Origin of the sequence: Sphingomonas kyeonggiensis, from assembly GCF_014196745.1 — a bacterium.
GTDB lineage: Bacteria > Pseudomonadota > Alphaproteobacteria > Sphingomonadales > Sphingomonadaceae > Sphingomonas > Sphingomonas kyeonggiensis.
The window spans coordinates 1,234,188-1,340,023 of sequence record NZ_JACIEH010000003.1 but is presented as its reverse complement, the minus strand read 5'-3'; the positions used below and the strand labels follow the sequence as shown (position 1 = coordinate 1,340,023).

Sequence of the window (105,836 nt, the reverse complement as noted above, 5' to 3'; positions counted from 1 at the left end):
ATGCTTTGACACTTGCTGAACGAACGGAAATCTGAGGCTGGGCGGTCCATCCGCGCTCAAGATGGGCCGCTCCGACGCCGGACGGCTATGCGCCCTAGTAACGGACGTTCGCGCGCGATCGTCAGAGGCCCGAAAGCAGACGATCAATCCGCCCGGTGGCGGAGGGCGTCGACCAGGAGTGTGAAGGCCGGCGATTGCTGGCGTCGGCTCGGATAGTAGAGATAGTAGCCGGGAAACGGGGGCGTCCAATCGTCCAGCACGCGTATCAACTCGCCACGTTCGATGTCGCCCGCCACCATGTCCTCGGGAATGAAGCCCAGGCCAACATCTCTGAGCGTCGCCTGCCGGATCACCGCGATGTCATTGACCGTGAGCTGGCCCTCGACCTTTACGTTTACCTCGCGGCCGCCCTTCTCAAATTCCCACGTGTAGACGTTGCCCAGTGTCGCGAAGCGCATATTGATGCAGCGATGAGCGGCGAGATCCTCTGGGCGACGGGGTTTCGGGTGTTGCTTGAAGTAGGCGGGGGTCGCAACCGCCGCCATGCGGATTTCAGGGCCGATGCGTATCGCGATCATGTCGCGAGCGACGCGCTCGCCCATTCGGATGCCGGCGTCGAACCGTTGGCTGACGATGTCCTGCAGCGTGTTGTCCACGACGAGGTCGATCTGAATATCGGGATACTCCGCCAGGAACTTGGCGAGCGCGGGCCAGAGGATCGTCTCCGCGGCGTGATCTACCGTCGTAAGACGGATTTTGCCCGCCGGCTTGTCCCTTAGTTCTGACAAGGCGGCGAGGCCCGTCTCGATCCCCTCCAGATGCGGCAGGATGGTCGCGACCAGCCTCTCGCCCGCCTCGGTCGGCGCGACGCTGCGGGTCGTGCGGGTCAACAGGCGGACGCCTAGCCGCTCTTCAAGGGATCGCATCGCCTGGCTTAGCGCCGAAGCGGAGACACCCAGTTGGGCCGCCGCGCGGGTGAAGCTGCGTTCGCGTGCTACCGCCACAAAGGCGGATAGTTCGGCCATCGGCGGACGCGACATTTTGAAGTCCTGCTTAACGATACATATGCGATATAGCCGCTAATCCGCATGCCGCGAAGCGCCTAAATGGCGCGAATGACATCGAAACAACCCGCCCGGCCAACAGGAGGATGGAGCGCCGTCCTCGCGCTTTCGCTATGCGTCGCGACGCTGATCGCGTCCGAATTCATGCCGATGAGCCTGCTGACCCCGCTCGCTTCGGATCTGCGCGTGACCGAGGGGCAGGCTGGCCAGGCAATCGCTGTATCGGGCGTTTTCGCGGTCGCCACCAGCCTGTTCATTGCCGCCGCCACCCGGGGCCTCGACCGCCGGCTGCTCCTCATGGGCCTGACCGGCACGATGCTGGGGTCGGGCCTGATCGTCGCATTTGCACCGAACTATCCGGTGTTCATGATCGGCCGCGCGCTGATCGGGGTTGTGATCGGCGGCTTCTGGTCGATGTCTGCCGCAAGCGTCATGCGCCTGGTGCCTGAGCGCGACGTGCCGCGCGCACTGGCGTTGCTCAACGGCGGCAACGCGTTGGCGACGACAATCGCCGCCCCGCTCGGGAGTTTCTTGGGCCAGTTCATCGGCTGGCGCGGGGCATTCTTCTGCGTCGTCCCGCTCGCGGTCATCACGCTGGCTTGGCAGTATCTGACCCTGCCCAGCATGCCCTCGCGTCAGAGCGCCGACAGTCTCGCGACCGTGCGGTTGCTCGCGCAGCGGAGGGTCACACTTGGCATGGTAGCGCTTGCCGCGTTCTTCGGCGCGCAGTTCACGTTGTTCACCTACCTGCGACCGTTCCTCGAAACCGCTACCGGTGTCGGCGTCAATACGATATCGGCAATCCTGCTGGCGATGGGTGTTGCCGGGCTGGCCGGAACCTACGCGATCGGTCGATTGGTCGTGCACCGGCTTCATCCGATCCTGGTTGCGATGCCGGTCGTAATGGCGGCTCTGGGTATGGGCATCATCGCGTTTGGCTCATCCGCCGGTGTCGTTGCCATTCTGCTCGCGGTCTGGGGGTTCGTCGGGACCGCTGCCCCGGTCGCGTGGTGGACCTGGCTCAGCCGGATCTTGCCCGACGACGCCGAAGCCGGCGGCGGGCTGCTCGTCGCGGTGGTGCAGCTGGCGCTCACGGCCGGCGCCGCAATCGGCGGGTTGCTGTTCGATTGGGTCGGCTACGAAGTGACCTTCGGGCTCAGCGTCGCGCTGTTCGCACTGTCCGCGATCTTCGCCCTGCTTACCGTCCGCGCCAGAAAAGCAAGCCGGGACGCCATCGGTGCGTCGCATCCCCAACGAGCCTGAACGAAAGAAGGAGACGATCAGATGTCACATCAGGATCAGCAATTCAGCCGCCGCGCGCTGATGAAAGTTGGCGGAACGGGAACCGCTCTGCTTCTCGCCGGCACCGCATCCGCCGCCGCCAATGCCGGCCAGAATAAGGAGTCCGCCATGTCAATGACCAAGACTTGGGACAAGGTTTTCCCCAAGAGCGATCGGGTCGATCACGCGAAGGTCACCTTCGCCAACCGCTACGGCATCACCCTGGTTGGTGACCTCTATCTGCCCAAGGACCGCGGTGGCGTGCGGCTGCCAGCGCTGGTCGTCGTGGGCCCCTTTGGTGCGGTGAAGGAACAGTCTTCGGGCCTCTACGCCCAGACGATGGCGGAGCGCGGCTTCGCGACGCTGGCCTTCGACGCATCGTTCACCGGCGAGAGCGGTGGGAGCCCGCGCAACCTGGCGTCGCCCGACATCAATACCGAGGACGTCAGCGCGGCGGTCGATTACCTGGGCCTCCACGAGGCGGTCGATCGCGAGCGGATCGGCGTGATCGGCATTTGCGGCTTCGGCGGTATGGCGCTGAACGCTGTCGCGGTGGACAAGCGGGTCAAGGCCGTCGTCGCAAGCACGATGTATGACATGAGCCGTGTTATGTCGAAGGGCTATAACGACAGTGTCACCTCCGCGCAGCGTACGCAGACGCTCGAACAACTGAGCTGGCAGCGCTGGGACGACGCCAGGAACGGCAAGCCCGCCTACAACCCGCCGCACAACGAGCTGAAGGGCGGGGAGGCCCAGTTCCTCCTAGATTATCACGATTACTACAAGACGCCCCGCGGCTTCCATCCGCGGGCAGTCAACTCGACCGGTTCGTGGACGAGGACCACGGCGCTGTCGTTCATGAACATGCCGCTGCTGACCTACATCAAGGAGATCGCGCCGCGGCCAGTGCTGCTGATCCATGGCGAGAAGGCGCACTCACGCTACTTCAGCGAGACGGCCTATGCCGCAGCCGCCGAGCCCAAGGAGTTGATGATCATCCCGGGTGCGGTCCACACCGACCTCTACGACCGGATGGACAAGATTCCGTTCGATCGGATCACCGACTTTTTCCGCGAGAATCTGATAGCCGCCTGACCGCGGCGCTCCGCAAGCATGGGTGGCAGCGTAGCCACCCATGCTTGGATTGAAGGAACACCGGAATGATAGCCTCAACGGCCGAGGTGACCGAGGCAGTCGGGAAAGGCGTCCGCTCGTTCGAGGGGGCCGAGGGCAACGTGTCGCTCGACGATCTCAACGCCTGCGACGGGATCATCTTTGGCTCACCGACCTGAAGCGGGTCCCCTCGGCTAACGCCTCCAGCGGAAGCCGACCGTAGGCTTTCGGCCCAAGAGCCGATTGGCTGCTGCTGGCGGAAGCTGCCGGCCAGAAATGCGCCCTAACTTCGGTCGTTCGCGCAGTCCCTCAGCTATCCTGAATACCGCCGCCTCTTCAGCCACGCCGCTACGGCAGCTATTGGGTGGAAAGCTGCCGTCAGATGCCACCCATCGCGTTGCCGACCACGGTCGTCGCGATGAGGGAGGTGGCGAGCAGTGCGCATGCCATGAGCAAACGGTTCAAGCCTCGGTTGATCACTGCGCCAGTCGCGAGTGGCAACGCGACCATCCAAGTCGCATGCCAAGGGCTTGGAGGCATTCCCAGCTTAATGGTGGCGAAGGTGATAAACGAAATCAGAATGGCGATTGCCGCCATCTGCGTCAGAGCCCGGTAGACAGGGATGAAAGTTCCAGAGGCGACCATCAGGCCAGCTTCACGAAAATCACGAATGTCTGCAAGTGGGGCGTTTGCAGCCGGGCCGTTTTTGGATCGGCCGTCTCACCGATGAACGGCCAACTATGGGTGGAAAGCAGATAGTCTGCTTTTAAAGCCAACTCGCAAGAAGCGGACATACCGGTCCAAACCAAACAGCCCCTCTTAGGTGCAATTCCATTGGCACCTTATATGTAAGCAGGATGGGACGGGGTCCCATCCTGCGTATATGCGCCCCAGAGCCGGTCATAGCCGAGGCAGTGCGCCGATCCCGAAAGCCGACATCGTAACTTAGGTGCTGACTGCGGAATTCGCGAACGTACACGAGCCGGGCGAGAGTGCCAGAACCCATCGCTCCCGCTCACGCCCACTGGGGGAACGGGGCAGGTCCAAGTTGACGCCTCGCCGTTAGGCGACCGAATCGTCCGGCGTGGAGCGCAGGCGTGCCGCCTGGCTCTGCAGGATCTGCCCGACATGGGCGCATTTGGGGTCCGCTACATCCATCGCATCGACTGCAGCGTAGAGCTCGTCCATCCGCTCCACATATAGCTCGTGAGCGCTCGGCCCCTGCGGAAGCGCGGATGCTTCCCGCAGCGCCGTAAACGACACGCCTGCATTGCAGCCGGGGTTCGAAGGCCCGGCGGGAAGCCGCGCAGCGCGCGTACCCATCGCATCGATGGCGTGCATCAGCGCAACGGCGCAACCGGTATATAACGCCTTCCGTGCGTCCGGCCGCGGTACGGCGTAGGCTCCGGCCAGGAGACGCAGGGCGAGCACATAGATCGCATTCGCCACATCCACGGTCGCGACCGCTTCAGGATTCTCGAGCCACACCTTCCCTTCGGGATGCGGCGGCTTGCGCAATACCGGATTGACCGCAGCTGGATGCGCCGGCGCGAAATCGGGGTTCGCAGCCTTGAGCTCCCGGAATTCGTCGCGGATCGTGAGGAACTGGGCGAAGTGGGAATTCTCGCGGTGCTCAGGAGCACCTTCGCCTTCGACCACGATCTCGGTGAGCGCGGCGAGTGCGCTGTCGAGATCGACAACCTCGGTTGCGCCCCTCAGCCAGGTTTCGGTGCGGCTGAGCTGGAGTGCCGGATCGCCACAAAAGACTTCGCGCTCGCCAAGCCGATCGACCAGCGAACGCAGATCCGTTTCCACGCGCTGGTAGAAATCGCCGATCGTCGCATAGTCATAGCCCGTGGGAGTCAGACGAAGTGGAACGGGCGTGCGCACCTCTATTTCGGGAGGTGCGAAGCTTTCGCCATCCGGTTCATCGGAGCCGTCCGGCCGCTCCAGATAGATGAAGTGTTGAAGCACCTCTTCGCTGAACGGCGCGAGCTTCACCACGATGTTTGCCGGAAGATAGCCCGGTTCGAGCGGAAAATTCGTTCGCCCGAAGCGGGGAGCCCCGCCCAGCGAGGACGTGATGTTCCAAACCGCCGCCAAATGGCTCATCTCATCGACGGCAACCGCTATGATCGCGCGCCGCCATCGGGTGACGGCTTCTGCCTCTTGCGGCAGCAATCCCTCCTCCTCCTCGCCATCCTTCAGGCTGAAGGCGGCATAAAGATAGGTGCACATCAGATCCTGCTCGAGCTCCGCCGCTTCGTACAGCGCATGCAGCAGACCTTCTCGGGTTACCGGATGGTCGGATTTTTTGGTCATGATCGCTCCTCGCCGGAGCAACCGCTCCGATCGAGCGACCGGTAGGCCACCATGCCAGAAGCCTGTAGCTCTTCCAGGAAGTGGTTTTCCTCGTCAGACGCAGCAGGCTCCCTATGCCCTTTCGACAGGTTGACTGAACCTCGGGACAAACGCTGCCATTCATACCCGATAGAGGCAATTCAAGGCGGTCAGGCGGCAAAGCGCCCTAATATCGGTCGCTCGACGTGAACACGCGCGATCCCAAAAGCGGTCGCTCATTTATGCCGCGAGCTACGTACGCTAGTGGGCGAGGAGCAGTCATATGCTTTCTAAGGACGGCCAGCGGGTTCGGTTGCCGGACGATCATCGTCGTTGTCGCGGTAGCGGCCACCGAACTTGATCCGGTCGAGTCCGTCGAGAAACTGGACGTGGGTCGTCAACACCGACAGTCCCTCGATCGCCCTGACGAAGGCGAGGAAAGCGTGCCGAAACAATCGGTCCGCAACCTGCTCGTTGTCCATCCCGCGTAGGTGGTGCACCGCGCGCGAGCGCAGGCCATAGGCCGCCTTGTAGTCGGCGACGGTACGCTGGCGGTCTTCGCGCCCAGATGCGGTCAGGAACGCGAGCCGTTCACCGACCATCTGCTGGAGCGGCTCGTTCTGGTCGCGCAGCAACAGGCATTCGAGCGCGGTGATCGCCCCGACCAGCCGGTCAACCGGCTCGAACTGGCCGATCGCGCGAGCAAAAGCGAAGAAGGCCGGGCGAACATGCGCAGCATAGTCGTTGAGCGCGGTACCGTCGAAGAATATGGCGAGACTCGCGAAGTTTGTCGCGGTCAGGCGCTCGATCTCGGGGGCGCCGAGCTTCCACATCGCGAGGCCGCCATGCAGCCACTGGCGGCTATAGCCCGCCAGCCGCTCGCCATCGAGCTTCATTACCAGTGTTTGCGGGACCGTCTTAATGCCCCAGGGCTGGACGAGGCTGGGCACGGTCGACGAGATCGCGCCGGGCGACATGAAGCGCAGCACGCCCGCAATGTCGTCGGCGATTTCGCGCGCCTGGCTATCGGCGAAGCGCGGTTCGCCGGTCACACGCACCGCGACCGCGGCCAGATTGGCCGCCGTTTCTCCCAGCGCATCCGCGCTCTTGCCCGCGTCCGGATCGTCGGGGCGGCGGGCCCGGGCCTCAGCCGCCGCGCGCTCGAACAGCTCGGGCGGGATCGTTCGGACCCTGACCGCGCCCAGCGTGAAGTCATGCTCGACTTCGACGCCGACCAGCGGAAGGAGGAAGTCATGCGTGCTCCATGCCTCGGCACAATGGTCGAGCAGGAACGCCACGAACGGACCGGCGTCTTCGCACTTATGCTTTGCCGCGCACCATGTCGTGACCGCCTCTTCGAGAAAGTGATCGGAAAACCCGTTCGTGAAGGGCGATTTACGTCGAATGCGTTCGACCAGCTCGCGCAGCGCGCGATAATTGTCACCGGTCAGCGCGTAATCGGTTCCGTCGCGATAATACCACCAGCCGGTCAGCTTGTTCGCGAAATCGACATAGGCAGCCACAGGTGGCGAAGAAATGGCGTGGATGGTCTCCATCGTGTGGCGCGTCGTGAAGGGTTCTGCGCGCTCTTGCCGGGGCCGTGGTTCGAACCGATCGAGCAGCGCCAGTGCTAATTCCTCGAAAGATGCCGCGGCCTTCGAATGCAGCGCGGTACGGTCGAAAGCGGGGGGTTCCATAACGATGGACTAGCAGCCTCAAGGGCAGCGATCCACGCCGTGGCGCGCTGCTCCCCTGTGATGCCGGGCTGGGACGGCCATGGATGACCCGGCGCTCCGGTCGTCCTATATCCGGTCGACGGGGCTGGCGTGCAGCCCGGTGCCGGAGCGACCATGCCGAGCGTATTCATCTGCCATGCCAGCGAGGACAAGGAGGCGATCGCGCGACCGCTCGCGCATGCGCTCCGCGAACGACATGTCGATGTCTGGTACGACGAATTCTCGCTTACCGTCGGCCAAGGCCTGATGGCGAGCATCGACAAGGGTCTGGCGAAAGCCGATTACGGCGTCGTCATCGTCTCGCCGGCATTTTTCCGGAAACGCTGGACGCAGCGCGAGCTGAGCGGGCTGGTTGCGCGGCAAATGGCCGGTGCCGGTGATATCATCCTTCCGGTCTGGCACGAGATCGATCGCGACAGCATCATCGCCCATTCACCGCCCTTGGCCGATATCGTCGCGGCATCTTCGGATGCCGGTATGGCCGATGTCGTCGAACGCTTGCTGCGCACGATCCGCCCCACGGCAAGTCCGTTGGTCATCGCCCGCAATCGCCTCGCCGACCTTGGTGTCGATACACCCTCGATCGCGGATGACTGGTGGATCGACCTCACCGAGTTGAAACAATCTATCTTCGCCGACCCCGACTGCACGCAACGATGGATCTTCCCATTGCCGTCGCCTTACGAGAACGATGAATATGACCGCGGGGCGAACCTCGCGTCGACCGCGCTCCAGTTCGACTGGTGTTATGAGGCCGAAGACCGCGACCTTTGCCAATTTACCCATCCGGACATTCTGCATGCCTTCCTTCGCGCGCATCCCGGTCTGATGGAAACGGCGCGCGCCAACCCCGGCACGCTTGCCATGTACGCCCCGCAACTGACCTTGCCCGAGTTCGACTCAGGATTTGCCGATGTGTTCGACGCATTGCTCGATCCCGCGCGCACCGACGCCTATGAAAGTGTCGGCTATGGCGGTTGGGAGACGGTCGATGGCGAGAAGCCCACTTGTGGCGAATTGATCGTCTGGCGGCATCCGACCTTCGGCGGTCTGACCCATCGCCATCTCGCTTATTCGTTCGTGAACAGCCACGATCATCACTATTCGCGCCGATCGCACTCCGCTCTCGACTGCGCGACGTGGCTGCTCGCCGACGAATCGTCCTGGCTGCCGAGGCGCATCGCCGCGCCCCTGATCGAGGGCTTCACCGCGCGTCATCTATGGATTAACGACGTCAACAATTTCGACAATCCCCTGATCGATGCGCTGTACCGCCGCAGCCGCAAGGCGTTCCGGCTGACGCGCACTGTGCGCGCCGGCGCAGAGGAATTGTTCGGTGAGATCGCGGCCGGCCTCCGCCTCCTCACGCCACCAGCGACACTCGTCGACCGGTTTGTTGCCAACGGCTTCATCGATGGCTGGTACGACGAGCAAGAGCGAAGGGCTGAGCTCCGCAGGAAACGACCCTGATCGCCGCGACCGCGACTCTGCGTCGGCGCCTCAGGCGAGAATGCCGAGCGATCGCTCCACGCTGAGCAGAAACGATCCACATATTCGGCACGCGTCGCGACCAGACACCCCAGATCGGAAGGCCAGCCCCACACCACGCCGGTGACTTGCGCCAGCGCTGGCGTCCATGGTTCGCCCGCCATCTTGGCCGCGACGAACCGGCAGTCCCAGACGATCGAGCCGCTCAGGCCGGGCGGCACCGGCAAGCCCTTCGCGCCGATCACCTGGGTCGCGAGATCGGGGCGATAATCGACGCCGAAATGGTAGCGCGGGTCGAACCGCGCATCGGGCGGAAGTGGCACTTCGCGCGCGACCGAGCAGGTGGCCTCCGAAATCAGGCTCTCGAAATGGAATCCGACGCGCTCGCCAGCGAAACCACTCAGGGCAAGGAGCTCGCCCGGCACCGGGTGGTGGCCGATCACGATATCGTCGACCTCGATGGGCGCCGAGTCGTGGGTCGAGTGCCATACGGTTTTGGGCACCGGCAGCACTGCCAGATCGAGCGGGGCCGGATAGTGCGCGTGATCACCCGTGAACCGCCAGAGAATATCCTGTCCGCTGAGTTGCGATGCCAGCGGCTGGGTCGGCGAGCGCGCGGCTGCGACATGCTCGTTGGTCAGCACGAACGTGCGGTCGCCCAAGGCAATAAAGCCGCCGCTGCCCCAGCCCTCGCCATGATCACCACGATCGAAAAACACCGGTGCGCGCCGTGCGGCAAGATGAGCCGTCATGTTGGCGACCACCAACGGCACCGCCTCGTTCCAATCGTCTTCGGTGAACAGGAGAGGGGTTTCGGCGTCCATGGCGTACCCTTACCATGATTGGTACGATCGAGGACCCGGCATGGCTGTGGGCTAGGCTGCCCGGCGGCGTCAGGTGCAAAGGCGCGCGAATGGATCGGTAATTGCTCGACGCGGCCGGTCGACCCGTGCCACATCGGCGCGATGAGTGGGGAGAATGTCGGCGGCGGTGCGGATGCCCAGGCGGGCCTCGATTACCAGATCGACGTGTCCATCTGGTTCGCGCTTGACCTCATCTTGGCGCGGCGCCTTGCCGACAGCATCGAGCTCGAACCCGCGTCGCAGGAGGATCTCGAAGCCGATCTCGACGAGGACGAGGCGGGACCCATCGTCAGCCAGTCGCGCATGGCTCCCGGGACCGGCGCTTACCGCCTGGTCGTTCAAGCCAAACTCAGGTCGGGCGATCCCTGGCGCGTGAGTGACATGGTTCGGCTGCTGCAACATGGCACGCGCCGCGTGCCGCCAGCCGCGCGCCTCGCCGAGTCCGATATCCGTTATTTGCTCGTCACCAGCGCGGCACTCAGTGGCGGCGCCAAAGCGTTGCGCATCCATCAGCCTGCGGTCTGGCCGCAGGCGGCATTGCCCAGCGACATTGCCGCGATCCTACCGCCCGACGCGGCGGGGCGTGTTGCGGTTCTCTCAAACTACGAGCCCGACCGCATCGAGACGCGGATCAAGGAGTTGCTCACCGAAGCGTTTCGCGTGCCGTTTGCGCTGTGGGAGTCGTGCCGTGACGCGCTGCGGGCCGGTGCGCATAGCCGCGTACGGCGAACAGGCACGAATATCTGGACGCGGGCCGATCTCGTCGCGATCGTTGCGCAGCACGAAGGCTATTTCGCCAGTTCACCGGACCTCGACGACTTCGTGCATCCGACCAACTGGTCTGAGTTGAAGCGGTTGATCGCGGACCGGCACGCCGCGATGATCGTCGGCCAGTCGGGGACCGGCAAGACCTTATCGACCGATATGCTGTTCGATGAATTGTCTGCCGACATCCCGGGCCTGAGGCGCAAGCGTGCCCGGACCCCTGAAGACATTCGCCACTATCGCGAGCCCGGGCCTGTGCTGTTCGATATCGAAGACCCGTGGGGCCGGTACAGTTTCGACGCTGCGGGTCGCGACTGGATCGATCAATTGCACGGCTTTATGGCGGGCGCGCGTGCCGATCGCATCGTCGTCGCGACCTCGCGGCTCGACGTCGGTCGCGACGCTAAGGCGCTCGCTAGACTGGAGCCGTGGGCCTTCGCGCTCGAATCCGAGCATTACGGCGCGCCCGAACGCCGCCAGCTCTATCGTCGACGGGTCGATCGGTTGCGCGCTTTCGACGTGCGCCTCCTCGCATCGCTGTCGGAGCAACGCGTGCTCGACGAGCTGCAGACCCCGCTCGAAATTCAGAAGTTTTTCGACGCCATGCGCCTGGTCGAACCCGACGAAGCGCGCGACGCACCAGATGTCGCGATCCGCGCGGCGATCTCCAGGGCGCACGAAACGTCCATCGAGGCAACGATCGCCCAGCAGATCGAGGCGCGTAGCGACGTCAAGGCGGCGGCGGTCCTGTGGGGCCTGCTGATCGACCGGCAATCGATTTCGTTCGAGGATCTCGGCATCATCGAGGACGGTCTTGCTCGCGCCGATCGAAGCATGGAACGCGGCATTGCGCCGCTCGCCAGCTTCCTCGTCGCCGCCCGCAATTTTCGCCAGAAGGATAATCTGCTCAGCATCTATCACGGCCGTGACGAGAAGGGCTTGCTCAACACCATTCGCGCGCATCCGGTGGCGGCGCGCATCACGCTTGGCAGGCTGCTTGACTTGCTTGCAATCACGCCGCTCGCCGATGGAACGCTCCACGTCGAACGCGCTGCGACGCTTTTGGCAGCCATAAAGCCGGTCAGCGAACTAACGTTCCAGCCAAGCCAGGTCGCCCAGGACGCGATAGATGCGTGGCTTGCGTCGGTTCTGGCGGTCGTTGGTGCGGATCTCGATCGCCAATTGCAGCTCGCCGCAGCGATCGGTTCTCCTGCGCTCGTCGAAGCGGAGATCGCCCGCTGGTTGCTGCACCGCCCGCGCCGGCGCGACGCCATGTTCCTGATGGAATGGGGACCGCCGCGGCAGGACCGTGGCTGGGCCGCGCGGATGGCGGCATCGCCAAGGGTAAAATCACTTCTCGAACGCTTTATCCGCGAGCGGCTGGCGTTCGGGCGCGATCACTATCCGCGCGATTTCATCGAGAAGGCCGAGCGGCTGGCCGGCGATCTTACTCCGGCGTTTGTCGATGGCGCCTACGAGACGGTTGCTTATGGGGTGCTGCGCTCTGAAGAGACCGTATTTGCAGGTGCTCTCCGCAATATCGACGCTTGTTCGCGCGTGCTTGATCGCGCGATCGAGATCAGCACCCCGACGCCAGCCGAAGCCGCCGAATGGGACAAGAACTGGCTGGCGATGGAGAATGACGAGTTCAGCCCAGGCTATGTCGAATCGCTCGGCGATAATGATGACGGCTTCTCCGCTAGGGAATTTATCGAGGCGTACACTCACGAACTGCGCGCAATGCGCGGATGGCGCGCGCTCCGCGATCATCCACGACGCGGCGACTTGCTGCCGCAATGGTTGCGCATCCTGAGCCGGCCGCAAGGTCTGCCAGAGGCCGAGGAGATGCTCGCACTGCAGCCGATCGTTGTGGGGACCCAAACCGAAGGCGACTATTGGTTTGTCGCCCGGCAGCATTGGCAGGGGGCGCTGGCGCCCGCACTTGCAGCGCGCGTCACGGCCGGAGCAGCCGACATGCGATCGCGTGTCCGAGCAGTGGAGTGTCTGCTCACGCACGCCCCCGATCGCATCGCGCTCATCAGTTCGGACCTCGAAAGATCGAACAGGTATGGTCGCCTCGCCGATTTAGGCATCGAATTGTCAATCGCCGTTGCCGCCGGAGCGCGAACCGACCTTACCGGATTAGGCTTGCCGGCGCTTGTCCTAGACCTTGCACGACTGAGGTCAGCGGTCGATGTCGACGAGCCGGTGACGATCGACACGGCGGTCGCCACGGCTATCGCCGCGCTGCCCGCAGATAGCGAGGCGTTCAGGCACTTCCGCACGCAACTTGGCATGCGCGGTGGTGTCGCCGTTCAGACGGACATCGAGTGGCTGCTTGAGCATTCCGACGAGCAGAATTTCGCCGTCGACGCGATCAATTGCGCGGTCCAGCAGGGCTGGACGGATGTGATGGAGCGCGCAACCGCGCATCGCTTCGGGCACGTGGCGGCGATTGCCGTCACGGCGCTCGCGCCGCGGCCGCCAACGCCTTTGCCGCGCGAAATTCTCGCGCGCCTCGACGCTCGAGGGCGCCCCCTGCGCGCCGCCTTTCTCGCCTTGCTCGAGCAGCGCCCGACAGCCGATTCCATACCACCGTTGCTCAAACTGGCCGCCGACAGATTGTCCAACCAGGACTCTCACGACAATGCCAACAGCCTGCCGATCGCGCGCCGAGCAATCGCGATTTTGGCGCAGCACGCGGATTTCGACCTAGGGGCGGCATCGACTCTCCTCGACATTGCACGCACGACCGACGATCCCTCCCTCCGCCGTTCGATCACCGATTTGCTGGCAACGCGACCAAGCCTCCAGTCTTTGCTGCTCGCCACGGCCACCGCGCGTGGCCCGGCCGCGCTGCGGGTCGCTGCTATCTGGTCGCTGCTATCTGGTCGCTGATCGGCGCCGAGCACCTTCTGAGCGACGCCGCAACTGTAACTATCACGTCCGAACTCGTTTTGAGCCAGCCCGTTCGTATCGCCTTCGGCCTCGCGCTTATTGTCGGCTGGCGCGGGTCACGCGACCAAGTCCGGTCGGTCGCCAACGCGCTGTCGGCGGCGCCGCTGCGCCGTGTGTTCCTCGTTGCGCTCGCTCGCGCTCGCCTCGATCAAGATCCTGATGGCGCCCGCGAGGTGGCGGATCATCTGCCCGCCGGCCATGTCGCGCAGCGCTGGGCGTTGGGCGAGGATGTCGGCGCCATCTACGCCGACACATTGAGCGAGCTGGGCAGTGTCGCGGCTGTTGCGGAGATCCTGCCGTTCGTTCGGCGAGACGGGTAGGCGAGGTCGGGACGCGCGGGACGATCGCTTAGGGAGGGGTGCATGGACAGGAATGACGGCAAGGATCTCGAGCAGCAGGTCGCCAATTTGGTCGAGGGTCTCATCGCCTCCGGCGACCTGCCCTATCGCCCGGAGCTCGTGCGCTTTCGCGAGAAGGCCAAATACTATTCCCGCACGCGGGAGGCCGAGGTAGATTTCGAGAACGTGCTCGAAGTCTATGTGAAGGACAATATGGGGAAGGAAGGCGCGCAGCCGACCCATGTCATCGTCTTCGAGTGCAAGGATCATGGTCGTGCGGTTGAGGTCAAGCTGATCGACGAGCTCGTTGGCCGCCTCGCCGGCGGGTACGGCTTCAACATGAAGGGCTATGTGGTGACCCGCAAAGGGTTCCAGTCCGGTGCGCTCGCCACCGCGAGAAACAACGGCATCGGCCTCATCAAAATTATGCCGGACGACAAGATCAAGTTCTTCGCCCATCTGCAGACGATCGTCTCGATAGAGCGTGATCGCCGTGAATTTCCTCGTCGTGCGCAGCAGGCGCTGCTCAATCCGAACTACGAGTCCGGCGGCGAATCGTTTTACGCTGCTGATGATGGCTATGTGTTTTCATCGCTCGCCGGCGTGCTAGGCCGTCATTTCCGAGAGGCAGGACTTGAGGCCGGGGAATAATCTCGGCACCTCAATAATTGCTCGATCTGGCGCGAATAAATGGGGCACTGGTCCCAATTCGATGACGTTCTCTCTGGCCCAACTCAGCCCTTGGAGCGATCATTTACGACAACGTCCGGTCTGCAGTCCGGCAAGCGCAAAGCCGTCAGTCGGCTTTCGGCCCAAAAGCCGCCGTCAAACCGGGTGGCCCTAAGCAGGTCCTCCGTGTCACCAGCGAGCGCCTGGCGCGCTGGTCGAAATCCAGCGACTCTCGGGACCGAGTCCACGCCATTGAGTCGTGCGGGCGGAGACGGGACGATGGAGACCGTGAAGATCGGGCGATCAACCTTCATCCTCTATCCGAGCCTGAAGCGGCTATTCGAACGCGGCTGACTTGCTTCGCGTTGTGTCGGCCAAGCACCGGATGCAGGCTACGGATTTGTTTTGGAAAGCTCGGGTGCCTTGCTCCCGGGGCATCCATCACGATTGCAAAGCGTCGTCACGATTGAACGACGGCGATCGGGAACGCCTAGGGGTGCGACGGCGTCGCCGCGGGGCGCCAACGCGCCAGAGATCGAAATTGAACAGTCGCATTCATCGATACGGTCGCCGAGCAGCCGGGGCTCGGAGCTCTCATAAAGGCTGGCCCCGCCTGGGGGATGGTACGACAGCTCGATGCCAACAACCTCGCGCCGATCGAAGGATCCAACGGTCTGCTGCTCCACGGTGTCTATCACATGCCCAACAAGCTCGGCGTGGATGAGTGCTGCATCTGGGGCGACTATTTCTATCTTGAGGCGCTGGTCCGCATGCGCCGCATCTGGAGGCGCTATTGGTGACCTTCCGCCCCAATTATTGCCATTCTCGCGGTCGAGCGGCGATCCGATAGCGGTCATCCGATCGCGTGGGGCCGACCCGTTGAAGTTTCAGCGGGGAGCGACCAGCGCGCCGGCGGCCCGCAACCTGTTGCCCGCACAATATCCCATCACCACCGTCGCCCAACCAAGCGCGTGCGAACTGCCAAACAGATCCGCAGCCAGACCGGCGACCAGAACGACTGCGCCAATACCGCAAGCTCGCAGGATCATCGTTGCGGGGATATGGACGTCCATCACGACCCTACCAGTCGAATACGCGCCGACCGCCATCGCGACCGCGAGGATCAAGGAGACCAAACTCTGCTCGCGTGCCACCGCGATGGCGGCGAGCAACGCATAAGCCAACGCCATGAACGCCTGCAATGTCCGCAGATTGATCGATGGAGGCATGCATCCCGCCCACAGAAATAGGGAGTGACTTCATTCCAAAGTCTACTCTCCTCCTGAGTGACTGCAAGCCATCGACAGGCACGGTAGCAGCATTGGTTGCGCGGACTAACCCATATTCGGGAACTAGCATGATCCGCCGCAACGCCGGGCTTGAGTGGAAGTAGGCACCCCTGCTTCAGGATTTGCAATGATGCGGCCGGAAAGGCTTCGATACGGTCCCACGGGCGGTATCGGGAGCCCCATGCTACCCAGTCTGGCCACTCCTGCGCTCTGGGATTGAGCGATCAACGCACGCTGTCGATGATCGATCCGCCATCGGGGAAAAGGCTATAACCTGTGAACCGGGCGTCTCTGCTGGTGCGCGAAAATAACGACGGTCGCTGGGATCATGCGGCCGTCGTTATTCTGGAGGGTCTAGAGATATCGTGCTCGCACCTTATGGGTCATGGACACTTGGTGAACTGTCCCTTCTTCGGTCCCGACGCGACGTGGCACTTGCCGTTCTTGTCCTTGAGGATCCCACCGGTGGCCGTCGCCGCGGCCGCTGTCGGGCATTTGATGAACTTGCCTTTCGCGTCCTTGCAGGGGCCTGCCGCGAAGGCGGCTGTTGAAGCGGTGAGCAATGCGATCGACGCGACTGCGAAGGTGATCTGGCGCATATTCTCTCCTTTCCGAACGACTCGTCGGGGGAAGGAGGGTAGACCTCACCCAATCCGCATCAAAGCCCTGAAGTCTCGGAGCGGTTACGGGCATCTATCTGGTCTCCCGGCGAAAGCGAACGCATACGATGACTTCCGCCGGGAGTGACGACCTGAAACTCGACGAGAGCACGCGATCGTAGGTCGTGCCTTATCGCCGGCACCTCGGAATGACTATGGTTTCCGGCCAGGAGGGCGCACGAATCCATCGGTCGGTCCCGACACTGAGGTTCAAAGATGAGGGAAGCCTGCAAACGCATCGGCCAGGTCATGGACGATCGCGGGCAAGAACGCGCGCGCCGCTGCTTGTCGAGGATCGCGCAAGCAATCGCGCCAGGTCTTGCCGCCGCCAGGGCGCGCGCCAGGCCGAAGTTGAACGCGTTGATCCCGCCGGCTTCCGCCCCCCAGGCCGTCGCGATCAGCACGATCATCGATTGTCTCTCCGCCCCATGCCACTCCGCCTAGCGCAAGCGGATTCGATAGCAACGCGGATTGCCGCCGGTCTCGGGATATCCCTTGCACCTGGTACCACGCCGCGCTTCACCGGTCGGGGGCGATGCTAGCCAAGGTCCTCAACAGCGCATCCATCGGAAATGGCTTGCGCAGAATCGCGGTCGATCCCTCGATCGCCTCCATCGCGCCTATATCGGGGAAACCGCTCGCGAATATGATCGGGAGTTCGGGGCGACGTCGGCGCATCTCGCTAGCCACTTCCGCACCGTTCATGCCGGGCATGGCGAAATCCAGCAGCAGCACCTCCGGTGCGGCGCCTTCCAGCAGCGCCAGGGCGCCAGGCCCGTCGGCGGCGCTGGTCACGACATGCCCCAAGCTTTCCAGCGCGGCGGCGAGCACGGTTCGCACCTCCGGATCATCGTCGACCAGCAATATCCGGTAGCGCTCGCCCGAATCGCCCGAAATTTCCGGTTCGCTCTGTTCGATCGCGACGGGCGGGCGATCGGTACAGGGCAGGAGCACGCGCACGGTGGTTCCCTGCGCGACCCCGCTTTCGATGCGCACCGCGCCTCCTACCTGGCGCACGCTGCCGTAAATCTGGGCCAGACCGAGACCGGTACCTTTTCCGACCGGCTTGGTGGTGAAGAAGGGCTCCATCGCGCGGCGCAGCGTGACTTCGTCCATGCCGGTGCCGGTATCCGCGAAGGCGATTTCGACATAATCGCCGTCCGCGATCTCCGGGGCGCCGCTGATCGGCCGCACCGCCGTCGAAATGGTCAGCCGCCCCCCATCCGGCATCGCGTCCCGCGCATTGATCGCCAGATTGAGCGCCATCATCTCGACTTGGGTCGGATCGGCCATGACCGGCACCGGCGATGGATCGAGATGCAATTCCAGCGCAATCATCGGACCGAGCGTGCGACGCAGAAGATCGGCCAGCGCCGTGATCACTGTGCCGACCAGCATCGGTTGCAGCTGGATGTGCTGCGAACGAGAAAAGGCAAGTAATTGCGCGGTCAGGTTCGACCCCCGCTGAGCGGCCTGCAATCCGGCCTCGGCGAAATGCTGCACCTTGTCGGGGGCGTCCGCGCGGCGCTGGATCAGCTCGAACGCGCCGACCACCGCGCCCAGCACATTGTTGAAATCATGCGAGAGCCCGGCGACCAGCTGTCCGACGGCTTCCATCTTCTGGCTCTGCAGCAGCGCTTCCTGGGCCTGGCGAAGCTCTTCCGAACGCGCCTCGACACGCGCCTCGAGCGTCGCGTTGAGCTCGCGGAGCTGCTCCTCCACCGCGGCGCGCTCGATCACCAGGCGCGTGCGCTCGGCCATCTCCTCCATGAAGGCGATCTCGTCCTGCCGCCAGCGCCGCGGCTGGCGGTCGTTGAGATAGACGATGGTGCGTAACCGCCCATCGCGAAGGAACGGCACGACCAGGATCGACCTTGTGTCGACCTTCTGCGCGGTATCGCGCGTGCGTAGCTCGTTGCTGATCTCGGCTTCGAGCAGATCGTCGATCACGATCGTCTCGCCGGCGCTCAATGCCGCGACGATCTTGATCCCGAACGCCGCCGCTGGCAGTCGTCCAAGCAGCGCCGGCACCGTTCCGTCAGTCCAGCAGACATCATAGTCGAACACATCCTCGACTGCGTCGAGCGTACCATAGCCCGTCCGGGTCACCCCAAAATGCTCTCCCATCAACGCCGCGACCTGGTTCAGCGCTTCATCGGTGTCGCGCTCGCGCAGGATGTCGGCGATCTTCAAGCGGAGCACGGTGCGAGCCTCTCGCCTCGAAACGCCATGGAAGAGGCGCTCCAGCGTCGCGGCACCAAGCGCGAGCAGCAGGATCAGGACGGTGATGGCCGCCACAGCGGCGGCGAGATAGGTTTGTCCGACACTCGCCATTCCGTCGTGCATGTCGGTGTGCGCACGCATCGTGAACACCGCGGCACGCATGCCCGCATAATGCATGCCCGCTATGGCAAATCCCATCAGGATCGCGGCGGCGAGACGATGGCTCATCTTGCGATCCCGGGATGCGAGCCACACCGCGGCCGTCGCGGCACCAAGCGCGATCAGAACCGACACCCCGAACCAGAGGGGCTCATAGTTGAGCGTTGCCGGCATCCGCATCGCGGCCATGCCGACATAGTGCATCGCGAGAACCCCCGAACCGATCAGCAGGCCCGCCGCTGCGATCCTCCCGCGCGATACCGACTGCCAGTTCAGCATGGCAAAGCCGACGCCGGTGAACCCGAGCGCGAGCGCGAGCGAGAGCAAGGTGAGCCCGAGATCATAGCCCATCCGCAGGCCCGGCATATGGAAGGCCAGCATCGCGACGAAATGCATCGACCAGATACCGCCGCCCAATGCTATCGCGGCCGCCGATACCCAGACGCGCTTGGTCCAACCGGTCGAGGACCGGATTCGGCTGGCCAAGCTGAGTGCGGTGAAAGACGCGAAGATCGCGATCAGAATCGACAGCACCACCAGAAAGGCGTCATGGCTGCCGGTCATTGTCATGCGTTGTAAATTCCACGTCCTATGAATTCTTGCAATCGCGGAGATAGTAAAAGTCCGCACTGCGATTCTTTGGCGCTACTATCATGCGGTGTCGCATCGGGGAAAATACAGATGAAGAAGCGCAAACCCTTCCTGTCCGACGAGCGCCTACGCGATGTATGGAACGTTCGACCGCTAGACTATGCCGATGATGAACTCCAAGACTTCGACAAGCTGATATCGTCGGCGGTCGCGCGCTGTCTTGCGGAAGATGACGGCAATCGAGCCGAGATCGCGGCACTGCTTTCGATGCTGCTTGGCGAGCGAGTCTCGGTCCAAATGCTCGACGCCTATGCCAGCGAGGCGCGTCGCATACACCGCATCCCTGCTTCACGCTTCCTTGCACTGATCGCGGTGACCCGCCGCTTTGATCTGCTGGATGCGGTGCTTCGCGAGGTCGGCGGCAAGGCGCTTGATCGCAGCGATGCGCGAATTTTCAAGCTCGGTGTCCACTACCTCACCAAGGTCAACGCATCGCGCGTCCTAGGCGAGGCGATCGACGAAATTTTCAATGGGCCAGCCTAGGTCTCGACAAACCGGCAGAATCGCTTTGCACATGAGGTGGCAAGGAGAGATTGCCAGTCCTTCAATTCTCGTAAGAAATCAATGACGGCCTCACCGTCCCCTCCGTGGACGCACCGAATCTCGCATCCACGGTCATATCGGCGCCTTCAACCTCGGCAACGCTTTCGCTACGGTTTTCCGTCATGCTTGGGCTTCGGTCGCCGCCGAGGCCCTGCGTTGCGACCATTTTGTGGATGCCAGCAAGGCAAGCGGCGATACGATGATCAGCGCCAACAGCCCGAAGCCCGGCCTGATGTTGCTCACGCCCTGATTGCAGACATTCGACGGGCGCGAAGCCGATTTCCTGCCGGGCAGCAAACGCCCCAATTGGGGACATTGCTTATGTCGTTCTCAGATGACCAGGTTTGGGCCGTGAGCAGTCTGGCAGCTTTTATCCAAGGGAAGGCGATAGTCGCCAGGGGCGAGGGGATCTCGCCCCCTCGACGACCAGAAACCTACTCGGATGCGTCCAGCCGACCGGCATCCTGGGTGGAGGTCCAATTAATTTCTCTCCGGCTGTCAGATTTGACGATGCCGCTCGTCGTCTCACCGGAACCTAGCGAAATGCGCCGTCCACCGGGGGAAGCAGTGCAATTCTCGAGAAACTATCCGCAAACCAGGTCACCCCGTGTGGGCTGGTGCTTATTCTTCAGCCTCGCATTGGCCTGGGCCTTGCCGGGAGGTGCAGCCGAGGCACAGCCGGCGCCGAATTCAACCCGCCGCGCAGAGCTTGAACATCGGCTTGCCGGGCCCGATGGCGTGGTGATGATCGTCGCGCATCGCGGTTGCTGGCAGAAGACATCGGAAAACAGCATCGACGCGATCGAAGCCTGCATCGACGCCGGCATCGACATGGTCGAGCTCGACGTACGCCTGACCCGCGACAATGTGCTGGTGCTGATGCACGACGCGACTGTCGATCGGATGACCGACGGCAAGGGCAAGGTGTCCGATCTCGACTGGGCCCAGCTGCGCAAGCTCCACCTGCGCGAGGGCAAGGGCGGCAGCACGCCGCTTACCGATCGCCGCATCCCGAACTTCGAGGAAGCACTGCGCGCCGCGAAGGACCGCATCCTGATCAACCTCGACCCGAAATCGCGCCTGTCGCCCGCGATGCTGGCAATGGTCGACAAGGCCGGGCGCCGCAGCCAGCTGCTGTTCAAGGCCGACGCACCGGCGGCGCTGCTGATCGAGGAAGGTCCGTGGCTGCGCGACGTGCGCTTCCAGCCGATCCTGCGCCAGCCGCAGATTCAGGCGGACCCGACCGCCGCGATCGCCGCCTATGATCCGATCCACCCGGTCAGCTACGAGATCGACGTCAAGGAGCGCGCGTTTGCGCCGCTGGTCACGCCACCGATCCGCGAACGCTGCGCCCGCTATTGGGTGAATAGCCTGGCGGGCCGCGCCTATGACGACAAGGTCGCGCTCGCCGATCCCGACAGCGTCTGGGGGCAGCTGATCGCCATCGGTGTCGATGCGATCCAGACCGACGAGCCGGTCGCGCTCAAGGCCTATCTGCAACGCAGCCACGCCGCCACGCATCACTGCGAGCCCCGGTCGACGCCCTAGCGCTTCGGCGCCCTGGCCGGCGCCTTCCCGACAGTTTCGAACCCCTCATTTCCACCGACAGGATAGCTATGCCCATGAAACATGTGTCCACGCTCCGTTACGCGATCGCAGGCTCGGCGCTGATCGGCGCGTTGCTCGCCGCGCCGGCCCAGGCGCAGGAGGCCGACAAGGCGCAGGATAAGGCCGAGCCGCACGCCAATGAAGGCGAGGAAGCCGGCATCGTCGTCACCGGTTACCGTTCGTCCAACGCCGCCGCGATCGATGCCAAGCGCCGCGCGGTTGGCGTCACGGACTCGATCGCGCAGGATCAGGCCGGCCTGCTGCCCGACCTGACCATCGCCCAGGTCGCGCAGCGCATTCCGGGCCTGGCCCTGGTGCCGGACTTCGCCACCGCCGATGACCGTTCGCCCGACCTCGCCGAGAGCGTGATGATCCGCGGCATCGGATCGAGCTTCAACCTCGTCACCATCGACGGCCTGCCGCTCGCCACCACTGCCCGCGACACGCGCGGCGCCCGTATCGAGCTGCTGCCGCCCTCGTTCGTCAGCCGGATCGACGCGGTGAAGACGATCACGGCCGATCTCGATCCGCATGCGCTCAGCGGCCAGCTCAACCTGATCACCGCCAGCGCGCTCACCACCGGCAAGACCAGCCTGATGGCGCGTGCCTCGATCGGCGACAACTCGACCGGTGGCGAGATGGACGGCAAGAAGGGCAAAAACCTGCGCGCCGACGCCACGTTCAGCAGCGCGTTCGGCTCGAACCATGATTTCGGCGTGGTCGTGTCGGGCTCCTATGCCCGCTACAATTCGACCAACTACGACCAGAAACCCGGCGCGGTCGACAACAGCTATGTGCTGTTCGACAAGACCACCGGCAAGCCGATCACCAACTATAACAACCTGAGCAACACCAATGGTTTCTCGGCGGCATCGCGCAACCAGATCTTCGCCTATTACGACACGGTCACCCGCGCGTCGGGCGTGACGAAGCTGGAATACAGCCCCAGCACCGCCACCTATGCCTCGATCTACACCGGCTATTTCTTCCAGAAGGAAGACGAGATTCGCAACGAGTATCTCGCCACCGCCGATACCAGCGTCGCGCCGACCAACCAGACCGCGACTTCGGGCACCTGGGCGAAGGGTCGCACGGCGCTTGGCTATTCGCACCAGCCGCAGAAGCGCGAGACCTTCGTCGTCTCGGGTATCCTCGACCAGAATCTGAGCGACAACCTCGTGATGCACCTGCGCGCTTCGCATTCGCGCGCGCGGCTAAACACGATCCGCGACCGCTCGAAGTTCAACATGGCCAGCAACCTGGCCCAGGGCCGCTTCTCCTATGATCTGAGCGACGGCCGCCCGGTGCTGTCGTTCCCCGATCCCGTGTTCGGCAACGATCCGACCAACTACGTCCAGAGCTATATCCAGCACATCACCCAGCGGGCGACGCAGGATCTGAGCTTCGTCAGCGCCAACCTCGCCTATAATTTCGGTCCCGAGGATCGCGGCTTCGGCTTCAACATCGGCGGCAGCTTCCAGAACACCGACCAGACCTATGACGAGGGCCAGCAGAGCGGCAAGCTGCCCACCGTGGGCGGCGTGGTGCCCAACATGGCGCCGTTCGTCAGCAAGACCCGGCTGCACACCACCGATCCCAAGGTCGATTATCTGATGATCGACGACCGCGCCTATCGCGCCGCCTGGGCCGCCGCCGGCTTCCCGAGCACCGACGACAACAGCGCCACCAACATTCAGTCCGATTACCAGCTCAACGAGAAGGTCGCCGCCGCCTTTGCCGAGGCGAACTTCCGCACCGATCGCTTCAACCTGCGCGCCGGCCTGCGCTACGATTCCACCGTCAACAATATCGACCTGTTTGCGCAGGACGCCAATCGCCCCGCCACCCCCAACAAGGGCGCGCAATACGTGCCGGTCGCGCGCAAGGCCGACTATGCCTACCTCCTGCCCTCGGTCATCGCCAATTATGACTTCGGCGACGGCGTGATCGTGCGTGCTGGCTACAGCAAGACGATCGGCCGCCCGAACTTCACCTATTACGCGATCAGCGAGACGATCGGCCTGCCCGACGACAGCGAGGATGCGATCAGCATCACGCGCGGCAACCCCGATCTGAAACCGCGCACCTCGAACAATTTCGACCTGTCGTTCGAATGGTATCCGACGCGCGGCAGCCTCGTGTCGCTCGCGCTGTTCTACAAGGATATCAAGAACCTGATCTTCGCGCAGAACATCACCGAGCCGGGCTATCAATATAACGGCCAGACCTATCTGGCGCGGATCACCACGCCGATGAACTCGCAGAGCGCGTCGCTGAAGGGCATCGAGCTTTCGGCCCGCCAGGATCTGGGCGACTGGACCAACGGCTTCCTGAGCAACTTCGTGCTCTCCGCCAACGGCACCTATATCACCGGCAAGCAGGACGTGCAGCGGGCAGACAAGTCGCTGCGCCATGTCGATGGCCTGGAGGGGCAGCCCGAATTCCTCGCCAATGCGACGATTTCCTATGAAACCCCGGTGTTCGGCGCCTCGGTCGCCTATGGCTATGTCGGCGACTATCTGAAGTCGATCAACGAGAATGCCGAGATCTTCGACATCCACAGCAAGGGACGCGGCGAGTTCTCGGCGCAGGCGCGCGTGAAGCTGCTCGAGAACGTGACCTTCATCGTAGAAGGCCAGAACCTCACCAAGTCGAACATCGAATATTATCGCAAGATGCCGACCGGCGAGCTGCTCGCCGAACGCGCCCAGAAGGGCCGCGTCCTGTGGCTGGGGGTCAACGCCCGCTTCTGACCCTTTGTCGTGGGGGCGGCATAGCGCCCTCCCCCACGTCCTTTTCCGGCTGACAGGAAGAAGACACATCATGATCGCCAAATTCGCCACTGCCATCACGCTCGTCGTCGCCACCCCGGCAATGGCCGCTCCGGTTTGCGGCACGACCTCGCGCATCGCCGAACTGCAGCGCGCCTGGGCCGATCCGCACGGGTCGCTCCTCATTGCCTCGCATCGCGGGGGGCACCTCAAGGCGCCGGAGAACTCGCTGGCCGCCATCGACGAAGCCGTTGCTGCCGGCGCCGATGCCGTCGAGACGGACGTGCAGGTCAGCGCCGACGGCGTGCCCTTCATCCTGCACGACCAGAAGCTCGATCGCACCACCGACGGCACCGGCCGCGCCGCCGACAAGACCTATGCCGAATTGCGCAAGCTGCGCCTCAAGGGCAGCGACTTGCCGCCGCCCACCCTGCTCGAATTCCTGACACGCACCTGCGGGCGCGTGCTGGTCGATCTCGACATGAAGACGGATCGCTTCGCTCCAGTAATCGCGGTCATCCAGGAACTGGGCATGATCGATCAGGTGATGCTGTTCGATGCCGACAGCGATCTGCTGCGCGCCGCCCGCGCGATCGAGCCGAAACTGCAGGTGATGACGCGCTTCACCGCCAAGGTGAAACTGGACGAACTCAACCGGGGTCTCGCGCCTGTGCGGATCGTCCATGCCGATCCGGAATCGCTCGATCCCGCGTCGCGCGACGCGATTCGGCAGGTGCCCGCGCGGATCTGGGAGAATGCGCTGGGGGAACTCGACATGCTGATGGTGGCCAATGCGCCCAAGGCATGCCCGCTACTCAAGTCGATGCTCGATCTCGGCGTCAACGCGATCCAGACCGATCGCCCCGCCCTGCTGCGCGAGTATCTGCGCAAATGCGCCTGATCGGCGCTACTGGCCAAAGCCCCAGTTGAGGCTCAACCGCACTACGCCCGGCACCGAATAGCTGTCCTTCAGCCACCGGGCGCCGGGCCCGGTGACGCTGGTCACCCGAGTCCGGGTAATATTGGCGAGATCGAGGATGGCGCTGAAATTCCGGCCGACATGATAGCGACCCTGGACGTCGAACTGGGTGCGGGGCGCCCAATAGACATCCTGCCAGACAGTATCGGGCGCGATGCTGCGCAGCGCCTTGCCGGTCCAGTTCATCGCGGCGCGCAGCTCGAAACCGCCGCGATTGTAGAAGATCGCCAGATTGCGGATCTCATCGGGCTGGCCAACCAGCCGCCCGAGCTTGCGCGTTACACCACTGGTCATCGGCACCGTCACTGCGCCGCGCAGCAGCGTCCAGTTCGCACTGAACCCGATATTCTTGAGCACCGGCGAGATCGCGCCCAGCGATCCCACCATGGCGCTCAGCTCAAGCCCGCTGATATGCGCACCGCTCGCATTGGCGGGGCGCACCACCGTCGCGTTGCGATAATAGACGCCGTCATGGGCATAGCCGCGGGTGATCGCGTCGAAGATTTCGTCCTGGATCGCCTTGTGGAACAGTGCAGCGGATAGCATCCCGTCGAACCGCTTGGGCAGCGTCCATTCGCCACTCAGATCGAAATTGTCGGAGATGCGCGGACGGATATGCGGGTTGCCCATCGCCACCTTGACGCCCGGCGCATCGGGATCGCCGACCGCACTGCCAGTGTCGAACTCGATCGAGGAGCGAGGCGAATATGCCTCATAGCTCGGCCGCCCGATGGTTCGACTATAGCCGGCACGCAGCTTCAGCGCGTGCAGCGGTCGGTAATTGGCGAGCAGCGAGGGCAGCAGCTGGAAATAGTCAGAACCCGATCCGATCGTCGACCAGGCGTCATCGACGGAGAGATAGCCCTGGGTCGAGGTCTCTGTGCGTTCCAGCCGCGATCCCGCGAGCAGTTCGACCGGTCCTTGCTGGAAGCGCACCATCGTATAGCCGCTCAGCACGCTTTCTCGATGGTCGAAATCGTCCTGATGGTCGTTCTCGACGCCATCGGTGATCGAGATGCTCGCCTGGTTCGCGTCGAACATCCGCCAGGCCCGTGCCGGATCGATGACGATCAGCCGCAGCCGGTTCTGGTTGAACGGCAAGGCTGCATTGCTGACATAGCCCACGTCATCCAGGGTGAGGCTGCGATTCAGGGTACCGAACGCCAGGCTCTGATAACCATAGGCATAGGTGCTGCGGGTCCAGGCGATCCCCGCCGCAAATCCCAGCCCCTCCTCGCCATCGGCCATGTCGCGCCGCCAGTCGGCACGGATATTGCCGATCCCCGCAGTCGCCTGTCGCCCGCGCCTGCGCCAATAGTCGGCCGTGTAGAGCGACAGGTCCTGATAGGCCTTCTCCGGCACGTTGAAGCTGAACTGCAGCGGCATGCTATCATAGCGGAAGCCGAGCGCGGGCACGCCGAAGATCCCGTTCACCCGGTCCTGTCCGGCAGTGAACTTCACCATCTTGTAGCGCTCCCGCATCGTCGCACGGGACAGGCCAACCCGTAGCGATAGTGCATCGCGGGACGTCGGCTGCCAATCGGCATCGAGCTGGAGAACTCGCGTCTCGCTGTGCGTCACGCCGCCACGATAGCCGACCTGGATCGATGCGGTATCGAAGCGTCCCGAAGTCCGGGTCTGGTCAAGGACCCACGCCTGATCGGGATCGATCGCGATCTCATTGCGCGTATAGCCGTCGCGATAGCGGTAATCCGCCACCAGGGCCGAGAGGCGCAGCGTGTCCAGATCGGCCTCGGCACGGATCGTCCCGCCCAGATGCTGACGGTCGCTGCCATTATACCAGTATTTGTCCTGCCGCGGCACCGGGATACCGTTGCCCAGCGTCCCGTCGCGACGCTGGCGGCCGGCATCGTCGTAGAAGACGAGGAAACTGCTGTCGCTGGTGGCGTGGACGTTGCTGTTGTTCTCAAGTCGCTGATAATTAGCGGAAACCACCAGGCCGAACTGCCCGTCTGATCCGAAGGTGCGGCTCGCTGTGGCGCTCAGATGCGCGCCGAACCGGCCTTGCGCCTGCACTTGTCCGCGCTCGCTGGGAGTGGCCAGCCCAGCCTCGAGCGACAGGAACGCACGACCAGCATTGTCGAAGGCGCTGCGCGTCTGCAGGTCGATTGCCGCACCGATCGCATTGGGATCATATTCGGGAGTGAAGGTCTTCATCACCAGCAGCCGGCTGACCAACGAGGCAGGCAAGAGGTCCAGTCGGGCCCCGCGTACCGCGCTGTTGGAGCCGGCGTCGGGAATGCCGGTGGAGGCTACCGGCAAGCCGTTGATGGTGACGTTGTTATAGGCCTGGGTCAGCCCGCGAATGACCGGTGCGATCGGCACGTCGCGGGGATGTTCATTGTCGGCGATCGGCACCACCGACACGCCGGGAATACGCCGCATCGCATCGACCACGGTGCTGTCCGGCAAGCGGCGCACCTCGTCGCTGGAAATCGCATCCACGATGTTGCGTGCGCTTCGCTTGATCGCGATAGCCCTGCGATCGGCGATGCGCTGGCCGATCACGACGATCTTGCCGGAGGGTTCAGCCTGCGTGGTGGCATCGTCCGACGAGGGCACGGACCGGGCAGGGTGAGTGCGGATTTGCGCGGTCGCTCGCGCCGGCATGTCCAGCTTGAAGATCAGGATCGTCTCGTCGCGCCGCCGGAAGCCGAGGCCGGTTCCCCGCAGCAATATCTCCAGAGCCTGGATTGGTGACATTCGTCCGCGCACGCCGCGCGTCTCCAGCCCGCGCAGCACCGCCGGATCGGCCAACACCTGCACCCCACTCGCTTTGGAGAATGCCGTCAGCGCCGGCGCAAGCGGGCCCGCGGGGATCGCGAAGGGCACCCGACGCGATGCGACATCATGTGCGCCGGCAGGGAAGGTAGTCGTGATCGCCACCACTGCGCCGAAGCGGTAGAAGGCCCGCGCGCCCTTCATCGCCTAGAGTCCGCCGTCGATCCGCTGCCCGGAGGTGATGATTGGCAGCGGGATCATCACTTTCGTTCCAGGATATAGGCCTGTTCGGTCTGCCGGACCTTGAAGCCATAAAGTACGCCCAGATTCTCCAGCACCGTGCCAGGCTGCGACAGGCGGAACCGGCCGGCGATGCGCTTGCGGAGCAGCGTTGGGTCGGCGACAGCGATGGCCCGCCCGGTCCAGCGCTGCAGATGCGGCACCACCTGCTCGAGCGGCATGTCCTCCACCTGCAGCCAGCCGTCACGCCAGCCAGATGCGGAATCGCCTTCGAACGTCACGGGTTTCGCAATATGCCGATCGACCAGCGTGGAACGATGCGCCGCCGGCACCAGCACCGCCCCTGCACCGCCCTCGCTATCGAAGCGCACCAGCCCGCGTTCCACCGCCAAATCGACGCTGCCACCGTTGAGCGCGAGATCGAAGCGCGTTCCCAGAACCGTCACTCGCCCCTGCCCCGCTGAAACGCGGAATGGCCGGTTCTCATCGTGCTCGACGTCGAACAGCGCTTCGCCGGCTTCCAGCGCGACTTCGCGACGGCCCTCGCCGATTCGCGCGCTGACCCGGCTCGCGCCGTTCAATAGTACGGTCGAGCCGTCCGCCAGGGTGAAGCTGCGAACTTCGCCTGCGCGGGTCGCATAGTGCTGCGCCGGGGTCACAGCGAAGCGAAGCTCTGGCCAGGAGAGGCCGACAACCGCAACGCACGCCGCCGCGGCACCCAGCCCGATCGCGGCGCGGCGCCCGAAGCGGGGCGGCTGGACAGCTGGTTCGCGCGCCCGTGCCTGCTGCTCGTGCAAGCGGATACCATCGGCGACGACATCGTCCATGCACGTCGCCCATAGCGCATCGAACGTCTCGCGGCGCCCGGGCGCACCGGTCAGCCATTCAGCAAATGCCGTCGCATCGACGACATTGCTCATATGGCGCGCGACCCACAGCGCCGCTTCCTCGTCCTCCTGATCCTGCACGTAATTCGCCGTCATTGGGCCTGGCGCCCCTCCAGATCCGCCATACCCCGGTGCAGCGCGAGCACCGCGCGCGCCACATGGGTATCGACGGCGGCGGGGCTGATCGCCAGAGCCGCGCCCACTTCCCTGGCGGACATACCGTGCAGGCGCCGCATGATAAAGACCTGCCGCCGCTGCTCGGGCATCTGCGCCAGGATCTCGGAGACCTGTTCCATCCGCTCGCGCTGCAGCAGCACCTGCTCCTGCGAAGGCGACTCGTTGGGAACGTCGACGCCGTCCGGCAACACCTCTTCGGCCCGGCGCTTGTGGAAACGGGCCTGATCGACGATCAGGTTATGGGCGATCGTACGCAACATGCCCCCCAGATTGGCGACCGTGCCCGAGCGATATTGGGCGAGCCGGACAAAGCTGTCCTGCACCACGTCCTCGCTCGCCGAATGATCGCCCAAATGCCGATAGGCGAGGCGATAGACTTCGCGGCGGAACAGCCGGTACACCGATTCATCGAAGTTCAAGAGGCGGCTCCCCGGCGCTGGTGCCGTCGCCTATCCGGGGGGCATTACAGCTTCATGGCAGCTTCCTGATGCGGCACGCTGGCTGTGATCGGAGGCGGTGGTAGCGGGCTGGAAGGCAGCTTTCAGTCTCATCAGATGGAATGTCGAACGACCGCTATTGAGACGCATAGCTGACGACACCCTCTCGACAATCCACGCGAGCGGTAGGCTATTTCGCGGAAGTGCCAAGTTTAGCGATAAGCGCGACCTTGCGATCGAATTCCTTGCCATCCGCGGCGCTGCGCGACAGCAGGGCCGAGCGCCAGAGATGGGTCCGTGCCTCGGCTTGTTGTCCCTTCCCGAGTTCGTGTACGCCGAGGCGCTCGCAGGCCCTGGCTTTCATTTCCTCGTCGTCGAAGCCGGGCTGGTCGCAAAGCAGTGCATAGGCGCCCATGGCACCCTCCGCATCCCCCAGCCGCTCGCGAACGGTACCGCTCCAATAGGCAGCGACGGGTCTCTGGTCCTTGTCGAGATCGAAAGCCGCGAGCAGCTGGCGGGCGGGTACCTCGAGACGAGGCGACATGACCTCGGACAATAGCCCCAGCATATAGACATCCGGACCGGCGAAACGCTGCGGGGCCACGCGCGCGAGGAGCTCGGTGAGCGCTATCGCCCGCTCCGTGCCAGCTCCGGTCATGCGCGCGCGAAAGGCCTGAAGCATCGCTTCGTCGAACAATGCCTCGACCGTCATCGGCGTGGGCCTCGGGCCGACCTGCCGTTCGATCGCCGGCATCGGTCGATCGAAATCCAGCCCCTTCCCGCCCATCACCCAGGCGTCGACGAACGCAAGCCCGAACGGCTGACGAAGCACGTCGGCATAATCGAGATGGGCAAGCGCGGAAGGGGTGTCGGCATTGGCCAGGAAGATGAAGGTGAGCCTCCTGTCAGGCACACGCAGGAACAGGGCGGATTCGGCCTGGCCATAGCCGTACACCCAATGGAGCCGCCCGGCCGGGCTGGCCTGGGTGAACCAGCCATAACCATAGGCATGGCCGTTGCGCGGGGTTGTGAGGCGATCATAGCTCGCCTGGTCGATCAGGGCATTCCGGTCGAGTGCGGACGCGTATTTTGCGAGATCGTCGATGGTCGAGATGAGCCCCGAGGCGGGATAGGCCGCGTCCCAATCGTAAGGCCGTTCCACATAGTTCCAGCCCGAGGTCGACGGTTGCGCTTCGTAGCGCTTGACCGCGCGCGGTGCGAGCGGGTCCTCCTTCTGATATCCCGTCATCGTATCGGTCATCCCGAGCGGTTCCAGGATACGCCGGCGGCTCTGCACGACATAGCTCTGCGGCGAGGACATGCCGCTCACCTTGTCGAACAGTCCGGCCAGGTGGTTGAAGCGCGCGCCGTTATAGACGAAGGTCTCGCCGGGGCGGCCTCCGGCGCTCATGCTTAGAACATCACCGACGGTATTGTTCGCGTCGCCCATGCCTTCCGGTGGCTGCCATCCGATGATGAGCGGATAGGCCAGGACAGGATCGTCAAACCGGATTCTTCCTTCCGCCTCGAGCTGAGCGAGGATGATCCCGGTCATCGACTTGGTGACCGAAGCGATGCCGAACAGCGCATCGGGCTTGATCGGGGCGCCGGTTGCACGGTTGGCGACCCCTTCCTGATGGCGATAGACGATCTTGCCATCGCGGACCACGGCGACGCTGAATCCCGGCAGGTCGAGCTGCTCGGCCAGTCGGTGGAGCCGCCTGGTGAAAGCAGCCTCCGGGCTTTGCGCCTGAACCGGTCCGACAAGAAATGCTGCCATTGCGGCCGTCGCCAACTTCAATCCGCGCATGCTTCTCCTCCTTGTGATCGTTCTGCCAGCAGGGATCATTTCCGGTCGCCGGAAAGGGATTGCTCTTTGAGCAACCTGCGCTCGACGGCCGGGAGCCGGCGCCGGCTGACGGGCACGAACTGCCCGCCAGCCATCCTGACGGCGGCGCCCACCTCCTGGCGGACGATCGCTGAAGCATGCACGACATTGACGATGTGCGAGCGGTGCACGCGAACGAAATTCACCGGGAGGCGTCGTTCGAGCAGGGCGAGGCTGCCGTCGTGGAGCAAGCGCCTGCCGTCGATGGTCACCAGTTCGGCATAGTCATCGGCACCCTGGATACGGACCAGATCGTCGCAATCGACGATCTCGGCCCGACCGATGGTCCGCACGATGAGCGTGGCACGCCGCGGTCCGGCACCGATCGCGGCGAGCCGGTCGAGTGCCCGGGTGAGCCTCGCCGGGACGATAGGCTTGGGCACGAAGTCGAGCACCGCGTGGTCGAAGGCCTCAAGCGAGCGGTCTGCATGCGCCGACACGACCACGCACGGCGTCCGACCGGCCGCACGCATCACCTCGAAGCCGTTGCTGCCACCGAGATTGAGATCGAGCAGGATGCCATCAAAGGTGGCGGCTTCGAGTTGCTCGACGGCCGCCGCGACATCGTCGACACAGCACAAGAAAGCGCGGTTTCCCAAGTGATCGCCGACCAGCCGGACCAGCCGGCGCATCGCGGACGCTTCGTCCTCGACCAGCAACAACCTCATGACAGGGTGCCCGTGACGATGGTGGTGCGCCAGCTATTGCTATCCATGGTCCGGCCGTCGACCGTGGCAGCCGCGCCGAACGCAGCAGCGATCTGGGCCCCGATATAGGCGAGCCCCGTCCCCGTGCTCAGGGCCCCCTCGCCGCCGCGCAGGCTTGGGGGTGTCGTCAGTTCGAGCGAGCCGAGCAGCGCCCCGGCGCGCACGATCTTCAGCGAGAAGCTTGCGCCGTCCGCGTATCGGCCGTGCACCAGCGCATTCTCGACCAACGTGAGAAGGATACCGGGAGGAATCTGGAGGTTTGCTGTCTCGCCATCGATCTCGAGGCCTAGCCGGGCGTCGGTACGAAACGCCATCAATCTCAGATGGGCGCGGCAGAGTTCGACCTCTTCGTCGAGCGCGATCAGCGGTTGTCCGGCGATCCTCGCAAGGGTGCGGAACTCGTCACCGAGCAGTTCGATCATTTCGACACCGGCCTTCGGATCGCTTTCGACCCATTCGACCAGACTGTTGAGCGTATTGAGCAGGAAGTGCGGCGCGATGCTTTGTCGCAGAAGCGCCGTCTCCAGCCCCGCCGCGCGCATCGCCGCGATCGCCGCCTCGCGCTGGGCCCTCCTGAGGACAAGGATCTGGTCGGCGAACAATATGGCGGCCAGCCCTGCCAGCGTGAGATACTGCGCACCGTCGAGGAAGTTAGGCTGGAGCGCCAGCAGGGTGATGAAGACCGCCAGCGCGACCAGCAGAAGCCTGGCGCGTAGCCCCTTCCCGCCGTGCCGCCGGGCGGCGGTGAAGGCGGCCGCGATCGCCGCCGACGCACCAAGCGCGAGGCCCAGCATCGATCGCGTATCCTCGGCGATCGGCAGGAGCCACACGCCGACCATGGCCGTCGCTCCGACCGATATCCATGCGACCAGGGTGTCGCGCCGATAATGCCACGCGGCGTAGGCAAGCATCGCCATGCCAACACCGCTCGCGCAGATCATGATGATGAGCAGACGCGGTCCCTGCCAGGGATAGGGGAGAGGCAGGATTCCGCGGGACACTTCGACCGCCAATTGCGCCAGCGTCACGGCTGACAAGGTAGCAAGCGCGAGCGAGCCCATGTTGCGGCGATCGGCGAACCACGCGCCGCCGAAGAAGATCGCGGCGATGGCGAAGATGCCTGCAGTCGGCAAGGCGGGAAGGTAATAGCGCAGGAGAGGCGCCTGCGGCCCGGTATATTCCTCGACGTCGATCTGCACGACAGGACGGCCGATGTGCCAGGGCTGGTGCCAGGAGGAGAGGTGCGCGACCAGGACATTGTCGCCCGGCCGGAGAATAGTGGGCGCAAGCGGCCAGACCGCATCGAACGTGCCGGGGATCTCCGCCGACGCATCGGCACCCGGCCTGCCGTTCGCCCCGAGACGCGTGCCATTCCACCAGACCTCACTCGCAGCCATCGCCGCGATCCTGAGACCACGTGGCCGATCGGTCCGCGGCAGAGGAAGGATCGCCTTGATCCAGACCGGTCCCTCCTGGCTATCGATCGAACCCAACGCCATGCCGCGGCACGATGGTTCGGTGAACGCAGGCTGGGTTCCGGCAGGCCCGGCGCACAGGATGACCTCGCGCACCTCGACCAAATCGGCTGCACGAACGGACGGCGCGAGAAGGAAGACGAGAAGGATCGCCGCAAGCCGGATCATGATCCCGCCTTATAGAGGGAATTCCATTCTGGTCTTGCCGCTCGCCGGCCAGATCCTGCCGTTCACCGATCGGCCGGCAGCATCAAGAGTGCCATCGTTAGAGAACGGGGCTGCCCGGTCGATTGTCGCGGGTGGAGATCGCCCCCTGCGTCCCGAGCCGACCGGTGCAGGGTCAATGATTGGAAGGTGACGAATGCACGACCTCACTCGATCCCTCGCGCTCTGCCTCCTCGCGGCAAGTCCTTTGGCTCCGCTGCCGTCACCGGCAGCCGCCACGGAGGCTTCGCCCGGATTGGTCCTCACAGCGGGGGTGGAAATCGCCTCCGACGACACGCCCGTTCCGTACGAAATCGGCACGATGCTCGTTCCGGAGAACCGCTCGAAACGCAACAGCCGTCAGATCGGCGTCGGCGTCCTCCGCGTGAAGGCCCGCGTGGCGACCAAGGTGCCGCCGATCTTCCTGCTCGTTGGCGGCCCCGGCGTCACCCTGCTCGACACCATTGGCGACAAGAGCGAGTCTGCGCGGCGCCGGCTGCGATATTGGCTGGACTATAGCGCCGGTGCCGACCTCGTCATCGTCGAGCAGCGCGGGTTCACGCTGCGCGGTGACATGCTCAAGCTGCACTATCCGGCGATGCCGCTCGATCACCCGACGACGGTCGCGGACAATGTCGCGGTAACGATGGCGCTCGCGAAAGCGGCCGGCACCGGGAACCCGGGACGCGACCTTGCCGGATATACGATCGCGGAATGCGCCGACGACGTCGACGCGGTTCGCCAGGCGCTGGGCTATCCGCGCATTTCACTGCTGGGCGCCAGCTTCGGCTCGCAATGGAGCTTCGCGGTGATGAAACGCCATCCCGGCACCGTTGCGCGCGCGCTCATCTCGGCGGTCGAGCCACTCGACGACGGCTACGACATGCCCTCGCAAGTCTATGCCGCCATGCAGCGGATCGCGTTCGAAGCCGAACAGGACGCGGCCCTGCAGCCCTACATTCCCGCGGGCGGACTGATGGCCGCGGCGCGCGCGGTACGCGACCGTCTGGCGGCGGCCCCGATCGTCGTGACCATCCCGGGGGAGGACGGCGGCAGGCCCGTTACTGTGACGATCGGCCTAGGCGACTTCCAGCAATCGCTCGTCGAGCACGCCGCCAGCGCCGCCGGCTGGCCGGCCTTCGTCATCGACCTGTACAATGAACGCTACGAGCGCTGGGCGCGCGAGATTGTCGATGGCCGCAGGGCAGTGGATAGCGCCCTGATCGGGCCGCTGATCGATACGGCGACGGGCCTCAGCCCCGCGCGCGAGCGCCAACTCAGAACCGACCCCGCGCTCGACATCATAGGGCCATGGAATTTCGCTACCTATCTTGCATCCGCCGGCGCATGGCCGACCAGGGATCTGGGAGACAATTTCAGACTATCAGTAAGGGATGATACTCCGATCCTGTTCGTCCAGGGAGACTGGGACACCAATACGCCCATCGAGAACCTGCTCGGAATCCTGCCCTATTATCCCAACGCCCGCACGATCATTGTGCATCGCGGTCAACATACCGGCACGCTTCAACTGCTGCGGGATCGGCCCGATCTCTGGCACGCAGCGATGAAGTTCCTGAACGACGGTGGGATGGCGAATCTTCCGGTTGAAGCCGAATTGGCGCCTGTACGGTTTGATCTGCCCGATCATGCACCTCTCTAGATCAGTTGGTACCTGGCGAGGTGGTCGCCGGCCCTTTCAAGCGTATTGCACAACCAGAACACATGGAGAGGTGCAATGTCCTGGCGAGTGGGGCTGTTGATCGCCATTGCCGGTGGCGTCCTGGGGGCGGATGAAGCCCTGGCGCAGACCGTGGCCCCGGTACCCGCATCGGACGAACAGGGCGTCCGATGCGCCGATGATGCGTTCTGGCGCGCCTTCAACGCATGCGATGCAGCTGCGATGGCGGACTATTTCACGGAGGACGTGGAATTCTACCAAGACCTCACCGGACTAACGCGCACTCGCTCCGCAGTGGTTGCGTCCCTCATAAAGGGCCCTTGCGGAACGCCCGGGCTTCACCTCCGGGGCGAGAGCTGATCCAGGCAACCGATCTAACGCTGACGTGATCTCCAAACGGGTTTGACGCAGCGCGCTCGCCCGTGGATAGTAGGATGGGCGGGGCAGACAAGGTGCGTGCTTGGACGTCGTTTTCGATCTCACCCGCGATCCCGACCTGATCCGCCCGGCCTATGCCTTCGACCTGTTCTTCCTGGCGGTCGGCCTGTGCCTGACCGGCGCAGTGCTGTACGCGTGGCGCCACAGAGGATGGCCCGCCCTTTTCTACCTGCTTCCGGCTTTGGGTTGGACCGCCGCGGCGGGGTGGATGACCTGGCACGACATTCGTCAGAGCCGGGAAGTACGGGCCCTGGTCCAGAGTGGCCGGTTCGCCAGCGTCGAAGGGTGCCTCGATCAGTTCCACCCCGGACTGGCCAATCCTAACGAGGCGGATTCCGGCTTGGAACGATGGAACGTCGCTGGCCGGGAATTCTATTACGCCGCGAACGAGATCCGGCTTGGCTATCACCGGGTCGAGCCTGGAGGCGGATTCGTCCACGCTGATTCCCGGGTCCGGGTCGGCTATATTCGCGACGAAGTACGCGGTCATAACGACATCGTCCGGCTCGAGGTGAAGCAACACGCCTGCCCCATGGCACCGGACCTTTGGCCAAAGTGACCTACCCTATCCACCCTCGATCTAGCACAGGATCATCGATGCTTCGCAGCCCCCTCGTCCTCCCGATCCTGTGGGGCGCAATGTTCGCCACGCCGGCATCCGCAGACCCGTTCTACAACGCAGCGCTCTGCAAGCCGGCCTATTCATCGGACTCGGCCACTGCGCTCTACGAAGCCGCCGAGAAGCTCGCCAAGCCCGACACATCGATGCTGGGTGCCGATGTCTACAAACTGCCGCAGGAGTTTGGGCAGGATGGCTTCAAGACGCGCGAAGTCATCTTCGCCGGCACATCGGTCGGCGTCCTGATCGAGGGGCTGCAGGCCGATGCGCTCGCCAATCGCTACCAGCTGGCCAAGAAGGGCTCCACGCTGCTCGGCACCGCCACCAAGGACTATTCCCGGGCATTACCGCGGGATCAGCAGCCGCAACCCGAGCTGGGGACGGTGTCGATCATCGCGCGGGAGAGCCCTTCGCTGCCCGGCAAGACGCTGCTCGCCTGCGAGTTCGTCCTCAAAGCCGATCAAGAAGCGCTCGACCGCTACGAGGAATCCCGCACACCATAGCCGCGACATGCCGCACGCACTGTCGCTACTCTAGATCAGGCACCCCATGGTCATACTGTCCGCGATCCTCTACTTCCTTACCCAGCATCCCATCTGGTCCCTGCCCCTGCTCATCATCCTGGGCGTGGTACTGGCCCAGTTGCTGGCGAGGTGGCGGCGCAATCAGGGCTGGCAGGCGCTGATAATCGTGTTCTTCGTTCTAGGCATGGTGAACATCTTCACCGCACACCTCTTCAACGCGCTGTTCCTCCAGGCGTTCGGAGTCGACGGGACGGCCGTCATCACCCAGGCCGAGGAAACCAATTCGACGCTGAACGACTCCCCCATCTGGGCGTATGACGCGGTGATGCGGACCGCGGACGGCCGCGACGTGGTAACACAGTTCGACACCATGTCCGCTACCATCTATCCGATCACCAACGCCATTCTCATCCCCCCTAAGGGCGAGCGGTTCGCAGTCCGATACATCCCTGGTTTCCCGCGCAACTTCGTCATCATGCGCGACCTCTCACCTTATGGGAGACAATATCTGATCGAGCAGGATCGCAGACCAGTCGACAAGGCGGCCGCGCAATTCGCGGCCAGCCCGGGCAACGCAGCCTTCATCGCGGAGTATCGCGCGACGTTGACCGCCTTCATCGCCAGGCACCAAAACGATGCCGACCCTGTGCTGATCGCGAACTACCGGGCGCAACTCGACGCGCTGCCTCGCGTGGATTGAAGCCGGCCCGTTACCATCCCCTTAGCGCTACCAGGCTATTCAAGCGGCTCCTGTTGCGCGCATCATCCTCTATCCGACTGGAGGAAGTACTCGCCATCGACCCGGCAGGCTGATGATACGCTCTTCACTCGCAGCGCTGAAGAAGAGCTTGGCCCGCGCGGTTCGTGCGCACCCACCGATCCTGGATCGTCAATGCGCAGGCTGTGGGCGTGAAGCCTGAAGGTTCCGGCGATTATGCAGCCGAGATTGATGCGCCAACGCACAAGCGCCACAGGCAGCGCACGCCCTTAGCTGCCCGGCGGCATTTGGTCCGGTAGGCGACTGTCGCCTTCAAGTTCGGTCATTGCGAGAAGCAGCCATTCGTCTTCCGATCCAATCCCGGTCGGTTCGCTCCGTGTCGCCTCTTCCTGAGATCCCCTCGCCGCTGTCACGCCAAAGCCACACTGCGCGATTGATCGCGGCATGTGCACCCCGTTGCCATTGCGCAAACGCCTACGGTTTGTTTCCGCAAATTTCGATCCAACCACCTATGACCTGCCGGGTCAGTTTAGCTACCTGCGTCTCTCGTACGGGTTCTGAAGTCGGCGCAGGCAATAAGGTCCGGGCGCACCACGCGCCCGGACCTTCTATTCGGACTTCAGGCAAACGCTGACCTACGGGCCGGTTGCGGACTGACAACTCTTGGGATCGCAAAGGACCAAAGCGGACACGGCTGAATAGCGCTCGACAGGCGGAACGTGGTCGCGAGCAGCTGAAGCAATTGAAAACGGCGGCGATTCTAGTGCTCCCGTGCCGACCATGAGAACTCGCCCTCGATGAGTGTGGCGACGGCAACGCGGTGATACGCAGACGGGTGCGAACCCAGCCCAATAGCTGACCTAGTCCGGTTACAAGTCTAACTATCTAGATAATTCCCACCATTTCGGTAGGTTTTTAGCTGTAAGCAAAAACAAAGGTGGGTTGCGCGTTTCTGCAGTGATTCCCGCAAGGGATGATAATTTCGTGCGGTGAGGCCTTTGACGGGTTTCCCGAACGAGAAGTTATGCCGAAATAATGTTGATCAACCCGCCTGATGTCTATCAGGGGGATAGCATAGTCATGCGTTATCAGAACTGTGGCGTTTCGGCGAGACGCGTCGAAATCGGTGGAATTGATCTCCGGATTTTTGGAGGCGTTGCCACGACGGCGATGGCAGTGCCTCTCGCGCTGATCACTCCCGCCCAGGCGCAATCCGGTGCTACGGGAGATGAGCAGGACGCCATCGTCGTGGTCGGCTCGCGCAGCGGCAACAAGGCGCTGGAGAGCTCTGCGCCGGTCCAGCTCGTTAGTGGCGAAGATCTGCAGGCGACCGGCGCACGCACCCTGTCCGAAGCGCTCCAACGCCTAGTGCCTTCCTTCAATTTCCCGACCTCGGTGCCCTCCTCGAACGCGGCGAGCTTCGTCAAGGGCGTATCGCTGCGCGGCCTGGCGGCGGATGAGACGCTGGTACTGATCAACAGCAAGCGCCGCCACGCCACCGCCCAGCTCAATGCCGGCAGCGGTGTCGCCAAGGGCGCGCAGACCGTCGATCTCAACAGCATCCCGCTGAGCGCGATCGAGCGCGTCGAGGTGCTGCTCGACGGCGCTTCCGCGCAATATGGCTCCGACGCGATCGCTGGCGTGGTCAACATCGTGCTCAAGAAGCAGGCCGGGCACGGTAATCTCGGGGTCCAGTACGGCGTCAACGACAAGGGCGACGGCGAGACCAAGAGCATCGAGGGCTCGATCGGAGCCAAGCTGCCGGGCGACGGCTCGGTTACCCTGGCGTTCGACGTCTGGGACATCGGACGCACGCGGCTTTCCGGCCGGGATAACCGGACGATGTACTTCGCCGGCGATCCGCGCGAGGCGAGCTTCCCCAACCGCAACTGGTTCTATGGCAGCGGCGCTACCAAGCGTGAGAACCTGCTGCTCAACGCCGAGAGCACCGTCGGCGGCGTGACGCTGTACCTCACCGGAAGCTATGGCTGGCGCAAGGATGAGGGCTTTGGCAATCTCCGCCAGCCCAATGCCGACCAGACGGTGCGCGCACTGTTCCCGGACGGTTTCCAGCCTTTCCTGCGCGTCCATTCGCGTGACGCCTCGATCGGCGGCGGGGCGCGCTGGTCGGGCAAGGCCGGCGATTTCGACCTGGGTGCGAACTACGGGCGCAACCGGGTGGAGAGCCTGGTCTACAACACCAACAATGCCAGTCTCGGCACCGCCAGCCCGACCTCGTTCGACACCGGCGACCTGCTCAACGAGCAGGCCAATGTCACCTTCGACTGGAAGCGCCCGTTCGAGACCGGCTTCCTGCGCGGCCCCCTCAATGTCGCGGCAGGCCTGGCCTATCGCCATGAGGCCTATCAGGTGTTCCAGGGCGATTACGGCTCCTGGGCCAATGGCGGCGTGCCGATCCTCGACGGGCCCAATGCCGGCAAGGTGGCGACGCCGGCCTCGCAGGGCTTTGGCGGCTTCTCGCCCGACGATGCCGGACGCACCACCCGCGACGTGGTCGGAGGCTATCTCGAGCTGGAGACCGAGCTCGCCAAGGGGCTGCGGGCCACCGCGTCCGGGCGCGTCGAGCATTATTCGGACTTCGGCACGACCGGGAATGCCCGCCTGGCGCTGCGCTATGAAGTGACTCCGAAGCTCGCCTGGCGCGGCAGCGCCGGCACCGGCTATCGCGCACCGTCGCTCGGCCAGTCGGCCTATTCGCGGACCATCCCCAACATCACCAATGGCGTGCTGGCGACGAACAAGCTGGCGCGGGTGGACAGCGCGGTTGCCCGTGCGCTGGGCGCGACGCCGCTCAAACCGGAAAAGGCGACCAACCTCTCGACCGGCCTGGTCTGGACGCCGAGCAGCGACCTATCGGTGACGGTGGACTTCTACCAGACGACGATCGACGATCGCATCGCCCTGTCCGAGACGCTGACCGGCTCACTGGTCCGCCAGGTGCTGACCAGTGCCGGCTTCCCGACCTATTCGGGCGCGCAGTACTTCACCAATGCGGTCGACACCCGGACCCGCGGTATCGATGCGACCGCACGCTATCGCTGGCGGCTTGGCCAGGACCAGCGGCTCGACCTGAGCGCGGGCTTCAACCTAAGCGACACCAGGATCACCCATATCAAGGCGACCCCGGCGGTGCTGGCGGGCAGCGGCCTGTCGCTGATCGGCCATGAGGCGCGCGGGCTGATCGAGGAATGGAATCCCGACACCTTCCTGCGCCTGGCCGCCGACTACAGCAATGGCGGGTTCGACGCCCATCTCTCGGGCACCCGCTACGGCATCTATTGGGCACGCAATGCCGTGGTCGCCTATGACCAGCGCTTCGGGCCGCAGGAAGTGGTGAACTTCTCCGCCGGTTACCGCCTTTTCGCAAATGCGCGCATCTCGGCCGGCATCAACAACCTGCTCGACAGCCATCCCGACCAGGTGCTCCCGGCAGCCCGCAATCCCGTGGTCGCGCTCTATTCCGGCCTGTCGCCGGAGGGCGGCGCCGGACGCACCTATTTCGCTCGCCTCGACCTGTCCTTCTAAGGAGCCTGCACCCATGAAATCTGGATATCTCGGCGCCGCACTGCTCGCCGCCGCAAGCCTGACTGCCGTTCCGGCCTTCGCACAGGAAGGGGCGCCCGTGCAGGAACAGGGCACGGCCGCGACCCGCGCCGCCGTCATCGCCGCGATCGATGCCTATCGTGCGGCGGTAGTGAAGGGCGACCGGGCGGGGCTGGAGGCGGCCTTCCACCCGGACATCTCCTATGGCCATACCGACGGTGCCGTTCTGTCCAAGGTCGCGCAGATCGACCGGACCCTGGCACCGGGCAAGCGCTTCACTGCGGTCGACATCGCCGATACGAAGGTCCGCAGCTACGGCAACGTCGCCTATGTGACCGCCAGCTGGACCTTCCACCTGAGCAAGGACGACGGGAGCACCAGCACCGCGCGGCTTTCGGGCCTCGACGTGTGGACCAAGGGTCCGCGTGGCTGGCAGCTCATCGCCCGCCAGCTGACCCGCCCGGCCCAGTAATCCCCTTTTCCGAAGCGAGACATCCCATGGCCCGATTTGCCCTTCGTTCGAAATTGCTCCTGCTGCTGGCAGGGGCGGCGCTGCCCCTTGCCAGCGCGCATGCCCAGAGCTTCACGCCGGAACAGCTCCAGGCGGCGATCGCGTTGCAGGAGCGCATCCCGAATCTCGACAACCATCTCGACATCCCGTTCGAATTCGGCACCGGCGCGCATGATCCGGGCAAGGACGGCCCCGACCAATTCGACTTCGTCAAGGCGAAGCGCGGCCGGCTGAAGGGCGCGGTGCTGGCGATCTTCGTGCCGCAGAACGCGCGGACGCCAGCCGGCTATGCCGAAGCCGCGGCAAAGGGCCAGCGCAAGCTGGATGCGATCGAAGCCGTGGTCCGCCGCTATCCGCAGCAAACCGAAATCGCGCGCTCGCCCGAGGAGTTGCGCGCGATCGAGGGGTCGGGACGCGTCGCGATCATCCTGTCGATCCTCAACGGCAACCTGATCGGCAAGGACCTGAACCAGCTCGATGCCTGGCACGACAAGGGCGTGTCGATCTTCGGCTTCACCCATGCCGGCAACAACGACTTGGCGGACTCCGCCCGGCCGAACCTGCTGCGCGGCGACAAACTGGGCGAGCATGGCGGCCTCTCGCCGCTGGGTCGTGAAGCGGTGGCGCGGCTCAACGATCTCGGCGTGGTGATCGACGTGTCGCAGATCACTGCGCAGGGCGTGCGCCAGGTGATCGAGCTCAGCCGTGCGCCCGTGATCGCATCCCACTCGAATGCGCGCGCAGTGATCGACCATCCACGTAACCTGGACGACGCGACTCTGCAGGCGATCGCCGACAAGGGCGGCGTGGTCGCAATCAACGCCTATAGCTCCTGGGTGAAGGCCTTCCCGCCCGAGGCTCTGGCCAGGCTGAACGAGATCCGCCGCCGCTACGGCATTCCCGAGGACAAGACCCCGGCGGGCATCCAGCCGCTTTCGGACAAGGGCGTAAAGGTGCTCCCGCCCGCGGTGTTCGAGAAGTACAGCGCCGAATTCCACGCGATCACCGGCAGCCCGGACTATCGCGCGTCGCTCAAGGACTATGTCGACCAGATCGACTATGTCGTGAAGAAGATCGGCGTCGACCATGTCGGTATCTCGTCCGACTTCAACCATGGCGGCGGGGTGATCGGCTGGAACGATGTCGGCGAGTCGATAAACATCACTGCCGAGCTGCAGCGCCGCGGCTATAGCGAGGAAGATATCGCCAAGCTGTGGGGCGGCAATTTCCTGCGCGTCTGGGGACAGGTCCAGGCGCTGGCCAAGCCGAAGGCAGGCCAATGAGGGTCGACCGCCGTGCCACGCTGGGGCTGCTCGCGTCGGCTCCGCTGGCACTGGGGGCGGCACGCGCAACCACCGCTGCGCCCGGCAACCGCACCGCGATCGTGATCGGTGCCGGGATCGTCGGAGCCGCGATCGCCTATGAGCTGGCCAAGCGCGGCGTGGCGGTCACCATCCTCGAGCGGTTCAAGCCCGCGGCCGGCGCGACCGGCGACTCCTTCGCCTATCTCAACGCCTCGACCAAGACCGGCTCGCGACCCTATTTCCAGCTGAACTGGCTTGGCATGGCCGGCTGGCGGATCTGGCAGCAGGAAGCCGGCCCAGCGCTTCCCCTGCAATGGGGCGGCGCCACTTATTGGCGGGACACAGAGGCGGAGTCCGCGAAGCTGAGCGAGAGCCTCAGGATCGCGCAGCAATGGGGCTATGCAGGGCGCGGTATTGATGCTGCCGCGCTCCAGGCCCTGCTGCCCAGGCTGGCCATCGGCCCGGTCTCGGCCGGAGCTTTCTTCCCCGAGGAAGGCGCCGTCGACCCCGCCGGCGCGGTGGCCGCGCTCATCGCGCGCGCTGCGAAGCTCGGCGTCAGATTGCGGGCCCCGGTGAACGTCACCTCCCTCCTCCTGCGCGACGGAAAGGTCACCGGGGTGCGAACCCCCGATGGTGTAATCGAGGCGGATACGGTGGTGCTGGCAGCGGGCCTCGGCAGCGAGGTGCTGGCTGGACAGGGCGGTGTGCGGCTACCGCTCACCGCCTCGCCGGGGGCCCTCCTCCACACCGCGCCGCAAAAGCAGGTGCTGGACCGAGTCGTCTTCGGGCCGCGCAGCACGTTCAAGCAATTGCCGGACGGCCGTATCGTCGCCAGCATCAGCGGACATGAAGGCGGTGCTCCCAACGGGGTGGACGTGCAGGCTTTTGGAAGGATCATCCAGGCGGCAGCAGCTTCATATCTGCCGACCCTTCGCCAAGCAGCAATAGAGCGGGTCAGTGTCGGCCAGCGCGTGGTGCCAGCGGACTCGTTCCCCGTGGTCGGCTTCGCCCCGGGCGTACGGGGCCTCTATAGCGCCGTCACCCATAGTGGCGTCACCCTTGCGCCCGCGCTTGGCCGGCTAGCTGCACTCGAGATCGTTGATGGTATCGCAGCCGACGCGCTCGACGGCTTCCGACCCGATCGGTTCGCCTAGCCCCGGGGATCATATTCGCGAACGATCAGATCGGTATCGCCGTCGAAATCCTGTGCTTCGACGCCGCCATATTCCCGGATGTCGATCCGGATCACGATGACGACCGTCATGAGGGCCCGCGCGAGGTTCCAGGCGCTCTTCTGGGCGAGGTTGAGCGGCATCTCCGTAGCTCGTGTCCGGGAGCGGAGACCGTCCCCGCTCGACAAGCGCCCGAAGTGTCCGGCGCTCGGCCGCAGTCACCGCGCAGCTGCAGGCGAAGCGGCCGCATGCACAGCATAGCGGACCCTTTACGGGTTGATGGCGTCAGGCCGTGGGCTGGACCGCAGAAATGCCTCAACTAGAGGGGCGGCATTCACGGGTCCAAGCGACTTTGTAGGAGATGCAGTTCTGTCGATCGTCCAGGGCGACGTTCGCTGCTGCTTTTGGGCCGGTTGCAGACGGGCAGCTTAGGGCCGGCGGGGTGCAATAGCCGCCGCTCATTTAGCTGAGGCTGAACGGCCCAGGTGGTGCGCGGTAGCAACTCCTACGCCCGCAATAATAATGTGCTGTAACGAGCGCCCGCCGGACCGGCCGCGATTAACTGACCGCCCCTCTAGAAACACCGCCAGGACCGCTGATGGGTGGTCGCGGCACTATCCAAGGGCGAGATCGATGGTCGGTTCTCCCCTGCACGCGACCGGCTCACCCGACTTCTGCGTCCACTTAAAAAGGAAAAGAAGAATAGATAGTTTGCGATGGGGTAACAATTCCGTTGTCATTATCGTTTCATCTTCTTGATCGATTTATTTCGTTGCGAAGCATGCGCGATGCTCGCGCTCCACGGCATAAGGGGAATGGCAATGCCCACTTATACTGGCACCAGCGGCACCGATTACATCACCGGATCAAGTAGCGGCGACACCATCTACGGCCTCGGCGGCAATGATACGCTCGATGGCGGCGCCGGTGCCGACCTCATCCGCGGCGGTGACGGCAACGACACGATCATCAGCGGTCCGCTCTTCGAGAACAGCTACGACCGGCTCTACGGCGAGAATGGTGACGACACGGTCACCGCTGGCGCCGGCGACCTGGTCGATGGCGGATCGGGCACCGATCGGCTCAATGGCAACTATCAAAACGCCACCGCGGCGCTGACGGTAGACTTCAGTGCGATCTGGACCGGAGGCTCGATCACCGTCGCGGGCGGCGCGATCACCAATATGGAGAGGCTCGGCACCATCTATGGCTCAGCCTACAACGATACGTTCACGACCGGCAGCCTCGCCGGGAGCAGCACGTCGCTCTTCGGCTGGTCGGGCAACGACGTGCTGACCGGCGGCGCCGGCCGCGACTGGCTCGAGGGCTTTTCCTCCAGCGGCAATGGCGACACCGAAGCCGATCTGCTCTACGGCCTCGATGGGGACGATCTGCTCGGCGGTGGCGTGAACGACACCCTCGATGGCGGCAGCGGAATCGATTCGGTACGTCTCGTATTCACCGCCGCCACCTCGGGCGTTACGGGCGATTTCACTGCGGTGCTCGGTGGCAGCGCCGCGATGATCGGCGGTATCACGCTCACCAGCATCGAACACATCCAGACCGTGCTCGGCTCCGACTATGACGATGTGTTCGACGTCAGCGCCGATGCCTATGGCGGTATTCCCTGGGGCAGCACCGCGATCGAGGGCAATGGGGGCAACGACATATTGATCGGCAGCGCCACCGCCAATGTCTTGAATGGCGGCACGGGCGACGACTTCATGTCCGGTGGTGCAGGCGGCGACCTATATTCGGTCGACAGCCTCGGCGACGTCATCGTCGAAGGTGCCGGCGGCGGCATCGATTCGGTCAATTCGGGCATCAGCTACACGCTCGGCGCCGAGCTCGAGCAGCTCATGCTGACCGGCACCGCGGCGCTCAACGGGACGGGCAATGCGCTCGACAACAGCGTGTCGGGCAATCCGGGTGCAAACTTTCTCGAAGGGCTTGCCGGCGCCGATATTCTCGACGGCTATGATGGTGCCGACATCCTGATTGGCGGCGCCGGGCGCGACCAGCTGACTGGCGGTGCCGGTGCCGACACGTTCCGCTTCGCTTCGGGCGATTTCGCCGGGCTAACGACCACCACCGCCGACCTGATCTACGACTTCAGCCAGGCGGAAGGCGACCGGATCGACTTGAGCGCGATCGACGCGGCCGCCGGGGGCATCGACGACGCCTTCAGTTTCCTCGGGACGGGCGCCTTCACCGGCGTGGCGGGAGAACTGCGGTACGAATATTCGGGCACGCGGACGATGGTTTATGGTGACTTGGACGGCAACGGAGTCGCTGATTTCGCGGTCGCACTGACCGGTAATATCACGCTGGTCTCGAGCGACTTCCATCTGTGATGCAAGACGCGCGGGCCTGTTTGCAACGGCCCGCGCACCCGTAACAATGCATCGATGAAGGATATGGCCAGGCGCGGCTACGGGCGAGGTAGTTCCGTTCAGTCCATCGCTTACATGAACAGACGCCCGCTTTCAGGGAGCTTCCGACCGCGGGACCGCGGTCGGAAGCTCCAGCGCCTGTAAAGACTGCTTATGCTAAAGACTGCTTATGCTTGAGCCTGCAGCAGCCACTCAGCGTCCCCGCAACATGCCGCAGTTGCGCATCATGCTAGTAGCGGACATCCTGCGCACGTAGTGTAGAGCCTAAGCAACGAAGGTAGCGGTCATGGGCGTGCAGTTCGAATCGCTCCGGACCCGCCGCTATCCCGCCGGCTCGTCGATGGCGGATCATTTCCATGAGACGCCAAGCCTCTGCATTCTGATTGCCGGCGATTATGAAGAGGCCGTGCGCGGGCGTTCCGAGCAATATCGGGCGGGGAGCCTGTCCTTTTGTCCACCCTATGAGCCCCATGCCCAACGTATTGGTCGGTCCGGCGCGTCCAAATTGCTGTTGGAGCCTAACACGCCGGTTCTTGCGTTTCTGGCCGAGCACATAAGGCTTGAGGAAGCTCCCGCGATCCACACCCCTGCGGCTGCGGAGATCGGTCGCCGGATGGTCGCAGAGTTGTCGATCAACGACGCATTCTCCAGCATCGCGCTCGAAGGCCTTGGCCAAGAGCTGCTGGCACTCTTCGGCAGATCGGCGTCGCAGCGAGCGGACGTGCCTGCGCGCTGGTTGAGAGATGCCTGCGCCTACCTGGCGGAACATGGCCATGAGCCGCACGACCTGCGTGCGATCGCAGCGGCGGTTGGGTGCGATCCTGTCCGGCTGTCGCGCGGATTTCGGCGCAAGTTCGGGCACACCATTGGCCAGCATCAGCGCAAGCTTCGCGTGGTGGCCGCATCCGAGCTACTGGCAGCGACGCGCATGCCGCTCGCCGAAATCGCACAGAGCTGCGGCTTCTACGACCAGTCTCACCTGACCCGGGTCTTCAAGGCTGAAGTGGGCTGCACGCCGGCGGCATTCCGCAAGAGGTCGTAGCGTACAATCGTACACCGCATCCAATACGCACGCGCGCTCGTGATCTATCGCGCGGTTAGTAGATGGAGAATGTGCGGATGGCGATGTTCCGGAAAGCCCGCAGCCTAGTGCTGCTCGCGGCGGCAAGCATCTCAATGCAGCCGGCTGTGGCGCAGGACGAAGAATCGGGTTTCAACCGTGCGGCATGGGTGGAGGATTTCGGCCAGCTCAAGGCCGAGCTTGAACGTGCCTATGTCAACTTGGCCTGGATGGGATCGCCGCAAAGCGGGGTCGATGTTCCCCGTCTTGAGCGCAGCGCCCGCGAGGCACTCGGCCGTGCGTCGACCGATGGGGAAGCCGAGAAGGCGCTGCTTGATTTCGTTGCAGGCTTTCGTGACGGGCATCTGTCGCCCCTGTCCCGACTCGCGGTGCCTGTGGGGCCTGTGGCGCCCGAACCCGCGGCGGCAGTGCTGGACCCGCGCGAACCGGCCACCGGGTGTGCGGCGCTCGGCTACGCTGCGACCAGCCCCGTCGTATTCACCTTAGCCTTTGAGAGCCTTCCGGGTTTCGTGATGCTGGGCGATGGCCTGAGCGCGCCGTTCCGCAGCGGGTTGGTGCCAGGCCCGGACGGCCGCAGGATCGGCATCGTGCGTATCCAAGAGTTCGAAGCGACTGCGTTCCCCGCCACTTGTCTTCGCGCTTGGGCCACGCTGGCTGCTGCCGGTGACCAGATCACGGCCCGCGCGATCGAGGACGCCGCAAGCGACCTCTGGTTCGCTGCGCTTGCCGAGACATTGGTCAGCCTGCGCGAGCGCGGTGCCGTGGCGGTGCTGGTCGATGTGGGGAGCAACCGCGGTGGCGGAGATAGTGGCGACTGGATGCCGCGCATGTTCACCGATCGCACCGTCTCCTCCGCCCCGATGCTGATGGTGAATGCGCCGGTTTCCGCCGGGTATTTCGACGAGCAGATCCAGTCGATGAACCACGGCCTTGCCCGTCAACCAAAGGCGGAAGGAGCAAGGGCACTGGAGCAGGCACGCCAGTTCTTCCAAGGCGCCAAGGCACGGATCGGTTCCCAGCGCTGCGATCTCAGCTGGGTCTGGCGTGAACAGCGGCCCTGGAAGGCTGAGGCATGCAGCAATCTCCTCACCGCAGGCTCCGCGGGCGGTTTCGAGCGTAGCCTGCCCAAAGGTGCCTATGGCGATCGCGCCCTAGCAAGCCGCCTGTCCTGGTCCGCAGAAATCGAACCCTATTTCGGCACTTGGACCGGCCCCGTGTATGTGCTGACCGACAACCGCAGTTTTTCCGCGGCGGAGATGTTTGCTGCGGCCATGAAGGACAATGGCATCGCCAGGACGATCGGCACCCGCACGGGCGGAGATGGGTGCGGATTCATGGCAAGCGGTGATCCGCTGGTGCTGGCGCATTCGAAGCTTCGGTTTCGCATTCCGAATTGCCTGCGGTTGCGTGCGGACGGCACCGACGAGGTTGCAGGAATCGCCCCCGACCTCCTGATTGTTGCGGCCAAGGGTGAAAGCGGCCGAGGGCGCGCCGCGCGCACGATCGCGCTCATACTAGGAGACCTATCGCAGGTACGGTGAGCGTTCTGCCAAACGAACCTGTCTCTAAGAACCTGCCGCATCGGGTTATTCGACGGGGGTCAAACGGCTGGAATTGGGGCGCAAAGCGCCATTCCACTTTCATTCATCGCGCACTCGCGAGTTCGAACGGCCTCCACAAAACGCCGGACGCCGTGAATGGCGCCCGACGTGAATCAGCCCGCTGTGACGATAGCGGTGCGGAACGCGGTTTTGGCGCGATGGGAGAGGCCTGCCGGGACCGCGGCGGCAAGCGCATGGCGATCCCAGTCCGAGACCGCCTTATAGGCCTTCTCCAGGATGGATTTCGCGCGGGCCGATTTGACGTCGCAGAAGCCCGCAAATGCGAGCAGATCGGCGAGAGTGAAATCGGTAGTCTTGCCGTTGAGCGACATCTGATGCTCGCTCGTCCACGGGCCCGAAGGGTTGTGCGCATAGGCGACGTCGAATGCGGGCGACAGGCGCCACGTGCCCTGCTGGTCCATCAGGAAGGCGATGTTTTTGACATGGTCATCCTGGTTACGAATCAGGATGTTGAAGTAGGCCCGGCGCAGCTGCTCTTCGATCGCTTTCTGCCCTAGGTTAAGCTTGCGGATCGTCTCGATTGCCTGCTCGTAGGAATACGCACGCGCCAGGTTGAAATCGAAGTGCCGCATGGCGCCCAGCGACAGCATGTGGATCTTGCCGCCCTCGGTGCGGTCGAAGCGCTTGGTCATGAAGTGCGCCCGTCCGCCCTCTTCGTGTAGCCGGCACGGCATCATATCTATGCCGGCCTCGCGCGCGGCAAGATAGCAGGCATATTCCAGGCGACCGAAGCCTTTCGGGTCGGCCAGCTCCTTGTCGCCATTGTCGGCGACTCCATCAAATTTGAGCAGCCAGGATTCAAACCCCTCGGCCACCTCCACCTGGCCCGATCGGAATTCGCCGGTGGTCGGGTTCCAGGCCAGCACGGCTTTTGCTCGCGCGCCGCCGGCCGAAGTGCCGACCTTCAGGATCTCCTGGAGTGCGGCTGCATCGTGCTTGCCATCCAGCTGGCCCTTGAGCGCCTCGCGCTGGGTCAGGATCGCCGAAGCCAGATCAACCAGGTGCGCGATCTCGACAGGCTCGCTCTTGCGATCGACATCGGCTTTGGCTGGACGGAATTCGAGCGCACCCATCCCGCGCACGCCTGTGTAGCAGAGCCGTTCAACCGGGTTCATGCTGCTCGCCCCCCGACCCTGCTCGGCGAGCCAGCGGTCGATGAGCAGGTTGCCGAACTTGTCGGGCAAGCTGTCCGACAGAAATCCCGGCAGGCCCTTGAACGTCTCGCGCGACAGATTGGGAAAATCGAACACGCCCGCGCGGAGAGGTACCGTGAGCGGCGCGATCTCGATCCGTGAGGTCAGAAATTTCGGATCATATTCGAACGATCCGAGCTGACGTTGATCGTCCCAGAGGACCGCGCCGATCTGCCGACCCCATAGCCAGACTTCCGCACGTGTAATGTCCGGCATCGATTATTCCTTCCCCCAGGACCAGGGTGCATCGCCCGCGTCCGGCTCTTGCGGCCGCGCCCGCGCGCGGTCGGTGCCTCGCGTCGTGCGCGCATCCATCGGGCTCTGGCGCGCATCGGGTACGATATCCAGCAGGCGGTCCCCGATATCGAGTGCGCGCAGCACACGCGCTAGCGTCTCGATCGTACCGCCGCCCTTTTCTAGTTTGCCAACGGTCCCCCGCCGGATTCCGGCTGCGTCCGCTATATCCTGCTGGCGCAGATTGCGTGACAGACGGTATTTCTCGATCCGCTCACCGAGCATCACGAGCACATTGGCAATGGGCTGCTGCGCGATATCTTCATTAGGCACGGAAATACGATCCTTATCATCGTTTGAGCCGCATAAGGTCTATATAAGCGCTCATAGTTGCTTCTGGCAATAAGGTACGCTTTTACGTACACTGAACCAGATATTATCGATAAGGATCGCATAAGCGTACATTATAATTTCCTACGGAAGCCGGACACGCTCCAAAGCCACCCTCCACCATTAGCTCCGCGTACGCCCAGCCGACGGCCGGCTGCTTTCGGGATCGCCAATCAGCGACCCAACGGCGAGGGGCGAACGCAAGACCGCCGGCAGTTGCGTGCTTGCTTACTGGTTTTGACGTCTGGCTCGCCCTCCGAAATCGATGGTCACGACCTTTCCGTCACCAAATGACTTGTCGTTTCCGTCGCCGTCACGCAGTTGGTCCAGATAGTCGGACCAGTGCTGCATCATCCGCACCCGCTCCTCCCAATATTGTCCGCGGGCATAGGCGCGCCGCACACCATTATTCTCCATGTGCGCGAGTTGCCGCTCGATCGCGTCGGGATTCCACAGCCCCATCTCGTTGAGCAGGGTCGCCGCCATGGCGCGAAAGCCATGCGCGGTCATCTGATCGCCACCATATCCCATCCGCCGCAACGCGAAGGTGATGGTGTTCTCCGACATCGGGCGCTTCCAGGTATGGAGTGCCGGAAAGACATAGGGGCTGTGCCCGGTCAGAGGACGGATCTCGTCGAGCAGGTCCAGTACCTGCCGCGAGAGTGGCACCTGATGCGGCCAGCGCATCTTCATTTTCTCGGCCGGGATCGACCATACGGCCCGCTCGAGATCGAATTCGCTCCACTCCGCCCGGCGCAGTTCCCCAGGCCGGACAAAGACGTGCGGCGTCATCCGGAGCGCGAACCTGGTGATTGCGCTGCCGGCACTGTCCTCGATATTGCGCAGAAGCTCTCCGACTTCCTTGGGGCGGGTGATTGCGGCGAAGTGCTTGGTCTTGGGAACGATGATCGCGCCGCGCAGATCGCGGGCGACGTCGACCTTCGCGCGTCCGGTCGCAATGCCGTAGCGAAACACCCGGCTGATCACGCTGCGCATCCGGCGGGCACTTTCATAGTGTCCCGTCGCCTCGACCTTGCGCAGCACGGCCAGAACTTCCTGCACCTCGATCTCATGGAGCGGCAGGCCCCCGAGGAATGGATAGACCTTCTCCAGCAACCAGCGGACTTTGCTGAGCGTGACGTCAGCCCGCTCCTCCCGGGTGATCTTGACGAACCATTCCTCGGCGACGCCCTTGAAGGTGACGTTCGCGTCAATCTGGGCGCGAAGCTTCCGGCGCTTCTTCTCGACCATCGGGTCGACACCGTCGTCGATCATCCTGCGCGCGGAGTCGCGCTTGGCGCGGGCATCGGCCAGGCTGACCTCGGGCCAAACGCCGATCGCGAGAACCTTCTGCTTGTCGAGAAAGCGATAGCGGAAGCGCCAGTATTTGGCGCCGTTCGGCATCACCAGGAGGAAGAGGGAGTGCCCGTCTCCGAGCTTGTATTGCTTGGCTTTGGGCTGGGCGTTTCTGATGGCGAGCGCGGTAAGAGCCATGTGGTATCTCCGTCCGAAAACGGGCGAATCCACGGCCGATTTATACCACCAAAATTGGTGGTATGTCGGCGGACCCGCCCAAATCCCGTCGGAAAGATATTTGAAAAAAGGTTTTTTACCCAGCCACTTACGCGACGCTCATGGACGTCACCGGACTGGGAAAATGGTGCCCAGAAGAGGACTCGAACCTCCACGCCCTTGCGAGCGCCAGCACCTGAAGCTGGTGCGTCTACCAATTCCGCCATCTGGGCACGGGGTAGGCGAGCGCCTCTACGGGGGTGCCCTTGGGCTGTCAACCGCCCCATTGGGCATTTTGTGCATCTGCATCATTTTTTCGTCGCCGCCGCACAAGGCCGGGCCCTGGCCAAAGCCGCAAAGGGAGCGCCAGCCGCCTGCGGGCTGCCGGCCCGGTCACTGCCGTGACCAGGTGCCGCCCCGGCCAGCGATCCCGGCGGCGAGCCGCACGCGAAATGGCCCGGCGGCGACAAGCTTGCGGCCTTCTGCAGACTCCCCTATCCCGCAGGGCATGCGGTCCAGGCGCGCCTTGCTTCCCTCCCGCGTGCGCGGCACGCATGGGGCGCTTGCGGTCCTGCTCGGCCTGATCGCCGTGTTCAGCATGTCGGTGCTGACCGGCTGGCACGAGATGCACCCCGACGTGCACTTCCCCGAGACCGTGTCCGCGCAGAGCCATGCCGATCATCCCGGCGAGGATGCGGGCGGCAATCTCGATCACCTCGCCGCCCATGCCGGGTTGCACGGCATAGGCCTCCCCGCGGACACGACGGTGGCCAGCGCGCCGCCGATTCTTTCCGCACAGTGGCACGTGGCAACAGATCGCTTCGCGCTCCGCCAGCCCGAAACCTCCATCCTGCGACCGCCCAGAGCCTGAGGACCGCGCCGCCCTTTCGGCGGCCCCATTCCTTCAGTCTCCAGGGGAACCAACATGATAGCCCGTTCGGGCAGGCGCACGCTTGTGCTGCCTGCCGCCATCGCCATGGCAATTGCCATGGTGCCCGCCGCTGCGTTCGCGCAGGCGGCACCCACCTATGCGCAATTGCTCCACAATGCGGAGAATGCGCCGCAGCTCGCCGAAGCCGCCGCAGACGTCGCGCGCGCGCAAGGCCTTGCCGAGCAGGCCCGCGCCCGGCCCAATCCCTCGATCAGCCTGCTGACCGAGAACATCATCGGCACCTCGCCCTATTCCGGGCTCGGCCGCGCCGAGACGACGGTGCAGTACAACCACCCGATCGAACTGGGCGGCAAGCGCAAGGCCCGCATCGCAGCGGGCGAAGCCGGGGTGAGCGCGGCCGAAGCACGGTCGCGCGATACGCGCATCGCCTTCGCCTATGAACTGGCGCGCGCCTATGCCGCGGCCGAGATCGCCGAGCGGCGGGTCGGGCTGGCCGAGGACGAGCTGGAGGAAGCCGGCGCGGTGCTCGACGCCACCCGCCTCCTGGTCGGTGCCGGCCGCGAGGCGAACCTGCGTTCGATCCAGGCGGAGTCGGCGGCGCAGGTCGCCAAGGCCGAGCGGGAAGTCGCCCGCGCCAACCGGATCGCCGCCTATGCCCGGCTCTCCGCGATGGCCGGAGCGGACACGCTCTATGCGAGCCTGCCCGAATCGCTGCTCGACAAGGCACGCGAGGGCTTCACCTTCGGCACGCTCGATCCGACGAGCAGCCCCGCCTATCGGGCGGCCGAGGCGGAAGTGCATGCAGCCAGGCTGCGTGCCGTCAGCGAACGCAAGCGCGCGCGGCCGGACATCACGGGCACCTTCGGCGTACGCAGGCTCGAGACGGACCGGGCGGAGGCGCTGGTCGCCGGCGTCTCGCTGCCGCTCAACCTCTTCGACCGGAACAAGGGCAATATCGCCGCGGCCGATGCGGAGGTTCGCGCCGCCGAGGCCCGGCTGGCACTGCTCCGCAACGACCTGCTCGGGGCCGGACGCGCCGCGAACAGCCAGATCGCCGCCGCCGAGGCCCGTCTCGCCGCGGCCGGCGAAGCGCAGGAGACCGCGCAGGAAACCTATCGGCTCGCCCGGATCGCCTATGATTCGGGCAAATCCCCCCTCGTCGAACTGCTGAACGCCCGCCACGGGCTCGGCGAAGCGCGCGCCATCGTCGTCGATGCGGAAGCTGCCCGCTTCGACCTCATCGCGCAGCTGGCCCGCCTGCAGGGCCGCACCGTCACCGGAGACATGATCCAATGAACCACGACAACTCTAACGGCGGGCGGAGCAGGCTGTACGCCGGCGCCGCGATCGGCCTCGTCCTCGCGGCGGCCGGTGGCTTCGCCGTCGCCAGGCTCACGGGTCCCGCCACGCCCGCACCGGCCACGGAAGCCGAAGCCGAAGCCGAAGCCGAAGCCGAAGCCGAAGCCGAGGCCGAAGCGCCCGCCAACCCCGGCGGCGAGATCGCGATCGACGCGAACGGCATCAAGGCTTCCGGCATCCTGGTCGCTCCGGCGACTGCCGGCACCGCCTCCGCCATCGTCCTCGCTTCCGCCACCGTGGAGGCCAGCCCCGACGCGGAAGCCGTGCTGACGGCGCGCGCCGCCGGTACGGTCACGCGCATCTTCAGGCGGATCGGCGATTCCGTTCGCCAGGGCGAGACGATCGCGCTGCTGGAGAGCCGGGAGGCGTCCGCAATTACCGCCGATCGCAGCGCCGCGGCCGCCCGCGTGACGCTCGCCAGGCGGCAGCTCGAACGCGAACGGCTGCTGTTCAAGCAGGGCGTCAGCCCCCGCGCCGATCTGGAGACCGCCGAGGCCAATCTGGGCGTCGCGGAAGCCGATCTGCGCCGGGCAAGCGCCGCGGGCAGCACCGCGCGGGTGACCAGCGATGGCCGTTCGGTCGCGGTGGTCAGCCCGATCTCGGGCCGCATCACCGCGGCGCCGGCGAGCCTCGGCACCTTCGTCAACGCCGAGACCGAGCTGTTCCGCCTGGCCGATCCCGGCCGGCTCCAGGTTACCGCGAGCGTGCCGCCGGCCGATGCCGCCCGGGTCCGCGCAGGCGACAAGGTGGAGCTGACCGCCAATGACGGCACCAAGGTCGACGCCACGGTGCGCTCCGCGATCGGCGTGGTCGATCCACGGACCCGCCAGGCGACGATCGTCATCGCGCCGGGCGACGGATCGAGCCTGGTCGTGCCGGGCCAGCTGGTGCAGGCGCGCGTCTTCACGCGCATCGAAGGTGCGCCGTCCAGCGCGGTTACCGTGCCGCAGGACGCGGTGCAGACGATCGGCGCGCGGACCGTGGTGTTCGTCCGCACGCCCAAGGGCTTCCGCGCCCGGACGGTCCAGGTCGGCACGCGCAGCGCCGGCATGGCGGAGATCGTCTCGGGCCTCGCGGCGGGCACGCCGGTCGCGACGGCCAACGCCTTCCTGCTCAAGGCCGAGCTGGAGAAGAATATGGGGGGCGAGGAATGATCGCGCGCATCCTCTCGCTATCCGTCCGCATGCGATGGCTGGTGGCGTTCCTGACGCTGCTCGTTGTCGGGCTCGGCACCTGGCAGATCATGAAGCTGCCGATCGACGCGGTTCCCGACGTTACCAACCGGCAGGTGCAGATCAGCAGCTTCGTCCCGTCGCTGGGACCGATCGATATCGAAAAACAGGTCACCTATCCCATCGAGACGGGGCTTGCCGGCATTCCCGGCCTGGAGATGACCCGCTCGATCTCGCGCAACGGCTTCAGCCAGGTGACGGCGGTGTTCACCGACGCCACCGATATCTATTTCGCCCGCCAGCAAGTGACCGAACGCCTATCGCAACTTGCCGGCGAGCTTCCCCCGGGCGTCCAGCCCAGGCTTTCCCCGCTTGCGACCGGGCTCGGCGAGATCTTCATGTTCTCCGTCGCGTTCCGGCATCCCGACGGGAAGGGCAAGGAGCATGTCGATGGCAAGCCGGGCTGGCAGTCGGACGGCAGCTACCTGACTCCCGAGGGCGAACGGCTCGATACCGAGCTCGCCCGGGCGGCCTATCTCCGCACGGTGCAGGATTGGATCATCCGCCCGCAGATGCGCGCCGTGCAGGGCGTGGCGGGAGTCGATTCGAACGGCGGCTATGTGAAGCAGTATCTGATCGAGCCCGATCTCAACGCGCTTTCCACCTACGGCATCTCGTTCACCGAACTCGCCGATGCGATGGAGCGCGCCAATCTTTCCGCGGGCTCCAGCTACATCCGCCGCGCGGGCGAGAGCTTCCTGATCCGGGCCGATGCCCGCCTAAAGTCGATCGAGGACATCCAGGACGCCGTGGTCGCCACCCGGGCCGGCGCGCCGGTGCGGGTCAAGGATGTCGGCCGGGTCGTGATCGGCGGCGCGGTCCGCACCGGCTCGGGCAGCCGCATGGGATCGGAGGCGGTGATCTCCACCGTGCTGATGCTCGTCGGCGAGAACAGCCGGATCGTCGCCAACCGTGTCGACGACAAGCTGAAGGCGATCAACAAGGCGCTGCCGCCCGACGTGTTCGCCGAGCCGGTCTACAACCGCTCGAAACTGGTCAACGCCACGATCGCTACGGTCGAGAAGAACCTGACCGAGGGCGCGCTGCTCGTCATCGTCGTGCTCTTCCTGCTGCTCGGCAATATCCGCGCGGCGCTGATCACCGCGGCGGTGATCCCGATCACCATGCTGATGACGGCGGCGGGCATGAACGGCCTTCGCGTGTCGGGCAATCTGATGAGCCTCGGCGCGCTCGACTTCGGCCTGATCGTCGACGGCGCGGTGATCATCGTCGAGAATGCGCTGCGTCGGCTTGCCGAGCGCCAGGAGCATGAGGGGCGGCTGCTCACCCGGCCCGAGCGGATGGAGGAAACGATCCTGGCCGCCCAGGAAATGGTCAAGCCGACCGTCTATGGCCAGCTGATCATCTTCCTCGTCTTCGTGCCCTTGCTCACTTTCCAGGGCGTGGAGGGCAAGACCTTCTCGCCGATGGCGATCACGCTGATGGTGGCGCTCGCCTCCGCCTTCGTCCTGTCGATCACCTTCATCCCGGCGATGATCGCGATCTTCATCAAGGGCAAGGTCAGCGAGACCGAGGTCAAGCCGATCCGCTGGTTCAAGGAGAAGTATCAGCCGGTGCTGACCCGGGCGGTGAAGCGCCCCCTCCCCTTCATCGGCGCCGGCCTCGCCGTGACGGCGGCGGCAGCCCTCGCCTTCGGCCTGCTCGGCGAGGAGTTCATGCCGCAGCTCGACGAGAAGGACATCACGATCACCAATTTCCGCGTGCCCTCGGCATCGATCGACCAGTCGACGCAGATGCAGCTCCGCATCGAGAACGCGCTGAAGTCGCTCCCCGAAGCGGCGCTGGTCTTCTCCAAGAACGGCAATGCCGATCTCGGTACCGACCCGATGCCGCCCAACGCCTCCGACACCTATTTCATCCCCAAGCCTCAGAGCGAATGGCCCGCGGAGGTGAAGTCGAAGACGGACATCCTTCGCCGCATCGAGGAGAAGATGAAGCCGATGATCGGCAACCGGACGGAGATCCAGCAGCCGATCCAGATGCGTTTCAACGAACTGATCGCCGGCGTGCGCGCCGATGTGGCGGTGAAGCTCTATGGCGACGATCTGGAGCAGATGAGCGAGCAGGCCAGGCGCATCGCGGGGGCCCTGCGGACCATCCCGGGAGCCGGGGACGTCAGCGCCGAGCAGACCTCGGGCGCGCCGACCTTCGACGTCAAGGTCGATCGCCAGGCCGCGGCCCGCTACGGCCTGGCGGTGGAGGAAGTGACGAACACAGTCGCAGCCGCGCTCGGCGGTCGCGAAGCGGGCTTGCTGTTCGAGGGGGACCGGCGGTTCGACGTCGTCGTCCGCCTGCCGGACGCCCAGCGCGATGACCTGGAAACGCTGGGCGCGATCCCGGTGATGCTGCCGGCCACCGACGGGCAGGTCGCCCGCTCGATCCCGTTGCGCGAAGTCGCCCGGTTCAGCTTCACCCAGGGCCTGAACCAGATCAGCCGGGAGAACGGCAAGCGCATGGTCGTGGTCCAGGTGAATGTCCGCGGGCGCGACCTGGGCGGGTTCGTCCAGGAAGCCCAGGCGAAGATCGGGCAGCTCCAGCTCCCGCCCGGCATGTACACCGCCTGGGGCGGCACCTTCGAGAGCCTGCAATCGGCGCAGCTGCGCCTCGCGATCGTGGTGCCGATCTGCTTCCTCGCCATCTATGCCCTGCTCTACATGGCGCTCGGCGGCTTCGTGCCGGCGGCGATCGTGTTCAGCGCGGTGCCGATGGCGCTGGCGGGCGGCGTGTTCGCGCTGCTGCTGCGCGGCATCCCCTTCTCGATCACCGCGGCGGTCGGCTTCATCGCGCTTTCGGGCGTGGCGGTGCTGAACGGCCTCGTGATGATGAGCGCGATCCGCAAGCATCGCGAAGATGGCGCGCGCGAGGACGATGCCATCGTGCAGGGTGCGATGGAGCGCGTCCGGCCGGTGCTGATGACCGCGCTGGTGGCCTCGCTCGGCTTCGTGCCGATGGCGCTTGCCACCGGCACCGGCGCGGAGGTGCAACGCCCGCTCGCCACCGTGGTGATCGGCGGCCTCATCACCTCGACCGCGCTCACGCTGCTGGTGCTGCCGGCGATCACTGCCTTCGCCGCACGGTTCAGGCGCAGCCGGCCGGGGCGCGAGGAGGCAGTTGCGCCGACGGGCTGACCGACCACCCCTCCAATCCCCAGGTCCCCGCCGCTCACACCGTGCGTGCGGGGACCTGGATCAGGTTGAGGAAGGACATCACGACCACGGCATCCTGATTGGCCACGGTCATCCGCATCGACACGACACCCCGGTCGGGCTTGCTGCGCGATCGGGTGACGTCGACGATCTCGCGCGTGACCGAGAGGACGTCGCCGGGGCGCACCGGATGGCGCCATTGCAGGTCGTCGACCTTCAGTCCGAGCATGGGCGTGTCGCCGAACGGCGCCTTGTCCACGAAATCGCGCATCACCAGGGCGGCGACATGCCAGCCGCTGGCGATCAGGCCGCCGAAGCGTCCCTTCCCTGCCGCATCCACGTCGATGTGCATGGGCTGCGGATCGAACTCGCTGGCGAAGCGGACGATGTCGGCCTCGCGCATCTCGATCGGGCCGCCATGCCAGACCTGCCCCACCGCCAGATCCTCGAGAAAAAGTGCGCCGGCCATTGCCTCTCCTTGTCCGTGGGGAGTGCGCCCCACATATGTTGGCAAGACCGCAGGACAGGGCTACCCCCGTAACGATGTCGCCCGATCCCCGAACCGGAACTGCTTCCCGAAGCTATTTCGGTACCTTCTCCGATCCGGACGCGATGGCATCGGCGATCGGCGGGATCAACTCGGGGAGCAGTCCGAGCCCCCTCGGCGCCGCCGGTGGCAATTTCCACGCGATGCTCGCCCGCGCCGTTTTCGACGGGCTCAACATCGGCATCGGCAAGTTCGCCCGCGGCATCCCGCAGACCGCCGCCATCCCGAACGTCCACACCTTCATGTTCGCCACCGAGCCCGGCATCGTCCGCCAGGTCTCGGGCCGGAAGCTGTTCGGCCGGCGCATCTTCCATTTCCGCCCCGACGAGCGGACCGTAACCGGCTCTCCCGCCGGCATGCCCTGGGCGTTCGGCATCGTCGCCATGCCGTTCGACGTGCTCGCCGGCCACGCGCCCGACCTGATCGGGACCGACCACGGCGTGCCGCTCGACGACGACCGGATGTTCCACGCCCCCGAGGCCGCGCTGGCCCGGCTCACCGCCCTGATGCGCGACATGGCCGAGGTGATCCGCGACACGCCGTGGATCGTCGATGCGCCGCAGCCGGCAAAGGCGCTCTCCGGCACCATCCTCGACAGCCTGCTCGCCTGCCTCGCCCACGGCCGGGTGAGCGCCGACCGCGCCGCGCTCGGCCGCCACCGCGACATCGTCGCCCGGTTCGAGCGCGTGGTGGAGGAGCGGCCGGAGGAGATGCTCTCGCTGGGCGCGATCTGCGCGGCCGTGGGCGTGCCGCAGCGCACGCTCAACCTCGCCTGCCAGGAGTTCCTGGGCGAGAGCGCGATGCACTATACCCGCAACCGCCGGCTCGACCGGGTGCGGGCGACCCTGCTGGCTTCGGACCCGGCCGGCACGCTGATCACCAGCGTCGCGATGCATTACGGCTTCTGGGAACTCGGCCGCTTCGCCCAGGCCTATCGCCTGCGCTTCGGCGAGCGCCCCTCCGATACGCTGCGCAGGAACGCGCACTAGCCTCCCCCGTCCACCTCCGCGCATTCATGCCGGAATCGCATAGTGAGCCGCCGCACCCCCGTGGCAAGCGCCGGCCGGGCCATCGCCGCCGGTCCGGGGAACCGCGGCGACCTGGCTCCGACTTTCAACATGCAATTCCGGCCCGGCGAGACGGGTCGCCATCGGGGTGGGCCATGCAGCATCAGTTTCTCAAGGCACGTTCGGCGCGTCTGGTTCGCGGTTCGGCTTCGCTGGCGGCGCTCGCCGTGGCGATCAGCCTGGCGCCTTCGATGGCGCATGCCCAGCAGATCACGCAGGGCGGCGGTAACGGCGCCTGGATCACCGGCCGAACCATTGGACAGGGCGGCATCGGCGGCGGCGGCGGCGGCGCCAGCAGGGGCACTGGCGGTTCGGCCGCGCAGACCCCGGGTGACACGGCGTCGGCAGGCGGCATCGGCTCGGGCGGGGGCGCGGGCGGCCAGCCCGGCACCCCCAATGACGTCGCTGCCGGCGGCGGCGGCGCGGGCGGCAATAGCGCCGGTGCGACGGGCGGCGATGGCGGCGCCGGCAATGTGGTCGCTGCCACCGGCAATTTCGCCTTCGCGATCGACTATCTGGGCAGCAACGGCGGCACGGGCACGGGCGGTTCGGCCGGCGGCGGCGGCGCGGGGCTCGTGCTGACCGGCGCCAATGTCCAGGTCACGACACAGGGTTATGACGTGGTTGGCGGCAATGGCGGCAGCGGTACAGGCCAGGGCAGCGGCGGCGGCGGCGGCGCAGCGCTGGTGTTGCTGGGTGGCGGCAGCGTCACGGTCGATGGCGGCACGGGCGGTGCATTCAGCACGATCACCGGCGGCATCGGGCAGGAATATGGCGGCTCGGGTGCCGGCATATTCCTCTATGACGGCGGCACGCTGACGATCCGGAACGGCAACAAGGTTACAGGCGGCGAGGGCGGCACCTTCACCACCGACGGGGGTACCGGTGGCACCGCGGTGCTCAGCAATCTCGGCACGGTGGTCAACGAAGGGGCGATCGCCGGCGGCGAAGGCGGCTATGGCTATTCCCGCGGCGGTGCTGCCGGCGACGGCGTGCGGGCCTGGGGCGGCACCGTCGAGAACAGCGCGACGGGCACCATCATCGGCGGCCGGGGCGGCTACAACAACAGCGGCAACCCCAGTGATTCTACCGGCAGGGGCGGCGCGGGCGTGCGCCTGATGGATGGCCAGGCCGTCACGCTGACCAATGCCGGCGAGATCAATGGCGGCGCGGGTGGCCCACGCTATGCGTTCGGCACCAGGGTCGGCGCGGGTGGCATGGGCGTGGTGGGTGCCGAGCATGGCGGCTCCACGATCATCAATTCGGGCATCATCCGTGGCGGCGTGAACGCATCGTCGCAGCGCAACCTTGCGATCGGCCTGTACGGCGACAATAACCGGCTCGAGCTGCGGGCAGGCTCCTATATGGATGGCGGCGTCGTGGTCCAGGCCGGCGGCATCAACAATGTCTTGGCACTGGGTGGCAGCGCCGATTCGACCTTCGACGTCACGGAGATCGGCTCCACTGCCAGCTTCAACTATTATCTGGGCTTCGATACCTTCGAGAAATCGGGGACGAGCACCTGGACGCTCACCGGCACCGGTGATCAGGACTGGCGGATCACCGGCGGCAACCTGATCGGCGACACCAACAGCCTGGGCGGCAACCTGACCTTCACCTCCGCCCCGCTCACCAGCGTCGTGGCGTTCAATCAGACATTCGACGGCAGCTATGCCGGTACGATCTCCGGCACCGGTACCATGCTCAAGATGGGCGGCGGCACGGTCACGCTGACCGGCAGTTCCTCGGTCGACTGGTCGATCAACCAGGGCGGCGTGATCGCCGATGCGAGCGGCTTCACCGGCAACGCCAAGATCCTGGCCGGCGCCTCGCTGACGTTCAACCAGGCGGGCAACGCCAGCTATGCCGGCACGCTCGTGGACGCCGGCGACCTGCACAAGACCGGCGCCGGACGGCTCATTCTGACCGGGGATTCGTCCTGGCTGACCGGCACGACTTTTGTCGACGCCGGCACGCTGGTGGTGAATGGCCGGCTCGGCTCGAGCGTCACCGTGGCCTCCGGCGCCACAGTTGGCGGCTCCGGCACCATCGGCCGCACGACCGTGCAAAGCGGTGGCCGTCTCGCCCCGGGCAACTCGGTCGGCACGCTCAACGTCGTCGGTGGCCTCACGGTCGCGGCGGGCGCCAATCTCGATTTCGAGCTGGGCCAACCCGGCGGCCTGGCCTTGTTCGGAATCAGCGACCGGATCGTCGTCTCTGGCGGCGACCTCGCGCTCGACGGCACGATCAACCTCAGCCAGAGCGGCAACCCGGCCGATGGTGCGGCGGGGATCGGCTATTACCGGTTGATCACCTATACCCACCAGATCACCAGCAACACCGCGGTGATCGGCACCACGCCCGGGCTCAGCAACGTCAATTACGAGCTGCAGGTCGGCGGCGGCAGTGTAGACCTGTTCATCAGCCCGTCGCTGATCCCTGGCGACGACACGCTGCAGCACTGGCAGGGCGGCGACGGCACCTGGAACGCCGCGAACACCCAGTGGCTCAACCAGGGCGGCACCGCCCCGGCGAGCTGGGCGGGCAAGTACGCCGTGTTCAAGGATGACGACGGCTATGTCGGCGGCACGATCACCGTTGCGGGCGCGCAGTCGTTCCTCGGCCTCCAGTTCGTCGACAAGGGCTATGTCCTGCAGGGCAGCGGCCAGCTGGTCACCGATCCGGCCGGCAGCGAAATCCGCGTGCTCGCCGACAGTGCCGAGATCGCCAACCAGATCACCGGCACCGGCGCCCTCATCAAGACCGAGGCCGGGACGCTGATCCTCAGCGGGACGAACAGCTATTCGGGCGGCACCACCATCCAGGCCGGCACGCTGCAGATCGGCAATGGCGGCACCAGCGGCTCGATCACGAACAATGTCGTCAACAACGGCACGCTCGCCTTTGCGCGGTCCGATGAGACCAGCTTCGACGGCATCATCTCCGGCACCGGTGCCGTCCGGGTCCTGAGCGGCGACGTCACGCTCACCGAAGACAGCAGCTATACCGGCGGCACCGGCATCGCCGCGGGTGCGACGCTGCGGCTCGGCAGCGGCACCAGCGGCTCGATCGGCGGCAATGTCGCCAATGACGGCACGCTCGCCTTTACGCGCTCCGATGCCAGCAGCTTCGGCGGCACCGTCTCCGGTGCGGGCGCCGTGCAGGTCCTGAGCGGCAGCGTCACGCTCACCGCCAATAATGGCTATACCGGCGGCACCGGCATCGCCACCGGCGCGACCCTGCAGCTGGGCAGCGGCAGCACGACGGGCTCGATCACCGGCAATGTCGCCAATGACGGCACGCTCGCCTTCGGACGCTCGGACGAGATCGGCTTCGGCGGCATCATCTCCGGCACGGGTGCAGTGCGCATCCTCAGCGGCGGCGTCACGCTGACGGGTGACAACGGCTATACCGGCGGCACCAGCATCGCCACCGGCGCGACCCTGCAACTGGGCAATGGCGGTACGACCGGCTCGATCACCGGTACCGTGGCCAATGACGGCACGCTCGCCTTTTCCCGTTCCGATGCCAGCACCCTGGGCGGCAGGATCACGGGCACCGGCGCGGTGCAGGTCCTGCGCGGCAGCCTCACGCTTACCGCCGGCAACAGCTACACCGGCGGCACCAGCATCGCCACCGGCGCAACGCTGCAACTGGGCAATGGCGGCACCACCGGCTCGATCGCCGGCAACGTCGCCAATGAAGGCACCCTCGCCTTTGCGCGTTCCAGCTCCAACAACTTTGCCGGCACGATCTCGGGTACCGGCGCGGTGCAGGTCCTGAGCGGCAACGTCACGCTCACCGCGGACAATGGCTATACCGGCGGCACCAGCATTGCCGCCGGCGCCACCCTGCGGTTGGGGGATGGCGGCACGACCGGGGGAATCACCGGCAACGTCGCCAACAACGGCACGCTGACCTTCAACCGCTCGGACAATAGCGTCTTCGCGGGCGTGCTCAGCGGTACCGGCAGCATCCGCCAGACCGGCTCGGGCCGAACCGAACTGACCGGCGATTCTAGCGGCTTTGCCGGCACGCTCTCGATCGCGTCCGGCACCCTGGCGGTGAATGGCACGCTCGGCGGCAGCGTCACGGTGGCCTCCGGCGCGACGCTCGGCGGCAGCGGCACCATCGGCAGCACGCTTGTGCAGAGCGGCGGCCATCTCGCCCCCGGCAATTCGATCGGCACGCTGATGGTTGCTGGCAATCTCACCATTGCCAGCGGCGCCAATCTCGATTTCGAACTGGGCAGCCCCGGCGCCGCCGCCGTCTCGCCCGGGAGGAGCGACCGCATCGTCGTCACCGGCGACCTCGCGCTCGACGGCACGATCAACCTCGCCCAGAGCAGCGCGGGTGCCGATGGCACGGCGGGCATCGGCTATTACCGGCTGCTCACCTATGGCGGTGCGCTCACCAGCAACACTGCCGTGATCGGCACCACGCCCGGACTGAGCGGCAGCAATTACGAGCTGCTGGTCGGCGGCGGCCAGGTCGACCTGTTCATCGGCGCGAGCGGCGACAACACGCTGCAGCACTGGCAGGGCGGCAACGGCACCTGGGACGCCGCGAACACCCAGTGGCTCAACCAGGGCGGCACCGCGCCGGCGAGCTGGGCGGGCAACCATGCCGTGTTCAAGGATGCCGGGGGCTTCACCGGCGGGACGATCGCCGTGGAAGGCGCGCAGTCGTTCCTCGGCCTCCAGTTCGTCGACAAGGGTTATGTCCTGCAGGGCAGCGGCCAGCTGGTCACCGCCCCGGGCGGCAGCGAGATCCGCGTGCTCGCCGACAGCGCCGAGATCGCCACCACGATCACCGGGACCGGCGGCATCGCCAAGACCGAGGCGGGAACGCTGATCCTCACCGGCACGAACAGCTATTCGGGCGGCACCACGATCCAGGGCGGCACGCTCCAGATCGGCAATGGCGGGACGACGGGCTCGATCACCGGCAATGTCGCCAACAGCGGCACGCTCGCCTTTGCCCGTTCGGATGCGACCAGCTTCGGCGGCACCATCTCCGGCACCGGCGCAGTGCGCGTCCTGAGCGGCAACGTCACCCTCTCCGCTGAAAATGGCTATACCGGCGGCACCAGCATCGCTGCGGGCTCCACGCTGCAGCTCGGCAACGGCGGGACGACCGGCTCGATCACCGGCAATGTCGCGAACAACGGCACCTTGGTCTTCAACCGTTCGAACAACACCGTCTTCGCCGGCGTGTTCAGCGGTGCCGGCAGCATCCGCCAGGCGGGTTCGGGCAAGACCGAGCTGACCGGCGATTCGAGCGGCTATACCGGGACGACCAGCGTCGCATCCGGCACGCTGGCGGTGAACGGCAAGCTCGGCGGCACGCTGACCGTGCTGGCGGCAGCGCGCCTCCAGGGCACCGGCACGGTGGGCAACACCATCGTCTCGGGTACCATCGCCCCGGGCAATTCGATCGGCACGCTGAATGTCGCGGGGAACATCGTCTTCAACGCCGGCTCGATCTATGAGGTCGAAGCCGACGCAGCAGGCCTGGCGGACCGTATCGTCGCCACCGGCACCGCCACGATCAACGGCGGCACCGTCTCGGTGCTGGCGGGGGCAGGCAACTACCGGGCCGAGACCAACTATCTGATCCTCCATGCCGATGGCGGCATCACGGGCACCGGCCGCTTCGCCGGCGTCACGTCGAACCTCGCCTTCCTCGATCCGTCGCTCAGCTATGAGGGCAGCAACGTCTATCTGCGGCTGCGGCGCAACGACGTCAGCTTCGCCAGCGTCAGCGCCACGCCGAACCAGGCCGCGACGGGTACCGCCACGCAGGGCCTGGGCTGGAGCAGCCCGGTCTTCGCAGCGGTGGCCAATCTCTCGGCCGAGCAGGCGCGTGGTGCGTTCGACCAGCTCTCCGGCGAGATCCACGCTTCCGCGCGCACCGCGCTGATCGAGGACAGCCGCTTCCTACGCAATGCGGTCGGCGATCGCCTGCGCGCTGCCGACACCGGCTTCGCCGTCTGGGGCAATGGCTTCGGATCCTGGGGCCATTGGGGCAGCGACGGCAACGCCGCACGCCTCAACCGGTCGGTCAACGGCTTCGTGCTCGGCGCCGACGCCCCGGTTCTCGGCAAGGCGCGGCTCGGCGTCGTGGGGAGCTATGGCCGGGCCAGCCTCGACACCCGGGCACATGGTTCGTCGGGCACGCGCGACAGCTACGAGTTCGGCATCTATGGCGGCGCGGACCTCGGCGCGGCGGCAGTCCGGATCGGCGTGTCGCATGGCTGGCACCAGCTCGAGACGACCCGTCTGGTCGCCTTCCCGGGCCTCGCCGACAGCCTCAAGGGCGAGCAGGATGCCCGCACCACCCAGGTCTTCGGCGAACTGGCCTATCGCATCCAGCTGGGCGGCACCCGGGTCGAGCCTTTCGCCGATTTCGCCCATGTCCGGCTTGGCACCGACGCCATCACCGAGAAGGGCGGCGCCGCGGCGCTGAAGGTCGCCTCGGCGGACAGCGGCACCAGCTTCACGACGCTTGGATTGCGCGCCGCGCCGTCCTTCTCGCTGGGCAGTTCGAATCTAACCCTCCGCGGCGCACTGGGCTGGCGCCATGCGTTCGGCGACGTGACGCCGCTCTCCACGATGCAGTTCGCGAGCGGTGGCGACAGTTTCCGGATCGCCGGCACCCCGATCGCGCGCGACGCCGCCGCGCTCGATGTCGGGATCGATGTCGCGCTGACCTCCAGGGCAATGCTCGGCATCGCCTATGGCGGCCAGTTCGGCTCGCGCGCCTCCGACCAGTCGGTCCGCGCCAGCTTCAGCCTGAGGCTCTGAACAGAGGACCCAATGGGCTCCCGAGCGCGGAACGCCGGGAGCCCTTCAAACTGCAGGATCGGCTGCCTCTGCAGGGCCGCGGATGCGTCCCCGCGCGACGCGCAGACACGTCCGCAAGGCAACGCACGCTTGTCCTAGTTTCAACGCTGTAAAATGGATGGTGCCGCCTACAGGACTCGAACCTGTGACCCCCGCATTACGAATGCGATGCTCTACCAGCTGAGCTAAGGCGGCCAACCGAACGGAAGTGCTTCCACCCCCGAAGGAGCGGCGCGCTTACCAGCATGTTTTGTAGCTGACAAGCGTTGCGAAAGCCTTGCCGGCAATAACTCCGTAAAACCACCGCCTTTACGCGTCGTTTACCACAGGGCGTGCACAAGCCGTTCTACAAATAAGGGGGCGCGTTCGCCCCGAGTGGAGCATCTGGCATGGACATGGCGCGCGGTAGCAACCACCCGCTCGACTCGAATCCGGAGGTCGGGGCGGACGACGCCGTCAACGATCGCCCGCTGGAGATCGGCGGCGATGAGCGCCGCATGCATGTGCGCGCCTACAACCACTGGGTCTCGCTGCTCCACGGCCGCGCCTATCCGTCGATCGAGGATCTCGATCCCGACAACATCATGGATTTCGGCGCGCACAGCGTGCTGCTCGATTTCTCGAAGGGCGTCGACGATCCCGCGATTCGCTTCCTCGGCCGTGCGCTGCGCGAGGAGACCGGGCTCGACACGTCGATCACCCATGTCGCCCAGGTGCCCAGCCGCTCGCTGCTCTCGCGCCTGACCGACCATTATCTCCAGATCATCGCGAACCGCGCCCCGATCGGCTTCGAGGCCGAGTTCGTCGGCACGCGCGGGCACAACACGCTCTATCGCGGCATTCTGATGCCCTTCTCCTCCGACGAGGACACGATCGACTTCATCTATGGCGTGATCAACTGGAAGGAGCTGGTCGACGCCGAGACCCAGGCAAAGCTGGAAGCGGAGGTCGAGGAAGCCCGCCGCACCGCACCGCGCAGCCTGGTCGCCACGCCCGTCTGGGCCGATGGCCCGAGCGCCGGCTTCGCACCCACCGCCCCGGCGGAGGAAGCGCCGGTCACCGAATCGCCCGTCCCCGCCGATGCCAGCCTGGCCGACAAGCTGCTGCTCGCCCGCGAATCGGCCGCCGCCGCCCGCGCCTCGGACACGCGCAGCCGCTCGGCGCTCTACCGCGCGCTCGCCCGCGCCTATGATTTCGCCCTCGCCGCCGACGAGGATGGCGAGACCTATGCCGAACTGCTCGCCGATGCGGGGCTAACCGTCCAGGCACGCGCACCGATGACGCCGGCGGTGAAGCTCGTCTTCGGCGCCGATTACGACAAGACCCGCGTCACCGAGTTCGCCGCGGTGCTCAGCCACGCCAAGCGCGCCGAGGTGCCGCAGGGCGGGCTCGATGCGTTCCTCGATTCGGCTGAAGGCGGCATCAAGGGCGTGGTGAAGGCCGAGCGCGACTTCCGCCGCCCGGCGCCCAAGCCCGACACCTTCGCCCAGATCGCCGCCGAGCTGCGCAGCCGTCCGCCGCTCGCCCATGTCGACATCACGGTCGACATGCCCGCGGACAGCGAGTTCGTCGTTCTGCTCGCCCGTGCGAGCAAGAAGGGTCTCGATATCGTCGCCCGGGTCGAGGACAGCCCGCTCACCGAGCGCGCGGTCCGCAAGGCTGCGGCCTGACCCGCCCCGCTCCGGCGACAACCCAAATACTCCGAGCTTTGGGGCGCATGAATGTCACTTTCGTGCGCCTTCCGGCCATTCTCCGCAAATTTGTAATTTTCTTGCGTGAGAGTCTTGAGCCGGTCACCGCAGAGGCGTAGGCCTCACTCTCATGAAAAGCATGATGACGTCGCTGACGCAGGCGTTCGAAGCGCGGTTGCTCGAGGGAGCGCTGCCGGGAGAGTTGGAAGATTTCGGCGAGGCCGAGCGCGCGGAGGCGGCGAATTTCGTCGCGGAAGCCGCCGCCGTCCGCCCGCCGGATACCGCGAAGGTCATACTGGAGACCTTCCAGGGCGAGGAGAGCCGCCGGATGCGGCTTGCCGTCGTCAACGACGACATGCCCTTCCTCGTCGATTCGATCTCCGGCGCGATCGCAACCTACGGCGTCGCAGTTCACCGCATCATCCACCCCGTCATCGCCGTCGAGCGCGGGGCATCGGGCAAGCTTGAATCGATCGGCGCCGGCAAGCGCGAATCGATGATCTACATCGAGATGGACCGCGCAGATGCGCGCGCGCGCCGCAGCCTGGTCGTCGAGCTCGAGCGCACGCTCGCCCAGGTCCGCGACGCCGTGCACGACTGGCGCGCGCTGCAGGGCGCGATGGGCGCGGACGCCGCGACGATCGGCTCGCGCGAAGGCGTGAAGCTGCTGCGCTGGTTCCAGGAAGGCGCGATGACGCTGCTGGGCCACGAGACCTGGCGCACCAATGGCGACGTGTCCGATCAGCTCGGCCTCGCCCGGCACGAGCTGGACACCCCAATCCTCGCCGAGGCCTCGCGCAACGCCGCGGTGGACTATTTCAAGAAGGGCGGCGAAGCGCCGCTGCTGCTCAAGTCCAATTCGATCTCGCCGGTGCATCGCCGCGTGCCGCTCGACATCGTCGCGGTACCGATCACCACCGGCAGCGACGTGACCGGCCTGTCGATCCATGCCGGCCTGTGGACCAGCGCCTCGCTGTTCGCCGATCCCGATGAGGTGCCGGTGCTCCGTGCCCGCCTCGAAGGGCTTGAGCGCAAGTTCGGCTTCGATCCCAAGGGCCATACCGGCAAGGCGATGGCGCATGCGCTGACCGCGCTGCCGCACGACCTGACCACCGCGTTCGACGCCGATTCGCTCGAGCATCTGGTGCTCACCTCGATGTCGGTCGCCGACCGGCCGCGCTCCAAGCTGGCATTGGTCAAGAGCCTGCTCGGCCGCCATCTGTTCGCCTTTGTCTGGCTGCCGCGCGACGAAGTCACCACCACGCGCCGCGAGGCGGTGGGCGACATGCTCGCCGATGCGGCCAGCGCCAAGATCATCAACTGGTCGATCGCACTCGAAGACGGCGAAGTCGCGCTGCTGCGCTACACGCTCGATCTGCGCCAGGGCGGCACCATGCCCGATGCGGATGCGCTCGACCGCCAGCTCGAGCGGATGATGCGCGGCTGGGCGCCCGCGGTCGAAGCCGCGCTGATGGAGGATGCCGGCGCCACCGGCGCCACGCGCCTGACGCTGCGCTACGCCAACGCCTTCCCACCTGCCTATCGCACCACCAGCACGCCCGAAGAGGCGGCGCGCGACATCCTGTGCTTCGCCAAGCTCGAGGGGCCGGGCGACCGCTCGGCGCGGATCACCCCGATCGACGGCAAGCCCGGCGAATACCGCGTGAAGCTCTACGCCCAGGACGGCGCACTGGCGCTGTCCGACGCGGTGCCGGCGTTCGAGAATTTCGGCTTCCGCGTGATCGAGGAAGTGCCGACCGCACTCAGCGGCGGCGCCTTCGTCCATGATTTCGCGGTGGCGGCGACCGGCCTGGCCGGTGACATCTCGGTGATCGAGGAAGCGCTCGCCGCGGTGCTCGAGGGCAATGCCGAGAATGACAGCTTCAACCGGCTGATCGTCGAGAGCGGCATGAAGCCCGCCTCGGTGATCCTGTTCCGCGCCTGGTTCCGCTATCTGCGCCAGACCGGCATGAACTTCGGCATGGCGACGGTGGTCGATGCCCTGCGCCGCGCGCCCAAGGTCGCCAATGCACTGATCGAGCGCTTCGACGCCGCGCACAATCCGGCGCGCGCCGGCGACGATGCCGCGATCGAGGCGGCCAGCGCCGCGATCGAGGCTGGTCTCGCCCAGGTCCAGGCGATCGACGACGACCGCATCCTGCGCACGATCCGCGGCGTCGTCCTCGCGACGCTGCGCACCAACGCCTATGCCCCCGCGGCGAAGGAAGCGCTGGCCTTCAAGCTCGACTCGGCCAAGGTGCCGGGCCTGCCCCAGCCGCTCCCCTGGCGCGAGATCTGGGTCTACAGCCCGCGCGTCGAGGGCATCCACCTGCGCGCCGGCCCGGTCGCCCGCGGCGGCCTGCGCTGGTCCGATCGCCGCGACGACTTCCGCACCGAAATCCTCGGCCTGATGAAGGCGCAGCGCGTGAAGAACGCAGTGATCGTGCCGACCGGCGCCAAGGGCGGCTTCTATCCGAAGCACCTCCCCTCCCCCGCCGTCGACCGTGACGCCTGGTTCGCCGAGGGCACCGAGAGCTACCGCATCTTCATCCGCACCCTGCTGTCGATCACCGACAACATCGTCAGCGGCGAAGTCGTCCATCCCGACAGCGTGCGCATCCTCGACGGGGACGATCCCTATTTCGTCGTCGCCGCCGACAAGGGCACCGCGACCTTCTCCGACGTCGCCAATGCCATTGCCATCGAGCGCAACTTCTGGCTGGGCGACGCCTTCGCCTCGGGCGGCTCGGTCGGCTATGACCACAAGGCGATGGGCATCACCGCCAAGGGCGCCTGGGTCTCGGTCCGCCGCCACTTCCTCGAGATGGGCACCGACATCCAGTCCGAGCCCGTCACCGTGGCGGGCTGCGGCGACATGTCGGGCGACGTGTTCGGCAACGGCATGCTGCTCAGCAAGTCGATCAAGCTGGTCGCAGCCTTCGACCACCGCCACATCTTCCTCGATCCCGATCCCGACCCGGCGGCATCGTGGAAGGAGCGCGACCGGATGTTCGCGCTGCCGCGCTCGAGCTGGGCGGACTATAACCCGGCGCTGATCTCCAAGGGCGGCGGCGTCTTCCCGCGCACCGAGAAGTCGATCCCGCTCAGCCCCGAGATCCAGAAGCTGCTCGGCCTCGATGTCGCCGAGATCGACCCGATCTCGCTGATCTCGGCGATCCTCAAGGCCCAGGTCGGGCTGCTCTGGTTCGGCGGCATCGGCACCTACATCAAGGCGGCGAGCGAGAGCCACGGCGATGTCGGCGATCCGGCGAACGACCGGCTGCGCGTCAACGCCGAGCAGCTGCGCTGCAAGGCGGTGGGCGAAGGCGCCAATCTGGGCGTCACCCAGGCCGCGCGCATCGCCTTCGCCTCGCTCGGCGGCCGCATCAACACCGACTTCATCGACAATTCGGCCGGCGTCGATTGCTCGGACAACGAGGTCAACATCAAGATCGCGCTCAACCGCGAGATGATCGAGGGCCGGCTGGAGTTCGAGGACCGCAACCAGCTCCTCGTCTCGATGACCGACGACGTCGCGCACCTGGTGCTCGAGGACAACCGCCTGCAGACGCTCGCGCTCTCCTTCATGGAGAATGACGGCTATGTCGCGCTGCCTTCCTATGTCCGCGTCATCGAGATCCTCGAGGGCTCGGGCCGTCTCGACCGCGCGGTCGAGGGGTTGGCCGGCAACGAGGAACTGCTCCGCCGCGCCCAGGACAAGCGCGGCCTGACCCGCCCCGAGCTCGCCGTGCTGCTCGCCTCGACCAAGCTCGCCCTGCAGGACGCGATCGAGCGCACGGCGATCGGCCAGGATCCGGCGCTGGAGAGCGACCTGCTCGGCGCCTTCCCCCAGGCGATGCAGAAGCGCTTCGGCAAGGCCATCGAGGAGCATCGCCTGCGCGGCGAGATCGTCGCCACCAAGCTCGCCAATCGTGTGGTGAACCGCCTCGGCGTGCTGCATCCCTTCGAGCTCGCCGAGGAGGAAGGCGCGGCGATGGCCGATATCGCGGCGATGTTCGTCGTCGCCGAGCGGCTGTTCTGCCTGCCCGCGCTGTGGGAAGCGGTCGAGACCGCGGCGATCTCCGAAGGCGCCCGCATCGCGCTGCTCGACGAGATGGCGGTGGCGGTACGCGGCCAGGTCGCCGACCTGCTCCGCGTCACCCCGCCGGGTGCCAGCCCGGCCGAGGTGATCGCCCGCCTCAAGCCCGGCATCGACGCGCTCGACAAGGCCGCCAAGGGCCTGCTGCTCGACGAGGTCAAGGCCCAGTCGAACCGCATCTCGTCGCGGCTCGAGGCCGCCGGCGCGCCGAGCGAGCTGGTCGCCAAGGTGGTCAAGCTGTTCGAGCTGGACGGCGCGGTCGGCCTGGCCGATCTCGGCGTCCGCCTCGGGGTCGAGGTCACCCCGCTCACCCGCGCCTTCACCTCGCTCGGCCAGGCGCTCGGGCTAGACTGGGCCCAGTCGACCGCCGCGCGCATCACCACCGGCGATGTGTGGGAGCGCCTGCTGATCGCCGGCCTCGCCCGCGACTTCCAGCAGATCCGGCTCGACTTCCTGAGCCGCGGCCAGAAGGGCGTGCCGCAGGAAGCGGTCGATGCCTGGCTCGCCGCCAATGCCGGCAGGGTCGAGCAGTTCGCCGCGCTGGTCCGCCGTGCGCGTCAGTCGGCGGTGCCCAATGCGGCGATGCTCGCGCAGATCGCCGGCCAGGCCCGCGTGCTGCTCGGCCGCTAAGCCCAGCTACAGGCAAAGAAAAACCCGGCCGGTCCAAGTGGACCGGCCGGGTTTTTCATGCCCCCTCAACTAGGCTTCGTCGGGTCGCCGCACCGCCGGGGTGCTCCGCAGAATGAGGTACATGCCGCCCAGACAGGCCGAAACCCCGACCACGCAAACCACCGCAAGACCAAGATACAGTGCCGACATCCAGTCCTCCCAAGTCTTTATCTGGAAGGATGCTGCGTAATTTCTTGGAACACGGCAAGAAACATTCGTCGCTGCACTGCGGCACATCTTTGCTGCATTAGCGAGAAACGCGTTGGATTCCATGCCAGTACGGTGCGGGACTCCAACCCATCTTTTTTCTCTACGCGAAGCATCCGAACGGCGCGGGATCGATCGTCCCGACACCCGCATCAGGTTTGCAATTGCGAATCGTTCGCGTTATCGGACCGACATCGAATCGTTCGGAACCACCCACAAAATGCATGCTCCCACCGCCCAGGCAGAAGAACTGGCCAAGGCCAAAGCCAAGCGCGCCCGCAAGAGCTTCTGGCTGAAGCAGCTGCACACTTGGCACTGGATGAGCTCGGCGATCAGCCTGATCGGCCTGCTGCTGTTCGCGATCACCGGCTTCACGCTCAACCATGCCGCCGAGATCGAGGCGACGCCCAAGTCGGTCGAGCACGCCGTACAACTGCCTGCACCGCTGCTCGCCAAGGTGAAGGCCGACGACCAGCCGGACAGCAAGAAGCCGATCCCCGCCGATGTCGCCAAATGGGTGCAGGACCAGGTGAAGATCGACGCGAGCGGCACCGCCGAATGGTCCGCCGGCGAGATCTATCTCGCCAAGCCGCGCCCGGGCGGCGACGCCTGGATCTCGATCGACCGCGATACCGGCGCAGTGACCAGCGAGGTCAGCTCGCGTGGCTGGATCGCCTATCTCAACGACCTCCACAAAGGCCGCAACGCGGGCACCGCCTGGAAGTGGTTCATCGACATCTTCGTCTTCGCCTGCCTCGTCTTCACGCTCACCGGCCTGGTGCTGCTGTGGATGCACTCGAAGCATCGCAAGAGCACCTGGCCAATCGTCGTCGCCGGCCTCGTCATCCCGGCGCTCATCGCCATTTTCCTGATCCACTAGGGGAGCCTAAGTCCATGCAGTATCGCATCACCGGCCTCACGCTCGCGGCGATCGGCGCGGGCCTGCCCGGCGCCGCCGGCGCGCAGACGCTCGACCTCTCGGTCACCATCCCGCAGATGAAGGTCGCCGAATATCACCGGCCCTATGTCGCGGTGTGGCTGGAGAAGGAAGGCGCCGCCCCCCGCACCCTCCAGGTCTGGTATGATTTCGACGGGCGCAGCGCCGAGGGCGCCGGCACCAAGTGGTTGCGCGACATGCGCCAGTGGTGGCGCGTCGTCGGCCGCGGCATGAGCTTCCCGGCGGACGGCGTCACCGGCGCCACCAAGGCGGCGGGCACGCACAAGATCGCGCTGGTCGCCGGCAAGGGCGCCCTGCCCGCGCTCGCGCCGGGCAACTACAAGCTGATGGTCGAGGCCGCACGCGAAGTCGGCGGCCGTGAGGTCGTCACCGTGCCCTTCACCTGGAACGGCAGCAAGGCGACGACCGCCACCGCCAAGGGCGCGAGCGAGCTCGGCGCCGTCACCGTCTCGATCAAGCGCTGATCTCAAGGGGGAATAGAGAAATGAACTTCCGCAAGCCGCTTGTCGCCGCAGCCGCCGTCATCGCGATCGCAGCACCCGCCGCCATCGCCCACCGCCAGTGGATGCTGCCGAGCTCGACCACCGTCTCGGGCACCGACAATTGGGTGACCGTCGACGCCGCCGTGTCGAACGACCTGTTCTTCTTCGATCACCAGCCGCTGCGCGCAGTGCCCGTGGTCACCCAGCCCGACGGCACCGCCGGCCAGGTCGAAAACCACAATATCGGCAAGTTCCGCGCGACTTTCGACCTGCACCTCACCCAGCAGGGCACCTACAAGGTCGCCGTGGTCAATGAGGGCGTGTTCGGCAGCTATGTGCTGAACGGCGAGCGCAAGATGCTGCCGCGCGGCACCAACACCGCCAATCTCGCCGCCGCGATCCCGGCCGGCGCTACCGACGTGCAGACCGCCGAGAATGTCTCGCGCAACGAGATCTTCATCACCCAGGGCGCGCCGACCAACACCGTGTTCAAGACGACGGGCAAGGGCATCGAGCTGGTGCCGGTCACCCACCCGAACGACCTGGTCACCAATGAGCCCGGCAACTTCCAGTTCCTCAAGAACGGCAAGCCCGGCGCCGGCCTCACCGTCACGGTGATCCCGGGCGGCATCCGCTACCGCGACGCGCTGCACGAGCAGGTCCTCAAGACCGACGCCGAGGGCAAGGTCTCGGTCAAATGGGGCCAGCCCGGCATGTACTGGGTGATGGTCAACGAAGGCGGCGAGCGGCCCGAGGGCCCCGGTGCCGGCGGACCGCGTCCGCAAGGCGCGCCGGGCGGCCAGGGCGCCGCGCCTGCCGGTGGCCCGCAGGCAGGCCCGGGTGGCCCCGGCGGTCGTCCGATGGGCCCGGTTCGCGCCCGCGTGAGCTACGTCACCACGCTCGAAGTGCTGGCGCCGTAAAGCCATTCCGTCATCCCGGCGAAAGCCGGGATCTCAGGCCATGGCGCGATCCGCCTGCGGCACGAGATCCCGGCTTTCGCCGGGATGACGATCCAGCAATGACCGTTAGAATAGCCATCCCCCCTGCCCTCTCCCCGGCGGCGTTCCACCGTCGCCAGGCGGGCGCCCCGGTCGTCGCCTGCACCGGCCAGACCATGGGCACCAGCTGGTCCGCGCGCATCGTCGCCGCACCCGAGGGCATCACCCTCGCCATCCAGGCCGAACTCGACCGCGTCGTCGCCGAGATGAGCCACTGGGCGCCCGCTTCCGCGCTTTCCCGCTTCAACTGCAGCGATCCCGGCCGCTGGCAGCCGCTGCCGATCGGTTTCGCGAAGGTCCTCGCCGCCGCACTCGACGTGGCGGACAAAAGTGGTGGCGCCTTCGATCCCGCCATGGGCGCGCTGGTCGATCTATGGGGCTTCGGCCCACCTGGCCCGCGGGAAGACCTGCCGAGCGACACGCAGATCGCCGCGGCCCGCGCCATCTCCGGCCGCGCCCATATCGAACGGGACGACCGCCGTGCCCGTCGCACCGCCCCCGCCGCGCTCGATTTCTCCGGCATCGCCAAGGGGCATGGCGTCGACCGGGTCGCCGAGATGCTCCGCAGCATGGAGCTGCACGATTTCCTCGTCGAAGTCGGCGGCGAGCTGCGCGGTGAGGGCATCAAACCCGATGGCCAGCCCTGGTGGGTCGATCTGGAGACACCTCCGGGCAGCCTCCTCGCCCCGATGCGCGCCGCGCTGCACGGCCTGTCGGTCGCCACCTCGGGCGATTATCGCCGCAGCTTCGCCCATGCCGGCCGCGACTATGCTCATACCCTCGATCCGCGCACCGGCCGCCCGCTCGACAATGGCGTCGCCTCGGTCACCGTGCTGCACGCCAGCTGCATGCTGGCAGACGCCTGGGCTACCGCCCTCACCGTGCTGGGCCCGGAAGGCATGGCGCTGGCAGAGCGCGAAGGGCTGGCGGTGCATATGGCGGTGCGCGAGGGTGCGGGCTTCACGGAGCATCTATCCACGGCCCTGCAGGCGATGCTCTAGCCCTAATCGTCACCCCACCACCCAATCGTCATCCCGGCACCAGACCGTCATCCCGGCGAAAGCCGGGATCTCAGGCGATGGCGCGGGACCTGGGGCAAGAGCCGCACGAGATCCCGGCTTTCGCCGGGATGACGGATCCAGTTGCAATGTAGGATTTCGCCTGCTCCATACTGGCGGATGCAAGCCGCGTTTCTTCCCCGCACCGATCGCACCCGTCCCGGGCGCCTGCACGGGAAGGGAAAACGGGGCCCCCGTAGTGTATGTTTCGTAAACTTCCGCGCGCCGCAGCCAGCCCGAATCAGCCGCACGTCCCCCCGTATCGACGGCACCCTACACCCGGTTGCAGAAGCCCGGCTTGCGGTCGCCGGCGTCCCAGCAGCCGTCGAGGATCATCGTCTTCAGCGTCTCGCAGCCGCGCTGCGGCCCGCACTGGCCGTCGGGATTGACCACCGAGCATTGCCGGGCGAGCAGAGCCGCCTTCTGCCAGCCGATCTTCGAGGCGCAGCTTGGGCCACCGTCGCGCCAGTTCCAGCGCTTCTCGCGCGGCCGGTAGTGGACCGGGCGGGGCCGCGGCGCCGGCGTCCAGCGCGGCGGCTCGACATCGCGGACGGGCGCGCGGAGATAGCGGCGATAGGCGGTGGCGACGCACTCGGCGGTCTCGCAGGTGTCGCGCTCGCTCGCCAGCGCCGCGAGCTGCTGGCGCTGCACCCAGAGCTGCTGCTTGCTCGCACCCTGGCGGTCTTCCGCCCATTGGCTGGCAAGCGTGCGGTGCAGCCAGTTCAGGCCCTTGTTGTCGCAGACCAGCCACTGGCCGCGGCGCAGCCGGCCCTCGCAATAGGGGTCGGCGGCAAGCCAGTCGGGCGCGCGCTCGATCGGGCGTGTCACGGGAGGCGGACGGTGCGGCGGCTGGGCCGGCTGCTGGCCCCAGTCGCACGCCGTCAGCGGCGCGAGCAGCGCCAGGAACAACAGCTTCCCGTTCATCGACTTCCCCAAGATCGGTGTTGGCGCGCGACCGTTGCTTTGGCGTCATGATCCCATGAAAGCCGATTCGGGGAAAGGGCTTGCGACGGAAACGGCCGATCGTGCGATTTGCACGATGCCCGTTGCAGTGCGGCACGGGAGCTTCTAGTCGCTCTCGCGACGGAAGGACGAATACATGGCGGACATCCCCAACACCCAGCCCGACAGCCGGGAAACCACGATCCTCGAAGCGCCCGACAAGATGGTGAAGGTGCGCGACCTGTTCGGGATCGACAGCGACCTCGAAGTGCCCGCGTTCAGCGAGGCGGACGAGCGCGTGCCGGATCTCGATCCCGCCTATGTCTTCGATCCGGATACCACGCTCGCGATCCTGGCGGGCTTTGCGCACAATCGCCGCGTGATGGTCCAGGGCTATCACGGCACCGGCAAGTCGACGCATATCGAACAGGTTGCGGCGCGCCTCAATTGGCCTTGCATCCGCATCAACCTCGACGCGCATATCAGCCGTATCGACCTGATCGGCCGTGACGCGATCGTGCTCAAGGACGGCCAGCAGGTCACCGAATTCCGCGAGGGCCTGCTTCCCTGGGCGCTGCAGACCCCCACCGCGCTCGTGTTCGACGAATATGACGCCGGCCGCCCGGACGTGATGTTCGTGATCCAGCGCGTGCTCGAGACCGAGGGCAAGCTGACCCTGCTCGACCAGAACCGCGTGATCCGCCCGAACCCCTATTTCCGCCTGTTCGCCACCGCGAACACGGTCGGCCTGGGCGACACCAGCGGCCTGTATCACGGCACCCAGCAGATCAACCAGGGCCAGATGGACCGCTGGAACATCGTGGTGACGCTCAACTACCTCCCCGCAGCGGTCGAGGCGCAGATCGTCCTCGCCAAGTCCGGCGATTTCGACAAGCCGGGCGGCAAGGAGCTGGTCGAGAACATGGTCCGCGTCGCCGACCTGACCCGCAAGGGCTTCGTCAACGGCGACATCTCGACCGTGATGAGCCCGCGCACGGTGATCACCTGGGCGCAGAACACCGAGATCTTCAAGGATGTCGGCTTCGCGTTCCGGTTGAGCTTCCTCAACAAGTGCGACGAGGCGGAGCGCGCGCAGGTGGCTGAGTATTACCAGCGCGTGTTCGGCAAGGACCTGCCCGAAAGCGTGGTGAGCAAGGCTTCTTGAGCGGGTCGCCGGACGACGATCCGCTCCACCCCCGCCGCTGGACGGCGCAAGGGGGTGCGGGCGGGCCGATCACCGGCGACGAATATGCCTATCTCAAGGATCTGATCCACGAGCGGATGGGGGTAGGCAATTGGGAGCCCGATCCGCTCGAGGCGGTGCCGTCGGCCCCGTGGCTCGGGATTGGGCGGCGACTTCTCGGCGGCCTCCAGCGCCGCTTCGGGCTTGATCGCAAGGGACAAGGCACGGAAAGACGATAGCAATGGCCGCCGACTCTCCCCTCGACAGGTTCCGCAATGTCCTCGGCGGTGCCGCGCGCGCGCTTTCGGGCGAACATGAGGCGGAGCTGAGCTTCACCGGCGAGGCACCGCGCCAGGACGGACGCCAGATCAAGGTGCCGACGCCGTCGCGCAGCCTGCCGGCCGAGGAAGTCGCCGAGGCGCGGGGCTTCGCCGACAGCTTTGCGCTCCGCATGCGCCACCACGACAATGCGCTGCACGTGAAGAGCGCGCCCAAGGAGCCGGTGGCGCGCGCGGTGTTCGATGCGGTCGAGACGGCCCGAGTCGAGGCGCTGGGCTCGCGCGGCTATGCCGGCATCGCCGCCAATCTCGAGCATGCGCTCGAATTGAAGCTGCGCGCCGATCCGATCACCCGTGCCCGCAACCGCGAGGAAGTGCCGCTTTCCACTGCGCTCGGCCTGATGGTGCGCGAGCGGCTGACCGGACGCGAGTCGCCGGGCGCCGCGGCGCTCGGCATGGCGCTGATCCGCGACTGGATCGAAGAGCGCGCCGGCTCGGACCTGGATGCGCTGGCGCTGGCGATCGACGACCAGCACGCGTTCGCCTCGCTCACTTCGAAGCTGCTCCAGGACCTCGAGCTGACCGAAGGCGACCTGCTCCCCGACGAAGCCGATGAAGGCGGCGGCGAGGACGAGGGTACCGACGACCAGCAGCAGGACGGCGACGAGGAAGGCGAGAGCGAGTCGAGCCAGAGCGAGGGCCAGGCCGAGGCGCGCGGCGAGCAGCGCGAGTCCGACCAGGGCGAGGAAGGCGAACAGCAGCAGTCCGACGCGATGGAGGACGGCGACGGCGAGCCGGGCGACGAAGGCGAGGAGGGCATGATGCCCGTCCGTCCGAACCGCCCGTGGAGCGACCTGCCGCCCCAGTTCGAATATCGCCCCTACACCACCCAGTTCGACGAGGTCGTCGCGGCGACGGACCTGTGCGACACCGAGGAGCTCGACCGGCTGCGCTCCTATCTCGACCAGCAGCTCCTTCATCTGCAGGGTGCGGTGACCAAGCTCGCCAACCGGCTCCAGCGCCGGCTGATGGCGCAGCAGAACCGCAGCTGGGACTTCGACCAGGAAGAGGGCATCCTCGACGCCGCCCGGCTGGCGCGCATCGTCGTCAATCCGATGCTCTCCCTCTCCTACAAGAGCGAGAAGGACACCGAGTTCAAGGACACGGTGGTCACGCTGCTGATCGACAATTCGGGTTCGATGCGCGGGCGGCCGATCTCGATCGCGGCGATCAGCGCCGACATCATGGCGCGCACGCTGGAGCGCGTTGGCGTGAAGACCGAGATCCTCGGCTTCACCACCCGCGCCTGGAAGGGCGGGCAGAGCCGCGAGAAGTGGCTGGCCGATGGGCGCCCTGCGCAACCCGGGCGGCTCAACGACATCCGCCACATCGTCTACAAGCAGGCCGACGAGCCGTGGCGCCGCGCCAAGAAGTCGCTCGGGCTGATGATGCGCGAGGGGTTGCTCAAGGAGAATATCGACGGCGAGGCGCTGCTCTGGGCGCACCAGCGGCTGATCGGCCGCAGCGAGGATCGCAAGATCCTGATGGTGATCTCGGACGGTGCGCCGGTGGACGACTCGACCCTGTCGGTGAACTCCGGTTCCTATCTCGAGCGCCACCTGCGTCAGGTGATCGGCTGGATCGAGACGCGCTCGCCGGTGGAGCTGGTCGCGATCGGCATCGGGCACGACGTCACCCGCTACTATCAGCGCGCCGTGACGATCATGGACGCCGAGCAGCTCGCCGGCACCATGGTCGAGCAGCTGGCCGCCCTGTTCGATACGGAATGAAGATCGAGCCGCCCCCGGGTGGCTTTGAAGGGCCGATCAAGCGGTCGGTCACGATCGCCGGGCACCAGACGTCGATCAGCCTCGAGCCGATCTTCTGGGAAGCGCTGGACGCGGCGGCAGCCGCGCGGTCGCTGCCGCTCAACGCGCTGGTCGCGGCGATCGACCATGCCCGCATCCAGGGCGAGGACCCGCCCAATCTCGCCAGCGCGATCCGCAGCTGGCTGCTCGCGCAGCCGCGCGGCTAGGACTTCCATCCAGACTGTGCAGTAACGCTTTGCAACAATTTTGCGACAAAGCTGCGAACAGCTCGCATTAGCATTGACTCTGAGAACGCCTCGCAATAGCTGGCGACGAAACAATCCTGATTGGGGGGTTCTCTACGTGACTCGTTCGACCGGCGCGGCTGCGCCTGCTTTCCTCGCGCTCGCCTGTGTCGGCTTCGTCGCCAGCGCCCCCGCCCACGCCGCGACCGACGGCCCCGACACCAAGACTCCTGCCGCTGCCGAGGACGATCAGGACCGTGCCGGGCAGGATCACATCACGGTCAACGGCCAAGTCTATCAGCCGAAGCAGGAGAGCCCGAAGAACACCCGCCCGCTGCGCGACACGCCGCAGACGGTTACGGTGATCACCGCCGAAGTCATGGAGCAGCAGAACATCCTGTCGCTGCGCGATGCGCTGGCGACGGTGCCCGGCATCACCTTCGGCGCCGGCGAAGGCGGCAGCGGCTATGGCGACAGCATCAACCTGCGCGGCTTCAGCGCCAACAACGACATCACGATCGATAACGTCCGCGACAGCGCGCAATATACCCGCTCGGACAATTTCAACATCGAGCAGATCGAAGTCACCAACGGCTCGAACTCGGTCTATTCGGGCGGCGGCTCGGTCGCCGGCAACATCAACCTGGTCAGCAAGCGCCCGACCGGCCGGAACCAGTCGGTGGTGCAGGCCGGTATCGGCACCGACGAATATTATCGCGCCACCGCCGATATCGAGCGGAAGCTGAGCGACCGTGTCGGCGTCCGGCTGAACGCGATGTATCACCACAACGACGTTCCCGGCCGCGAGGTCGAGAATGCCAAGCGCTGGGGCGTGATGCCCTCGATCACCTTCGGCCTGGACGGCCCGACCAAGCTGACCCTGATCTACCTCCACCAGCAGGACAACAACATCCCGCAGTTCGGCGTGCCCTATGTCACCAGCGTGACCAACGGGTTCACCGGCCAGGTGCCGGGCACCAGCCGCAGCGGCTATTACGGCTTCCGCAACCTCGACAAGCAGGACAGCAATGTCGATCAGGCGACGGCGATCTTCGAGCAGGAACTGAGCAGCACGATCTCGCTGCGCAACCTCACCCGCTATCAGGACGTCGAGCAATATTCGATCGCAGACGGGCCCGAGGGCACCTTCTGCCTGCCGAGCGGCTTCACCGCAGCCGGCGTGGCCTGCACCACGCCCGGCCTGTTCACGCCGAGCGGCGGCTCGCGCGGCAACACCCGCGATACCCGCAACCAGATCATCTACAACCAGACCGACATCAAGGGCACGTTCGACACCTTCGGCATCGAGCACAGCTTCGACCTGGGCTTCTCGCTGTCGCGCGAATTCTATGACCTGCGCTCGGGCAATTCGCAGCGCAACGCCAATGGCACGGCGGTCACCATCCCGCCCTACGCCTGGAACGATCCGAACCTGAACAACCGGAACGTCTATTCCGGCCCGGTGAACTTCATCGTCGGCTCGCGGAGCCACAGCGAGGTCGCGAACAAGGCGGTCTACCTGTTCGATACGGTCAAGCTGTCGAAGTTCTTCGAGCTCAACGGCGGCGTCCGCTGGGAGCGCAATATCGGCGAGAACACTGCCTATACCCTCTCGACCGCGGCGGCGACGCTCGGCCAGATCACCGCCGTGACCCGCACGGGCAACCGCGACAGCCTGTTCTCGTATCGCATCGGCGCCGTGCTCAAGCCGATCGAGCCGATCAGCCTCTATGTCGCCTATGGCAACTCCAAGACGCCGTCGCAGAGCACGGTCAACGGCAGCTGCACGACGGCCACCTGCAACGTGCGGCCGGAAGGCGCCAAGAACTACGAGATCGGCGGCAAGGCCGAGCTGTTTCATGGCGGCCTGCTGCTGACCGCGGCACTGTTCCGCACCGATCGCGACAGCTACCGGGTCGCCTCCAACGATCCGACAATCCCGGACCAGCAGCTCGACGGCCATTCGCGCGTCGACGGCGTCGCGCTGGGCGCCACCGGCCACATCACCTCGGCGTGGCAGATCACGGCGAACTACACCTATCTCAAGAGCAAGCTGATCCAGTCGGTCTCCGACTATTGCCTCAGCCATCCGGGTGCCACCGGCTGTTCGAACAGCGTCGCGTTCCCCGATCCGGTGGCGGGCGCCGCGATCCAGCAGACCCCGAAGCATTCGGGCAGCCTCTACACCGCCTATACCCTGCCGTTCGGTCTGACGCTCGGCTACGGCGCGACCTATCAGGGCAAGTTCGCGATCAACCTGCCGACGACCGCGAACCGCTCGGTCCTCTTCTCGAAGGACTATGTCGTCCACAACCTGACGGTGGCGTACGACATCACCCGGGCGCTGTCGGCACAGGTCAACGTCAAGAACATCGGCGACAAGCTCTACTACACCCGCATCCGCGCCAACAACGGCTGGGCGACCCCGGGCGACGGCCGCTCGGCGATCCTGACGCTGGGCTACAAGTTCTGATATAGCCCGGACATGACGCAGCTCGATCAATTGTCGAGCGAAGACATCGCCGCCCGCCTCTCCGGTTCGCCGGAGGAGCGGGCGGCGCTGATTCGCGAAGGGGCGGAGGTCGGCCTCGCCGAAGCACAGGCGGTGCTCGGCCAGATGCTGCTCGACCAGCAGAAGCCAGCGGAGGCGTTCGGCTGGTTCTGGAAGGCGGCGCAGCAAGGCCATCCGATGGGGCTCAACATGCTGGGCCGTTGCTACGACCTTGGCTGGGGCACCCCCGTGGACAAGAAGCGCGCGGCCGAGTGCTTCCGTGTCGCCGCGGAGGCCGGGCTCGACTGGGGCATGTACAATTACGGCTCCGCGCTGGCGCTCGGTGCCGGCTTGACCCAGGACAAGGCGGCGGCGCTCGCCTGGTTCGAGAAGGCGGCTGCGATGGGTCATGCCAAATCCACCAACTTCGTCGGCAGCTTCCATGAGGAAGGCGCGATCATCCCGCGCGACATGACTGCGGCAGCGGACTGCTATGCCCGGGCGGCCGAGGGCGGCGATTTTCGCGGCATGTTCAACCATGCCCGGATGCGCGCCGAAGCCGGCGACATCGACGGCGCGCTGCTGTGGATCGAGCGGTGCGGGGCGGAGGCCAAGCCGGTGTTCCGCGAAAAGGCGCTCGCCTGGCTGGCCCAGGTCCCGGACGAACGCCTGCGCGCCGAAGGCACCGCCGCCTTGCGGAAGCAACCATAATGCTGATCGCCATCCCCGACCTGCTCGGGCCTGCACAGGTAGCCGAGCTGCGCGGCATCATCGATGCGGCCGAATGGACCGACGGCAACGCGACCTCCGGCGCGCAATCGGCGCTGGCCAAGGACAATGAGCAGCTGCCCGAGGGGAGTGAGGCACACCGCCGCGCCGGGGCGATGGTCCTCGACGCGCTCGGCAAGTCGCCTTTGTTCTTCGCCGCCGCGCTGCCGCTCAAGGTCTTCCCTCCCCTGTTCAATCGCTATGGCGGCGGACAGAAGTTCGACACCCATGTCGACAACGCGATCCGCATCCAGCGGGGCACCGAGTTCCGCATCCGCAGCGACCTGTCGATGACGGTCTTCCTCGAAGATCCCGCGGCCTATGATGGCGGCGAACTGCTGATCGAGGGGCAGTTCGGCGTGCAATCGGTCAAGCTGCCGGCCGGGCACGCGATCCTCTATCCCTCGTCGAGCCTGCACCGGGTGGCGCCGGTGACGCGTGGACGCCGGGTGGCGAGCTTCTTCTGGATCCAGTCGATGGTCCGCGACGACAGCGCACGGCGCATCCTGCTCGAGACCGACCAGGCAGTGCAGCGGCTGGTCGGTACGCTGGGCAATGACGACCGATCGGTGATCGAGCTGACCGGCGTCTATCACAATCTCCTACGCCGCTGGGCCGACGCCTGAGCCGGAAGTTGTGGAAGTTTACACTACGGGGGGCCGTTTCTCCGCTCCCTTGCCAGGCCGAACCGCGCCGGCAGGCCTGTTTCGCGACCAACAGGGAAACCGTGGAGGTTGGTTCCATCAAGTAATATGGAGAGGCTATCAGGCATGATGGATAACCAATCAGGTTAAATCCTACATTGCAACCTTCTCCGAGTGAGGGTGCCGCAGCCGGTCAGTCGTTCTCGAACCTCGGCAGCCGGAACAGATCGACGAAGCGCTGACCGAGCGCGATGTCGCCGGTCACCGTCACGCGCGCCTCGCGGATCGACTCGGTGAGCGGCAGCGGGCCGTAGAAGGTTGCGGCCAGCGGAGTCGGCACGCCTTCGAAGACCACATCGGCGCCGGCCGGATCGCGGCGCTCGATCACCAGCCCGCCATCGACGATCTGCGCGCGGAAGGGCTCGCCACCCACCCGAAATCCGAGATCGATCGACACCCCGCGCGCTTCCTCGCGGTTCATCATCGTCTTGAGCGACAGCATGAAAGCGCCATTGCTGAGCGGCAGCGTGACGTCGTGCGCGGGCGAGCCTGCTGCCCAGCGGCTGAGCGCGAAGATCGGCTCCTCGAGCTGGGCACCCCATTTGGTCAGTTCATAGACCTGGGCATTGACCGGCGAGGGCAGCTGCCTGCGGCGAAGGATGCCGCCTTTCTCCAGCCCTTCCAGACGCTGGGTGAGGATATTGGCGCTCAATCCCTCCAGCGCGCCGCGAATCTCGCCGAAGCGGCGCGGGCCGAGAAGCAATTCGCGAACAATCAGCAGCGACCAGCGTTCTCCGATCAGATCCATCGCAAGCGCCGTCCCACACGCGTCCTGATACCAGCGCCGCGCCTTTGCGAAATCCGAGTTAGTTATTTTTTGTGACTCCATGGTTGCTTTTAATAACTCACAGGCGCATCAGGATCAAGAAAGCGATTCGCGAAGCCCCCAAAGCGGAGGTTTATTCCGATGACATTCGTTCCTGCCGCCGAACTGGCCGCGCGTGAGACATCGCGCTGGCCGGGTGAGTCCGCCGAATACCGCGCAGCCCGCACCGCGCTGCTCGCGGAAGAGATCGAGCTGCGCCGCCGCCTGGAGCGTGTGGCCGAGCAACGCCGCGCGCTGCCGCCGGGACCGGAAGTGGCACGCGACTATGCCTTCCAGGGCGAGGATGGCGCGGTTCATCTGGCTGACTTGTTCGGGGGCCATGATACGCTGGTGGTCTACACCTGGATGTTCGGCCCGCAGCGCGAACGGCCCTGCCCGATGTGCACGTCCTTGCTCTCGGCCTGGGACGGCGAGACGCCCGACATCGCGCAGCGCGTGGGCTTCGCGGTGACCGCCCGCTCGCCGATCGACAAGCTGAAGGTGTTCAAGGCCGAGCGGGGCTGGCAGCATCTGCCGCTCTATTCGGACAGCGACCAGACGTTCAGCCGCGACTATAACGCGATCGCGCCGGACGGCAGCGACATCCCGCAGCTGCTGGTCTTCACCCGGCGCGACGGCAGGATCCGCTTCTTCTGGGCCGGCGAGATGGGCTCCGAAAGCATGGATCCCGGCCAGGACCCGCGCGGCGCACCCGACCTGATGCCGCTCTGGACGATATTGGACTGCACACCCGAGGGCCGCGGCACCGACTGGTACCCTTCCCTGACCTACTGAAGAACATACCCCGAGGAGAGCAACATGACCCAGATGATCTTCGTGAACCTGCCCGTGAACGACGTGGCCAAATCGACTGCCTTCTACGAGGCGATCGGCTGCACCAAGGATGCCCGTTTCAGCAACGAGCAGGCTTCCGCCATGCAGCTGAGCGACACGATCGTGTTCATGATCCTGAGCCGCGACTTCTTCCAGACCTTCACCCCCAAGCCGATCGCCGATGCGCATGCGGTGACCGAGGCGCTGATCTGCATCTCGCGCGACAGCCGCGAGGCGGTCGACACGATCGTCGAGGCGGCGGGCAAGGCCGGCGGCAAGGCGGACGTGCGCGAGAAGCAGGACATGGGCTTCATGTACGGCCGCAGCTTCGAGGATCCCGACGGCCATATCTTCGAGCCGATGTTCATGGACATGGAAGCCGCGATGGCTGCCTTCCCCGAAGGCCCCGCGCATGAGCCGGCCTGAGGCGATGCAGCGTGACCGGATCATCGGCTGGGTACTGAGCGGCCTCGTCCTGCTGTTCCTGGCGATGGATGCGGGCGGCAAGCTGATCGCGCCGGCGCAAATGATCGCCTACAGCCCGCCGCTCGGCATTCCCGCCGATGCGAACCTGTACCGCGAGCTCGGGCTGATCCTGGCGATCTGCGCGCTGCTCTATGCGGTGCCGCGCACCGCGGTACTGGGGGCGATCCTGCTCACCGGCTATCTGGGCGGCGCGGTGGCGATGCACTTCCGCGTTGGCAGCCCGCTGTTCAGCCACACCTTGTTCGGCGTCTATCTGGGCGTGATCGCCTGGGGCGGACTGTGGTTCCGCGATCCCCGCATACGCGCGCTGGTCCCGATCGCCGGCTGAAGAACCCGAGAGTCCAAAGGAGAGGACCGATGGCAGACAAGATCACGACCGTATTGTGGTTCGACCATGTGGCCGAGGAGGCCGCCAACTTCTACGTCTCCCTGCTGCCCGACAGCCATGTCGGCAAGGTGTACCGCGCTCCCGGCGACAATCCGAGCACCGAGGAAGGCGCGGCGCTGGTCGTCGAGTTCACCCTGGCCGGGCGCAGCTATGCCGGCCTCAACGGCGGCCCGAACTTCAAGCCGAACGAGAGCGTATCCTTCCAGATCCTCACCGAGGACCAGGAAGAGACCGACCGACTGTGGAACGCCATCGTCGGCAATGGCGGCCAGGAGTCGATGTGCGGCTGGTGCAAGGACAAATGGGGCTTCAACTGGCAGATCACGCCGCGCCGGCTGATCGAGATCAACTTCGGCGACGACCCCGAGGCTGCGCGCCGCGGCTTCGAGGCGATGATGACGATGAAGAAGATCGACATCGCGGCGGTGGAAGCCGCGGCCAGAGGATGAGGAGGCAGTCATGACCATCGAGATCACCGGCTTCAACTGGGTGCCCGATTTCGCCCGCGGCTATGTCCGCGACCTCAGGCCGCGCTGGGCCTGCGAGGAGATCGGCCAGCCCTATGTCACGCGGCTGATCAGTCCGGTCCCGCCCAAGCCGGCCAGCTATTTCGAGGAGCAGCCCTGGGGCCAGGTGCCGGTGCTGCACGACGGCGATATCCAGCTGTTCGAGAGCGGCGCGATCCTGCTGCATCTCGCCGAGAAGGACACGCGGCTGCTGTCGCGCGATCCGCAGCAGCGGGCGACGACGCTCGCCTGGCTGTTCGCTTCGCTCAACAGCGTCGAGCCCGGGCTGTTCGAGCTGGGCAACGTCACCCTGTTCTCCAAGGACGAGGAATGGGCGAAGCTGCGCAAGCCGAGCCTGATGGCGGATATCGGCAAGCGGCTCGATCGCCTGGCCGATGCGCTGGGCGCCCGGGAATGGCTGGTCGGGGAGTTCAGCGTGGCGGACATCGCGATGGTGACGGTGCTGCGCAATGCCGACGGCAGCGAGCTGATCAGCAGCCGGCCGGTGCTGGCGGCCTATATGGAGCGCGGCATGGCACGGCCCGGCTTCCGGCGCGCGATGGACGCGCAGCTCGCCGACTTCCAGCCCGCGCCCGTCGCGGCCTGACAGAGATAATAGAGGAGAGTGAAATGGCTTATATCGACGGTTTCGTCGCGCCGGCGCGCGACCGGGAGGCCTATCTTGCGATGGCGAAGAAGGCCGCCCCGATCTTCATCGAGCATGGTGCGCTGCGCGTGGTGGAAGGCTTCGGCCATGACGTGCCGCGCGGCAAGGTCACCGACTTCTACATGGCGGTGAAGGCCGAGGAGAACGAGACGCCGGTCTTCTCCTGGATCGAGTGGCCCGACAAGGCGACCCGCGACGCGGGCTGGGAGAAGGTGATGGCCGACGAGCGGATGAAGCCCGACGGCGACATGCCCTTCGATGGCCAGCGCATGTTCTGGGGCGGCTTCGAGAGCATCGTGGATACCAAGGCGTGATGAATTGATACCTCCCCGAGCAAGCTCGGGGAGGAATTAAGGAGACAGATCGTGTCCAACGCACATGGAAGCTTCATCTGGTACGAGCTGCTGACCAAGGACGCGGGCAAGGCCAAGGCGTTCTACGACTCGGTGGTCGGCTGGAACATCGATGCGCAGCCCGCACCGGGCGGCATGGACTATCGCATGATCAATGCGGGTGACGGCCAGGCGGGCGGCGTCATGCAGCTCAACGCCGACATGATCGCCGGCGGCGCCCAGCCGGTGTGGCTGGGCTATTTCGGGGTGGATGACGTCGATGCCACGGTCGCCGCCGTGGTCGCGGCCGGCGGGCAGGTCCATCTTCCGGCTTTCGACATCCCCGATGTCGGCCGGCTGGCGATGGTCACCGATCCGCAGGGCGTGCCCTTCTACGTGATGCGCGGCGCCTCGCCGGAGAGCAGCACCGCCTATCAGCGCATGGGCTTCGGCCATGTCGCCTGGAACGAGCTGCTCGCGCCGGACGATGCGGCGGCGCTCGCCTTCTACGGCAGGCTGTTCGCCATCGAGAAGGTCGGCTCCATGCCGATGGGCGAGATGGGCGAGTACAGCTTCATCGCCAATGGCGACAGCAAGGGCGAAGCGGTCGGCGCGATCATGCGGGTGCAGCCCGGTACCAAGCCCGGCTGGGGCTTCTATTTCCGCGTGCCCGACATCACCGAGGCGCAGGCGAAGGTGGAAGCCGGCGGCGGCAAGGTGGTCTGGGGTCCGCACCAGGTGCCCGGCGGCGAATGGGTGATCAACATCGTCGATCCCGAAGGCGTGACCTGCGGCTTCGTCTCGCCGGACAAGAGCGGATGAGGATCACGATCACCGCCTTCGATCGTTCCCCCGACGGCGGCAAGGGGCTGGCGCGCGATACACGGGTGCGCTGGGCACTCGAGGAAGTGGGCCAGCCCTATGACGTTCGGCTGGTCGACTTTGCCGAGATGAAGGAACCGGCACATCTGGCGATCCATCCCTTTGGCCAGATCCCGACCTATGAGGAAGGCGACCTCGCGCTGTTCGAGACGGGCGGAATCGTCTTCCACCTGGCCGAGCGCTTCCCCGGATTGCTCCCCGAGGATGCCGCCGGCCGGGCACGGGCGATCACCTGGATGTTCGCCGCGGTGAACACGGTGGAACCCGTGATCCTCGACCTGGTCAATGTCCGGATCCTCGAGGGCGACAAGCCCTGGGCAGCCGAGCGGATGCCGCTGGTCGTGGAGCGCATCCATGGCCGGCTGCGCCAGCTTGCCGCGCGGCTGGGCGAAGCGGAATGGCTCGATGGGGCGTTCAGCGCGGGCGACCTGATGATGGTCTCGGTGCTGCTCAGGCTTCGCCCGTCCGGCCTGCTCGACCAGCATCCGGGCCTCGCCGCTTATGTGGCGCGCGGCGAGGCCCGGCCTGCCTATCGGCGTGCCTTTGCCGACCAGCTGGCGGTGAACACCCGTCCCGCCGACTGAAGCTCAGGCGAAGGCGGGCGAGGTGCGGAGGTGCTGGTACGCCTCGATCACCCGCTGGAGCCGGCCCTCATGCGTCCGGTCGCCGCCGTTGCGATCGGGGTGGAACTTGCGGACCAGCTCCGAATAGCGCTTGCGCAGCGCGGTGCGGTCGGCGTCGATCTCGAGGTCGAGGATCTTGAGCGACTCGCGGTCCTGCCCGGACAGCGGCTTGCCGTCCTTGCGCTCGCCACGGTCCTTCATCCGGTCGCGGAACCGCGCGCCGATCGCATCGAGCGGATCGGCGAAATCGGCCCAGCGCGGCGGGCGGTCGGCGCCGCCATTGCCGGTGAAGGCACGCGTCTCGCGCTCCCAGCCGGCATAGGGCCGCTGGGCGTCGTGGATCTCGTCGGGGCTCATCCCCTGGAAGAAATTATAGCCCGAATTGAACGCACGGACGTGATCGAGGCACAGCCAGCGATATTCGCCCGGTCCGTCGAACGTCGCGCGGCTGCCGCCTGCGGGCGCGCGGAACTCGCCCGGCTCGTTGCAGCCCGGTTCCGAGCACAATCTCCCCGGCGCCTCCACCCGACCGTGGAACCGCGCATTCGACCTGTCCTTCTTGGGCTGGCTCTCAGCCACGTGACCTCCCTTGAGCAAACCGCCTATATAGGCGCGATGACGAACCCTTCCAGCGGCGGACTCGCCGATATCATCGCTGCCCGCCTCACCGCCGGCCTCGCCCCGACGCATCTCGAGGTGATCAACGACAGCCATCACCATTCCGGGCACCTGGGCGATGACGGCACCGGCGAATCGCACTGGACCGTGGTGGTCGAGAGCCCCGCATTCCAGGGCCAGTCGCGCGTCCAGCGCCAGCGGATGGTCAACAACGCGCTGGCCGACCTGCTCACCGGCCGCATCCACGCCCTGGCGATCAAGGCGCGGGCACCGGGGGAATAGCGGCGACCCGAAAGGGTGGGTTTCCAAACTATGGCTGTCCGCTCCAGATAGCGCAGGCTATGAATCCGGCGACGAGAGGGGCACCATGACCGACGAGCTTTTCACCCAGATCATCACGCCGACCACCCATGATTTGGGCGGCTTCAAGGTCCACCGCACGCTGCCGTCCAAGCCGCGGACGATGGTGGGGCCGTTCATCTTCTTCGACCAGATGGGCCCGGCCCGTCTGACCGTCGGCACCGGCATCGACGTGCGCCCGCACCCGCACATCAACCTCGCCACCGTCACCTATCTCTACGCCGGCGCGATCGACCATCGCGACTCGCTCGGCACCTTCGCCACGATCGAACCGGGCGCAGTGAACCTGATGACCGCCGGCCACGGCATCGTCCATTCCGAGCGCTCGCCCAGCGCCGAACGCGAGAAGGGCCCCGAGCTCTCCGGCATCCAGACCTGGCTCGCCCTGCCCGAGGACCGGGAAGAGATGGACCCGGCCTTCGAGCATGTCGCCGCCGCCGACCTGCCGATCGTCGAGTCGCCGGGCGCGCGGGCCCGGGTGATCATGGGCGAACTGTGGGGGGCCAAGGCGCCGACCACCACCTATGCCCAGACCATCTATGCCGACATCGCCCTGGACGAGGGCGGCGCGGTGCCGATCGACCCGTCGGCGACCGAACGGGCAGTCTACCTCGCCTATGGCGACGCCAGCATCGACGGGATCGAGATGGAAGTCGCGACCCTCTACATCCTGCGCCCCGGCATCACCGCCATCCTGCGCTCGTCCGGCGGCGGCCGGGTGGCGCTGTGCGGCGGCGAGGACTTCGCCACCCCGCGCCACGTCTGGTGGAACTTCGTCTCCTCCAGCCGCGACCGGATCAACCAGGCCAAGGAAGACTGGAAGGCGGGCAACTTCCCCAAGGTGCCCGGCGACGACAAGGAATTCATCCCGATCCCCGAAGTGCCCAAGACGGTGAGCTATCCCTAGCACCCGGCTCAGCGTCTGCCGGCGCAAGGCGCGCTATCCTTCGCGGGAGGAAGCGCTGGCGGCGATCGCGAAGAGCGGCTGGGAGTTGCGCCCCTATCGCTGCGACCGGTGCCGGCAGTTCCATTTGACCAGCCGGACCAAGGGGAAAGGACCGGTTCGCCGGTCCCTCTGATTCGCATCTCAATCAAACTGTCATCCCGGCGAAAGCCGGGATCTCGTGCCGTAGCGCGGGGAAGGAGCCGCATGAGATCCCGGCTTTCGCCGGGATGACGATTGTGGGGCTGCCGGGATGACGGATTGGTGGAGATGACGGCTAGGAGCCGATGATCTTCTCGCGCACCAGCGGCAGCAGCTTGTCGAGATTGGCGCGGGCCATCGCGGCGTCGTTGGCGACCGAGCGGATCGTCAGCAGGTCGCCGTCGCGGATCAGCACCGCGGTCGCGCCCTGGTCCTTGCCGATCGCATAGCTGCTCACCCAGCCGACCGCCGGGCCGGCATCGAGCGCCTCGATCCTGCACTCCGGGCTGCGCGCCTGGCATTGCTTCTCCAGGTCCTCGATCTTGGTCTCGCCCGAGCGGACCCGCCCCTCGGTGCCGTCGACCTGACGGCCGAACTCGATGCCGAGGATCGGCTGCCCCGCGCAATCGGGGCAGGTATAGGCCAGCTTGCCCGGCCGCGGCGCACCGACGAAGCCCGGGCCGAGCAGCTCGAGCACCTCGCCGTCCAGGCTGTTGATGTTCTTCGTCGCGAACCCGTCCGGCGGCAGCGCGAGCCCCAGCATCAGCGGCAACAGTGCGAGCATGTCCCTCTCCTCTCGTCCCGCGGCTCAACGTGCACCGCGCCGATCGGGTCCTTGCAGCTCGTCGCATGTTCGCTAGGCTCTGCCCGAAACAGGGAGAGGCGACATGGCAGAGTTCGAACTCCGGCGCATCGCGCTGCCCACCGGCGTAGAGCTGAACGTGGCGATCGCTGGCGATCCCGCCAACCCGCCGGTGGTGCTGCTCCACGGCTTTCCCGAATCGCACCGCACCTGGCGCAACCAGATCCCGGCGCTCGCCCGGGACCATTATGTCATCGCGCCCGACCAGCGCGGCTTCGGCCATAGCTCCAAGCCCGGGGGCGTGGAGAACTACACGCCGGACAAGCCGGTGGGCGACCTGCTCGCGCTGGCCGATCATCTGGGCATCGGGCCGTTCACGCTGGTGGGGCATGACTGGGGCGGCGCGATCGCCTGGATGGCGGCGCTGCAGAACCCGCAGCGGATCGCGCGGCTGATCATCGTCAACGCGCCGCATCCCTTGGTCTTCCAGCGCAGCCTGTTCGACGACCCCGCCCAGCGCGAGGCGAGCCAGTACATGACCGCCTTCCGCAATCCGGACTTCGAGAAGTTCGTCGAGCGGATCGGGCTGGAGGCGTTCTTCGACCAGAGCTTCGCCAAGTACACCGACGCGGCTTTGCTCGAGCCGGAGAAGCCCGCCTATCTCGCCGAATGGAGCCCGCCGGGCGCGCTGACCGCGATGCTCAACTGGTACCGGGGCAGCGCAGTGCTGGTCCCCGCTCCAGGGGAGACGCCCGAGCGCCCGGTGTGGCTCGACGCGCCCTTCCCGCCGGTGACCCAGCCGGCTTTGGTGATCTGGGCGATGCAGGACACCGCATTGCTGCCGGTGCAGCTCGACGAACTCCCCGGCTATGTGCCCGACCTCACCGTGGTGAAGATCGCGAATGCCGGACATTTCGTGCCGTGGGAGAAGCCCGAACTGGTGACCGAGGCGATATTGGAGTGGCTCGCCTGACCGCAAAGTGAAGGGAGTCGGGGCAAATCGTTTCACTTTGCCCGGGTGCCCGGCGCATCGATCCGAATCACCCCGAAATCGAAGTGCCTGCCGCGCCATAAGCCGACGAAACCAGACGAAATCCTACATTGCAACCACACCGTCATCCCGGCGAAAGCCGGGATCTCGTGCGGCTCTTGTCCTGCCGCCCGAGCCTCCGCCTGAGATCCCGGCTTTCGCCGGGATGACGATTGGGGCGGCCAGGATAACGGATTGGGCCGGGATGACGGATTGGGCTTGGCTACCGGGCCCGCCGCATGCCCGGCGTCTTGGCCACCGCGGGATCGTCGAGCAGCCGGCGATACTCGGCGCTCTCCATCCCGAGCAGCGCGACCCGCCCCTCCCCGTCATGGTGCACGCCCCAGCCGAACTGCTTGACCAGCGGCGAGGCGCGCAGGCACGCCTGGGGCTTGGCGAAGAATTCGTCGCGATCCTTGTCGCCGCCGCGCTCGCGATAGGCGGCGAAGATCAGGTCGTCGCTGGTCATCGCATAAGGGTGGGCGAGCAGCGCATGCTGGACCGCCGCCACCGTGCCGGGCTTTTCGGGCACTGTCCCCGCCGAGACCGGGCTATCCGGCGACGCGGTGATCAGCGTGTCGCGATAATTGGTCGACTTCATCAGATCCGCACCTCGGCCGCGGCATCGAGGAGAATGCCCTGCTCCGAGCTGCGTTCCGCGCCGGGGCGAACCCAGGCAGCATGGGCATGTGCGGTGGCGACCGTGATGCGCGGCCCGCCATCGGGCCAGGCCCGCACGCTCACCACCTGCTCGCCGAGCGCGCGATCGGGCTCCATCGCCACCCAGGCGAGCGGGCGCTCGGGCGTGGCTGCAGCACCGGCCGCCTCCATCGCGGCGCGGATGCGGGCGGTGCTGGCGTCGGGGACATATTGCCAGACGACCGAATGCATCAGCACCCGGGTGACGCCCTGTTCCTGCGGCTCGGCGAGACGGGTTTCGACCCAGTCGGCGGCATCGGCCTTGTCCAGGCGCACCCCGCGCTCGCGGATCATGCCGATCGCCTTTTGCAGCCGCTCCAGCCGCATCGGCGTCTCGGCCCAGACATAGGCGGACAGCCGCGCCTCGACCGCCGGATCGGTGACGTCGAGCGGCTGCACGTCGCAGCCGCGGGTGGAGACGATCGCCAGTGCCGGCAAATCGGGCGGATCACCGAGCCAGACCGGCGCGATGGTCACCGGCGAGTCGGCCGGACCGAGCAGTGCGCCGCCCAGATCGAAGCGGTAGCGATCGATGAGCAGGTTGAGCCCACCGCTCGACCCGATCTCGAGGATCTCCAGCTTCGGGCCGAGGCGCCGCGCGACCTCGAGCAGCCCGACGATCAGCGCGCCCGAACGGCCGGGCTCGTTGGTCTGGGGCGGGCCGTCGAGCCAGGGAAGCAGGGCGGCATCGTTGCGCACGAGCACGCGGTTGAGCGCGGCCTGGAGTGCCTCGCCCTCCAGCTTGCCGGCGAATATCTCGGCGAGTTCCGCGTCCTTGCCGGCCAGCACCAGCGCATGGAGCCCGCCGATCAGGCGCAGCGGCAGCGCATCGCGGGTCGGCTCGCCCGGCCAGTCGAGCAGCTTGCGCCCGGTCTCGCTGTCGCGATCCAGCCCGTCGGCGATCGCGGCGCAGATGGCGGCGTAGATGGGCGCGTCCATCTTGCGGCAATAGAATTCCTGGATCCGGAACGCGCCGCGGTTATTCTCTTCACTGGCCATAAGAAACCCTCCGCGGTGGCTCTGTTGCGCCTTGGGGGTGCCCCGAGTAAAGCCCCGGCTCGATGACCGAACCGCTGATCCTCGCCGTCCCCAAGGGGCGCATCCTCGACGAGGCGCTGCCGCTGCTCGCCCGCGTCGGCATCATTCCCGAGCCGGACTTTTCGGACGAGCGCTCGCGCGCGCTCCGCTTCAAGACCAACACGCCCGCGATCGACCTGATCCGGGTGCGTGCGTTCGACGTGGCGACCTTCGTCGCGCATGGCGCCGCGCAGCTGGGCATTGTCGGATCGGACGTGCTGGCCGAGTTCGACTATTCGGAGCTCTATGCCCCGGTCGACCTGGGCATCGGCCATTGCCGCATCTCGGTCGCCGAGCCGGCGGACCTCGCCAGCCGGGACGATCCGCGCGGCTGGAGCCATGTCCGCGTCGCGACCAAATATCCGCACATCACCCGCGCCCATTTCGAGGCGCGCGGGGTGCAGGCCGAGTGCATCAAGCTGAACGGCGCGATGGAGCTGGCCCCGGTGCTCGACCTGGCGCCGCGCATCGTCGACCTGGTCTCCTCGGGGCGGACGCTCAAGGAGAACGGTCTGGTCGAAGTCGAGGTGATCGCCGAGGTGAGCAGCCGGCTGATCGTCAACCGCGCCGCGTTCAAGACGCGCGCGACCGAGGTGGTGCCGCTGGTCGACAAGTTCCGCAAGGCGGTGGCGGCGTGATCCGGCTGAACGCCAGCGACGCGGGCTTCTCCAGGGCGTTCACCGATCTGGTCAATGCCCGGCGCGAGGCCGACGAGGATGTCGCCCGCGACGTGACTGCGATGATCGCCCGGGTGCGGACCGAGGGCGATGCCGCGGTGAAGGAACTCACCCAGCGCTTCGACCGGTTCGACCTCGACACCCAGGGCTGGAAGCTCGACCGTGCCGATTGCCTCGCCGCCTGGGAAGGGCTGCAGCCCGAGCTGCGCGACGCGCTCGAGCTCGCCGCCGAGCGGATCGCCATCTATCATTCCAAGCAGAAGCCCGAGGATCGCGACGAGATCGATTCGGCCGGCGTGCGGCTGGGGGCGCGCTGGCGGGCAGTGGATGCGGCGGGCGTGTACGTCCCCGGCGGGCGCGCCGCCTATCCCAGCTCGGTACTGATGAACGCGCTGCCGGCCAGGGCGGCGGGCGTCGGCCGGCTGGTGATGGTGACGCCTACCCCCAATGGCGAAGTCAATCCGCTGGTGCTGGCCGCCGCGCATCTCGCCGGGGTGGACGAGATCTGGCGCATCGGCGGGGCGCAGGCGATCGCCGCACTCGCCTATGGCACCGAGACGATCGAGCCGGTCGACGTGATCACCGGCCCCGGCAACGCCTGGGTGGCCGAGGCCAAGCGCCAGCTCTACGGCGTGGTCGGCATCGACATGGTCGCGGGCCCGAGCGAGATCGTGGTGGTGGCGGACGGCGAGAACGACGCCGATTGGATCGCCGCCGACCTGCTCAGCCAGGCCGAGCACGACCCGACCAGCCAGTCGATCCTGTTCACCGATGATGCCGGTTTCGCCGACAAGGTCGCCGAGGCGGTGGAACGCGCGCTGGCGCAGCTCGCCACCGAGAAGACGGCGCGGGCGAGCTGGGACGCGAACGGCGCGATCATCGTGGTGCCCGATCTCGTCGCCGCGATGCCGCTGGTCGACCGGCTGGCGCCCGAGCATCTCGAGCTGGCCTGCGACAATGCCGAGGGGCTGTTCGAGATGGTCCGCCATGCCGGATCGGTGTTCATCGGACGCTACACCCCGGAAGCGGTGGGCGATTATGTCGCGGGACCGAACCATGTGCTGCCGACCGGGCGCCGCGCGCGCTTCGCCTCGGGGCTGTCGGTGCTCGACTTCATGAAGCGCACCAGCTTCCTGTCGCTCGACGAAGCCGGGCTGGCGGCGATCGGGCCGGCGGCGGTGGCGCTGGCCCGGGCGGAAGGCCTGCCGGCACATGCCGAATCGGTCGCTATCCGGTTGAGGAGCAAGTGATGCAGACGCCCGATCTCGACGAGGATGGCTGGTGCCTGGCCAGCGCCGTCGACTATCACGCGCTCGATGCCGAGGCGTTCGACATCCCCGACGAAGCGGCGCGGACCCGCCTGAAGCCCGGCGACTTCGCCAAGCTGATCTTCCTGATCGCGGTGGAGGAAGACGAGGAGCCGATCACCGACCGGATGTGGGTGGTGGTGCGCGAAGCGGCGGACGGCGGCTATTTCGGGCTGCTCGATAACGAGCCCGACATCGACGAGAATGACGAGTTCTGGCTGGGGACCGAGGTTCCGTTCGGGCCGGAGCACGTGATCGAGGTGCAGGCGGGGAATGACGAGAGCATCGCCTACGCCGCGCGGGAACCGCTCAAGGCCTGGCCGCGCGCCTAGGGGAATCCTCCCCTTTGCCTTTGGCGGCGCACGCGACTATCTGCGCCCAATGCCAAGCCATCAAGCAAAGTCCCGTTCCAAGGCGCGCGCAGCCGCGCGTCTCGCCGCCGTGCAGGCGCTGTACCAGCACGAGATGGAGTCGGTCTCGATTCCCGCGCTGCTCCACGAGTTCCACAATCATCGCCTGGGCGCGACGATCGAGGACGTCGAATATGCCGAGGCGGACATCGCCTTCTTCGACGACATCGTCACCGGGGTGAGCGAGCGCCGCGACGAGATCGACCGGATCATCGCCGGCAAGCTGACCGCCGACTGGACGCTCGACCGGCTCGATAAGCCGATGCGCCAGATCCTGCGCGCCGGCACCTATGAGCTGATGGCCCGCAAGGACGTGCCGGTCGGCGCCGCGATCAGCGAGTATCTCGACGTGACCGACGCCTTCTACGACCGCCGCGAAAAGGGCTTCGTCAACGGCATCCTCGATGCCGTCGCCAAGGAAGTGCGGGGTTGATCCCCACGCGGTGAACGAAGCCCAATTCATTGCCGCCTTGCGCACCCTGCCGCTCCATCCCGGGGCGGAGGGGCTGCGCGACGATACCGCCACCCTGGCGGTTGGCGGCGAGACGCTGGTGCTCACCCATGATGCGATCGCCGAGGGGGTGCACTACCGCCCCGGCACCGACCCGTTCGACATCGCCTGGAAGCTGGTCGCGGTGAACCTGTCCGACCTCGCCGCCAAGGGCGCCGAGCCGCTGGGCGTGCTGATCGGCGCGGTGCTGGTCGAGAAGGCCGAGCGCTTCGTCGAGGGGCTGCGGGCGATCCTCACCGAATATGACGTGCCGCTGCTCGGCGGGGATACCATCTCGGTTTCCCCCGCCACCTTCGGCTGCACCGCGATCGGGCGGGCGACGACCGCGCAGGTGCCGCGGCGCGACGGCGCGCGGCCGGGCGATGCGCTGTGGGTGACCGGGCCGCTCGGCGCGGCGATGCTGGGATTCGAAAGCGGCCACGGCACCGCCTATCTGCACCCCCGCCCGCGGCTAAACGACGGCCGGGCGCTGGCGCCGCACGTCAGCGCGATGATGGACGTGTCCGACGGACTGCTGCTCGATGCCCGCCGCATGGCCGAGGCGAGCGGCTGCACCGCCGACATCACCCTCGCCAGGGTGCCGATCGCCGCCGGCGCCGAGCCGCTGCGCGCGGTCACCTGGGGCGACGATTACGAGCTGCTGTTCGCCGCTCCGCCCGGTTTCGTGCCGCCGGTGCCGGCCGCGCGGATCGGCGAAATGGCGGGGCCGGGCAAGGCACCCCTGCTGCTCGACGGGCAGGTTCCCGAAATCGCGCTCGGATATCAGCATCGCTGAGCGGCTTGCGCTGAAGCCAACCCCTCGATAGCCTCCCCCATACCGGGCCTTTTAAAACCGGCGACACAGACCGGCGCGGCTCGATATCCAATAGGGGAAGGGCTTGAACGCATGACGATTGTGTACATCGCCATAGCCTGCGGCGTGCTCGCAGTGCTCTATGGCTTGTTGACCAGCCAGCAGGTGCTGAAGGCGCCGGCGGGCAACGAGAAGATGCAGAGCATCGCCGCTGCCATCCAGGAAGGCGCCAAGGCCTATCTCGGCCGGCAATATATGACCATCGCCATCGTGGGCGTGATCGTCGCCGTGATCGTGTTCTTCACGCTGGGTACGCTGCCGACGGTGGCGTTCCTGCTGGGCGCGGTGCTTTCGGGCGCGGCCGGCTTCATCGGGATGAACATCTCGGTGCGCGCCAATGTCCGTACCGCCGAGGCCGCGCGCGGCAGCCTGCAGGGCGGCCTGACCCTTGCCTTCCGCTCGGGCGCGATCACCGGCATGTTCGTGGCGGGCCTGGGCCTGCTCGCGATCGCCGTGCTGTTCTGGTACCTGGTCGGCCCCGCCGGTCTCGCGCCCAATTCGCGCGCGGTGATCCTCGCGCTGACCTCGCTCGCGCTGGGCGCCTCGCTGATCTCGATCTTCGCGCGCCTGGGCGGCGGCATCTTCACCAAGGCCGCCGATGTCGGCGCCGACCTGGTCGGCAAGGTCGAGGCCGGCATCCCGGAGGACGACCCCCGCAACCCGGCCGTGATCGCCGACAATGTGGGCGACAATGTCGGCGACTGCGCCGGCATGGCGGCCGACCTGTTCGAGACCTATGTCGTCACGATCGGCCTGACCATGGTCACGCTGGCGCTGCTGGTGAAGGGGCTCTCCGACGAACTGCTGCTCAAGCTGATGGCGCTGCCGCTGATCGTCGGCGGCGTGTGCATCATCACCTCGATCATCGGCACCTACATGGTCCGGCTGGGCAAGAGCCAGTCGATCATGGGCGCGCTCTACAAGGGCTTCTGGACCACCGCGATCCTCTCGGTGCCCGCCATCTGGTTCGCCACCCAGTACACGCTGGGCGACATGCACGCGGTGATCGGCGGCCTGCCGGTCGACCCGAGCGCCTTCCTCGAGCCGAGCGACTCGATCACGCCCGAAGCGGCGGCTGGCCTGGCCTCCGGCGCGCAGTTCACCGGCATGAGCCTGTTCATCTGCATGATGATCGGCCTGGCGGTGACCGGCCTGCTGGTGTGGATCACCGAATATTACACCGGCACCAACTATCGCCCGGTCAAGTCGATCGCCAAGGCTTCGGTGACCGGCCATGGCACCAACGTGATCCAGGGCCTGGCGATCAGCCTCGAATCGACCGCACTGCCGACGCTCGTCATCGTCGTCGCGGTGATCGCGGCGTTCCAGATCGCGGGCATCATCGGCGTGGCCTTCGCCGCGACGTCGCTGCTGGCGCTGGCCGGCATGGTCGTCGCACTCGACGCCTATGGCCCGGTGACCGACAATGCCGGCGGCATCGCCGAGATGGCAGGGCTGGAGGACGAGGTCCGTCACAAGACCGACGCGCTCGACGCGGTGGGCAACACCACCAAGGCAGTGACCAAGGGCTATGCGATCGGCTCGGCCGCACTCGCCGCGCTGGTGCTGTTCGGCGCCTATACGACCGACCTCAAGGAGTTCTTCCCGGACGTGCGGGTCGATTTCTCCCTGAGCAATCCATACGTGATCGTCGGGCTGCTGCTCGGCGCGCTGCTGCCCTATCTGTTCGGCGCCTTCGGCATGACCGCCGTCGGCCGCGCGGCCGGTTCGGTGGTGGAGGACGTCCGCGACCAGTTCGCCAAGGACAAGGGCATCATGGCCGGCACCAGCCGCCCCAATTATGCCCGCACCGTGGACATCGTCACCAAGGCGGCGATCAAGGAAATGATCCTGCCCTCGCTGCTGCCGGTGCTCAGCCCGATCGCGATCTACTTCATCATCACCGCCGTCGCGGGCCAGGGCCAGGGCTTCGCCGCCGTCGGCGCGATGCTGCTCGGCGTGATCGTCTCAGGCCTGTTCGTCGCCATCTCGATGACCTCGGGCGGCGGCGCCTGGGACAATGCCAAGAAGTACATCGAGGACGGCAATTATGGCGGCAAGGGATCGGAAGCCCATAAGGCAGCGGTGACCGGCGACACCGTGGGCGATCCCTACAAGGACACCGCGGGCCCGGCCGTGAACCCGATGATCAAGATCACCAACATCGTGGCGCTGCTGCTGCTCGCGGCCCTGGCGGGCCACGCCGCGGGCTGATCCGAGCCATTGGAACTGGGGCCGCTGGCGCGATCCGGCGGCCCTTTTTCATGCCCGATCGGGGCGGGATCGTGCCGCCACTTCGCGATTGCAAAAAGCGACATCGCCGCCCCGGAGGGCCGATTTTTCGCTTTTCCAGCAATGGTTTGCCACAAAGCCCTCCGTAAGAATACGTACGTAAATTTCGTAATTCCTGCCGCACCGCGTTAGACATCTCGGCGGTAAAACTCTGAAATTACGTGATTTACCGATACACCACCCCGAACGCCCGCCGGAGCAGTTGCAAAAACTGCATCTGTGCCGCCGCCTATAATGATCCCGAAACAGGAAAAAAGGGATCCGGTGGTGCGATTGAAGATTGGTGCAAGGGTCAACCTGATCGGTGTGGCCTCGTTCCTGGGGCTGGTCCTCGTCACGGTGCTGTCGCTGATGCAGCTGAGCAGCGTGATGCGCAGCGGCATCGCCGACCAGACGCGCAAGACGGTGGAAGTCGCCTACAGCACGATCGCCCATTACCAGGCCGAGGAGCAGGCCGGGCGGATGAGCCGCGCCCAGGCGCAGGCGGCTGCGCTGCAGGCCGTCTCGGCGATGCGCTATTCCGGCAAGGAATATTTCTGGATCAACGACATGCAGCCGCGGATGCTGATGCACCCGATGAACAAGGCGCTGGTCGGCCAGGACGTGTCGGGCACCAAGGATCCGAACGGCGTGCCGGTGTTCACCTCGATGGTCGATGTCGTCCGTGCCAAGGGCGAGGGCTTTGTCGACTATAGCTGGCCCAAGCCTGGCAGCGAGAAGCCGCAGCCCAAGATCTCGTTCGTGAAGGGCTTCGCGCCCTGGGGCTGGGTGGTCGGCAGCGGCGTCTATGTCGATGACGTGCAGGCTGCGGTAGGCGCTGCGGCATGGCGCCAGGGCGGCATCGCGCTGGTCGTGATCCTGCTGGTCAACGCCATGGCCTTCATGCTCGGCCGCACGATCAAGCTGCCGCTGGTCGCGATCACGCGGCGCATGCGCGGCCTGGCCGATGGCGACAAGGACAGCGCGATCCCCGGCCTGAACCGCGGCGACGAGATCGGCGAGATGGCCGGCGCGCTGGAAGTGTTCCGCGAAGCCGCCGTCGCCAAGGAGCGCGCCGAAGCCGCCAAGGCCAAGTCCGATGCCGAGCAGCAGTTCGTCGTCGACACCGTCTCGCAGCAGCTCGGCCATCTGTCCGAAGGCGACCTGACCGCCGAGATCAAGGCCGAGTTCCCGCCCTCCTATGGCACGTTAAAGTCCAACTACAACAAGGCCGTCGGCAACCTGCGCGACCTGATCGGCGCGCTTTCCACCGCCGCGGTGGCGATCCGCACCGGCGCGAGCGAGATCGCCTCGGCCTCGGAAGATCTGGCGCGGCGCACCGAAGCCAATGCGGCGAGCCTGGAGGAAACCTCCGCCTCGCTCACCCAGATGCGCGGCCGGCTGGAAAGCTCGAGCGAAGCCTCGACCCGCACCGTGGCCCAGGCCGATGGCGCGATCAGCACCGTCTCGGGTGGCCGCGCGGTCGCCGAGGAAGCGGTGCAGGCAATGACCCGCGTCGCAGACAGCTCGAAGGGCATCGACAGCGTGATCGAGGGCCTCGACAAGATCGCCTTCCAGACCCGTGTCCTTGCGATGAACGCCGCGGTCGAGGCAGGTCGTGCCGGCGAGGCGGGCCGCGGCTTCGCGGTCGTCGCCGACCTGGTCTCCGCGCTGGCGATGCGCTCCGAGGAAGAGGCCGGGCGCGCCCGCGACCAGCTGACTGCCACCCAGACCGACATCGTCTCGGCAGTCGACCGGGTGCGCGAAGTCGATGGCGCGCTGGCCGACATCTCGAGCAGCGTCGAGCAGGTGCACGAGCTGGTCGCCAAGATGGCCGAGGACAATCGCGCCCAGTCGAGCACGATCGGCGAGA

Annotated in this window: 88 protein-coding genes and 2 tRNA genes (1 of these 90 only partly in view); 61 read left to right on the top strand and 29 right to left on the bottom strand. The window is 66.0% G+C overall.

Annotation, left to right across the window (positions count from 1 at the left end; translation table 11 throughout):
- Positions 1-143: 143 nt before the first annotated feature.
- Positions 144-1,040, bottom strand: coding sequence for a LysR family transcriptional regulator (locus tag GGR46_RS21500; protein ID WP_184000037.1), 897 nt, complete (start codon positions 1,038-1,040; stop codon positions 144-146).
- Between the two features lie 66 nt (positions 1,041-1,106).
- Between GGR46_RS21500 and GGR46_RS21495 the strand changes: the two genes are divergently transcribed.
- From GGR46_RS21495 to GGR46_RS25750, 3 genes are all read left to right on the top strand, one after another.
- A complete protein-coding gene (locus GGR46_RS21495; protein ID WP_221262878.1) occupies positions 1,107-2,327 on the top strand; it encodes an MFS transporter in 1,221 nt (406 codons plus the stop codon).
- Between the two features lie 153 nt (positions 2,328-2,480).
- The gene (locus tag GGR46_RS21490; RefSeq protein ID WP_246426237.1) at positions 2,481-3,440 is read left to right on the top strand and encodes an alpha/beta hydrolase; all 960 of its coding nucleotides are present in this window, start codon (positions 2,481-2,483) and stop codon (positions 3,438-3,440) included.
- Between the two features lie 65 nt (positions 3,441-3,505).
- Positions 3,506-3,637, top strand: a complete 132-nt coding sequence (locus GGR46_RS25750; RefSeq protein ID WP_281396618.1) for a hypothetical protein — start codon at positions 3,506-3,508, stop codon at positions 3,635-3,637.
- 199 nt (positions 3,638-3,836) lie between these two features.
- On the opposite strand, the gene GGR46_RS21485 is transcribed toward GGR46_RS25750, so the two are convergent.
- The 4 genes from GGR46_RS21485 to GGR46_RS21475 form a co-directional block, all read right to left on the bottom strand.
- The gene (locus GGR46_RS21485; protein ID WP_184000035.1) at positions 3,837-4,103 is read right to left on the bottom strand and encodes a hypothetical protein; all 267 of its coding nucleotides are present in this window, start codon (positions 4,101-4,103) and stop codon (positions 3,837-3,839) included.
- A complete protein-coding gene (locus GGR46_RS25235; protein WP_221262877.1) occupies positions 4,103-4,252 on the bottom strand; it encodes a hypothetical protein in 150 nt (49 codons plus the stop codon). Before GGR46_RS25235 ends, GGR46_RS21485 begins: the two co-directional genes overlap by 1 nt.
- A 268-nt stretch (positions 4,253-4,520) precedes the next feature.
- Positions 4,521-5,780, bottom strand: coding sequence for a ferritin-like domain-containing protein (locus tag GGR46_RS21480; RefSeq protein WP_184000034.1), 1,260 nt, complete (start codon positions 5,778-5,780; stop codon positions 4,521-4,523).
- A 308-nt stretch (positions 5,781-6,088) separates the two neighbouring features.
- On the bottom strand, positions 6,089-7,495 hold the full coding sequence (locus GGR46_RS21475; RefSeq protein WP_184000033.1) for a hypothetical protein: 1,407 nt from the start codon (positions 7,493-7,495) through the stop codon (positions 6,089-6,091).
- 153 nt (positions 7,496-7,648) lie between these two features.
- Here GGR46_RS21475 and GGR46_RS21470 point away from each other — a divergent pair, with 153 nt between their 5' ends.
- From GGR46_RS21470 to GGR46_RS21450, 5 genes are all read left to right on the top strand, one after another.
- Positions 7,649-9,004, top strand: a complete 1,356-nt coding sequence (locus GGR46_RS21470; RefSeq protein ID WP_184000032.1) for a toll/interleukin-1 receptor domain-containing protein — start codon at positions 7,649-7,651, stop codon at positions 9,002-9,004.
- A 983-nt stretch (positions 9,005-9,987) separates the two neighbouring features.
- Entirely contained in the window at positions 9,988-13,548 is a 3,561-nt protein-coding gene (locus GGR46_RS21465) for an nSTAND3 domain-containing NTPase (protein ID WP_184000031.1), read from the top strand.
- Positions 13,549-13,607: 59 nt separating this feature from the next.
- Positions 13,608-13,928, top strand: coding sequence for a hypothetical protein (locus GGR46_RS21460; RefSeq protein ID WP_184000030.1), 321 nt, complete (start codon positions 13,608-13,610; stop codon positions 13,926-13,928).
- Between the two features lie 42 nt (positions 13,929-13,970).
- Positions 13,971-14,597, top strand: a complete 627-nt coding sequence (locus GGR46_RS21455; RefSeq protein WP_184000029.1) for a restriction endonuclease — start codon at positions 13,971-13,973, stop codon at positions 14,595-14,597.
- A gap of 638 nt (positions 14,598-15,235) precedes the next feature.
- Positions 15,236-15,415 carry a hypothetical protein gene (locus GGR46_RS21450; protein WP_221262876.1) on the top strand — a complete coding sequence of 60 codons (180 nt, stop codon included), beginning with the start codon at positions 15,236-15,238 and terminating at the stop codon, positions 15,413-15,415.
- Between the two features lie 87 nt (positions 15,416-15,502).
- Here GGR46_RS21450 and GGR46_RS21445 read toward each other — a convergent pair whose 3' ends face one another.
- The 4 genes from GGR46_RS21445 to GGR46_RS21430 form a co-directional block, all read right to left on the bottom strand.
- Positions 15,503-15,844: a hypothetical protein gene (locus GGR46_RS21445; protein WP_184000028.1), complete on the bottom strand. Its 342-nt coding sequence runs from the start codon at positions 15,842-15,844 to the stop codon at positions 15,503-15,505.
- A 443-nt stretch (positions 15,845-16,287) separates the two neighbouring features.
- Positions 16,288-16,503: a hypothetical protein gene (locus GGR46_RS21440; RefSeq protein ID WP_184000027.1), complete on the bottom strand. Its 216-nt coding sequence runs from the start codon at positions 16,501-16,503 to the stop codon at positions 16,288-16,290.
- Between the two features lie 59 nt (positions 16,504-16,562).
- Positions 16,563-16,973 (bottom strand): hypothetical protein, encoded by a 411-nt coding sequence (locus GGR46_RS21435; RefSeq protein ID WP_184000026.1) that lies wholly within the window; start codon positions 16,971-16,973, stop codon positions 16,563-16,565.
- Between the two features lie 109 nt (positions 16,974-17,082).
- Positions 17,083-19,515: an MHYT domain-containing protein gene (locus tag GGR46_RS21430; RefSeq protein WP_184000025.1), complete on the bottom strand. Its 2,433-nt coding sequence runs from the start codon at positions 19,513-19,515 to the stop codon at positions 17,083-17,085.
- 111 nt (positions 19,516-19,626) lie between these two features.
- On the opposite strand from GGR46_RS21430, the gene GGR46_RS21425 reads away from it, so the two are divergent.
- A complete protein-coding gene (locus GGR46_RS21425; RefSeq protein ID WP_184000024.1) occupies positions 19,627-20,079 on the top strand; it encodes a hypothetical protein in 453 nt (150 codons plus the stop codon).
- A 180-nt stretch (positions 20,080-20,259) separates the two neighbouring features.
- Here GGR46_RS21425 and GGR46_RS21420 read toward each other — a convergent pair whose 3' ends face one another.
- Entirely contained in the window at positions 20,260-20,445 is a 186-nt protein-coding gene (locus GGR46_RS21420; RefSeq protein ID WP_184000023.1) for a hypothetical protein, read from the bottom strand.
- A 438-nt stretch (positions 20,446-20,883) separates the two neighbouring features.
- Between GGR46_RS21420 and GGR46_RS21415 the strand changes: the two genes are divergently transcribed.
- The 3 genes from GGR46_RS21415 to GGR46_RS21405 all read left to right on the top strand — a co-directional run bounded on the left by GGR46_RS21415 (position 20,884) and on the right by GGR46_RS21405 (position 25,419).
- Entirely contained in the window at positions 20,884-21,687 is an 804-nt protein-coding gene (locus tag GGR46_RS21415; RefSeq protein ID WP_184000022.1) for a glycerophosphodiester phosphodiesterase family protein, read from the top strand.
- Between the two features lie 83 nt (positions 21,688-21,770).
- Positions 21,771-24,500 (top strand): TonB-dependent receptor, encoded by a 2,730-nt coding sequence (locus tag GGR46_RS21410; protein WP_184000021.1) that lies wholly within the window; start codon positions 21,771-21,773, stop codon positions 24,498-24,500.
- Between the two features lie 70 nt (positions 24,501-24,570).
- The gene (locus tag GGR46_RS21405; RefSeq protein ID WP_184000020.1) at positions 24,571-25,419 is read left to right on the top strand and encodes a glycerophosphodiester phosphodiesterase family protein; all 849 of its coding nucleotides are present in this window, start codon (positions 24,571-24,573) and stop codon (positions 25,417-25,419) included.
- A 6-nt stretch (positions 25,420-25,425) separates the two neighbouring features.
- Here the strand turns inward: GGR46_RS21405 and GGR46_RS21400 are convergent, their stop codons facing one another.
- The 6 genes from GGR46_RS21400 to GGR46_RS21375 form a co-directional block, all read right to left on the bottom strand.
- A complete protein-coding gene (locus GGR46_RS21400) occupies positions 25,426-28,443 on the bottom strand; it encodes a TonB-dependent receptor (RefSeq protein WP_184000019.1) in 3,018 nt (1,005 codons plus the stop codon).
- Between the two features lie 56 nt (positions 28,444-28,499).
- On the bottom strand, positions 28,500-29,447 hold the full coding sequence (locus tag GGR46_RS21395; RefSeq protein ID WP_221262875.1) for a FecR domain-containing protein: 948 nt from the start codon (positions 29,445-29,447) through the stop codon (positions 28,500-28,502).
- 11 nt (positions 29,448-29,458) lie between these two features.
- The gene (locus GGR46_RS21390) at positions 29,459-29,962 is read right to left on the bottom strand and encodes an RNA polymerase sigma factor (protein ID WP_184000017.1); all 504 of its coding nucleotides are present in this window, start codon (positions 29,960-29,962) and stop codon (positions 29,459-29,461) included.
- Positions 29,963-30,170: 208 nt separating this feature from the next.
- A complete protein-coding gene (locus tag GGR46_RS21385) occupies positions 30,171-31,790 on the bottom strand; it encodes a serine hydrolase domain-containing protein (protein WP_184000016.1) in 1,620 nt (539 codons plus the stop codon).
- 35 nt (positions 31,791-31,825) lie between these two features.
- Positions 31,826-32,536: a LytR/AlgR family response regulator transcription factor gene (locus GGR46_RS21380; protein ID WP_184000015.1), complete on the bottom strand. Its 711-nt coding sequence runs from the start codon at positions 32,534-32,536 to the stop codon at positions 31,826-31,828.
- Positions 32,533-34,218 carry a histidine kinase gene (locus GGR46_RS21375; protein ID WP_184000014.1) on the bottom strand — a complete coding sequence of 562 codons (1,686 nt, stop codon included), beginning with the start codon at positions 34,216-34,218 and terminating at the stop codon, positions 32,533-32,535. Before GGR46_RS21375 ends, GGR46_RS21380 begins: the two co-directional genes overlap by 4 nt.
- Before the next feature lie 193 nt (positions 34,219-34,411).
- Between GGR46_RS21375 and GGR46_RS21370 the strand changes: the two genes are divergently transcribed.
- The 9 genes from GGR46_RS21370 (at position 34,412) to GGR46_RS21330 (ending at position 44,767) form a co-directional block, all read left to right on the top strand.
- Entirely contained in the window at positions 34,412-35,917 is a 1,506-nt protein-coding gene (locus GGR46_RS21370) for an alpha/beta fold hydrolase (protein ID WP_184000013.1), read from the top strand.
- Positions 35,918-35,992: 75 nt separating this feature from the next.
- Positions 35,993-36,295 carry a DUF4440 domain-containing protein gene (locus GGR46_RS25960; RefSeq protein WP_184000012.1) on the top strand — a complete coding sequence of 101 codons (303 nt, stop codon included), beginning with the start codon at positions 35,993-35,995 and terminating at the stop codon, positions 36,293-36,295.
- Between the two features lie 100 nt (positions 36,296-36,395).
- Positions 36,396-36,932: a hypothetical protein gene (locus GGR46_RS21360; protein ID WP_184000011.1), complete on the top strand. Its 537-nt coding sequence runs from the start codon at positions 36,396-36,398 to the stop codon at positions 36,930-36,932.
- 38 nt (positions 36,933-36,970) lie between these two features.
- Entirely contained in the window at positions 36,971-37,495 is a 525-nt protein-coding gene (locus GGR46_RS21355; RefSeq protein WP_184000010.1) for a hypothetical protein, read from the top strand.
- A 46-nt stretch (positions 37,496-37,541) separates the two neighbouring features.
- Positions 37,542-38,216, top strand: a complete 675-nt coding sequence (locus GGR46_RS21350) for a hypothetical protein (protein WP_184000009.1) — start codon at positions 37,542-37,544, stop codon at positions 38,214-38,216.
- Between the two features lie 1,188 nt (positions 38,217-39,404).
- Positions 39,405-41,780: a TonB-dependent receptor plug domain-containing protein gene (locus GGR46_RS21345; protein WP_246426235.1), complete on the top strand. Its 2,376-nt coding sequence runs from the start codon at positions 39,405-39,407 to the stop codon at positions 41,778-41,780.
- A 13-nt stretch (positions 41,781-41,793) separates the two neighbouring features.
- Positions 41,794-42,270 carry a nuclear transport factor 2 family protein gene (locus GGR46_RS21340; RefSeq protein ID WP_184000007.1) on the top strand — a complete coding sequence of 159 codons (477 nt, stop codon included), beginning with the start codon at positions 41,794-41,796 and terminating at the stop codon, positions 42,268-42,270.
- Between the two features lie 26 nt (positions 42,271-42,296).
- Positions 42,297-43,592 carry a dipeptidase gene (locus tag GGR46_RS21335; protein ID WP_184000006.1) on the top strand — a complete coding sequence of 432 codons (1,296 nt, stop codon included), beginning with the start codon at positions 42,297-42,299 and terminating at the stop codon, positions 43,590-43,592.
- Entirely contained in the window at positions 43,589-44,767 is a 1,179-nt protein-coding gene (locus tag GGR46_RS21330; protein ID WP_184000005.1) for an NAD(P)/FAD-dependent oxidoreductase, read from the top strand. The genes GGR46_RS21335 and GGR46_RS21330 overlap by 4 nt, the downstream gene beginning before the upstream one ends.
- On the opposite strand, the gene GGR46_RS21325 is transcribed toward GGR46_RS21330, so the two are convergent.
- Positions 44,764-44,928 (bottom strand): hypothetical protein, encoded by a 165-nt coding sequence (locus tag GGR46_RS21325; protein WP_184000004.1) that lies wholly within the window; start codon positions 44,926-44,928, stop codon positions 44,764-44,766. The genes GGR46_RS21330 and GGR46_RS21325 overlap by 4 nt on opposite strands.
- Positions 44,929-45,606: 678 nt before the next feature.
- Between GGR46_RS21325 and GGR46_RS21320 the strand changes: the two genes are divergently transcribed.
- From GGR46_RS21320 to GGR46_RS21310, 3 genes are all read left to right on the top strand, one after another.
- Positions 45,607-47,139 carry a calcium-binding protein gene (locus GGR46_RS21320; RefSeq protein WP_184000003.1) on the top strand — a complete coding sequence of 511 codons (1,533 nt, stop codon included), beginning with the start codon at positions 45,607-45,609 and terminating at the stop codon, positions 47,137-47,139.
- A gap of 325 nt (positions 47,140-47,464) precedes the next feature.
- Positions 47,465-48,220: an AraC family transcriptional regulator gene (locus GGR46_RS21315; protein WP_184000002.1), complete on the top strand. Its 756-nt coding sequence runs from the start codon at positions 47,465-47,467 to the stop codon at positions 48,218-48,220.
- A 77-nt stretch (positions 48,221-48,297) separates the two neighbouring features.
- Positions 48,298-49,800: a S41 family peptidase gene (locus tag GGR46_RS21310; protein WP_184000001.1), complete on the top strand. Its 1,503-nt coding sequence runs from the start codon at positions 48,298-48,300 to the stop codon at positions 49,798-49,800.
- 173 nt (positions 49,801-49,973) lie between these two features.
- Here GGR46_RS21310 and GGR46_RS21305 read toward each other — a convergent pair whose 3' ends face one another.
- The 4 genes from GGR46_RS21305 to GGR46_RS21290 all read right to left on the bottom strand — a co-directional run bounded on the left by GGR46_RS21305 (position 49,974) and on the right by GGR46_RS21290 (position 53,443).
- Positions 49,974-51,290, bottom strand: a complete 1,317-nt coding sequence (locus GGR46_RS21305) for a type II toxin-antitoxin system HipA family toxin (RefSeq protein WP_184000000.1) — start codon at positions 51,288-51,290, stop codon at positions 49,974-49,976.
- A gap of 3 nt (positions 51,291-51,293) precedes the next feature.
- Positions 51,294-51,641 (bottom strand): helix-turn-helix domain-containing protein, encoded by a 348-nt coding sequence (locus GGR46_RS21300; RefSeq protein ID WP_183999999.1) that lies wholly within the window; start codon positions 51,639-51,641, stop codon positions 51,294-51,296.
- 285 nt (positions 51,642-51,926) lie between these two features.
- On the bottom strand, positions 51,927-53,192 hold the full coding sequence (locus GGR46_RS21295; RefSeq protein ID WP_183999998.1) for a tyrosine-type recombinase/integrase: 1,266 nt from the start codon (positions 53,190-53,192) through the stop codon (positions 51,927-51,929).
- Between the two features lie 164 nt (positions 53,193-53,356).
- Positions 53,357-53,443, bottom strand: a tRNA-Leu gene (locus GGR46_RS21290).
- Positions 53,444-53,718: 275 nt separating this feature from the next.
- Here GGR46_RS21290 and GGR46_RS21285 point away from each other — a divergent pair.
- From GGR46_RS21285 to GGR46_RS21270, 4 genes are all read left to right on the top strand, one after another.
- A complete protein-coding gene (locus GGR46_RS21285) occupies positions 53,719-54,081 on the top strand; it encodes a hypothetical protein (protein ID WP_183999997.1) in 363 nt (120 codons plus the stop codon).
- 105 nt (positions 54,082-54,186) lie between these two features.
- Complete coding sequence (locus tag GGR46_RS21280; RefSeq protein WP_246426234.1) at positions 54,187-55,398, top strand: TolC family protein; 1,212 nt, start codon at positions 54,187-54,189, stop codon at positions 55,396-55,398.
- Positions 55,395-56,615, top strand: coding sequence for an efflux RND transporter periplasmic adaptor subunit (locus tag GGR46_RS21275; RefSeq protein ID WP_183999995.1), 1,221 nt, complete (start codon positions 55,395-55,397; stop codon positions 56,613-56,615). The genes GGR46_RS21280 and GGR46_RS21275 overlap by 4 nt, the downstream gene beginning before the upstream one ends.
- Positions 56,612-59,842 carry an efflux RND transporter permease subunit gene (locus tag GGR46_RS21270; protein ID WP_183999994.1) on the top strand — a complete coding sequence of 1,077 codons (3,231 nt, stop codon included), beginning with the start codon at positions 56,612-56,614 and terminating at the stop codon, positions 59,840-59,842. Before GGR46_RS21275 ends, GGR46_RS21270 begins: the two co-directional genes overlap by 4 nt.
- 34 nt (positions 59,843-59,876) lie before the next feature.
- Here the strand turns inward: GGR46_RS21270 and GGR46_RS21265 are convergent, their stop codons facing one another.
- Complete coding sequence (locus tag GGR46_RS21265) at positions 59,877-60,329, bottom strand: MaoC family dehydratase (RefSeq protein ID WP_183999993.1); 453 nt, start codon at positions 60,327-60,329, stop codon at positions 59,877-59,879.
- Between the two features lie 74 nt (positions 60,330-60,403).
- Here GGR46_RS21265 and GGR46_RS21260 point away from each other — a divergent pair, with 74 nt between their 5' ends.
- Both GGR46_RS21260 and GGR46_RS21250 read left to right on the top strand, forming a co-directional pair.
- Positions 60,404-61,396: an AraC family transcriptional regulator gene (locus GGR46_RS21260; protein WP_183999992.1), complete on the top strand. Its 993-nt coding sequence runs from the start codon at positions 60,404-60,406 to the stop codon at positions 61,394-61,396.
- 173 nt (positions 61,397-61,569) lie between these two features.
- Complete coding sequence (locus tag GGR46_RS21250) at positions 61,570-68,280, top strand: autotransporter domain-containing protein (RefSeq protein WP_281396617.1); 6,711 nt, start codon at positions 61,570-61,572, stop codon at positions 68,278-68,280.
- Between the two features lie 158 nt (positions 68,281-68,438).
- On the opposite strand, the gene GGR46_RS21245 is transcribed toward GGR46_RS21250, so the two are convergent.
- Positions 68,439-68,514, bottom strand: a tRNA-Thr gene (locus tag GGR46_RS21245).
- A 194-nt stretch (positions 68,515-68,708) separates the two neighbouring features.
- Between GGR46_RS21245 and GGR46_RS21240 the strand changes: the two genes are divergently transcribed.
- The 6 genes from GGR46_RS21240 (at position 68,709) to GGR46_RS21215 (ending at position 78,424) form a co-directional block, all read left to right on the top strand.
- The gene (locus GGR46_RS21240; RefSeq protein WP_183999990.1) at positions 68,709-69,989 is read left to right on the top strand and encodes a PAS domain-containing protein; all 1,281 of its coding nucleotides are present in this window, start codon (positions 68,709-68,711) and stop codon (positions 69,987-69,989) included.
- Positions 69,990-70,140: 151 nt separating this feature from the next.
- The gene (locus GGR46_RS21235; RefSeq protein ID WP_183999989.1) at positions 70,141-74,739 is read left to right on the top strand and encodes an NAD-glutamate dehydrogenase; all 4,599 of its coding nucleotides are present in this window, start codon (positions 70,141-70,143) and stop codon (positions 74,737-74,739) included.
- A gap of 466 nt (positions 74,740-75,205) precedes the next feature.
- Positions 75,206-75,865 (top strand): PepSY-associated TM helix domain-containing protein, encoded by a 660-nt coding sequence (locus GGR46_RS21230; protein ID WP_183999988.1) that lies wholly within the window; start codon positions 75,206-75,208, stop codon positions 75,863-75,865.
- Between the two features lie 14 nt (positions 75,866-75,879).
- Positions 75,880-76,407 (top strand): DUF2271 domain-containing protein, encoded by a 528-nt coding sequence (locus GGR46_RS21225; protein ID WP_183999987.1) that lies wholly within the window; start codon positions 75,880-75,882, stop codon positions 76,405-76,407.
- 20 nt (positions 76,408-76,427) lie between these two features.
- Positions 76,428-77,345 carry a DUF4198 domain-containing protein gene (locus GGR46_RS21220; protein WP_183999986.1) on the top strand — a complete coding sequence of 306 codons (918 nt, stop codon included), beginning with the start codon at positions 76,428-76,430 and terminating at the stop codon, positions 77,343-77,345.
- Positions 77,346-77,443: 98 nt separating this feature from the next.
- Complete coding sequence (locus GGR46_RS21215) at positions 77,444-78,424, top strand: FAD:protein FMN transferase (RefSeq protein ID WP_343058277.1); 981 nt, start codon at positions 77,444-77,446, stop codon at positions 78,422-78,424.
- A gap of 330 nt (positions 78,425-78,754) precedes the next feature.
- Here GGR46_RS21215 and GGR46_RS21210 read toward each other — a convergent pair whose 3' ends face one another.
- Positions 78,755-79,405 carry a hypothetical protein gene (locus GGR46_RS21210; RefSeq protein ID WP_183999985.1) on the bottom strand — a complete coding sequence of 217 codons (651 nt, stop codon included), beginning with the start codon at positions 79,403-79,405 and terminating at the stop codon, positions 78,755-78,757.
- A gap of 175 nt (positions 79,406-79,580) precedes the next feature.
- On the opposite strand from GGR46_RS21210, the gene cobS reads away from it, so the two are divergent.
- The 7 genes from cobS (at position 79,581) to GGR46_RS21175 (ending at position 86,822) form a co-directional block, all read left to right on the top strand.
- The gene (gene cobS, locus GGR46_RS21205) at positions 79,581-80,588 is read left to right on the top strand and encodes a cobaltochelatase subunit CobS (protein WP_183999984.1); all 1,008 of its coding nucleotides are present in this window, start codon (positions 79,581-79,583) and stop codon (positions 80,586-80,588) included.
- Positions 80,585-80,845, top strand: coding sequence for a hypothetical protein (locus GGR46_RS21200; RefSeq protein ID WP_183999983.1), 261 nt, complete (start codon positions 80,585-80,587; stop codon positions 80,843-80,845). Before cobS ends, GGR46_RS21200 begins: the two co-directional genes overlap by 4 nt.
- Positions 80,846-80,847: 2 nt before the next feature.
- Complete coding sequence (gene cobT, locus GGR46_RS21195; protein WP_183999982.1) at positions 80,848-82,674, top strand: cobaltochelatase subunit CobT; 1,827 nt, start codon at positions 80,848-80,850, stop codon at positions 82,672-82,674.
- Entirely contained in the window at positions 82,671-82,919 is a 249-nt protein-coding gene (locus tag GGR46_RS21190) for a ribbon-helix-helix domain-containing protein (protein WP_183999981.1), read from the top strand. The genes cobT and GGR46_RS21190 overlap by 4 nt, the downstream gene beginning before the upstream one ends.
- A 136-nt stretch (positions 82,920-83,055) precedes the next feature.
- Positions 83,056-85,410, top strand: a complete 2,355-nt coding sequence (locus GGR46_RS21185) for a TonB-dependent receptor domain-containing protein (protein WP_183999980.1) — start codon at positions 83,056-83,058, stop codon at positions 85,408-85,410.
- A 12-nt stretch (positions 85,411-85,422) separates the two neighbouring features.
- A complete protein-coding gene (locus GGR46_RS21180; protein ID WP_183999979.1) occupies positions 85,423-86,139 on the top strand; it encodes a tetratricopeptide repeat protein in 717 nt (238 codons plus the stop codon).
- Positions 86,139-86,822, top strand: a complete 684-nt coding sequence (locus tag GGR46_RS21175; protein WP_183999978.1) for a Fe2+-dependent dioxygenase — start codon at positions 86,139-86,141, stop codon at positions 86,820-86,822. Before GGR46_RS21180 ends, GGR46_RS21175 begins: the two co-directional genes overlap by 1 nt.
- Positions 86,823-87,033: 211 nt before the next feature.
- Here the strand turns inward: GGR46_RS21175 and GGR46_RS21170 are convergent, their stop codons facing one another.
- The gene (locus tag GGR46_RS21170; protein ID WP_221262874.1) at positions 87,034-87,648 is read right to left on the bottom strand and encodes a winged helix-turn-helix transcriptional regulator; all 615 of its coding nucleotides are present in this window, start codon (positions 87,646-87,648) and stop codon (positions 87,034-87,036) included.
- Between the two features lie 159 nt (positions 87,649-87,807).
- Here GGR46_RS21170 and GGR46_RS21165 point away from each other — a divergent pair, with 159 nt between their 5' ends.
- The 8 genes from GGR46_RS21165 to GGR46_RS21130 are packed head-to-tail and all read left to right on the top strand — an operon-like array spanning position 87,808 to position 92,384.
- On the top strand, positions 87,808-88,500 hold the full coding sequence (locus GGR46_RS21165) for a DUF899 family protein (RefSeq protein ID WP_183999976.1): 693 nt from the start codon (positions 87,808-87,810) through the stop codon (positions 88,498-88,500).
- Between the two features lie 24 nt (positions 88,501-88,524).
- A complete protein-coding gene (locus GGR46_RS21160; protein ID WP_183999975.1) occupies positions 88,525-88,965 on the top strand; it encodes a VOC family protein in 441 nt (146 codons plus the stop codon).
- Positions 88,952-89,353 carry a DoxX family protein gene (locus GGR46_RS21155; protein WP_221262873.1) on the top strand — a complete coding sequence of 134 codons (402 nt, stop codon included), beginning with the start codon at positions 88,952-88,954 and terminating at the stop codon, positions 89,351-89,353. Before GGR46_RS21160 ends, GGR46_RS21155 begins: the two co-directional genes overlap by 14 nt.
- 29 nt (positions 89,354-89,382) lie before the next feature.
- The gene (locus GGR46_RS21150) at positions 89,383-89,862 is read left to right on the top strand and encodes a VOC family protein (RefSeq protein ID WP_183999974.1); all 480 of its coding nucleotides are present in this window, start codon (positions 89,383-89,385) and stop codon (positions 89,860-89,862) included.
- Positions 89,863-89,872: 10 nt separating this feature from the next.
- Positions 89,873-90,526 carry a glutathione S-transferase family protein gene (locus GGR46_RS21145; protein ID WP_183999973.1) on the top strand — a complete coding sequence of 218 codons (654 nt, stop codon included), beginning with the start codon at positions 89,873-89,875 and terminating at the stop codon, positions 90,524-90,526.
- A gap of 23 nt (positions 90,527-90,549) precedes the next feature.
- On the top strand, positions 90,550-90,900 hold the full coding sequence (locus GGR46_RS21140) for a DUF1428 domain-containing protein (RefSeq protein WP_183999972.1): 351 nt from the start codon (positions 90,550-90,552) through the stop codon (positions 90,898-90,900).
- Between the two features lie 51 nt (positions 90,901-90,951).
- Positions 90,952-91,740 (top strand): VOC family protein, encoded by a 789-nt coding sequence (locus GGR46_RS21135; RefSeq protein ID WP_183999971.1) that lies wholly within the window; start codon positions 90,952-90,954, stop codon positions 91,738-91,740.
- Positions 91,737-92,384 carry a glutathione S-transferase family protein gene (locus tag GGR46_RS21130; protein WP_183999970.1) on the top strand — a complete coding sequence of 216 codons (648 nt, stop codon included), beginning with the start codon at positions 91,737-91,739 and terminating at the stop codon, positions 92,382-92,384. The genes GGR46_RS21135 and GGR46_RS21130 overlap by 4 nt, the downstream gene beginning before the upstream one ends.
- Positions 92,385-92,387: 3 nt before the next feature.
- Here the strand turns inward: GGR46_RS21130 and GGR46_RS21125 are convergent, their stop codons facing one another.
- Entirely contained in the window at positions 92,388-93,002 is a 615-nt protein-coding gene (locus GGR46_RS21125) for a J domain-containing protein (RefSeq protein WP_343058276.1), read from the bottom strand.
- Between the two features lie 36 nt (positions 93,003-93,038).
- On the opposite strand from GGR46_RS21125, the gene GGR46_RS21120 reads away from it, so the two are divergent.
- On the top strand, positions 93,039-93,323 hold the full coding sequence (locus GGR46_RS21120; protein ID WP_183999968.1) for a BolA family protein: 285 nt from the start codon (positions 93,039-93,041) through the stop codon (positions 93,321-93,323).
- A gap of 85 nt (positions 93,324-93,408) precedes the next feature.
- Complete coding sequence (locus tag GGR46_RS21115) at positions 93,409-94,308, top strand: pirin family protein (RefSeq protein WP_183999967.1); 900 nt, start codon at positions 93,409-93,411, stop codon at positions 94,306-94,308.
- Positions 94,309-94,621: 313 nt separating this feature from the next.
- Here GGR46_RS21115 and GGR46_RS21110 read toward each other — a convergent pair whose 3' ends face one another.
- Positions 94,622-95,110, bottom strand: a complete 489-nt coding sequence (locus GGR46_RS21110; protein ID WP_183999966.1) for a hypothetical protein — start codon at positions 95,108-95,110, stop codon at positions 94,622-94,624.
- Between the two features lie 103 nt (positions 95,111-95,213).
- Here GGR46_RS21110 and GGR46_RS21105 point away from each other — a divergent pair, with 103 nt between their 5' ends.
- Positions 95,214-96,101 carry an alpha/beta fold hydrolase gene (locus GGR46_RS21105; protein WP_183999965.1) on the top strand — a complete coding sequence of 296 codons (888 nt, stop codon included), beginning with the start codon at positions 95,214-95,216 and terminating at the stop codon, positions 96,099-96,101.
- 280 nt (positions 96,102-96,381) lie between these two features.
- On the opposite strand, the gene GGR46_RS21100 is transcribed toward GGR46_RS21105, so the two are convergent.
- Both GGR46_RS21100 and GGR46_RS21095 read right to left on the bottom strand, forming a co-directional pair.
- On the bottom strand, positions 96,382-96,759 hold the full coding sequence (locus tag GGR46_RS21100) for a DUF6157 family protein (RefSeq protein WP_183999964.1): 378 nt from the start codon (positions 96,757-96,759) through the stop codon (positions 96,382-96,384).
- A complete protein-coding gene (locus tag GGR46_RS21095) occupies positions 96,759-97,856 on the bottom strand; it encodes a DUF2332 domain-containing protein (protein ID WP_183999963.1) in 1,098 nt (365 codons plus the stop codon). The genes GGR46_RS21100 and GGR46_RS21095 overlap by 1 nt, the downstream gene beginning before the upstream one ends.
- Positions 97,857-97,918: 62 nt before the next feature.
- Between GGR46_RS21095 and hisG the strand changes: the two genes are divergently transcribed.
- From hisG to GGR46_RS21060, 7 genes are all read left to right on the top strand, one after another.
- Positions 97,919-98,572, top strand: coding sequence for an ATP phosphoribosyltransferase (hisG, locus tag GGR46_RS21090; protein WP_183999962.1), 654 nt, complete (start codon positions 97,919-97,921; stop codon positions 98,570-98,572).
- Positions 98,569-99,861 (top strand): histidinol dehydrogenase, encoded by a 1,293-nt coding sequence (hisD, locus tag GGR46_RS21085; RefSeq protein ID WP_183999961.1) that lies wholly within the window; start codon positions 98,569-98,571, stop codon positions 99,859-99,861. The genes hisG and hisD overlap by 4 nt, the downstream gene beginning before the upstream one ends.
- Complete coding sequence (locus GGR46_RS21080) at positions 99,861-100,250, top strand: hypothetical protein (protein ID WP_183999960.1); 390 nt, start codon at positions 99,861-99,863, stop codon at positions 100,248-100,250. The genes hisD and GGR46_RS21080 overlap by 1 nt, the downstream gene beginning before the upstream one ends.
- A 49-nt stretch (positions 100,251-100,299) precedes the next feature.
- Positions 100,300-100,761 carry a transcription antitermination factor NusB gene (gene nusB, locus GGR46_RS21075; protein ID WP_183999959.1) on the top strand — a complete coding sequence of 154 codons (462 nt, stop codon included), beginning with the start codon at positions 100,300-100,302 and terminating at the stop codon, positions 100,759-100,761.
- Between the two features lie 10 nt (positions 100,762-100,771).
- Positions 100,772-101,614, top strand: a complete 843-nt coding sequence (gene thiL / locus GGR46_RS21070; protein ID WP_343058275.1) for a thiamine-phosphate kinase — start codon at positions 100,772-100,774, stop codon at positions 101,612-101,614.
- A gap of 111 nt (positions 101,615-101,725) precedes the next feature.
- On the top strand, positions 101,726-103,906 hold the full coding sequence (locus GGR46_RS21065) for a sodium-translocating pyrophosphatase (protein ID WP_183999957.1): 2,181 nt from the start codon (positions 101,726-101,728) through the stop codon (positions 103,904-103,906).
- A gap of 345 nt (positions 103,907-104,251) precedes the next feature.
- Positions 104,252-105,836: the 5' portion of a cache domain-containing protein gene (locus GGR46_RS21060; protein ID WP_425506594.1), read on the top strand. 254 nt of this gene lie beyond the right edge of the window; only the first 1,585 of its 1,839 coding nucleotides appear in the window; it begins with the start codon at positions 104,252-104,254; its stop codon lies off the right edge, out of view.

Excerpts from the sequence above, each read along its gene's own strand:
- GGR46_RS21380 (WP_184000015.1), bottom strand. The coding sequence starts at position 32,536 with ATGAGGTTGTTGCTGGTCGAGGACGAAGCGTCCGCGATGCGCCGGCTG.
- GGR46_RS21455 (WP_184000029.1), top strand. The coding sequence starts at position 13,971 with ATGGACAGGAATGACGGCAAGGATCTCGAGCAGCAGGTCGCCAATTTG.
- GGR46_RS21430 (WP_184000025.1), bottom strand. The coding sequence starts at position 19,515 with ATGACAATGACCGGCAGCCATGACGCCTTTCTGGTGGTGCTGTCGATT.
- GGR46_RS21330 (WP_184000005.1), top strand. The coding sequence starts at position 43,589 with ATGAGGGTCGACCGCCGTGCCACGCTGGGGCTGCTCGCGTCGGCTCCG.
- GGR46_RS21215 (WP_343058277.1), top strand. The coding sequence starts at position 77,444 with ATGACCGTTAGAATAGCCATCCCCCCTGCCCTCTCCCCGGCGGCGTTC.
- GGR46_RS21140 (WP_183999972.1), top strand. The coding sequence starts at position 90,550 with ATGGCTTATATCGACGGTTTCGTCGCGCCGGCGCGCGACCGGGAGGCC.
- GGR46_RS21080 (WP_183999960.1), top strand. The coding sequence starts at position 99,861 with ATGCAGACGCCCGATCTCGACGAGGATGGCTGGTGCCTGGCCAGCGCC.
- GGR46_RS21150 (WP_183999974.1), top strand. The coding sequence starts at position 89,383 with ATGGCAGACAAGATCACGACCGTATTGTGGTTCGACCATGTGGCCGAG.
- GGR46_RS21095 (WP_183999963.1), bottom strand. The coding sequence starts at position 97,856 with ATGGCCAGTGAAGAGAATAACCGCGGCGCGTTCCGGATCCAGGAATTC.
- GGR46_RS21425 (WP_184000024.1), top strand. The coding sequence starts at position 19,627 with ATGAAGAAGCGCAAACCCTTCCTGTCCGACGAGCGCCTACGCGATGTA.
- GGR46_RS21170 (WP_221262874.1), bottom strand. The coding sequence starts at position 87,648 with ATGGATCTGATCGGAGAACGCTGGTCGCTGCTGATTGTTCGCGAATTG.
- GGR46_RS21190 (WP_183999981.1), top strand. The coding sequence starts at position 82,671 with ATGAAGATCGAGCCGCCCCCGGGTGGCTTTGAAGGGCCGATCAAGCGG.
- GGR46_RS21400 (WP_184000019.1), bottom strand. The coding sequence starts at position 28,443 with ATGAAGGGCGCGCGGGCCTTCTACCGCTTCGGCGCAGTGGTGGCGATC.
- nusB (WP_183999959.1), top strand. The coding sequence starts at position 100,300 with ATGCCAAGCCATCAAGCAAAGTCCCGTTCCAAGGCGCGCGCAGCCGCG.
- GGR46_RS21335 (WP_184000006.1), top strand. The coding sequence starts at position 42,297 with ATGGCCCGATTTGCCCTTCGTTCGAAATTGCTCCTGCTGCTGGCAGGG.
- GGR46_RS21240 (WP_183999990.1), top strand. The coding sequence starts at position 68,709 with ATGGACATGGCGCGCGGTAGCAACCACCCGCTCGACTCGAATCCGGAG.
- GGR46_RS21415 (WP_184000022.1), top strand. The coding sequence starts at position 20,884 with ATGATCGTCGCGCATCGCGGTTGCTGGCAGAAGACATCGGAAAACAGC.
- GGR46_RS21440 (WP_184000027.1), bottom strand. The coding sequence starts at position 16,503 with ATGCGCCAGATCACCTTCGCAGTCGCGTCGATCGCATTGCTCACCGCT.
- GGR46_RS21385 (WP_184000016.1), bottom strand. The coding sequence starts at position 31,790 with ATGCGCGGATTGAAGTTGGCGACGGCCGCAATGGCAGCATTTCTTGTC.
- GGR46_RS21145 (WP_183999973.1), top strand. The coding sequence starts at position 89,873 with ATGACCATCGAGATCACCGGCTTCAACTGGGTGCCCGATTTCGCCCGC.
- GGR46_RS21475 (WP_184000033.1), bottom strand. The coding sequence starts at position 7,495 with ATGGAACCCCCCGCTTTCGACCGTACCGCGCTGCATTCGAAGGCCGCG.
- GGR46_RS21370 (WP_184000013.1), top strand. The coding sequence starts at position 34,412 with ATGCACGACCTCACTCGATCCCTCGCGCTCTGCCTCCTCGCGGCAAGT.
- GGR46_RS21155 (WP_221262873.1), top strand. The coding sequence starts at position 88,952 with ATGAGCCGGCCTGAGGCGATGCAGCGTGACCGGATCATCGGCTGGGTA.
- GGR46_RS21480 (WP_184000034.1), bottom strand. The coding sequence starts at position 5,780 with ATGACCAAAAAATCCGACCATCCGGTAACCCGAGAAGGTCTGCTGCAT.
- hisG (WP_183999962.1), top strand. The coding sequence starts at position 97,919 with ATGACCGAACCGCTGATCCTCGCCGTCCCCAAGGGGCGCATCCTCGAC.
- GGR46_RS21340 (WP_184000007.1), top strand. The coding sequence starts at position 41,794 with ATGAAATCTGGATATCTCGGCGCCGCACTGCTCGCCGCCGCAAGCCTG.
- GGR46_RS21285 (WP_183999997.1), top strand. The coding sequence starts at position 53,719 with ATGCGGTCCAGGCGCGCCTTGCTTCCCTCCCGCGTGCGCGGCACGCAT.
- GGR46_RS21465 (WP_184000031.1), top strand. The coding sequence starts at position 9,988 with ATGAGTGGGGAGAATGTCGGCGGCGGTGCGGATGCCCAGGCGGGCCTC.
- GGR46_RS21235 (WP_183999989.1), top strand. The coding sequence starts at position 70,141 with ATGAAAAGCATGATGACGTCGCTGACGCAGGCGTTCGAAGCGCGGTTG.
- GGR46_RS25235 (WP_221262877.1), bottom strand. The coding sequence starts at position 4,252 with ATGTCCGCTTCTTGCGAGTTGGCTTTAAAAGCAGACTATCTGCTTTCC.
- GGR46_RS21295 (WP_183999998.1), bottom strand. The coding sequence starts at position 53,192 with ATGGCTCTTACCGCGCTCGCCATCAGAAACGCCCAGCCCAAAGCCAAG.
- GGR46_RS21405 (WP_184000020.1), top strand. The coding sequence starts at position 24,571 with ATGATCGCCAAATTCGCCACTGCCATCACGCTCGTCGTCGCCACCCCG.
- GGR46_RS21270 (WP_183999994.1), top strand. The coding sequence starts at position 56,612 with ATGATCGCGCGCATCCTCTCGCTATCCGTCCGCATGCGATGGCTGGTG.
- GGR46_RS21210 (WP_183999985.1), bottom strand. The coding sequence starts at position 79,405 with ATGAACGGGAAGCTGTTGTTCCTGGCGCTGCTCGCGCCGCTGACGGCG.
- GGR46_RS21100 (WP_183999964.1), bottom strand. The coding sequence starts at position 96,759 with ATGAAGTCGACCAATTATCGCGACACGCTGATCACCGCGTCGCCGGAT.
- GGR46_RS21450 (WP_221262876.1), top strand. The coding sequence starts at position 15,236 with ATGGTACGACAGCTCGATGCCAACAACCTCGCGCCGATCGAAGGATCC.
- GGR46_RS21305 (WP_184000000.1), bottom strand. The coding sequence starts at position 51,290 with ATGCCGGACATTACACGTGCGGAAGTCTGGCTATGGGGTCGGCAGATC.
- GGR46_RS25750 (WP_281396618.1), top strand. The coding sequence starts at position 3,506 with ATGATAGCCTCAACGGCCGAGGTGACCGAGGCAGTCGGGAAAGGCGTC.
- GGR46_RS21275 (WP_183999995.1), top strand. The coding sequence starts at position 55,395 with ATGAACCACGACAACTCTAACGGCGGGCGGAGCAGGCTGTACGCCGGC.
- GGR46_RS21115 (WP_183999967.1), top strand. The coding sequence starts at position 93,409 with ATGACCGACGAGCTTTTCACCCAGATCATCACGCCGACCACCCATGAT.
- GGR46_RS21280 (WP_246426234.1), top strand. The coding sequence starts at position 54,187 with ATGGCAATTGCCATGGTGCCCGCCGCTGCGTTCGCGCAGGCGGCACCC.
- GGR46_RS21065 (WP_183999957.1), top strand. The coding sequence starts at position 101,726 with ATGACGATTGTGTACATCGCCATAGCCTGCGGCGTGCTCGCAGTGCTC.
- GGR46_RS25960 (WP_184000012.1), top strand. The coding sequence starts at position 35,993 with ATGTCCTGGCGAGTGGGGCTGTTGATCGCCATTGCCGGTGGCGTCCTG.
- cobS (WP_183999984.1), top strand. The coding sequence starts at position 79,581 with ATGGCGGACATCCCCAACACCCAGCCCGACAGCCGGGAAACCACGATC.
- GGR46_RS21495 (WP_221262878.1), top strand. The coding sequence starts at position 1,107 with ATGGCGCGAATGACATCGAAACAACCCGCCCGGCCAACAGGAGGATGG.
- GGR46_RS21375 (WP_184000014.1), bottom strand. The coding sequence starts at position 34,218 with ATGATCCGGCTTGCGGCGATCCTTCTCGTCTTCCTTCTCGCGCCGTCC.
- GGR46_RS21320 (WP_184000003.1), top strand. The coding sequence starts at position 45,607 with ATGCCCACTTATACTGGCACCAGCGGCACCGATTACATCACCGGATCA.
- GGR46_RS21230 (WP_183999988.1), top strand. The coding sequence starts at position 75,206 with ATGCATGCTCCCACCGCCCAGGCAGAAGAACTGGCCAAGGCCAAAGCC.
- GGR46_RS21315 (WP_184000002.1), top strand. The coding sequence starts at position 47,465 with ATGGGCGTGCAGTTCGAATCGCTCCGGACCCGCCGCTATCCCGCCGGC.
- GGR46_RS21180 (WP_183999979.1), top strand. The coding sequence starts at position 85,423 with ATGACGCAGCTCGATCAATTGTCGAGCGAAGACATCGCCGCCCGCCTC.
- GGR46_RS21130 (WP_183999970.1), top strand. The coding sequence starts at position 91,737 with ATGAGGATCACGATCACCGCCTTCGATCGTTCCCCCGACGGCGGCAAG.
- GGR46_RS21435 (WP_184000026.1), bottom strand. The coding sequence starts at position 16,973 with ATGATCGTGCTGATCGCGACGGCCTGGGGGGCGGAAGCCGGCGGGATC.
- GGR46_RS21485 (WP_184000035.1), bottom strand. The coding sequence starts at position 4,103 with ATGGTCGCCTCTGGAACTTTCATCCCTGTCTACCGGGCTCTGACGCAG.
- GGR46_RS21265 (WP_183999993.1), bottom strand. The coding sequence starts at position 60,329 with ATGGCCGGCGCACTTTTTCTCGAGGATCTGGCGGTGGGGCAGGTCTGG.
- GGR46_RS21470 (WP_184000032.1), top strand. The coding sequence starts at position 7,649 with ATGCCGAGCGTATTCATCTGCCATGCCAGCGAGGACAAGGAGGCGATC.
- GGR46_RS21105 (WP_183999965.1), top strand. The coding sequence starts at position 95,214 with ATGGCAGAGTTCGAACTCCGGCGCATCGCGCTGCCCACCGGCGTAGAG.
- GGR46_RS21310 (WP_184000001.1), top strand. The coding sequence starts at position 48,298 with ATGGCGATGTTCCGGAAAGCCCGCAGCCTAGTGCTGCTCGCGGCGGCA.
- GGR46_RS21325 (WP_184000004.1), bottom strand. The coding sequence starts at position 44,928 with ATGCCGCTCAACCTCGCCCAGAAGAGCGCCTGGAACCTCGCGCGGGCC.
- cobT (WP_183999982.1), top strand. The coding sequence starts at position 80,848 with ATGGCCGCCGACTCTCCCCTCGACAGGTTCCGCAATGTCCTCGGCGGT.
- GGR46_RS21160 (WP_183999975.1), top strand. The coding sequence starts at position 88,525 with ATGACCCAGATGATCTTCGTGAACCTGCCCGTGAACGACGTGGCCAAA.
- GGR46_RS21490 (WP_246426237.1), top strand. The coding sequence starts at position 2,481 with ATGACCAAGACTTGGGACAAGGTTTTCCCCAAGAGCGATCGGGTCGAT.
- GGR46_RS21165 (WP_183999976.1), top strand. The coding sequence starts at position 87,808 with ATGACATTCGTTCCTGCCGCCGAACTGGCCGCGCGTGAGACATCGCGC.
- GGR46_RS21110 (WP_183999966.1), bottom strand. The coding sequence starts at position 95,110 with ATGCTCGCACTGTTGCCGCTGATGCTGGGGCTCGCGCTGCCGCCGGAC.
- GGR46_RS21500 (WP_184000037.1), bottom strand. The coding sequence starts at position 1,040 with ATGTCGCGTCCGCCGATGGCCGAACTATCCGCCTTTGTGGCGGTAGCA.
- GGR46_RS21350 (WP_184000009.1), top strand. The coding sequence starts at position 37,542 with ATGGTCATACTGTCCGCGATCCTCTACTTCCTTACCCAGCATCCCATC.
- GGR46_RS21355 (WP_184000010.1), top strand. The coding sequence starts at position 36,971 with ATGCTTCGCAGCCCCCTCGTCCTCCCGATCCTGTGGGGCGCAATGTTC.
- GGR46_RS21220 (WP_183999986.1), top strand. The coding sequence starts at position 76,428 with ATGAACTTCCGCAAGCCGCTTGTCGCCGCAGCCGCCGTCATCGCGATC.
- GGR46_RS21175 (WP_183999978.1), top strand. The coding sequence starts at position 86,139 with ATGCTGATCGCCATCCCCGACCTGCTCGGGCCTGCACAGGTAGCCGAG.
- GGR46_RS21250 (WP_281396617.1), top strand. The coding sequence starts at position 61,570 with ATGCAGCATCAGTTTCTCAAGGCACGTTCGGCGCGTCTGGTTCGCGGT.
- GGR46_RS21225 (WP_183999987.1), top strand. The coding sequence starts at position 75,880 with ATGCAGTATCGCATCACCGGCCTCACGCTCGCGGCGATCGGCGCGGGC.
- GGR46_RS21445 (WP_184000028.1), bottom strand. The coding sequence starts at position 15,844 with ATGCCTCCATCGATCAATCTGCGGACATTGCAGGCGTTCATGGCGTTG.
- GGR46_RS21345 (WP_246426235.1), top strand. The coding sequence starts at position 39,405 with ATGGCAGTGCCTCTCGCGCTGATCACTCCCGCCCAGGCGCAATCCGGT.
- GGR46_RS21120 (WP_183999968.1), top strand. The coding sequence starts at position 93,039 with ATGACGAACCCTTCCAGCGGCGGACTCGCCGATATCATCGCTGCCCGC.
- GGR46_RS21260 (WP_183999992.1), top strand. The coding sequence starts at position 60,404 with ATGTCGCCCGATCCCCGAACCGGAACTGCTTCCCGAAGCTATTTCGGT.